Origin of the sequence: Pseudooceanicola profundi (genome assembly GCF_050897955.1) — a bacterium.
In the GTDB taxonomy this organism is placed as follows: Bacteria; Pseudomonadota; Alphaproteobacteria; order Rhodobacterales; family Rhodobacteraceae; genus Pseudooceanicola.
The window spans coordinates 559,330-672,738 of sequence record NZ_JBPAXZ010000001.1 but is presented as its reverse complement, the minus strand read 5'-3'; the positions used below and the strand labels follow the sequence as shown (position 1 = coordinate 672,738).

General features: G+C 64.6%; 106 protein-coding genes, 2 tRNA genes and 1 pseudogene (1 of these 109 only partly in view). 53 read left to right on the top strand and 56 right to left on the bottom strand.

Features of this window, described 5'->3' with window-relative positions; all coding sequences use genetic code 11:
- Both tatC and ACRARG_RS03260 read left to right on the top strand, forming a co-directional pair.
- Window positions 1-613, top strand: partial view of a twin-arginine translocase subunit TatC gene (tatC, locus tag ACRARG_RS03265; RefSeq protein WP_432688545.1) — the 3' portion only. Its footprint begins 338 nt before the window's first position; only the last 613 of its 951 coding nucleotides appear in the window; its start codon lies beyond the left edge, outside the window; the stop codon is at window positions 611-613.
- Complete coding sequence (locus tag ACRARG_RS03260; protein WP_432688544.1) at window positions 606-1,445, top strand: ATP-binding protein; 840 nt, start codon at window positions 606-608, stop codon at window positions 1,443-1,445. The genes tatC and ACRARG_RS03260 overlap by 8 nt, the downstream gene beginning before the upstream one ends.
- Window positions 1,446-1,632: 187 nt before the next feature.
- Here ACRARG_RS03260 and ACRARG_RS03255 read toward each other — a convergent pair whose 3' ends face one another.
- From ACRARG_RS03255 to ACRARG_RS03140, 24 genes are all read right to left on the bottom strand, one after another.
- The gene (locus tag ACRARG_RS03255; RefSeq protein ID WP_432688543.1) at window positions 1,633-2,925 is read right to left on the bottom strand and encodes a peptidoglycan DD-metalloendopeptidase family protein; all 1,293 of its coding nucleotides are present in this window, start codon (window positions 2,923-2,925) and stop codon (window positions 1,633-1,635) included.
- 95 nt (window positions 2,926-3,020) lie between these two features.
- On the bottom strand, window positions 3,021-3,674 hold the full coding sequence (locus tag ACRARG_RS03250; RefSeq protein WP_432688542.1) for a protein-L-isoaspartate(D-aspartate) O-methyltransferase: 654 nt from the start codon (window positions 3,672-3,674) through the stop codon (window positions 3,021-3,023).
- The gene (gene surE / locus ACRARG_RS03245; protein WP_432688541.1) at window positions 3,671-4,453 is read right to left on the bottom strand and encodes a 5'/3'-nucleotidase SurE; all 783 of its coding nucleotides are present in this window, start codon (window positions 4,451-4,453) and stop codon (window positions 3,671-3,673) included. The genes ACRARG_RS03250 and surE overlap by 4 nt, the downstream gene beginning before the upstream one ends.
- 82 nt (window positions 4,454-4,535) lie before the next feature.
- Window positions 4,536-4,916 (bottom strand): iron chaperone, encoded by a 381-nt coding sequence (locus ACRARG_RS03240; protein ID WP_432688540.1) that lies wholly within the window; start codon window positions 4,914-4,916, stop codon window positions 4,536-4,538.
- Window positions 4,913-5,554, bottom strand: coding sequence for an SDR family NAD(P)-dependent oxidoreductase (locus ACRARG_RS03235; RefSeq protein WP_432688539.1), 642 nt, complete (start codon window positions 5,552-5,554; stop codon window positions 4,913-4,915). Before ACRARG_RS03235 ends, ACRARG_RS03240 begins: the two co-directional genes overlap by 4 nt.
- Before the next feature lie 50 nt (window positions 5,555-5,604).
- Complete coding sequence (locus ACRARG_RS03230) at window positions 5,605-5,865, bottom strand: pilus assembly protein PilP (protein ID WP_432688538.1); 261 nt, start codon at window positions 5,863-5,865, stop codon at window positions 5,605-5,607.
- Window positions 5,866-6,190: 325 nt separating this feature from the next.
- Window positions 6,191-7,684: an amidophosphoribosyltransferase gene (purF, locus tag ACRARG_RS03225; protein WP_432688537.1), complete on the bottom strand. Its 1,494-nt coding sequence runs from the start codon at window positions 7,682-7,684 to the stop codon at window positions 6,191-6,193.
- Between the two features lie 128 nt (window positions 7,685-7,812).
- The gene (locus tag ACRARG_RS03220) at window positions 7,813-8,367 is read right to left on the bottom strand and encodes a CvpA family protein (protein ID WP_432688536.1); all 555 of its coding nucleotides are present in this window, start codon (window positions 8,365-8,367) and stop codon (window positions 7,813-7,815) included.
- A 24-nt stretch (window positions 8,368-8,391) separates the two neighbouring features.
- The gene (gene radA / locus ACRARG_RS03215) at window positions 8,392-9,756 is read right to left on the bottom strand and encodes a DNA repair protein RadA (RefSeq protein ID WP_432688535.1); all 1,365 of its coding nucleotides are present in this window, start codon (window positions 9,754-9,756) and stop codon (window positions 8,392-8,394) included.
- Window positions 9,757-9,908: 152 nt separating this feature from the next.
- Window positions 9,909-10,370 carry a paraquat-inducible protein A gene (locus tag ACRARG_RS03210; protein ID WP_432691307.1) on the bottom strand — a complete coding sequence of 154 codons (462 nt, stop codon included), beginning with the start codon at window positions 10,368-10,370 and terminating at the stop codon, window positions 9,909-9,911.
- A gap of 73 nt (window positions 10,371-10,443) precedes the next feature.
- A complete protein-coding gene (locus ACRARG_RS03205; RefSeq protein WP_432688534.1) occupies window positions 10,444-11,190 on the bottom strand; it encodes an ABC transporter ATP-binding protein in 747 nt (248 codons plus the stop codon).
- Window positions 11,187-11,963 (bottom strand): MlaE family ABC transporter permease, encoded by a 777-nt coding sequence (locus tag ACRARG_RS03200; RefSeq protein ID WP_432688533.1) that lies wholly within the window; start codon window positions 11,961-11,963, stop codon window positions 11,187-11,189. The genes ACRARG_RS03205 and ACRARG_RS03200 overlap by 4 nt, the downstream gene beginning before the upstream one ends.
- A gap of 3 nt (window positions 11,964-11,966) precedes the next feature.
- Window positions 11,967-13,010 (bottom strand): alanine racemase, encoded by a 1,044-nt coding sequence (alr, locus tag ACRARG_RS03195; protein ID WP_432688532.1) that lies wholly within the window; start codon window positions 13,008-13,010, stop codon window positions 11,967-11,969.
- A 108-nt stretch (window positions 13,011-13,118) separates the two neighbouring features.
- Window positions 13,119-13,955 (bottom strand): DUF1194 domain-containing protein, encoded by an 837-nt coding sequence (locus ACRARG_RS03190; RefSeq protein WP_432688531.1) that lies wholly within the window; start codon window positions 13,953-13,955, stop codon window positions 13,119-13,121.
- A gap of 78 nt (window positions 13,956-14,033) precedes the next feature.
- On the bottom strand, window positions 14,034-14,450 hold the full coding sequence (locus ACRARG_RS03185) for a GNAT family N-acetyltransferase (protein ID WP_432688530.1): 417 nt from the start codon (window positions 14,448-14,450) through the stop codon (window positions 14,034-14,036).
- Window positions 14,450-15,946 carry a replicative DNA helicase gene (locus ACRARG_RS03180; RefSeq protein WP_432688529.1) on the bottom strand — a complete coding sequence of 499 codons (1,497 nt, stop codon included), beginning with the start codon at window positions 15,944-15,946 and terminating at the stop codon, window positions 14,450-14,452. The genes ACRARG_RS03185 and ACRARG_RS03180 overlap by 1 nt, the downstream gene beginning before the upstream one ends.
- 487 nt (window positions 15,947-16,433) lie before the next feature.
- Entirely contained in the window at window positions 16,434-17,114 is a 681-nt protein-coding gene (locus ACRARG_RS03175; protein ID WP_432688528.1) for an orotate phosphoribosyltransferase, read from the bottom strand.
- Between the two features lie 87 nt (window positions 17,115-17,201).
- Window positions 17,202-18,239: a dihydroorotase gene (gene pyrC / locus ACRARG_RS03170; protein ID WP_432688527.1), complete on the bottom strand. Its 1,038-nt coding sequence runs from the start codon at window positions 18,237-18,239 to the stop codon at window positions 17,202-17,204.
- 50 nt (window positions 18,240-18,289) lie between these two features.
- Complete coding sequence (locus tag ACRARG_RS03165) at window positions 18,290-19,219, bottom strand: phosphoadenosine phosphosulfate reductase (RefSeq protein WP_432688526.1); 930 nt, start codon at window positions 19,217-19,219, stop codon at window positions 18,290-18,292.
- Window positions 19,220-19,326: 107 nt separating this feature from the next.
- Window positions 19,327-20,397, bottom strand: coding sequence for a glycosyltransferase family 2 protein (locus ACRARG_RS03160; RefSeq protein WP_432688525.1), 1,071 nt, complete (start codon window positions 20,395-20,397; stop codon window positions 19,327-19,329).
- Entirely contained in the window at window positions 20,397-21,092 is a 696-nt protein-coding gene (locus ACRARG_RS03155; RefSeq protein WP_432688524.1) for an FkbM family methyltransferase, read from the bottom strand. Before ACRARG_RS03155 ends, ACRARG_RS03160 begins: the two co-directional genes overlap by 1 nt.
- Before the next feature lies 1 nt (window position 21,093).
- Window positions 21,094-23,460: a glycosyltransferase family 2 protein gene (locus ACRARG_RS03150; protein WP_432688523.1), complete on the bottom strand. Its 2,367-nt coding sequence runs from the start codon at window positions 23,458-23,460 to the stop codon at window positions 21,094-21,096.
- Entirely contained in the window at window positions 23,457-24,089 is a 633-nt protein-coding gene (locus tag ACRARG_RS03145) for a sulfotransferase (protein ID WP_432688522.1), read from the bottom strand. Before ACRARG_RS03145 ends, ACRARG_RS03150 begins: the two co-directional genes overlap by 4 nt.
- Window positions 24,086-25,147, bottom strand: a complete 1,062-nt coding sequence (locus ACRARG_RS03140) for a glycosyltransferase family 2 protein (RefSeq protein WP_432688521.1) — start codon at window positions 25,145-25,147, stop codon at window positions 24,086-24,088. The genes ACRARG_RS03145 and ACRARG_RS03140 overlap by 4 nt, the downstream gene beginning before the upstream one ends.
- Before the next feature lie 233 nt (window positions 25,148-25,380).
- Here ACRARG_RS03140 and ACRARG_RS03135 point away from each other — a divergent pair, with 233 nt between their 5' ends.
- The 6 genes from ACRARG_RS03135 to ACRARG_RS03110 all read left to right on the top strand — a co-directional run bounded on the left by ACRARG_RS03135 (window position 25,381) and on the right by ACRARG_RS03110 (window position 32,522).
- Complete coding sequence (locus ACRARG_RS03135; protein ID WP_432688520.1) at window positions 25,381-26,289, top strand: AAA family ATPase; 909 nt, start codon at window positions 25,381-25,383, stop codon at window positions 26,287-26,289.
- Window positions 26,290-26,299: 10 nt separating this feature from the next.
- Window positions 26,300-26,677: a VOC family protein gene (locus tag ACRARG_RS03130; RefSeq protein WP_432688519.1), complete on the top strand. Its 378-nt coding sequence runs from the start codon at window positions 26,300-26,302 to the stop codon at window positions 26,675-26,677.
- A 105-nt stretch (window positions 26,678-26,782) separates the two neighbouring features.
- Entirely contained in the window at window positions 26,783-28,051 is a 1,269-nt protein-coding gene (locus ACRARG_RS03125) for a vWA domain-containing protein (RefSeq protein ID WP_432688518.1), read from the top strand.
- Window positions 28,052-28,145: 94 nt separating this feature from the next.
- Window positions 28,146-30,224 (top strand): OmpA family protein, encoded by a 2,079-nt coding sequence (locus ACRARG_RS03120; protein ID WP_432688517.1) that lies wholly within the window; start codon window positions 28,146-28,148, stop codon window positions 30,222-30,224.
- Between the two features lie 261 nt (window positions 30,225-30,485).
- Window positions 30,486-31,448 (top strand): XdhC family protein, encoded by a 963-nt coding sequence (locus tag ACRARG_RS03115; RefSeq protein ID WP_432688516.1) that lies wholly within the window; start codon window positions 30,486-30,488, stop codon window positions 31,446-31,448.
- Window positions 31,449-32,522, top strand: a complete 1,074-nt coding sequence (locus ACRARG_RS03110) for a molybdopterin-binding protein (RefSeq protein ID WP_432688515.1) — start codon at window positions 31,449-31,451, stop codon at window positions 32,520-32,522.
- On the opposite strand, the gene ACRARG_RS03105 is transcribed toward ACRARG_RS03110, so the two are convergent.
- Window positions 32,478-33,080, bottom strand: a complete 603-nt coding sequence (locus ACRARG_RS03105; protein ID WP_432688514.1) for an SAM-dependent methyltransferase — start codon at window positions 33,078-33,080, stop codon at window positions 32,478-32,480. The two genes, ACRARG_RS03110 and ACRARG_RS03105, sit on opposite strands and share 45 nt — an antisense overlap.
- Window positions 33,081-33,155: 75 nt before the next feature.
- Window positions 33,156-33,701 carry a translation initiation factor IF-3 gene (gene infC, locus ACRARG_RS03100; protein ID WP_432691306.1) on the bottom strand — a complete coding sequence of 182 codons (546 nt, stop codon included), beginning with the start codon at window positions 33,699-33,701 and terminating at the stop codon, window positions 33,156-33,158.
- A gap of 168 nt (window positions 33,702-33,869) precedes the next feature.
- Here infC and ACRARG_RS03095 point away from each other — a divergent pair, with 168 nt between their 5' ends.
- On the top strand, window positions 33,870-34,736 hold the full coding sequence (locus ACRARG_RS03095; RefSeq protein WP_432688513.1) for a translation initiation factor 3: 867 nt from the start codon (window positions 33,870-33,872) through the stop codon (window positions 34,734-34,736).
- 83 nt (window positions 34,737-34,819) lie between these two features.
- Here the strand turns inward: ACRARG_RS03095 and ACRARG_RS03090 are convergent, their stop codons facing one another.
- Entirely contained in the window at window positions 34,820-35,281 is a 462-nt protein-coding gene (locus tag ACRARG_RS03090; RefSeq protein WP_432688512.1) for an Lrp/AsnC family transcriptional regulator, read from the bottom strand.
- A gap of 146 nt (window positions 35,282-35,427) precedes the next feature.
- On the opposite strand from ACRARG_RS03090, the gene ACRARG_RS03085 reads away from it, so the two are divergent.
- From ACRARG_RS03085 to ACRARG_RS03060, 6 genes are read left to right on the top strand one after another with little or no spacing between them, the layout of a single operon-like run.
- Entirely contained in the window at window positions 35,428-36,438 is a 1,011-nt protein-coding gene (locus tag ACRARG_RS03085) for a siroheme synthase domain-containing protein (protein ID WP_432688511.1), read from the top strand.
- Window positions 36,438-36,740, top strand: coding sequence for a DUF2849 domain-containing protein (locus tag ACRARG_RS03080; protein WP_432688510.1), 303 nt, complete (start codon window positions 36,438-36,440; stop codon window positions 36,738-36,740). Before ACRARG_RS03085 ends, ACRARG_RS03080 begins: the two co-directional genes overlap by 1 nt.
- 1 nt (window position 36,741) lies before the next feature.
- Window positions 36,742-38,415, top strand: a complete 1,674-nt coding sequence (locus ACRARG_RS03075) for a nitrite/sulfite reductase (protein ID WP_432688509.1) — start codon at window positions 36,742-36,744, stop codon at window positions 38,413-38,415.
- Entirely contained in the window at window positions 38,405-39,166 is a 762-nt protein-coding gene (locus ACRARG_RS03070; RefSeq protein WP_432688508.1) for a phosphoadenylyl-sulfate reductase, read from the top strand. Before ACRARG_RS03075 ends, ACRARG_RS03070 begins: the two co-directional genes overlap by 11 nt.
- Window positions 39,163-39,549, top strand: a complete 387-nt coding sequence (locus ACRARG_RS03065) for a DUF934 domain-containing protein (RefSeq protein ID WP_432688507.1) — start codon at window positions 39,163-39,165, stop codon at window positions 39,547-39,549. Before ACRARG_RS03070 ends, ACRARG_RS03065 begins: the two co-directional genes overlap by 4 nt.
- Before the next feature lie 56 nt (window positions 39,550-39,605).
- Window positions 39,606-40,433: a ferredoxin--NADP reductase gene (locus ACRARG_RS03060; protein ID WP_432688506.1), complete on the top strand. Its 828-nt coding sequence runs from the start codon at window positions 39,606-39,608 to the stop codon at window positions 40,431-40,433.
- A 311-nt stretch (window positions 40,434-40,744) separates the two neighbouring features.
- Here the strand turns inward: ACRARG_RS03060 and ACRARG_RS03055 are convergent, their stop codons facing one another.
- The 8 genes and pseudogenes from ACRARG_RS03055 to ACRARG_RS03020 form a co-directional block, all read right to left on the bottom strand.
- Window positions 40,745-41,959 (bottom strand): DegT/DnrJ/EryC1/StrS family aminotransferase, encoded by a 1,215-nt coding sequence (locus tag ACRARG_RS03055; RefSeq protein ID WP_432688505.1) that lies wholly within the window; start codon window positions 41,957-41,959, stop codon window positions 40,745-40,747.
- Between the two features lie 108 nt (window positions 41,960-42,067).
- On the bottom strand, window positions 42,068-43,372 hold the full coding sequence (locus ACRARG_RS03050; RefSeq protein WP_432688504.1) for an NAD(P)/FAD-dependent oxidoreductase: 1,305 nt from the start codon (window positions 43,370-43,372) through the stop codon (window positions 42,068-42,070).
- 79 nt (window positions 43,373-43,451) lie between these two features.
- Entirely contained in the window at window positions 43,452-44,813 is a 1,362-nt protein-coding gene (locus tag ACRARG_RS03045) for a glutamine synthetase family protein (RefSeq protein ID WP_432688503.1), read from the bottom strand.
- On the bottom strand, window positions 44,810-45,490 hold the full coding sequence (locus ACRARG_RS03040; RefSeq protein WP_432688502.1) for a type 1 glutamine amidotransferase: 681 nt from the start codon (window positions 45,488-45,490) through the stop codon (window positions 44,810-44,812). The genes ACRARG_RS03045 and ACRARG_RS03040 overlap by 4 nt, the downstream gene beginning before the upstream one ends.
- 193 nt (window positions 45,491-45,683) lie before the next feature.
- Window positions 45,684-46,994 (bottom strand): annotated as a pseudogene (locus ACRARG_RS03035) (glutamine synthetase family protein); the annotation flags it as partial.
- Between the two features lie 5 nt (window positions 46,995-46,999).
- Window positions 47,000-47,839, bottom strand: a complete 840-nt coding sequence (locus tag ACRARG_RS03030; RefSeq protein ID WP_432688501.1) for an ABC transporter permease — start codon at window positions 47,837-47,839, stop codon at window positions 47,000-47,002.
- The gene (locus tag ACRARG_RS03025) at window positions 47,836-48,711 is read right to left on the bottom strand and encodes an ABC transporter permease (RefSeq protein ID WP_432688500.1); all 876 of its coding nucleotides are present in this window, start codon (window positions 48,709-48,711) and stop codon (window positions 47,836-47,838) included. Before ACRARG_RS03025 ends, ACRARG_RS03030 begins: the two co-directional genes overlap by 4 nt.
- A gap of 135 nt (window positions 48,712-48,846) precedes the next feature.
- Window positions 48,847-49,581, bottom strand: coding sequence for a transporter substrate-binding domain-containing protein (locus tag ACRARG_RS03020; RefSeq protein WP_432688499.1), 735 nt, complete (start codon window positions 49,579-49,581; stop codon window positions 48,847-48,849).
- Between the two features lie 306 nt (window positions 49,582-49,887).
- Here ACRARG_RS03020 and ACRARG_RS03015 point away from each other — a divergent pair, with 306 nt between their 5' ends.
- Window positions 49,888-50,241: a CBU_0592 family membrane protein gene (locus ACRARG_RS03015; RefSeq protein ID WP_432688498.1), complete on the top strand. Its 354-nt coding sequence runs from the start codon at window positions 49,888-49,890 to the stop codon at window positions 50,239-50,241.
- Here the strand turns inward: ACRARG_RS03015 and ACRARG_RS03010 are convergent.
- The 3 genes from ACRARG_RS03010 to ACRARG_RS03000 all read right to left on the bottom strand — a co-directional run bounded on the left by ACRARG_RS03010 (window position 50,238) and on the right by ACRARG_RS03000 (window position 52,328).
- Window positions 50,238-51,011: an ABC transporter ATP-binding protein gene (locus tag ACRARG_RS03010; protein ID WP_432688497.1), complete on the bottom strand. Its 774-nt coding sequence runs from the start codon at window positions 51,009-51,011 to the stop codon at window positions 50,238-50,240. The two genes, ACRARG_RS03015 and ACRARG_RS03010, sit on opposite strands and share 4 nt — an antisense overlap.
- A 130-nt stretch (window positions 51,012-51,141) precedes the next feature.
- A complete protein-coding gene (locus ACRARG_RS03005; RefSeq protein ID WP_432688496.1) occupies window positions 51,142-51,894 on the bottom strand; it encodes a phosphate/phosphite/phosphonate ABC transporter substrate-binding protein in 753 nt (250 codons plus the stop codon).
- Window positions 51,891-52,328 (bottom strand): tellurite resistance TerB family protein, encoded by a 438-nt coding sequence (locus ACRARG_RS03000; protein WP_432688495.1) that lies wholly within the window; start codon window positions 52,326-52,328, stop codon window positions 51,891-51,893. The genes ACRARG_RS03005 and ACRARG_RS03000 overlap by 4 nt, the downstream gene beginning before the upstream one ends.
- 309 nt (window positions 52,329-52,637) lie before the next feature.
- On the opposite strand from ACRARG_RS03000, the gene ACRARG_RS02995 reads away from it, so the two are divergent.
- Complete coding sequence (locus tag ACRARG_RS02995) at window positions 52,638-53,189, top strand: hypothetical protein (RefSeq protein ID WP_432688494.1); 552 nt, start codon at window positions 52,638-52,640, stop codon at window positions 53,187-53,189.
- Between the two features lie 52 nt (window positions 53,190-53,241).
- On the opposite strand, the gene ppk2 is transcribed toward ACRARG_RS02995, so the two are convergent.
- Window positions 53,242-54,159: a polyphosphate kinase 2 gene (ppk2, locus tag ACRARG_RS02990; protein WP_432688493.1), complete on the bottom strand. Its 918-nt coding sequence runs from the start codon at window positions 54,157-54,159 to the stop codon at window positions 53,242-53,244.
- A gap of 165 nt (window positions 54,160-54,324) precedes the next feature.
- On the opposite strand from ppk2, the gene ACRARG_RS02985 reads away from it, so the two are divergent.
- Window positions 54,325-54,618 (top strand): hypothetical protein, encoded by a 294-nt coding sequence (locus ACRARG_RS02985; protein ID WP_432688492.1) that lies wholly within the window; start codon window positions 54,325-54,327, stop codon window positions 54,616-54,618.
- Here ACRARG_RS02985 and ACRARG_RS02980 read toward each other — a convergent pair.
- The 4 genes from ACRARG_RS02980 to ACRARG_RS02965 form a co-directional block, all read right to left on the bottom strand.
- Window positions 54,609-55,025, bottom strand: a complete 417-nt coding sequence (locus ACRARG_RS02980) for a nuclear transport factor 2 family protein (protein WP_432688491.1) — start codon at window positions 55,023-55,025, stop codon at window positions 54,609-54,611. The two genes, ACRARG_RS02985 and ACRARG_RS02980, sit on opposite strands and share 10 nt — an antisense overlap.
- A 135-nt stretch (window positions 55,026-55,160) precedes the next feature.
- The gene (pyrG, locus tag ACRARG_RS02975; protein WP_432688490.1) at window positions 55,161-56,804 is read right to left on the bottom strand and encodes a CTP synthase; all 1,644 of its coding nucleotides are present in this window, start codon (window positions 56,802-56,804) and stop codon (window positions 55,161-55,163) included.
- A 181-nt stretch (window positions 56,805-56,985) separates the two neighbouring features.
- Window positions 56,986-57,351 (bottom strand): preprotein translocase subunit SecG, encoded by a 366-nt coding sequence (secG, locus tag ACRARG_RS02970; RefSeq protein WP_432688489.1) that lies wholly within the window; start codon window positions 57,349-57,351, stop codon window positions 56,986-56,988.
- Between the two features lie 105 nt (window positions 57,352-57,456).
- Window positions 57,457-57,852, bottom strand: coding sequence for a DUF6524 family protein (locus ACRARG_RS02965; RefSeq protein ID WP_432688488.1), 396 nt, complete (start codon window positions 57,850-57,852; stop codon window positions 57,457-57,459).
- Between the two features lie 174 nt (window positions 57,853-58,026).
- Between ACRARG_RS02965 and ACRARG_RS02960 the strand changes: the two genes are divergently transcribed.
- From ACRARG_RS02960 to ACRARG_RS02950, 3 genes are all read left to right on the top strand, one after another.
- Window positions 58,027-59,322, top strand: a complete 1,296-nt coding sequence (locus ACRARG_RS02960; protein WP_432688487.1) for an adenylosuccinate synthase — start codon at window positions 58,027-58,029, stop codon at window positions 59,320-59,322.
- 97 nt (window positions 59,323-59,419) lie between these two features.
- Entirely contained in the window at window positions 59,420-59,650 is a 231-nt protein-coding gene (locus ACRARG_RS02955) for a DUF2842 domain-containing protein (RefSeq protein ID WP_432688486.1), read from the top strand.
- Window positions 59,651-59,737: 87 nt separating this feature from the next.
- Complete coding sequence (locus tag ACRARG_RS02950) at window positions 59,738-60,940, top strand: multidrug effflux MFS transporter (protein WP_432688485.1); 1,203 nt, start codon at window positions 59,738-59,740, stop codon at window positions 60,938-60,940.
- A 112-nt stretch (window positions 60,941-61,052) separates the two neighbouring features.
- Here the strand turns inward: ACRARG_RS02950 and ACRARG_RS02945 are convergent, their stop codons facing one another.
- Complete coding sequence (locus ACRARG_RS02945) at window positions 61,053-64,121, bottom strand: valine--tRNA ligase (RefSeq protein ID WP_432688484.1); 3,069 nt, start codon at window positions 64,119-64,121, stop codon at window positions 61,053-61,055.
- 144 nt (window positions 64,122-64,265) lie between these two features.
- Between ACRARG_RS02945 and ACRARG_RS02940 the strand changes: the two genes are divergently transcribed.
- Both ACRARG_RS02940 and ACRARG_RS02935 read left to right on the top strand, forming a co-directional pair.
- Entirely contained in the window at window positions 64,266-66,560 is a 2,295-nt protein-coding gene (locus tag ACRARG_RS02940; RefSeq protein WP_432688483.1) for a xanthine dehydrogenase family protein molybdopterin-binding subunit, read from the top strand.
- Window positions 66,541-67,605, top strand: a complete 1,065-nt coding sequence (locus tag ACRARG_RS02935) for a T6SS phospholipase effector Tle1-like catalytic domain-containing protein (protein ID WP_432688482.1) — start codon at window positions 66,541-66,543, stop codon at window positions 67,603-67,605. The genes ACRARG_RS02940 and ACRARG_RS02935 overlap by 20 nt, the downstream gene beginning before the upstream one ends.
- 165 nt (window positions 67,606-67,770) lie before the next feature.
- Here ACRARG_RS02935 and metF read toward each other — a convergent pair whose 3' ends face one another.
- Window positions 67,771-68,637 carry a methylenetetrahydrofolate reductase [NAD(P)H] gene (gene metF, locus ACRARG_RS02930; protein ID WP_432688481.1) on the bottom strand — a complete coding sequence of 289 codons (867 nt, stop codon included), beginning with the start codon at window positions 68,635-68,637 and terminating at the stop codon, window positions 67,771-67,773.
- Between the two features lie 93 nt (window positions 68,638-68,730).
- On the opposite strand from metF, the gene ACRARG_RS02925 reads away from it, so the two are divergent.
- Together ACRARG_RS02925 and ACRARG_RS02920 are read left to right on the top strand one after the other, a co-directional pair.
- Window positions 68,731-69,636, top strand: a complete 906-nt coding sequence (locus ACRARG_RS02925; RefSeq protein ID WP_432688480.1) for a LysR family transcriptional regulator — start codon at window positions 68,731-68,733, stop codon at window positions 69,634-69,636.
- Between the two features lie 85 nt (window positions 69,637-69,721).
- Window positions 69,722-70,510 carry an inositol monophosphatase family protein gene (locus ACRARG_RS02920; protein WP_432688479.1) on the top strand — a complete coding sequence of 263 codons (789 nt, stop codon included), beginning with the start codon at window positions 69,722-69,724 and terminating at the stop codon, window positions 70,508-70,510.
- Window positions 70,511-70,576: 66 nt separating this feature from the next.
- Here the strand turns inward: ACRARG_RS02920 and ACRARG_RS02915 are convergent, their stop codons facing one another.
- Window positions 70,577-70,942: a GFA family protein gene (locus ACRARG_RS02915; RefSeq protein WP_432688478.1), complete on the bottom strand. Its 366-nt coding sequence runs from the start codon at window positions 70,940-70,942 to the stop codon at window positions 70,577-70,579.
- Entirely contained in the window at window positions 70,939-71,685 is a 747-nt protein-coding gene (locus ACRARG_RS02910) for a rhomboid family intramembrane serine protease (RefSeq protein ID WP_432688477.1), read from the bottom strand. Before ACRARG_RS02910 ends, ACRARG_RS02915 begins: the two co-directional genes overlap by 4 nt.
- 129 nt (window positions 71,686-71,814) lie before the next feature.
- Between ACRARG_RS02910 and ACRARG_RS02905 the strand changes: the two genes are divergently transcribed.
- The 17 genes from ACRARG_RS02905 to ACRARG_RS02825 all read left to right on the top strand — a co-directional run bounded on the left by ACRARG_RS02905 (window position 71,815) and on the right by ACRARG_RS02825 (window position 91,206).
- Window positions 71,815-71,900 (top strand) — tRNA-Leu (locus tag ACRARG_RS02905).
- 317 nt (window positions 71,901-72,217) lie between these two features.
- Window positions 72,218-72,886 (top strand): GntR family transcriptional regulator, encoded by a 669-nt coding sequence (locus tag ACRARG_RS02900; RefSeq protein WP_432688476.1) that lies wholly within the window; start codon window positions 72,218-72,220, stop codon window positions 72,884-72,886.
- A 30-nt stretch (window positions 72,887-72,916) separates the two neighbouring features.
- Complete coding sequence (locus tag ACRARG_RS02895; protein WP_432688475.1) at window positions 72,917-73,936, top strand: ABC transporter substrate-binding protein; 1,020 nt, start codon at window positions 72,917-72,919, stop codon at window positions 73,934-73,936.
- A gap of 353 nt (window positions 73,937-74,289) precedes the next feature.
- Entirely contained in the window at window positions 74,290-75,057 is a 768-nt protein-coding gene (locus tag ACRARG_RS02890) for an ABC transporter ATP-binding protein (protein WP_432688474.1), read from the top strand.
- The gene (locus ACRARG_RS02885) at window positions 75,050-75,889 is read left to right on the top strand and encodes an ABC transporter permease (protein WP_432688473.1); all 840 of its coding nucleotides are present in this window, start codon (window positions 75,050-75,052) and stop codon (window positions 75,887-75,889) included. Before ACRARG_RS02890 ends, ACRARG_RS02885 begins: the two co-directional genes overlap by 8 nt.
- On the top strand, window positions 75,877-77,133 hold the full coding sequence (locus tag ACRARG_RS02880; protein ID WP_432688472.1) for an FAD-dependent oxidoreductase: 1,257 nt from the start codon (window positions 75,877-75,879) through the stop codon (window positions 77,131-77,133). Before ACRARG_RS02885 ends, ACRARG_RS02880 begins: the two co-directional genes overlap by 13 nt.
- A gap of 13 nt (window positions 77,134-77,146) precedes the next feature.
- Window positions 77,147-79,018, top strand: coding sequence for an FAD-dependent monooxygenase (locus tag ACRARG_RS02875; RefSeq protein WP_432688471.1), 1,872 nt, complete (start codon window positions 77,147-77,149; stop codon window positions 79,016-79,018).
- Window positions 79,015-80,979, top strand: a complete 1,965-nt coding sequence (locus ACRARG_RS02870; protein ID WP_432688470.1) for an acetoacetate--CoA ligase — start codon at window positions 79,015-79,017, stop codon at window positions 80,977-80,979. The genes ACRARG_RS02875 and ACRARG_RS02870 overlap by 4 nt, the downstream gene beginning before the upstream one ends.
- Window positions 80,980-81,651 carry an HAD family hydrolase gene (locus ACRARG_RS02865; protein ID WP_432688469.1) on the top strand — a complete coding sequence of 224 codons (672 nt, stop codon included), beginning with the start codon at window positions 80,980-80,982 and terminating at the stop codon, window positions 81,649-81,651. It begins immediately after the preceding gene.
- 3 nt (window positions 81,652-81,654) lie between these two features.
- Window positions 81,655-82,614, top strand: coding sequence for a sugar-binding transcriptional regulator (locus ACRARG_RS02860; RefSeq protein ID WP_432688468.1), 960 nt, complete (start codon window positions 81,655-81,657; stop codon window positions 82,612-82,614).
- A 150-nt stretch (window positions 82,615-82,764) separates the two neighbouring features.
- Window positions 82,765-84,078 carry an ABC transporter substrate-binding protein gene (locus ACRARG_RS02855; protein ID WP_432688467.1) on the top strand — a complete coding sequence of 438 codons (1,314 nt, stop codon included), beginning with the start codon at window positions 82,765-82,767 and terminating at the stop codon, window positions 84,076-84,078.
- A gap of 142 nt (window positions 84,079-84,220) precedes the next feature.
- Entirely contained in the window at window positions 84,221-85,087 is an 867-nt protein-coding gene (locus tag ACRARG_RS02850; protein WP_432688466.1) for a carbohydrate ABC transporter permease, read from the top strand.
- A 169-nt stretch (window positions 85,088-85,256) separates the two neighbouring features.
- The gene (locus ACRARG_RS02845; RefSeq protein WP_432688465.1) at window positions 85,257-86,087 is read left to right on the top strand and encodes a carbohydrate ABC transporter permease; all 831 of its coding nucleotides are present in this window, start codon (window positions 85,257-85,259) and stop codon (window positions 86,085-86,087) included.
- 119 nt (window positions 86,088-86,206) lie between these two features.
- Window positions 86,207-87,211: an ABC transporter ATP-binding protein gene (locus tag ACRARG_RS02840; protein WP_432688464.1), complete on the top strand. Its 1,005-nt coding sequence runs from the start codon at window positions 86,207-86,209 to the stop codon at window positions 87,209-87,211.
- 159 nt (window positions 87,212-87,370) lie between these two features.
- On the top strand, window positions 87,371-88,834 hold the full coding sequence (locus tag ACRARG_RS02835) for a mannitol dehydrogenase family protein (RefSeq protein ID WP_432688463.1): 1,464 nt from the start codon (window positions 87,371-87,373) through the stop codon (window positions 88,832-88,834).
- Between the two features lie 3 nt (window positions 88,835-88,837).
- A complete protein-coding gene (gene xylB, locus ACRARG_RS02830) occupies window positions 88,838-90,283 on the top strand; it encodes a xylulokinase (RefSeq protein WP_432688462.1) in 1,446 nt (481 codons plus the stop codon).
- Complete coding sequence (locus tag ACRARG_RS02825; protein WP_432688461.1) at window positions 90,283-91,206, top strand: carbohydrate kinase family protein; 924 nt, start codon at window positions 90,283-90,285, stop codon at window positions 91,204-91,206. Before xylB ends, ACRARG_RS02825 begins: the two co-directional genes overlap by 1 nt.
- Window positions 91,207-91,386: 180 nt before the next feature.
- Here ACRARG_RS02825 and ACRARG_RS02820 read toward each other — a convergent pair whose 3' ends face one another.
- On the bottom strand, window positions 91,387-92,658 hold the full coding sequence (locus ACRARG_RS02820) for a flavin-dependent oxidoreductase (RefSeq protein ID WP_432688460.1): 1,272 nt from the start codon (window positions 92,656-92,658) through the stop codon (window positions 91,387-91,389).
- A 187-nt stretch (window positions 92,659-92,845) separates the two neighbouring features.
- On the opposite strand from ACRARG_RS02820, the gene ACRARG_RS02815 reads away from it, so the two are divergent.
- The 7 genes from ACRARG_RS02815 (at window position 92,846) to ACRARG_RS02785 (ending at window position 99,234) form a co-directional block, all read left to right on the top strand.
- Window positions 92,846-93,298, top strand: a complete 453-nt coding sequence (locus tag ACRARG_RS02815; RefSeq protein ID WP_432688459.1) for a hypothetical protein — start codon at window positions 92,846-92,848, stop codon at window positions 93,296-93,298.
- Window positions 93,299-93,321: 23 nt separating this feature from the next.
- Window positions 93,322-94,593 (top strand): imelysin family protein, encoded by a 1,272-nt coding sequence (locus tag ACRARG_RS02810; RefSeq protein ID WP_432688458.1) that lies wholly within the window; start codon window positions 93,322-93,324, stop codon window positions 94,591-94,593.
- A 12-nt stretch (window positions 94,594-94,605) separates the two neighbouring features.
- Window positions 94,606-94,851, top strand: a complete 246-nt coding sequence (locus ACRARG_RS02805; RefSeq protein WP_432688457.1) for a (2Fe-2S)-binding protein — start codon at window positions 94,606-94,608, stop codon at window positions 94,849-94,851.
- 104 nt (window positions 94,852-94,955) lie between these two features.
- Window positions 94,956-95,441: a bacterioferritin gene (gene bfr, locus ACRARG_RS02800; RefSeq protein ID WP_432688456.1), complete on the top strand. Its 486-nt coding sequence runs from the start codon at window positions 94,956-94,958 to the stop codon at window positions 95,439-95,441.
- Window positions 95,442-95,538: 97 nt separating this feature from the next.
- Window positions 95,539-97,191, top strand: a complete 1,653-nt coding sequence (locus ACRARG_RS02795) for a di-heme oxidoreductase family protein (protein WP_432688455.1) — start codon at window positions 95,539-95,541, stop codon at window positions 97,189-97,191.
- Entirely contained in the window at window positions 97,188-98,171 is a 984-nt protein-coding gene (locus tag ACRARG_RS02790; RefSeq protein ID WP_432688454.1) for an imelysin family protein, read from the top strand. The genes ACRARG_RS02795 and ACRARG_RS02790 overlap by 4 nt, the downstream gene beginning before the upstream one ends.
- Window position 98,172: 1 nt before the next feature.
- The gene (locus ACRARG_RS02785) at window positions 98,173-99,234 is read left to right on the top strand and encodes a DUF1513 domain-containing protein (protein WP_432688453.1); all 1,062 of its coding nucleotides are present in this window, start codon (window positions 98,173-98,175) and stop codon (window positions 99,232-99,234) included.
- Between the two features lie 148 nt (window positions 99,235-99,382).
- On the opposite strand, the gene ACRARG_RS02780 is transcribed toward ACRARG_RS02785, so the two are convergent.
- The 7 genes from ACRARG_RS02780 to ACRARG_RS02750 all read right to left on the bottom strand — a co-directional run bounded on the left by ACRARG_RS02780 (window position 99,383) and on the right by ACRARG_RS02750 (window position 106,687).
- Complete coding sequence (locus ACRARG_RS02780) at window positions 99,383-99,607, bottom strand: formate dehydrogenase subunit delta (RefSeq protein WP_432688452.1); 225 nt, start codon at window positions 99,605-99,607, stop codon at window positions 99,383-99,385.
- Window positions 99,597-100,421, bottom strand: coding sequence for a formate dehydrogenase accessory sulfurtransferase FdhD (gene fdhD, locus ACRARG_RS02775; RefSeq protein WP_432688451.1), 825 nt, complete (start codon window positions 100,419-100,421; stop codon window positions 99,597-99,599). The genes ACRARG_RS02780 and fdhD overlap by 11 nt, the downstream gene beginning before the upstream one ends.
- Window positions 100,418-103,342, bottom strand: a complete 2,925-nt coding sequence (gene fdhF / locus ACRARG_RS02770) for a formate dehydrogenase subunit alpha (protein WP_432688450.1) — start codon at window positions 103,340-103,342, stop codon at window positions 100,418-100,420. The genes fdhD and fdhF overlap by 4 nt, the downstream gene beginning before the upstream one ends.
- Window position 103,343: 1 nt before the next feature.
- The gene (locus ACRARG_RS02765) at window positions 103,344-103,559 is read right to left on the bottom strand and encodes a DUF4287 domain-containing protein (RefSeq protein WP_432688449.1); all 216 of its coding nucleotides are present in this window, start codon (window positions 103,557-103,559) and stop codon (window positions 103,344-103,346) included.
- A gap of 130 nt (window positions 103,560-103,689) precedes the next feature.
- The gene (locus ACRARG_RS02760) at window positions 103,690-105,210 is read right to left on the bottom strand and encodes a formate dehydrogenase beta subunit (protein ID WP_432688448.1); all 1,521 of its coding nucleotides are present in this window, start codon (window positions 105,208-105,210) and stop codon (window positions 103,690-103,692) included.
- Window positions 105,207-105,689 carry a formate dehydrogenase subunit gamma gene (locus ACRARG_RS02755; protein WP_432688447.1) on the bottom strand — a complete coding sequence of 161 codons (483 nt, stop codon included), beginning with the start codon at window positions 105,687-105,689 and terminating at the stop codon, window positions 105,207-105,209. Before ACRARG_RS02755 ends, ACRARG_RS02760 begins: the two co-directional genes overlap by 4 nt.
- Window positions 105,690-105,787: 98 nt before the next feature.
- Window positions 105,788-106,687 carry a LysR family transcriptional regulator gene (locus ACRARG_RS02750; RefSeq protein ID WP_432688446.1) on the bottom strand — a complete coding sequence of 300 codons (900 nt, stop codon included), beginning with the start codon at window positions 106,685-106,687 and terminating at the stop codon, window positions 105,788-105,790.
- 181 nt (window positions 106,688-106,868) lie between these two features.
- On the opposite strand from ACRARG_RS02750, the gene ACRARG_RS02745 reads away from it, so the two are divergent.
- The 4 genes from ACRARG_RS02745 (at window position 106,869) to ACRARG_RS02730 (ending at window position 111,438) form a co-directional block, all read left to right on the top strand.
- On the top strand, window positions 106,869-107,882 hold the full coding sequence (locus ACRARG_RS02745) for a methyltransferase (protein WP_432688445.1): 1,014 nt from the start codon (window positions 106,869-106,871) through the stop codon (window positions 107,880-107,882).
- Between the two features lie 46 nt (window positions 107,883-107,928).
- A tRNA-Arg gene (locus tag ACRARG_RS02740) sits at window positions 107,929-108,005 on the top strand.
- A 234-nt stretch (window positions 108,006-108,239) separates the two neighbouring features.
- Complete coding sequence (locus ACRARG_RS02735) at window positions 108,240-108,821, top strand: hypothetical protein (protein WP_432688444.1); 582 nt, start codon at window positions 108,240-108,242, stop codon at window positions 108,819-108,821.
- A 118-nt stretch (window positions 108,822-108,939) separates the two neighbouring features.
- Complete coding sequence (locus tag ACRARG_RS02730) at window positions 108,940-111,438, top strand: methyl-accepting chemotaxis protein (RefSeq protein WP_432688443.1); 2,499 nt, start codon at window positions 108,940-108,942, stop codon at window positions 111,436-111,438.
- A gap of 250 nt (window positions 111,439-111,688) precedes the next feature.
- Here the strand turns inward: ACRARG_RS02730 and metG are convergent, their stop codons facing one another.
- Window positions 111,689-113,401: a methionine--tRNA ligase gene (gene metG / locus ACRARG_RS02725; protein ID WP_432688442.1), complete on the bottom strand. Its 1,713-nt coding sequence runs from the start codon at window positions 113,399-113,401 to the stop codon at window positions 111,689-111,691.
- Window positions 113,402-113,409 lie beyond the last annotated feature (8 nt).

Genomic DNA, 113,409 nt, shown 5'->3' with positions numbered 1-113,409 from the left:
CAAAAGCGAACAGGGCGCCTTCCTGCCCTTCCTGATCTCTTCGCCCGCGATGTTCTTCCTGGGGGCCTCTTTCGCCTTCTATGTCGTCACCCCGCTGGCCTTCGATTTCTTCCTGGGCTTCCAGCAGCCGGGCTCGGTCCTGTCGGATAACCCGGCGGACAACGGCATCGCCGGCATCGCCTTCCAGGGCTCCGCGCAGGAATATCTCTCGCTCACCATCAAGTTCATCGTGGCCTTCGGCCTCTGCTTCCAGCTGCCCGTCCTGCTGACGCTGATGGGCAAGGCCGGCCTCGTCTCCGCTGAGGGTCTTGGCGGCGTGCGCAAATATGCCGTGGTCGCCATCCTGATCCTCGCTGCCGTCGTCACGCCGCCGGATATCATCACCCAGATCATCCTTTTCGTCGTGGTCTACGGGCTGTACGAGATCTCCATCTTCCTCGTTGGCCGGGTCGAGAAAAAGCGCGAGGAGCGTCTGCGCGCCGAAGGCTATTACGACGATGAGGAGGAGGATATTCCCTCCACCGATCCCGCCGAGGATCCGCTGGCGGAGAACGACCCGCTGCTTGACGAATTCGACGCCGAAGACGACGACAACGCCAAGAAGAATGACTGACCCGCTCGACCGTATCGCCGCCGCGCTGGAGCGCATGGCCCCCGCGCCGCTCGCCTCCCCGGATTTCACCACAGCCGAGGCCTTCGTCTGGGAGACGGAGCCGGAGCGTCTGACGCCGGTCCCGAAGGTTTCCCGCGTGTCCCTCGACCTGCTGGTGGGCATCAACCGGTCCCGCGATACGCTGCTGGAAAACACGCTGCAATTCGCCAAAGGCCTGCCCGCCAACAACGCCCTGCTCTGGGGCGCGCGCGGCATGGGCAAGTCGAGCCTCGTCAAGGCGATCCATGCCGAAATCCTGACGCGCGGCCATGACCTCAAGATCGTGGAACTCCAGCGTGAGGACCTGCCGACCGTCTCCCGGCTGATGCGTATCCTCGGCGCCGCGCCGCATAACTTCCTGCTTTTCTGCGATGACCTGTCGTTCAGCCATGACGACCAGCATTACAAGTCGCTGAAGGCCGTCCTCGATGGCGGCATCTCCGGTCGCCCCGAGAACGTCCTCTTCTATGCCACCTCGAACCGCCGCCACCTCATGCCCCGCGACATGATCGAAAACGAACGCTCCTCCGCCATCAATCCCGGCGAGGCGGTGGAGGAAAAGGTTTCCCTCTCGGACCGCTTCGGCCTCTGGCTGGGCTTCCACCCCTGCGATCAGGACGATTACCTCGCCATGATCCGCGGCTATTGCGCGGCGCATGACCTGAAGATCGACGACGACACCCTGCGCGCCGAGGCGATCGAATGGCAGGCCACCCGCGGCGCCCGCTCCGGCCGCGTCGCCTGGCAGTTCTTCACCGATCTTGCCGGCCGCCACGGCATCAGCCTGCGCTGACCCTGCCTCTTCTCTGGTTCTGAAATATCCCGGGGAACCGGACCATGCCCCGCATGGGCCGGTGGGGCAGAGCCCCCAAACCCGGAATGGAATGCGCCCCGAAGGGGCGCGCCGCCGGATCAGGGCCCGTACAATCTTACTGAAGGTCCAATCTTACTGATGGCTCAACCTTACCAAAGGTCCAACCTTACTGAAGATAAGTCATCGGATCGACCGCCTCGAGCCCTTTGCGCACCTCGAAATGCACATAGGGCGACGCACCGGCCCGGATCTCTGCGATCTTCTGCCCGCGCGACACCGCCGCCCCCTCAGAGACGGCAATGGCGTCGATGTTAGAATAGATCGTCAACAGCCCGCCACTGTGGCGCACCACGATGACCTTCTTGTTGTCGGCATCCGAGGTGATCGCCGCCACCGTCCCGCCGTCTGCGGCCCGGACGGCCGTGCCCGGATCGGCTGCGATATTGATCCCGTCGCTCGATCCACGGGAAAATTCGCGGATGATATTGCCGCGGACCGGAAAATCCATCGCGGCACTGGACGGCGCGGGGGTCTGCTCATCGCCGAGGCTGGGTGCCACGCTGGGCGCTGGCGCCGGCGCGGGGGAGGGGGCCGCAGCGGTCTCGCCCGTGCCGGCCGCGGGCGCCGGTGCGGCGGCGACAAGCGGTTCGGTCTTTTCATCCGGCAGCGGCGTCGACGCACTGGGGGGCAAGGGCGTCGGCGTTCCCGATCCCGGCGGCTCTGTCTCGGCGGCGACACGCTGCACAGGTGCCGACTGATCGGCAACCGGGATCAGCAGATACTGCCCCTCGCGGATCGAGAACTCGCTATCCAGCCCGTTCCAATCTGCCAGCGCCCGCACCGACACATTATAAAGGCGCGAGATCGTAAAGGCCGTTTCCCCGCGTTTCACCTTATGGCGAACCGGTTCGGTCCCGATCATGGGCTTTGCGCTGACTGCAGATGACGGCGTTGTCGCGGCTGGCGCCAGTTCCGTCACCGCCACGCTCTGATCCCCGGCCCGCTCGATGGCAGAGCCCGCCAGGGTCGAGATATCGACCTCTCCGGCCGGCTGGATCGGTCCCAGACCATTGGCCCCGGTGGCGGGCGACGGTTCTGCCACGCGCTGCGGCATGGCCAGCAGCTCGCCTTCCCGCAACCGGCTTTCCGGCGTCAGCCCGTTAAAGCGCGCCAGATCGTCGGCGGTCACGCCAACCCGCGCTGCCACCGACGACACCGTATCGGCCCGTTTTGCCACGGCAACCTGATAGGTCGGATAGGAAATGATGCCGCGATCATCGGGTTTTGGCCGGTCGAGCGTCGCCTGACGCGCCGCTTCGGCGGTGGAAAACCCGCCAAGTCCGCCGCGCAGGTCGATATCCAGACCATTCTGACAGGCCGCCAGCGCCAGCGCAGCCGTGCCCAGCATCAGCCCCCGCCGCGCGCGGCCATACAGTCCGGCATTCCCCGTTTCTTGCATCTGTCCGATCCCTCACCCACCCCGTTTGCCGGGGCTGTACCTATGTCATGACGGACGTGCCAGCCCCCGCTGGCAGAACAGCCCGCCACCCCTTGTCAATCTTCCTTCGCCAGCCCTTCAACCAGCGGGACAAACCGAACCGGCTGGAGCTCTTCATAATCGAACCCCGTCTCGTGGCGGACCACCCGGATCAGGCTCTGCACCGTATCGGACTGCCCGACGGGCAATACCATGATACCGCCAATCTTCAACTGGGCCAAGAGCGGCCCGGGCGGGTCTTCGGCGGCTGCAGTCACCATTATGCGATCAAACGGCGCCTGATCGGGCAGGCCGTGGCTGCCATCGGCGCAGAAGGTGGTGATATTGCCCATCCCCATCCGTTCAAAGATCGCCTGCGCCTCGCGCACCAGCCGGGGATGCCGGTCAATCGTATAGACCCGCCGCGCCAGATGGCTCAGCACCGCCGCCTGATAGCCCGACCCGGTGCCAACTTCCAGCACCCGGTCGCGCGGCTGCACCTGGAGCGCCTGGGTCATCAGCCCGACGACCGAAGGCTGCGAGATGGTCTGCCCGCAGGAGATCGGCAGCGGCATGTCCTCATAGGCGCGTTCGGCAAAAAGCCCGCGCAGGAATTCGCCCCGGTCCACCTTCTCCATCGCGCCCAGCACGCGGGCGTTGGTCACGCCCCGCGACCGCAGGGTGAAAAGGAACTGCATCTTCAGCTCCGGGGCGGAAAAATCATCGCTCATTCAATGACCTTCAGCGACTCCAGCATGTCATGCGCCGTCAGGTCCGCCCGCATCGGCGTGACGGAGATGTAATTGTCGAGGTTCGCCGCCGCATCCGTGCCGGGCGCCGTCATCGCCCGCTGGTCCGACCCCTTGATCCAGAGAAAGGTCTTGCCGGACGGCGACTGGTGCGGCTCCGTCGTGAACCCGGTGCCGGGCCGGAAGCCCTGGCTGGTCACTTTGATGCCGCGCACCGCATCCGCCGGGCAGGGCGGAAAGTTGATATTATAGAAGAGCTTATAATCCGCCTCATCCGGCCCCATCGCGGCCAGCACCTTGCGGATGACCTCCACGCCATAGACGGCGGAGGCCTCGAAAGGATTGTCGATTGTCCAGTTGTCGGGGCCGAGATATTGCGACAGCGCAAAGGCCGGATAGCCCTGCAGCGCCCCCTCCATCGCCCCGCCCAGCGTCCCGGAATAAAGCGCGTTTTCGGCAGAGTTATTGCCCCGGTTCACCCCCGACAGGATCAGGTCGACCTTTTCGCCCGCCAGCACCTCGTGCAGCCCGGCCAGAACGCAGTCGGCAGGGGCACCTTCCGCCGCAAAAGCCTTTTCCCCCATCTGCGACAGCAGCATCGGGTGGGTGTAGGAGATCTTATGCGCCACGCCCGACTGTTCAAAGGCGGGGGCGACGGTCCAGACCTCGCCTTCCGGCCCCGCAAGCTCTGTCGCGATTGCGTGCAGCACCTTCAGCCCGGGTGCGTTGATACCGTCGTCATTGGTGATGAGAATCCGCATGGGCCTGCTCCGTCTCGCGCGCTTTGGCCCTGCATAGCTGCGGGGCCGGGGGGCGGCAAGCGGTCGGGGAAGATGGCCCGCCCTATGTCGCGAATTCCTCACAGCGCAGGTCGATCAGCCGGTCGATCAGCGCATCGGGGCAGGCTGTGTTCAGCGGCAGGGAGAGCGCGCCACTGCTGCGGGCCAGACCCTCCGCCAGCGGTCCGATCCGGTCGATCACCTTGCCGGAATGGGGATAGAGCCCGATATGCCGGGCCCAGCCGGCATAGCCGATCAGCATCTTGCCCGCCCCGGGGCCCTGCGTGATGCGGAACCCGGGCATGCGATAAGAGATGACGGGCTGGACCATGATCTGCCGCGCGGCGATGCGCCCGGCAATCTGGTCATGCAGGGCGCGCAGAAGGTCCTGCTGTGGCTGGGGCTGGGCCGAGAGATAGGCCTCTATCTCTCGTGGCAGGCTCACATCAGCTCCGGCAGAAGCGCTGCCGCAACCTCATCTGGATGGGTCAGGGCGCTGCGATCCTCGCCCGGATGGAACCGGGCCCGCAGGGCCGTGGGCATCGGCGCGGGCGTCAGCACCTTGACCGTCGGTCCCGTGGCGCTCGTCTCCGCCGCCCAGACCTTGGCCAGCTGGATCTGCGCGGCCTTGGTTGCCCCGTAGGCGCCGTGGAATTTTTGCCCCGCCGAAGGATCGTCAAAGAAAACCGCCTTGCCATTGGGGCCAAGCAACGCCCCGATATAGGGGATCAGGATGCCGATGGCGGAGACATTGCATTCCACCGATTTGGCCCAGTCCTTGGCATCGATATGATTGGCGGGCGCCAGCGGCGGCGTGTGGATCGCCGTATGACACCAGAGCGCGGCGCCGCCCCAGCGGTCATGTACCGACCGGCACAGCTGCGCCATGGCATCGGCATTGGTCACATCCATCGGCGCCAGCGTCGCGGCGCCACCGGCAGCCTGGATGGCGTCATCCAGCTCTTCCAGCGCGCCCACGGTACGGGCGACGGCCACGATGTGATGCGTGGGGGCAAGCGCCTTGGCCAGCGCGGCACCAAGCCCGCGGGAGGCGCCGGTGATAAGGGCGATCCGGTCTGTCATGCGCGCCGGTTTGGCGGCTTTGTCGGGGGGCGTCAAGGCCCGCAACAGGCTCAGCCCTGCGGCATGGTGAGCGTTTCGATCGTGCCCATGCGGGCGATCTGCACGACACCTGCACCAATCGCCTGCACTCTGCCCTGACCGACGCCCAGCCGGTCACCGGGCGCGACCTTCTTCACCTCGCCATTGGCCATGCGGATCAGCGCCTCCGGGCCCTGCGGTTTCACCATCGTGCCCAGCAGCGCGACCGTGCTCAGGTCCAGCGCATCATGCTCTGTCGCCTCGCGGGCGACGGCTTCGGGGGTATCAGACATTCATGCCTCATCATCATTCTGCGGCGTCTCTGCGGACGCGGAGGGGGCTCATGACGGAGGACGATTGGAATGGAAAGGGGCGGCGGGCGGTCCTGCATACAGGTGGCGGAGAGGCGCCGATGCCGTTGGGGAAAGGGCGGCCATGGATCGCCAGTTGGGCCTTGGTTACAAGGTTTTGAATAGGGCGTGAGGACGCAGGGCGCGCGCTGCCATTTGCCGCCGACCCATGAAACAGCGACGGCCCGGCGATGCCGCCGGGCCGTTCGAGGGGTAAGCATTTGACAGGCAGTTGAAAGGCGCAGGCCAGTGGCCTCGCCCCGGGCGGTTACTCCGCCGCCTTCAGCTCGAACCCCTTCTCTATCATATCCGACGGCTCCACCGGATATTCGCCGGAGAAACAGGCGTCGCAATATTGCGGGCAGGAGGCATCACGCCCCGAAGCCTCGCCCACGGCCCGATAAAGCCCGTCCAGCGAGATGAACTTGAGGCTGTCCACCGCCAGGTGCTCGCGCATCTCGTCCTCGGACATGGTTGCGGCCAGCAGTTTTTCCCGCTGCGGCGTGTCCACCCCGTAGAAACAGGGCCAGGCCGTCGGCGGAGAGGCGATACGGAAATGCACCTCGGCCGCGCCCGCATCAAGGATCATCTCCTTGATCTTGCGGGAGGTTGTGCCGCGCACCACCGAGTCGTCGACCAGAATGACCCGCTTGCCCTCGATCAAAGCCCGGTTGACGTTCAGCTTCAGCCGCACGCCCATGTTCCGGATCTGCTCTGTCGGTTCGATGAAGGTCCGGCCCATATACTGGTTCCGGATGATCCCCATCGCATAGGGAATGCCGGATTCCTGGCTGAACCCGATCGCCGCAGGCGTGCCGCTGTCGGGCACGGGGCAGACCAGATCGGCCTCCACCGGAGCCTCGCGGGCCAGTTCGACCCCGATCTGGCGGCGCGTCTCATAGACCGACCGGCCACCCAGAACGGAATCGGGACGGCTGAAATACACATGCTCAAAAATGCAGAAGCGTGGCGATTTCGGGCGGAAGGGACGGCGCGATTCCAGACCCTTCTCGGTGATGACCACCATCTCGCCCGGATCGATTTCCCGCACGAACTCCGCCCCGATAATGTCCAGCGCGCAGCTTTCGGACGACAGAACATAGCCATCCGCCACCTTGCCCAGCACCAAGGGCCGCACGCCCAGCGGGTCGCGCACCCCGATCAGCTGCGTTTCCGTCAGGGCGACGACGGAAAACGCGCCTTCGACCCGGCGCAGCGCATCTTCCATGCGTTCGGGGATGTCCTTCTGCAAGGATCGCGCCATCAGATGCACGATGCATTCGCTGTCCGAGGAGCTCTGGAAAATCGAGCCACGCTCGATCAGCTCCCGCCGCAGGGAATCGGCATTGGTGATATTGCCGTTATGCGCAATCGCTGCCCCGCCCATGGCGAATTCGCCAAAGAAGGGCTGCACATCGCGGATTTGGGTCGCACCTTTCGACCCGGCGGTCGAATAGCGGACATGGCCGATGCCGGTGGTCCCCGGCAATGTCTCCATCACGCTCTGCGAGGTAAAGTTGTCACGCACCAGGCCAAACCGGCGGGCGGAGTTGAAGCCTTGTTCGGCATCATGCGTGACGATGCCGCCGGCCTCCTGTCCGCGATGTTGCAGGGCATGCAGGCCGAGGGCGACGAAATTCGCCGCATCGGTCACGCCGATTACGCCGAAGATGCCGCATTCCTCGCGCAGCTTGTCGTCGTCGAGGGCATCCCAGGGATGGGCGGGCAGATGTTTTTCGCTGTCAGGCAGGTGACGGGACAAGGGGGCAGCTCCGAATCCGTTCGTTTCCTGCCCCTAGTTAAGACCTCTGACCGTCACTGTCACGAAAGGATCACACAAGTTTGCGTGTCAGATCCGGACAGTGGCAAAAACGTTGCCGCAGAGCAGCATCATACGCCGCAGACGCCGATCAGCTGTTCATACTGTTCGGTCACCCAGCCAAGCGCGGCCTGCGGGTTTTCCTGTTCGATCCGGCCGGTCAGCTGGCCAAAGACCTGGGCCGAGCGGCTGTTGTCGACCACGGCCGTCCGCTGGGTCGAAAAGATCGTGGAATAGAGGAAAAACGCGATTGCGACGAGCAGGATGCCCCGTGCCACGCCAAACAAGAACCCGAGCGCCTGGTCAATTCCGCCAAGCGCCGACCGTTGCACGACCGAGGAAAAGAGCGGCGTGAAGAGCGACGCGATCAGCAGCACCACCGCAAAGACCGCCGCAAATGCGGTGATGATCGACAATTCGCAATTGTCAGAGATGAACGGCCCGATAAAGGGCACTTCCTTGACCAGCGGCGCGACATTGGGGGCGAAGATAAAGGCGAGGATGCCGGCGGCGATCCAGCCACCGATGGCCAGCGCTTCGCGAACAAGCCCGCGCGAATAGGCCAGCAGGGCCGACAGGACGATGACCACCGCCACGACCGCGTCGATAATAGTGAAACCTTCCATCTGCCCGTCCCTTGCCTGCGCGGCCTATCCCGCGCCGAATACGTCACCCACAACCGCCGTCAGATCCGGCATTTCCCGCAGGCTCATGCCGCCCCGGCCCGAGGCTTTCCCCCCGGCAGGCGCAATTGCGGAGGAGAAACCAAGTTTTTCCGCTTCTTTCAACCTGTTTTCCGTCTGGCCAACGGGACGAAGCGCACCGGAGAGGGAAATCTCGCCAAAAACAACACATTCAGCAGGCAGCGCCACGTCTTCCCTTGCCGAAAGCAAAGCCGCCGCAACAGCCAGATCCGCCGCCGGTTCGCTGACTTTGATCCCGCCCGCGACGTTCAGATAGACGTCGAGCCCGGCAAAGGGGATGCCGCAGCGCGACTCGAGCACGGCGAGGATCATGGCCAGCCGACCGCCATCCCAGCCCACCACCGTGCGGCGGGGCTGGCTGTGCGGGGTCGGGGCGACCAGCGCCTGAAACTCGACCAGCACGGGGCGCGTCCCCTCGATCCCGGCAAAGACCACCGACCCCGGCGCGGGCTTGCCGCGTTCCGACAAGAAGAGCGCCGACGGGTTGGTGACTTCTGAAAGACCCTCGCCCGTCATCTCGAACACGCCGATTTCGTCCGCCGGGCCAAAGCGGTTCTTGACCGATCTCAGGATGCGGAACTGATGTCCGCGTTCGCCTTCGAAATAGAGCACGGTATCCACCATATGCTCCACCACGCGCGGTCCGGCGATCTGGCCCTCCTTGGTCACATGGCCGACAAGGATCACGGCAGAGCCGCGCCGCTTGGCAAAGGTTGTCAGCTCCTGCGCCGTGGCGCGGACCTGGCTGACCGATCCCGGCGCGCTGTCGACATTGTCCGACCACATGGTCTGGATCGAGTCGATGATCACCAGATCGGGCCGTTCTTCGTCCAGCGTCGTCATGATGTCGCGCAGGGAGGTTTCGGTGGCGAGCTTCACCGGCGCCTGTGTCAGCCCCAGCCGGGCGGCGCGTAGCCGCACCTGGGCAGAGGCTTCCTCGCCCGAGATATAAAATGTTTTCAAACCGTTGGTGGCAAATCTTGCAGCGGCCTGTAACAGCAGTGTCGACTTCCCGATTCCCGGATCGCCGCCCACCAGAATGGCCGAGGCGGGAACCAGACCGCCGCCCAGAACCCTGTCCAGCTCCTCCAGTCCCGAGGGGCTGCGCGGCGGCGGGTCTTCCTTGGTCGAGAGGTCCGAGAGCGCCAGACGGCTGCCCCGCGCGCCTTTCAGCGCCTTGCCGGGGCCCGACGACAGCGGCTTTTCCTCAACCAGCGTGTTCCATTCGCCGCAATTCTCGCATTGGCCCGCCCATTTGGGATAATGGGCGCCGCAATTCTGGCAGGTGTAGGAGACGACAGCTTTGGCCATACCACAGCTTGTGCCTCAACCCCGGTAGGCGGTCAATCACAGAGAGGTCGGATCCCGATCTTCTTACGGCGTGGGTGTCGGGTCCCTGTCTGTCGGACCGCGGAGCGCGGCCCCGCGGTCCCTTTGACCCAATGTCAGCGATTTCCTGCCGATCAGCCCTGTCGGGATCGCGCAGGCGCACAACCTACCGCGCCCGCATCGAATTTACCCTTTGTCCATAGAGATATCCACAGGCTCAAAAAGATACATGCCGTGAACATATAAAGGCCCCAGGCGGTTTCCACCCGGCCCACGCCCAGGCTTTTGATAACAGTTATGTAGAGAGCGATAAGAAACACATCCGCCATCGCCAATTTGCCCATCCATCCCAGCACCGGCAGAGCACGCGGCGACAACCTGCCGAAATGGATCATCGCCAGGCAAATTGTCTTGACCAAGGGGGCGAGCAGGGCAAAAAGCGCCACAACCGATGCGAGAAACCGGTCCGTCTCCCACAAGGAGGTCAGACCCGAGAGCACGGAAATCTCCGACATTCCGAAGATCGGCAACAGCCCCGCGCGAACCAAGGGTGCCATCCAGGCCACGGGGAAGAGCACCAGTAGCGACAGGTTCATCAGGACAATCGGGCGCAAGGCTCTCTCCGGGCTTTGCCCCGATATGGGGAGGGCAGGGCGGATTGCCAGCCCTTCAGCGCACCGCTTCGATTGGCCCCTCGGCCCGGCCATGGATGAACTGGTCGAGATAGGGATCGCCGGAGGCATCCATTTCTGACACCGGGCCGGTCCAGCGGATCTTGCCCCCGTGCAGCATCGCCACCTTGTCGGCAATCGCCCGGACCGACGACATGTCGTGTGTGATGGTCATGGCGGTCGCCCCCATCTCCACCACGATCTCCCGGATCAGGTCGTTGATAACGCCCGACATAATCGGATCGAGGCCGGTGGTCGGCTCGTCAAAGAAGATGATCTCCGGCTCTGCCGCGATGGCCCGGGCAAGGCCCACACGCTTCTGCATCCCGCCCGACAGTTCTGCCGGGAACCGGTCGGCGACATCGGGTTTCAACCCGACACGGCGCAGCTTTTCGATCGCGATCTCCCGCGCCTCTTCTTTCGGCCGTTTCAGCGCGCCGCGCATCAGCCGGAAGGCGACATTCTGCCAGACCGACAGGGAATCAAACAGCGCTCCGCCCTGAAACAGCATGCCGAACCGCGCGAGGAAGGCATCGCGATCCCCCGCCGCCGGCGGCTTGCCGTCGACCAGGATCGTGCCGCTGTCCGGCTGGATCAGCCCCAGCACGCATTTCAGCGCCACGGATTTGCCGGTGCCGGACCCGCCGATGATCACCATCGATTGGCCTTTCGGCACCTCCAGCGTCATGCCGCGCAGCACCTCATTGGTGCCGAATGCCTTGTGAACGTTCTGGTAGGAAATCATACCGAAAAGAAAACCCCCGTGAGCAGGAAGTTCGCCGCGAGGATCAGCACCGAGGCCGCCTCCACCGAGGATTTTGTCGCCGCGCCCACGCCCTGCGCCCCACGGCCGGAGTTCATGCCGGAATGGCAGCCCATCAGTGTCGCGATCACGCCAAAGGCCGCGCCTTTGACCAGTGAAGAGATCACATCAAGCGGCTCAAGGAAATCGACAGTATTCTGAAGATATGTTGAAGCGTTGAACCCCAGCGACCGCACGGCCACCTGATAACCCCCGAAAATCCCGATGATATCCCCGATGCCGACGAGGATCGGCACGGTGATCAGCCCCGCCAGCACCCGCGGCACGGTCAGGTATTTCATCGGATGGGTGGACAGCGTGACCAGCGCGTCGATCTGTTCGGTCACCTTCATCGTCGCGATCTCTGCCGCGATGGAGGAGGTGACGCGTGCCGCGATCATCAGCCCGACCAGCACTGGCCCAAGCTCTCGGACCATGCCGATGGCCACGATCTGCGGTACCACGGCCTCTGCATCGAAACGGGCACCGCCGGAATAGATCTGCAGCGCCAGCGCGCCGCCGGTGAAAAATGCGGTCAGCCCGACAACCGGCAGGGACAGCCAGCCGATATGCAGAAGCTGAACGACAAATTCCCGGCCGTAAAACGGCGGCGTCACCAGATGCCGAAGCGTCTGCCCGGCAAAGATGGACACCCGCCCGATGACGGCGAGGAATCCCAGAACCGTCGCGCCGATGCCGCCCAGAAGACGCAGCACCGCTCAGCCTCCCTTGTAGCGGCGTTCCGCCCGTGCACCGAGGGAAGTCAGCACCTCATAGCCGATGGTTCCGGCATTTTCCGCCACCATATCAACGGTCTGCTGCGGCCCCAGCAGGGTCAGCCCGCCCGGCACCTCGTCCAGATGGGTGATATCCACCCCGATCAGGTCCATGGAGATCCGGCCCCGGATCGGACAGGGGACATCGCCCGCATAAAGACTGGTCTTCGGCGCCACGGCGCGGTGGATGCCGTCGGCATAGCCGGCAGCGACGGTGGCGATCTTCGACACCTCTGTCGCGGTCCATGTATTGCCGTAGCCCACCGTCTCTCCGGGCTGCAGCTCCCGCACCTGGATGATTGGCAGATCGAACCGGACAACGGGCTGCGCCTCCGCATAGGGCATGCCGCCATAGAGCCCGCAGCCCGGCCGCGTCACGTCGAAGTGAAACTCCTTGCCCAGCAGAATGCCGCCCGTGGCCGACAGCGACCGGGGCACGCCCAGCCCTTCGGTCATCTCGCGGAAGGTCTGTAGCTGCTGGCGGTTCATCTCATGCTCGGGCTCATCGGCGCAGGCCAGATGCGACATGATCATGACCGGGTTCTGATCCAGCGCAATATCCTTCAGCGCGGCCCATTCCGCCGGTTCCATCCCCAGCCGGTTCATGCCGGTGTCGAGCTGGATGCCAAAGCCATGGCCCGGCAGCGCCTCAACATGGCGCAGCATCTGGTCGATGGAGTTGATCATCGGGATCAGCCCGAGATCGCCGATCATATCGGTATCGCCGCGCATATGGCCTGAGAAGACGTAGACCTCGACATTCGGGCCAACGGCCTGCCGCACCGCCGCGCCTTCTTCGGCCACGGCGACAAAAAACTTGCGGCAGCCGGCTTTGGCCAAAGCCCGGCAAACCGGCTGAACGCCCAGCCCATAGCCATTGGCCTTGACCGCCGCGCCGGTTTCGGTCGCGCCGGCCGAGGCCTTGTCCAGCGCCCGCCAGTTGGCCTGAAGGGCGTCGAGATCGATCGTCAGTCGTGCAGTGCTCATGTCGGGCTTTGTGGCGCTGCGGTGACATCTTCGCAAGGGGATTTGCGCAGCGCATGAGCGGTTTGGCGCGATCTGTGACGTCGCGTCATGTCTGGACGGGCTGCGGGCTCAGGGTTCCCAGCTGCGCATGTAGTTCTGCCAGATCTTTTCCCCGACCAGACAGTCGTAGGAACCGCCCGCCTGAGCCTTCTGTACCCGTGCCCGCGCCACCGGCGCGGCAGGCGGCGGCATATCGCCCGCGATCTCGAGGATCAGCTTGCGGCGGATGGCCCCGGCAAATTCCGTCCAGCTGGTCACCGGGATCACGAAACTGCCCGGCCCGCCGGTCACACAGTTGATATAATATTGATCGAGGTCGGGCAGGGTCCACTGCCCGCCAAACCCCTCGTCGGTCATCAGCGGCAAGCCGTTGATCACGATCCCCTGCGCCAGCACCCGGTCCCGCGCCGCCAGCACGGGGCTGCCGTCGTTATTGGGCCCGTCGCCCGAGATATCGATCACCCGCCTGAGCCCCGAAAACCCGTTCCCCGCGAAGAACTCCGCCCCCGAGGTCAGCGCAGCAGAGATCGACGTGCGCCGCATGCCGGTCGAATAATGATCCGTCAGCGCCTGCGAAAAGGCCGCTGCATCCTCGCGTGACCGGATGATGGCCCAGTCATGCACCACCCGCTGCGACGTATGTCCGGCCCATTCCACATAGGCGATGGCCACATTGCCCAGCATGCCCCCCTGAATGGCCGCGATCACTTCGCCAGAGAGCAGCGCCTCGGCATAGCCACGGCGTTGGATTTCCAGCTCGTTCGGGGTCATGGAGCGGGAGACATCGACCAGCAGCAAAAGCTCGACATCGACCTCAACCGCGGTCGGGTCCCAGGGTTCCACCTGGGCGAGAAGGGGGGAGGGGCCAGCGACAGCCAGCCAGATGGAAAGCAGGAGGGACCGCATAAGAAATTGTCCCTCAGATCGGGCGATTCCGTCCAGCATTTTGGTGGCTCTCACGCGCTGGTGATGGCGATCAGCCGGTCAGAGCTCCATCTGTGCGTAATTGATACGCCGGAATTCCAGACCCAGAGCCTGATAGAACGGAGCCGCGCTGTCGCTGTCCGGATCAATGCCAAGCCAGGCGCTGCCACAGCCCTGTGCCTTGCCATAGGCAAAGGCATGGCGCAGCAACTCGGTCCCGATTTTTTGCCGCCGGTGTGTCGGCGCGACGCCCAGATTGTCGATATACAGGGAGGGCGCGCGGTCGGGGCCTTTCAATACCATGGCGAGGCATTGACCCACGACCAGATCCCCATCGACCGCCACGAGCAGCAGGTGGTCCGGCGTCGCCAGCATGTCGGACAGCCGGTCCGGATCGATCCGGTCGTCAAAGACCTCGTCCGCGATCCGATCCAGCACGCCCGTATTATCCGGCAGGATCCGGATGACCCTGATCATCAATAGCCCGCGTCAGTGCCCTGCTGCCAAGGCTTCACGAGGTTGCCAAAGCGGGTGAACTCCGCCTCGAAGCTCAGCTCGATCGTGCCGATAGGACCGTGACGCTGCTTGCCCACGACAACCTCGGCCTTGCCATGCAGCCGCGCCATGCGCTCCTGCCAGGCGGCCATTTCGTCGAGCTTCTCGTCGGAGGGCTTTTCGCGTTCCACGTAATATTCCTCGCGGAACACGAACATGACGCAGTCGGCGTCCTGTTCGATAGAGCCCGATTCCCGCAGGTCCGACAGCTGCGGCCGCTTGTCTTCCCGGCTTTCCACCTGACGCGAGAGCTGCGAGAGCGCGATCACCGGGATGTTCAGCTCCTTGGCGATGGCCTTGAGGCCCATGGAGATCTCTGCGATCTCGTTCACCCGGTTCTCTGCCGTGCCGCGCACCAGCTGCAGGTAGTCGACGATCAGAAGGTCGAGCCCCACGGTGCGCTTCAGCCGGCGCGACCGCGCGGCAAGCTGGGCGATCGGGATCGACGGCGTGTCGTCGATATAAAGCGGGCAGGCCTCCAGCTGTTTGGCAGCCTCGACGAAACGACGGAACTCTGCCTCCGACATATCGCCCTGACGGATCTTGTGTGAGGAGATTTCAGAGGCCTCGGCCAGAACCCGTGCGGCCAGCTGCTCCGCGCTCATTTCGAGAGAGAAGAAGCCCACCACACCGCCTTCGACGGCGCCTTCGGTGCCATCGGGCAACTGACCGCGGCGATAGGCCTTGGCGATGTTGAAGGCGATATTGGTGGCGAGCGAGGTCTTCCCCATCGACGGCCGGCCGGCCAGGATCAGAAGGTCGGACTTGTGCAGCCCGCCCAGCTTCTTGTCCATATCGACCAGCCCGGTCGAAATGCCTGCCAGACCGCCATCCCGCTGGTAGGCGGCATTGGCCACGTTGACGGCCTCTGTCACGGCCGAGAGGAACGACTGGAACCCACGCTCCGACGACCCCTGTTCAGAGAGCTGGTAGAGCTTCTGTTCGGCCTTGACGATCTGTTCCTTGGGCTCGTTATCGACAGCCACGCGCTGCGCCTCGGCGGCGATGTCATGGCCGACGCGGATCAGCTCGCGACGGATGGCGAGGTCATAGATGATCTGGGCATAGTCGCGCACCGCATAGGCGGCGATGGCAGCACCGGCGAGGCGGGCGAGGTAGCCCGGGCCGCCCAGCTCCTTCAGACCCTCGTCATGTTCGAGGTTGGCCTTCAGCGTCACCGGCGTCGCCAGCGCGTTCTTGGCGATCTTGGCGGCGGCGACTTCAAAGATGCGGCCATGCACGGGTTCGTAGAAATGATCCTTGCCGATGATCGAGGCGATCCGGTCATAGGTGTCGTTATTGGTCAGCAGGGCGCCCAGCAGCTGCTGCTCCGCCTCGATCGAATGCGGCATCGTATCGGCCTGGGCCACCTCGGGCGCCGGCGCGCCGCTGGCGTTGAATGTCGTGATCTCGTTCATCTGCTCATTGCCCCCAAATCAACCTTTACCGGCCTTGCGACCGTGGCGGTTCCGTTGCGGCGGTGCGGGTTTCCGGGAACTCGGGAGTGTGCCACGCATGTCCCCCGCGCAGTCACACCCCTGTCCCTTGCCTATCCGTCCCCTTCGGAGCCGTATGGTCCGGTTCGGCCTTGAGCCTGATCCCGAACTTTAACTTCCTAGTAGGGATTTCAGATACCGGAGCCGCCGCGGCCCAAGCAATATGTATATCCTGTGGATAAGCTTTGGATGCTTTGCAACCTACCATATGTGGTGGGGTATGTCTTTGAATTTGCCTGATCTGGGTGAATTCCTGCCAATGCCGCAGCGTCCTGTTTTTGGGCAAAAATTCTGTTGCCGCGCGAATGACGCCATTTCGCATCGGAAAAAGTTAACGCCGCGGTGCGGAATGGACGGGCGGCGCGGTGTCCTGACACCACCCGCCCGAATCGACCCCGCTCGCGGCGACTCAGCCGGGCATCCGGGCTTCCTGCCAGGGACGCGGCGCGCGCAGGAAGGCTTCCACCTCGTCCAGCGTGTCCGGATCAAAAGACCCGCGGCGGCGCGCCTCTGCCAGCACGTCCCACCAGGTGCAGAGGTGGTGCAAGGCGACGCCGTGATCGCCCAGCGTCTTCTCCGTCTCCGGGAAGATGCCGTAGTAGAAGATCACAGCGGTATGGGCGCAGGAGGCGCCGGTTTCGCGGATCGCATCGACGAAGGAGATCTTGGAGCCGCCGTCGGTCGTCAGATCCTCCACCAGCAGCACGCGCTGGCCTTCGGTCATCTGCCCCTCGATCCGGGCGTTGCGGCCATAGCCCTTAGGCTTTTTGCGCACATAGGTCATGGGCAGGGCCATGCGTTCCGCGACCAGCGCGGCAAAGGGAATGCCCGCCGTCTCCCCGCCCGCGATATTGTCGAAGGCCTCAAGCCCCGCGTTGCGCATCACGGTGATCGTCAGGAAATCCATCAGGGTCGACCTGATGCGGGGGTAGGAGATCAGCTTGCGGCAGTCGATATAGGTCGGCGAGGGCAGGCCCGAGGCCAGCGTGAAGGGCTCTGTCGAGTTGAAATGCACCGCTTGGATATCCAGCAGCATGCCTGCGGTCAGGCGGGCGATCTCTTCGCGCGGAGGGTAGCTGGTGGGGATCATGATCGGGCCTTTCTGCGGCTGGAGAGGGCGGATGCCTCCGGCGGGAGTATTTTTGCCAAGATGAAGGGGCGGGGGCGGTCCTGCTTGTCAGGCCGACCAGTAGACCGGGAAACCGGGGTCGAAGACGGTGACAGGGCCGGCCGCGCAGTCGATCTTGGCGGGGAATTGGGTGGGCGTGTCGGATTTGGTGAGGGTGAGCGTCGTCTCGTTCACCGGCAGGCCGTAATAGGTCGGGCCGTTGAGGGAGGTGAACGCCTCCAGCTGGTTGAGCGCGCCTTCGGCCTCGAACACATGGGCGAGGAGGGCCATGGTGTTGGTGGCGGTGAAACAGCCGGCGCAGCCGCAGGGATGTTCCTTGAGGTGGTCGGGGTGCGGCGCGGAATCGGTTCCGAGGAAGAAGCGCGCGTCGCCGGAGGTGGCGGCTGCGACAAGAGCCTTGCGATGTTCCTCGCGCTTGGCGACGGGCAGGCAGTAGTAATGCGGTTTGATCCCGCCCACGAGGATGTGGTTGCGGTTGATGATCAGGTGATGCGTGGTGATCGTGGCCGCAAGGTTTTCGGGTGCGGAGCGGACATAATCGGCCGCCTGCGACGTTGTGATATGTTCCATCACCACCTTGAGGCCGGGCGTGGCGCGGCGGATCGGGTCCATCACACGGTCGATGAAGACGGCCTCCCGGTCGAAGATATCGACCTCTGCCGTGGTGACCTCGCCATGGGTGCAGAGCGGCATGCCGATCTCTGCCATTCTCTCCAGCACCGGGCGCACCTTGTCGAAATCGCGCACGCCGGAGGCGGAGTTGGTGGTGGCGCCTGCCGGGTAGAGCTTGACCGCGCGGGCGATCCCGTCGGCATAGGCGCGGGCGACATCCTTCGGGTCCGTATCCTCGGTCAGGTAGAGCGTCATCAGCGGCTCGAAGCTCATACCCTCGGGCAGGGCCGCGAGAATGCGGTCGCGATAGGCGGCGGCCTGGGCACCGGTCACCACCGGCGGCACGAGGTTGGGCATGACGATGGCGCGGGCGAAATGACGCGCGCTTTCCGGCAGGACGGCGGACATCATCGCGCCGTCGCGCAGGTGCAGGTGCCAGTCATCGGGCCGGCGGATCGTGAGGCTCTGGGTCATGGCCTGCGATTACACAAGCCCGGCGCGATTGGGAAGGGGGCAGGGGCGGCTCAGGCGTCTTCCGTCTGGCGCAGACGGCGGGCAAATCTGGGCGCGTTGTGGATGGAGGTCACCCCCCGGCACCAGCGCACGGCCAGGTCATTGCGGCCATCCGCATCCAGCCGGTTCAGCACCGCCCGGAGATACGGCAGGAAATTGCGCCTCTGCCGCCAGAGCTTGGCGAAGGTAGCGGCCGACAAATCCCCACGCCCTGCCGCGCGCAGCAGCGGCAGAAGCCGGCGCATGGTCATGAGTTTGCCCTGCAGCCCGTCGCCGAGATAGCGCAGACGCAGTTTGGTCACATTGGGACGGGTGAACAGGGCCACATGCATCGCATCCAGCGTCTCATTCGGATCGTAAAGCAGATAGGCCCGGTCGGCGGCGTCGATCATGTCCGGCGCATAGCCGTAGCGGCTGGTGAAATCCATGCGCCGCAGGTCGGCAAAGCGGTCGTCCCATTCGGTGACCGCAGGATCGAGGGTCGCCTGCGGCTGGATTGCAATCACCGTGCTGCCGGGCGCCGCGACGGAATAGGCGCAGGCGGCATAGCCGCAGGGGCCGGTTCCGAAAAAGACCACGCGATCGAAATCTTCGAAAAACCCGTCATCCACCTGCCGGTCGAAAAACCGGTAGATGCTCTCATGGCGGAACCAGGTGTCCCCGTCGCAGGCCAGAAGCAGGTGCGACCATCCCTCCGATTGGGCCAGGCTCCAGCCCAGAGGGCGGGCGCCTTCCCCCAGCGACCGGATGCCCTGCATGGTTTCGAAGGTCACCAGCAGCACGGGGCCGCGATCCAGGAAGGCTGCGAAATGGCGCGGATCGAGGGGCTGGTAATAGCCGTCCTCTTCGGCGATCTCTCCAAGCTTTTCACGCCAGCTTGCACTATCGAACCCGGTCAGATCGATAGTGGACAGATCGGCGGGCGGGGGCGCGGCGGTCATGAAGGCTCCTGCGGATTCGTGTCGGTTCGACCCTTAACTAATACCGGAAACGGGCAAAAGGGGGTCACAAAAACGGGACTTCCGCGGCAGCTCTCCGGCAGGCTGCCTTAGTCTTTCGCAACCTGTGGCGGCGTCTGTGCCTCCTCCCGGGCCATGGTCGCATACCGCACCAGGAAGCGGGCCTCGTTCAGCGGCACGACCCGGGTGGGCGGTGTCATCAGAAGACGCCCGAACAGCGCCCGGTAGGGTTCCTGTTTCATCAGGTATTCGAACCGTTCCTTGCGCCACGCCACGGCAGCCTGATGCAGCGGGCCCAGCTGGGGGTCTGCTTTCAGCCGCTTGAGCTCGCTCAGCATCGGATCGGACATGTTCAGGATCGAGGTATCTTCGGTGGCGCTGAAATTGCGCTCCACCCAGTAATCGACGCCCAGCATGTGGTCCGAATGCACGGCGCGGCCGCGATCGGCTTTGACCACGTAATTCTCCATCGACCCGAGCGGGTAGTGATTGAGCTGCGCCAGCCGGTAGTTCGGACGGCCATAGGTGTTGAAAATCCGGGTCCGCTTGAACTGTTCATCCAGTTCGCGCCCGTGGCAGTCGAACCAGCGTGTCGCGTCCACCCGCGTCGGATCGGGCGAGCGTGGCCTGTGAACCCCCAGCTTCGAATAGGTTCCGTCATTGCGATACAGCGTTTTGAACATGGCCGACCGCCAGGGCCAGAACATGATCTCCGGTGCCGCCATGATGAAATTATGGGTCACCGGTTCATCGACAAACCGCGCCTTGCCGCCGCAGCCGAAGAGCCGCCAGGTCAGCGTGATCGCCGTCGCGTCCGGCAGGGCATCGAAGAGTGATCGAAGATTGCGCTCTCCGACGTGAATATTGACGAATTCATCGACATCGAGCGTGAGGATCCAGTCGGCCTCCTTCACGATATCCATCTTGTCGGCCATCTTCAGGGCCGTGAACTGGATGCCGCCCTGATCATATGGGCCGTCATTGCGGATATGGGTGACCAGCCCCATTTCCTGCAACTGGTCCAGCATGTCATCGGTGCCGTCCTGGCAATCATTTGAAAATATAAGGAAATCGGTAAAGCCGACCGCCCTGTGATGGGCCAGCCATTCCAGCAGATAGGCGCCTTCGTTGCGCACGGTGAGAACGGCGAGACAGCGCATTACTCGGGCCTCGAAAAGGTGACGACTTTGGCGTTGGACCGCCGCGGATTGTAGATGAGCCCCGCCTGCGACATGGCATCGAAGACGCGGCCCACACCTTTCAGACCGATATTTTGCGGATGCAGTTCGACCACGGCCGCGCGCAGTCCGGTCAGGTCGAGACGCGGGATCAGGTCGACCTCCGCCCCTTCGATATCGCAGACCAGCACATCGGCCTGAAGCGCCGCGAAAGTCTCCCGCGCGGGCTTCATCGGCACCTTGACCACCTCCGTCACGGAGCCCGCCGGTTCCGGCAGGAGGGAAGAGGCCACGAAGCTCCGCCGGACGTAGAAATTCACCTCCGCCTCCGCCGGGCCGAGGATCGCATTCTCGATCACCACATTGGTGATGTTATTGGCCTCCATCACCCGGGCGATGCCGGGGATCAGGTTCGGATTGGCCTCAATCGCATGCACGATGCGCGGCTTGCAGCGCTGCACCATCAGCGCCGAGAGATAGCCGATGCCCGCCCCCAGATCGACGACCCGGTCGCCGCGGCGCACGATCTTGAGCACCGCCTCGCTCTCCCGCGTTTCGTAGTCGTCGGCGCGCAGGAAGTCCATCAGACGGGGCGTCAGACCGGGCAGGTCCACGGGGATGCGCACCCCGCGGGAGGTGATCACCTGTTCGTCCTGATGCTGCGTCTGCGTGTCCATCTCAGCTGTCCACATCCAGCGATAGGGCAAAGGCCACCCGTTCCGTCGCATTGAGCTTGATCGTCAGCGCCTTGTCGTAAAGGTCCTGAAATTCCGGATTATCGTGCAATTCCTTTGCCTTGGCCTGATGCCAGCGGAACCCTTCGTCATGCAGGCAGCACAGATCCGGATCGGCCATCAGCGCCGCAATTTCGGCGCGCATCCGGGGCAGGTTGCGCTGGATGGTGAGATCGGGGTGGTCGCACCAGTCCATCCGGATCCAGTAGCTCAGCCCGATGGAACGGTCGACATGTAGCGCGCGCCCGCGCTGCCGCTTGATCAGGTAACTCTCGGCCGACCGCAGCGCATAGTGGTTCAGCTGGATCATGTCATAGCCGATGGAGCGTTTGGAATTGCGCCACCCGTTTTTGATGACCTCTTTGGTCATTGGCTGGCCGGAGCCATTGACCCAGACCACCTTATCGGCCTTGTCTTCCACCAGCTTGTTCGGCCGGTGGCACGACAGTTTCTCATAGGCGCCGATATTGCGGGTCATCGTCTTGAACCCCCAGGCCGTATGCGGCTTGGGACAGAATTTCGGGGCACAGGCGGAAAACTGTTCGATCACCGGCGCGTCGGCCAGCGCGGTCACGCCGTTATGGCCAAACAGCCGCCAGGTCATCGCGACATTGGTGGCTTTGGGCACCCGGGCAAAAACATCGTCCAGCGTGCCATTGCCGACCCGGATGTTCACGAACTCGTCCACGTCGATATGGGCGATCCATTCGGCATTCTTGATCACCGGCTCTTCCAGCGCCGCATCCAGCGCATATTGCTGCGGTGAATTCCCCTGCCAGCCGTCATTGTTCCGGTGATGCACGATCCCCATCGCATCCAGACGCTGCAGCAGCCTGTCGGTGCCGTCCGTACAATCGTTGGTATAGATCAGGAAATTGTCGAACCCGATGGCGCGGTGATAGGCGACCCATTCGATGATATAGGGCGCCTCGTTCTTCATGCAGCCGACGATGACCCGGCCCGTGCTGCCCTCTGGCAGTTCGCGCGGCGGGGCAGGGGGGAAGGCCTCCTCCAGCACATCCTCCTGCACCCGGCCCAGACGGTTGTGCGGCTTGAAGGAATTGCTCTGCAGCTCGGCATATTTCTCCAGCGCGGCGGGGGACAGCACTTCCCGCGCCTCGTCCGAGACCATCTCTGCCGGGTCGGGTTTCTCCTCCGGCTCGGAGTCGCCGTTCAGCACGGCCACGTCCTGCAACTTGGCCTTTGCCTCGTCGGCAGAGGCCTTCTCGATCCGCCAGAACCAGGCCAGCAGATATTGCGAGGCGCGGAACCCCATCTCCGGATCCGCCTCCGCCCAGTCCGCCCCTGCGGGGACCGGCGCCATGCGGCTGAGGTTCAGCCCCGGCTGTGTCTCTGCCAGTTTCAGAACCCCCGGCGCGAAACGGCGCGAGATCGGCGAGAGCATGGCGGCATCAAGCGGTGCACCGTCGACCTTCACCTCATCGACGAACCGCTTCCAGAGCTGACGGGGCAGGACATGCTCTGTCGTCCCCAGCAAACGCAGCAGCGCCGCGTTGATCTGCCGCCCGCGGGTCAGCCAGGCGGCAGAAGGCTCCGCCGGTTCTTCCCAGGGCGCGGCCTTGCCGATGGTCTGGGTGATGTCGAAGGCGGCGCGCAGCTCCTCCGTCACCTCCATGCCGGACCAGACCTCCGGATCATAGGTCCGAAGCCGCACATTGCCCGCACCGAAAACGCTCTCCCAGTGCGCAACCAGCCTGGGGTAATCGAGCCAGAAGGCCGGCGTCTGCGTCCGCAGGAACAGGCCCTTGTCCGGCTCCGGTTCCGGCGCGCGTTCCAGGCAGGCCTCCCACCAGTCGGGCGCCTCCAGCATCTTCAGCTCCATCCCCAGCGACCGGGCGCGCCCCTCCATCACCTGTTCGGCATAATGCCGGGACAGGGCGCGGGCGGGCTCGTCCACGTAGGCCGTCACGGTAATGTCGTCCGATATCGGCGAAAGCACCGCCTTTAGCGTCTCCAGCTCCGCCTTGGTCGTCAGGCTGGTGGCCAGCTGCGACGCCGACAGGATCATGACATCCGGCTTCGCCTCCTGCGCGGCCTTCAACAGCCCCTCCGCCACGAAATCGCGCAGCCCGGTCTGCTTCTCCTCGGTGATGAAGCCACGGTTGAACCGCAACGGATCAACCTGTTCGGGCGCCGTCACCGCCATGAAAAGACGCGTGTGGTTCTTGGCCCCCACAACCCTTGGGAAAAGCACACCCTTTGCGGCCAGCTGGTCACGTTTTTCGGCCAGCACATCCTGCATGCGGTCCGCGCCGCAGCTTTCCAGCCCGATATGAAGATGGATCTTCATGCCTCACCCGCCTTGGCTGCCGCCAGATTGCGGTTGGCCACACCCCACCAGGGCACGGGGCGCCCGATGAACGATGCCAGCTGATCCGCCGCATCCTCTGCCGCCATGTCCAGCAGCAGGAAATGCGGGTCCTCCGCGAAATACCGCGTCAGCGAGCTATAATGCCCCACGATCCAGCGCACCCGCTCCGCATCCTCCGCGCCATAGCCCAGCGGCAGGCCGGGCAGGGGTGCCTTGACCATCCGCTCCACCATATTCGTCCAGTTGAGCATGGAGGTGCTGATCTCCTCCGCCTCGCGCCAGGTGGCGACAAAGCGGATATCGGGATGGACCTGCCGCAGCGCCTCGATCAGCCCAAAATCGAACTGAGGCCAGGCCGGGTTATTGACCCGCAGCGCCGAGATCTCGGAAAAACCGTCGAATTCCTGTAGCTCGGCCAGCGGATCACCCGACGCAAAATATCCCTTGTAAAGAAGGTCGGCCACAAAGGCCTCCTCAAGCTCCGGTCGTTTCGTCTCCCCGGCATGGACCCGGTGGTCGGCCACATGCAGCCCGGCCCGCCGCAAGGCCCGGCCCAGCGTCGTCGTGCCCGATTTTGGCAGGCCGAGGTTGACCACACGCAGCCTCATCCCTTGACCTCCGCATAAGGCGAGGGCGGCAACGGCAGACCCAGCATCGACAACAGCGCCTCTTCCGCCGCGCAGACCGTCCCGGCCTCCTTCAGCTGCTGCCTCATCGCCTGATATTCCGGCTTGGCCAGCAGCGCATCCCGCTTGGCCCGGTGCAACGCGCAGGCCTCCACATGCAGCATGGCGACGCCGGGCAGGGCCATCAGCCGCTTCATCTCCGCCGTGACCTCCGGCAGATAACGGTGGATAGAGGTGTCTTCATGCGCCACATCATTGCGTTCGCGCCAGTAGCTGTCGTCAAAGGCCCGGTGTTCGCGGTTCACATCGCCCCGGTCGTTTTTCACCAGATAACTGTCGAGCGAGCGCAGCGCATAATGGTTCAGCGTCGCAAAGTCGCGCGCCCCGGCGGCGGGAAACTTCCGGATACGCCGCTCATTCGCCGCGATCAGAAACTTATGTGGCACCTTGCGCCCCGAGCCGTCCGTCCAGGAGGGCCGTTTCTTCGGCGGCAGCTTGCCTTTGAAGAAGGGCCGATGCGCCCCGTAATACTGCAGCGGAAAATCGTTTCGGATCAGGCTCTTCACCTCGATCGCGAACTCGCCGCACCAGATATCGGGGTTATGCGACCGGGTGAACTGGCTGATCACCGGCCGGTCGACATAGTCCTCCACACCGGCATTGGCGAAGAACTGGAAGTTCACCGAAATCGCCTGCGGATCGCCACAGGCCGCGATCAGGCCGGGGATCGTATGATCGCCCACATGGATGTTCAGGAACTCATCCACATCTGCGATCCAGATCCAGTCCGCCTCGGCCACCACCGGCTGGTTGCGCGCATCCTTCAGCGCTTCCATCTGGTAATTGCGCCCCTCGGCCGGGTTCGGCAGATGCGTTACCACGCCCGCGGCCTGCAGCTTGTCCAGAATTCGGTCGGTCGCGTCATCGCAATCGTTTGAATAGAATAGGAAATCCGTCACGCCAATGACGCGGTTGAAGGCGATCCATTCCAGCAGGAACGGGCCCTCGTTCTTGACACATGTCACAGCGGTTATGCGCATCGCACCCCCGCGGAAAGCTGCCGTGACAGCATTGCCGATGTCCTCAATCTACCCGACGTCCCTGGCCTCCGGGATACCATAGCCCCGAAGCCTTATTCTCATTTGCCCTAATTTCGCATCTGCCTGCCTGCACGTCAACATATCGACCGTTAAGGATGTGTGACCACAACGTGACGCAGACTTGACGCCCGCCGTGCCAGATGCAGTCTCTCCTGCACGAAGGGGAGGATATCATGACGCCACCGGCATCCATCGAGGACGTCCAGACACTGCTCGCAGGCCAGGATTACGTGGCGGGCCGGGCGCTCTCCACCGTGGTCTTTCTGGCGCTGAAACTGGGCAAGCCGCTCTTTCTCGAAGGCGAACCCGGCACCGGCAAAACCGAAATCGCCAAGGCCATCGCCGCCGCGCTGGGCCGCCGCCTGATCCGCCTGCAATGCTACGAGGGGCTCGACGCCGCCTCCGCCGTCTACGACTGGAACTTCCCGGCCCAGATGGTCGCGATCCGCACGGCAGAGGCCGCAGGCACCGCCGATCGCGACACCCTCCAGTCAGAGCTTTTCAGCGACCGCTACCTGACCGAACGGCCCCTCCTGCAGGCCATGCGCCCCCAGCCCGGCGGCGCCCCCGTCCTGCTGATCGACGAGCTCGACCGCACCGACGAACCCTTCGAGGCCTTCCTGCTGGAGGCGCTCTCGGATTTCCAGGTCACCATTCCCGAGCTCGGCACGATCCGCGCGCCCGAGCCGCCCATTGTCATCCTCACCTCCAACCGCACGCGGGAGGTGCATGATGCGCTGAAACGCCGCTGCCTCTACCACTGGGTCGACTACCCCGATTTCGCGCGGGAGATGGAGATCCTGACAGCCCGCGCCCCCGAAGCCTCCGATCAGCTCTCCCGGGAAATCGTCGCTTTCGTCCAGAAGCTCCGCACCGAGGACCTCTTCAAGAAGCCCGGCGTCGCCGAAACCATCGACTGGGCGAAATGCCTGCTGGCGCTCGACGTCATCTCGCTCTCTCCCCAGACCATCTCCGACACCCTGGGCGCGATCCTGAAATACCAGGACGACATCGCGCAACTCGAAGGCTCGGAGGCAAAGCGCATCCTGGAGGAGGCCCGCGCCGGCCTCCCCCCCTCCTGAGACGCCCCGCATGACCCCCATCGCTCATGCCATTGACCATCTCGTCCTCACCGTCCGCGACCCGGAGGCCGCCGCCGCCTTCTACGCCCGCACGCTCGGCCTCGAGATCATCCGCTTCGGCGACAACCGCCTCGCCCTGCAGGTCGGCCAGCAGAAGATCAACCTCCAGCGCCTCGGTCAGGAAACCCGCAACCATGCCGCCATCGGCTGCGGCGACCTCTGCCTCCTGACAGCCCTGACGCCCGAGGAGATCATCGCCCACCTCACCCACCAAGGCATCCCCATCACTGAGGGCCCCGTGCAGAAAACCGGTGCCATGGGCCCCTTCACCTCCGTCTATTTCAACGACCCCGACGGCAATCTGATCGAACTCAGCCGATACCCATGACCCGCGCCCCGCTCTTTTTCTTGCCGGAAATATCCTCGGGGGGGGGAGCCGCAGGCGACGGGGGGCAGACAGCCCCCCTGACCCCGCCCGCCGCAGGCGCACCGCATGCCTGAACATAAACCAGAATATCCCACACTCGACCTCCCCGCCGACCCAAAACTCGCGGAAAACATCACCCATTTCGCCCGCGCCCTGCGCCGCGCGGGCCTGCCCATCGGCCCGGGCCGCACCCTGGACGCCATCAATGCCGTGGCCGCCGCGGGCTTTACCGAGAAGGCCGATTTCTACTGGACCCTGCATGCCTGTTTTGTGACGAAGCCCGACCAGCGTCAGACCTTCGCCCAGCTCTTCCGCCTCTTCTGGCGCGACCCGCGCTACATGGAACAGATGATGTCGATGATGCTGCCCTCGCTTAGGGGCGTGGCAGAGGAACGCCAGGCACAGGCCGCCGAGAAACGCGCCGCCGAAGCCTTGCTCGACGGCGCCAACCCCAGCATCGACCAGCCCGAGCCACCGGAGGAGGAGGTCAAGCTCGATGTCGACGCCTCCCTCACCATGTCGACCGAAGAACGCCTCCGCACCCTCGATTTCGAACAGATGTCGGCAGATGAAATTGCTCAGGCCAAACGCATGCTGGCCCGCCTGAGCCTGCCGGTGCCGCCGCTGAAAACCCGCCGCCACCGCGCCACCCCGCAGGGCGCCCGGATCGACGCCGCCGGCACCCTGCGCGCGGCGATGAAACAGGGGGGCGAGATCCACAGCCTGACCCGGACCACAGCGCGCACCCGCTGGCCCGCCCTCGTCACGCTCTGCGATATCTCCGGCTCCATGTCGCAATATTCCCGCATGGTGCTGCATTTCCTGCATGCGGTCGCCAATGAAAAGGGCGCGGGCTGGGCCAAAGTCCATGCCTTCACCTTCGGCACCCGGCTCACCAATATCACCCGCCACCTCGCCACCCGGGATGTCGACGCCGCCCTCGCCGCCGCGGGCGCTGAGGCGCAGGACTGGGAGGGCGGCACGCGGATCGGCGACTGCCTGCATGACTTCAACCGCGACTGGTCGCGCCGGGTGATGGGGCAGGGCGCGGTGGTGCTGCTGATCACCGACGGGCTCGACCGCGGCGATCCGCAGGCGCTGGCGCAGGAAATGCGGCGGCTGAACCTCTCCTCGCGCCATCTCATCTGGCTCAATCCGCTGCTGCGGTGGGAAGGGTTCGCGCCCAAGGCACGCGGCATCGCGGCGATGCTGCCGCATGTCGACACATTCCGCGCCGGACACTCCGTCGCCTCGCTTCAGGACTTGGCCGATGCCCTCTCGAAACCCGGCGACAGCGGTGAGAAAGCCCGTCTTATGGCCCGGCTAAGTCGCTGATATCCCGTCTGCTATCCAATAACATTGAACCTTTCGGTCAGAGGCCGCGTTGCCCTTCCAATCACCGCTTTGTGCGGCCATGAAAGGAAGACAGATGACACCCAAGTTTCTCAAGTCGTCGACCGCCATTGTGCTCAGCCTTGCTCTGGCTGTGCCGCATGCCGCGATCGCCCAGGCCAATATCGACCCCGCAGAGGTTGATGCCGTCCAGCTCGATATCGACACATCCGGCATGACGGAAGCCGAAATTCAGGCGGCCAAGCTGAAAAAATTCAAGGAAGAGCGCCGCGAGGCCCGGGCCGAGGCCAAGGCCGACCGCCAGGCTGAACGTGCGGCGAAACAGGCAGATGCGCAGGCTGATGCCAATGCCCAGGCCGATGCGCAGGCAGAGGGTCAGGACGCCGAGCCCAGTGCCGTTCAGGCCGGGACGAACGGCACGGCAACTGCGGATGCAGCCGCTTCGGCTGACCCGGCACAGGATAAATCCGCCCTCGACAAGGCCGTGAGCGCTGTCACCGACAAGCTGGGCCTGACCGAGGAAGAGCCGGACGCCACGGCGGATGCGTCGGCAGAGGCCACCGCAGACGCCGCACCGCAAGCTGCGCCGGAAGCGTCGACCGACGTGCAGACCGAAGCTCAGGCCGAGGTTCAGCCCGAGGCACCTGCCGCTGAGGCTGAGGCTGAGGCACAGCCGCAGTCTGGCACGACCGTACAGAATGCGGACGTTGCCCCCGAAGCCGCTGCGAACGACGCGCCGGTCACCGCTGAAACGGCACCCGAACCCAAGCCCGCCGACACCGCAAATGCGTCGGCCACCGATGCACCTGCGACCGCCCAGGCGGAGCCTGCTGCCGATGCGGACAAGTCGATCGTGGAAAGCACCGTCGATAAGGTGCGCGACGGGCTTGCCGGGGCTCTCGGCGTAGACACCGCGCAAGAGACGCCGGACACCCCCGCGCCCGATGCGGCGGCCACCACCACCGCTGATGCCTCTGGCGAGGCACAGGGCGATGCGCCGACTGAAGAGCAGGCCGCCCAGATCGCCGAAGCTCAGGCGCAGCAGGAGGCCGAAGCCGCTGCGGCCCGCACAACCGCCGCCGCCGCGGCCTCTGGCGATACGGAGGCCGCCGAAGTGGTCGAAGAACAGGTGACGGAGGAAAACTCCCGCGCCTCGACCGAGGAATTCGTGAACCAGTCCACGGCTGCGCAGACCGGGGGGCAGGCAGCGGAGGGTCAGGCACAGGCCACCGCCTCTGCTGACACCGGCGACAAGGACGAAGGGCTGAGCGACCTTGGAAAGATTGCCCTCTTCGGTCTGGGCGCACTGGCGGTTGGCCAGATGCTTAAGAACGGCAATGAGGTTGTCTCCAACACCGGCGACCGTGTGGTCGTCCAGCAGCCCGACGGGTCCTACCGCGTCTACAAGAACGATGACGAGCTGATCCGCCGCCCCGGTACGGATGTGAAGACCTATGCCTATAACGACGGCTCCACCCGCACGGTGGCAACCCGCGATGACGGCATCCAGATCGAAACCGTCCGCGCCGCCGATGGCACGGTTCTGCGCCGCTCGCGTATCCTGCCGGACGGTCGCGAGGTCATCCTCTTTGACGACACCCAGGTCGCGGAGGCCGTGCAGGTGAACCAGCTGCCGCAGGTCACCGAAACCTCCGACGCGCTGACCTTCCAGAGTGCCCAGGAAGACGAGTTGCGGGCCGCGCTGGAAGGCCGTCTGCGGAGCGATGTCGACCGTCGCTTCTCGCTCAGCCAGGTGCGGTCGATCAACGCCGTGCGCAATCTTGCCCCCGAGATCGCCGTCGACAGCATCAACTTTGAAACCGGGTCCTCCGCGATCCGGCCCGAAGAGGCAGAGGAACTGGCCCAGCTGGGCAGCCTGATGCGCCAGATGATCGACCGGGACCCCGGTGAGGTCTTCCTGATCGAAGGGCATACCGATGCGGTGGGCTCGGCCAGCTCCAACCTTGCGTTGTCGGACCGTCGCGCGGAAAGCGTGGCACTGGCCCTGACGGAATATTTCGACGTTCCGCCTGAGAATATGGTGGTGCAGGGCTACGGCGAATATGACCTGAAGGTCCGGACCGCCGCTGCCGAGCGCGAGAATCGCCGCGCCGCCGTGCGCAATATCACCGAACTGCTGCAGGATCGTTCCTGATCCGACGCACTTGCCGACAAGAGGGCCGGACGGGGCATCCCGTCCGGCCCTTTTCCGTGGCGTCCCCATGGTCCGGACCCGCGCCCCTTTGCCGCCCGGAGGCCGGCGCCGGGTCTATCCGCGCCGCGTGTCGTTTGGCGTCGCGCGATCCCCGCCCCAGCCCGCGGGCGCATGGCACCCGGACCGCACCTTGATCTCTGGCCCCAGACGACCGACATATAACATGTGGCCCGGCACCCAAGCCGGCCTGGAAGGAGCCCCATGGAAGATTTCGCCGCCGACGCGCTGGACTGGCATCGGGCGGGCAAGGGTGCGGCCCTTGCCACCGTGGTCGAAACCTGGGGCAGTGCCCCCCGTCGCGTGGGGGCCATGCTGGCCGTATCGGGCGCGGGGGATATGGCCGGCTCCGTGTCCGGCGGCTGTGTCGAAGGCGCCGTGGTGACCGAAGCCCTGGAAGCTATTGAGGACGGCAAGCCGCGTCTGCTGAGCTATGGCATCTCCGACGGGGATGCCTTTGCGGTCGGTCTGGCCTGTGGCGGGACCATCCGCATCCTGTTGCAGCCCATCGGCCCGGACGGCCTGCCGGAAGAGGTGCTGGCCGATCTCTGCCTGGCGCATCTCAGACGGACCCCGGTCGCGCTGATCACGGATACTGAAACCTGGCAGGTCGAATTGTCCCGCGGCGGATTTGCCGACCGCTTCCGCGCCGACCGGTCCGGTTTTGAAGAGGACGGCAAGACCTTTGTCCATATCCACAACCCGCCCCTGCGGATGTTTGTGGTCGGCGCGGTGCATATCGCTCAGGCTCTGGTGCCGATGGCGCGGATCGCCGGATATGATCCGGTGATCGTGGACCCGCGCCCGGCCTTTGCCTCGGAAACCCGTTTCCCCGGTGAAACCATTCTGGATGACTATCCGGACGAGGTGCTGGAACAGGCGGGCATGGATGCCCGTACCGCGCTTGTCCTGCTGACGCATGATCCCAAGATCGACGACCCGGCGCTTGAGATCGGTCTGACCTCCGGCGCCTTCTACATTGGCGCTCTGGGCTCCACCCGAACCCATGCCAAACGCGTCGAACGTCTAACGGCCAAGGGATTTTCCGACGCACAGATCGCCGCAATCCATGGCCCTGTCGGTCTGGATATCGGCGCCGCCGATCCGGCGGAAATTGCGGTGTCGATTCTGGCCGAGGCCACGCAGGTGCTGCGGAAGGGCGGCTGAGTGAAATTCGGACCCGTATCCCTCGATCAGGCCGAAGGCGCGATTCTGGCGCATTCCGTTACGCTGACGTCTGGCCGATTGCGCAAAGGTCAGCGTCTGGAGGCCAGCCATCTGCAGGACATGGCGGGGCAGGGGATGACGCAGGTGATCTGCGCCCGTCTGGACCCGGGCGATGTGGAGGAAGATACCGCCGCCGCCCGCATCGCCGCCGCGCTGGTGCCTGATCCGGCAGGGCAGGGGCTGCGGATCACCCCGCCGTTCACGGGCCGGGTCAACCTTCTGGCTGACGGCCCGGGCGTCATCGTGCTGGACCCGGACACCTTGACCCGGCTGAACCATATCGACCCCATGCTGACGCTCGCCACCGTCCCCGCTTTTCAGCAGCTTGCCGCAGGCGGCATGGCGGCGACGGTCAAGATCATCTCCTACGCGGTGCCGGAAACCTCGGTCACGGCGGCGGAGGCGCTGCTGGCGGGGTCTCCGGCCCTCCACCTGGCACGGCCCGCCCTGCGGACGGCGCGGCTGGTTGTGACGGAAATTCCCGGCGGGGCAGGGGAGAAAGGCGTGACAGCGGTCAAAGACCGCCTCACGGCTCTGGGCCTGAGCCTGACCTCTGTGTCGACAACGCCCCATACGGTCGATCGGCTGGGCGAGGAACTGGCGCGCGATGCGGGCGATGATCTGACGCTGATCCTGACCGGATCGGCCACATCCGACCCGCATGACGTGGCGCCAGAGGCGGTGCGCCGGGCCGGCGGTGCGATCGACCGGTTCGGCATGCCCGTCGATCCGGGCAATCTGCTTTTCCTCGGTCAGCTGCACGGTCGGCCGGTCATCGGGCTGCCGGGCTGTGCTCGCTCTCCCGCGCTGAACGGGGCGGACTGGATCCTGTCGCGGATTGCCTGCGGGCTGACGGTGACCGGCGGCGACATTTCCGACATGGGCGTGGGCGGGCTGCTGAAGGAAATTCCGACCCGGCCGCAACCGCGCGAAAGCCGCCGCGCCGCCCGTCCCGCAGCAGGGGCGGCCTCAGCCGGGGCCGGGGCGTCTGGCGACAAGGTCGATCAGAGCTGACATCCCGGAATGGCCCGGACCCTCCTCCAGATGCCGTTCATGGCTCCTGAGCACTTCGATCTGCCAGGACTGGAACGCCGTTTGCAGCCCCGCCTCGGTATAAAGATTCTCGACAGCTGACGGGCCGCCGGTGCCATATTCCAGCTGTTTCGGCGTATAGCCATGCAGTGACACCAGTCCGCCCGGCTTGACCGCCCGTTTCATCCGCCGGAACAGATCCGCCCGGGGGGACGGCCCGACAAACTGGATGAAAATCGCCACCACATGGTCAAAGCCCCCTTCCGGCCAGTCCCAGGCGAAGACATCGCTCTGGACATGGGTCAGGCTGACCCCCTGAGACTGTGCCAGACGCCGCGCCTTGGCCACGGCCGACGGGGCGTATTCCAGTGCCGTCACATCCAGCCCCCGCTGCGCCAGCCAGACGGAATTGCGACCCTCCCCATCGGCGACGCAAAGCGCGGTCTGGCCGGGCTGATAGATCTCCGCATGATCGGTCAGAAACAGCGCGGGCTCTGTCCCGAAGACGTAACCGGGATTGGAATATCGTTCTTCCCACATGGGCATCACCTCGCGTCCCAAAAAGAAAAGCGGCCCAGAGGACCGCTTTGTCAAAGGCGATCAGGCGCCCCGGATTTATTTGGCCAGCGGGCCGATCATCATGATCATCTGGCGGCCTTCCATTTTCGGCATATTCTCGACCTTGCCGATCTCTTTAACGTCTTCCGCCACCCGTTCCAGCAGATCGCGGCCCAGATTCTGGTGCGCCATCTCGCGGCCACGGAAACGGAGGGTCACTTTGACCTTGTCGCCTTTTTCCAGAAACTTGACGACATTCTTCATCTTCACGTCGTAGTCGTGCACATCGGTGTTGGGCCGGAACTTGACCTCTTTCACCTCGATGATCTTCTGCTTTTTCCGGGCTTCGGATTCGCGCTTTTGCTGTTCGTATTTGAACTTGCCGAAATCCATGATCTTGCAGACCGGCGGCGTGGCATTGGGGGAAATCTCGACAAGGTCGAGCTCGGCCTGTTCGGCCAGCTCCATTGCGCGTTCGGGCGTGACCACGCCCAAATTCTCCCCTTCCGCGCCAATCAGGCGGACTTCGGGGCCACGGATACGATCGTTGACGCGGGGGCCGGTTTCGCGGGTCGGCGGCGCGTTGTGAGGTCTGCGAGCTATTTGACTGGTCCTTTTATAGCCAGGAATTGTGAGCGCAGAAACTAGTGCCGGAAGGGGTTAACTTCAAGCGGCAAATCGGGGAGAAGGCGCCCGAGCCCTGATTCCGTTGGTTGCGGAAAGGTAGGCCAATCCGGCGCTGTCGATAGGGTCTGGAACAGGAAAAGAGAAATGACGAAAATTCTGGGTATTCTCGTGGCTCTGCTCGCTCTCGGCGGCGTGGCCTATTACCTCAAGGGCGGTGAGATGATCCCCGCAACGGAAGAGGTTACGGCAGAAACGCCGGCCGAAGCCGCCGAAGAGATCGCCGACCCCGAAGCGATGGCCGACACTGCCGAAGCCACGGCAGAGACGGCTGCCGAAGAGGTGACGGATGCCGCCACCGCCGTTGCCGAAACGGTCGAGGCTGCCGCAGAAACCGCAGCCGAAGCCGTGGGCGAGGCCGCAACGGCCGCGGCCGAAGCGGCCAGCGCCGCAGGCGAGACGGCCGCAGAGGTTGCAGAGACCGCGGTGGACGCCGCCGCCGATGCCGCCGAGTCGGTGGTCGACGCTGCACAGGATGCGGCACAGGATGCTGCCGAAGGTGTCGCCGAGCTTGCCGAAACGGCCGAAACCGCCGCCGAGGATGCCACGGCCGAAACCGCCGCCGAGGTCACGACCGACACCCCCGCAGTTGCGGAAGAGACGGCAGAAGCTGCGCCCGCGGCTGAAGAAGCGGCCACTGCAGATGCGACCGAACCGGCGCCTGAAGCAGCTACCGAAACCGCCACGACAGCAGAGGTCGAAACCGCCGTTGAAACCAGCCCCGAAGCAGAGGCCCTGGCCTCCGAGACCGGCTTCAGCGTTGCGGAAATCGCCGAGGCCCTGACCACCGACGGCTTCAGCCTGTCTAAAGTGGTCGAAATCCTCGACGCCTCGTCACTGCCCGCGATGCAAAAGACCGCGCTGAAAATCGGTATCGGCAAGGTGCAGAACAATCCCGAAGCGCTGGCGGCCACGCTGGCGCAGGTCCGCGCGGCGCTTGGGTTCGGCCAGTAACGCGGCAGACATAGCCCTTAAAGAAATTTACTCCGCGGCCCCTGATGGCCGCGGAGACATCCGCAGGGGACAGCTGTCTGCGATCAGAGCGGCAGGCTGGTCGTGGATTTGATCTCCTCCATCGACAGCAGCGCGGTGACATTATGCACGCGCACCTCCGAGATCAGGGCCTGATAAAACGCGTCATAGGCCCGCGCATTCCGCACCCGGACCTTGAGGATGTAGTCGATATCGCCAGCCAGACGATGTGCTTCCTGCACTTCGGGACGGTCGCGCAGCGCCTTCAGGAAATCCGCCTGCCAGGCCGCTTCATGTTCCGAGGTCCGGATCAGGACAAAGAAACAGGCCTCGAATCCCAGCGTATCGGCATCCAGAACGGCAACCTCTTTCGTAATGATCCCGGCCTCCCGCATCTTGCGGATGCGATTCCACACAGGCGTCTTCGACGACCCCACCGTTTTCGCGATATCCTCGATCGACGGCGTTGTGTCTTGCTGCAGCTGCAAAAGAATTTTCCGATCCAGCTCGTCGAGACGGACAGCCATTCCTTCATTCTCCTGTCTGGCGGGATTCTGACCCGCATCCTTCCGCTTGCAGGAACAGCATTCCTTATTTGGCGGGGGTACTGGTCCTCTGGGGGGATTATTTCCTAAATTGGAGATAAGTCAATCAGCCCGCTGGGAGACCCGGAATGACCGGTCAGATGCAGCATTTCCCTATTTTTCTCGCGATGGAGAACCGCCGCGTGATCCTGTCCGGCGGTGGCGCCGCGGCACTTGCGAAATTGCGGCTGCTGCTCAAGACACCGGCCCGGATCGACGTCTTTACCCCCGATGCCGCGCCGGAGATTCGCGACTGGGCGCGGCAGGGGCGGCTGGTGCTGCACCCGCGCGCGCTCGGGCCCGGGGATCTCTCTGGCGCTGCACTTGTATATGCCGCCGATGAGGATGAGGCAGCGGATGCCCGGACGGCCGATATGGCCCGTGCTGCCGGAGTGCTGATCAATGTCGTCGACAATCTTCTGGCCTCGGATTTTATCACACCGGCCATCGTCGACCGCGCTCCCGTCACTGTCGCAATTGGCACCGAAGGTACGGCGCCCGTCCTGGCCCGCAGCCTCAAGGCCGGGCTGGAACAGGACTTGCCCGCCGTCACCGGCGCGCTGGCCCGCGCCGCCGCCGGTTTCCGCCCCCGGGCCGAGGCCCTGCCGCATGGTGCGCCGCGCCGCGCGTTCTGGTCTGACTGGTTCGGTCAAACGGGGCCCGAGGCGGCAGCGGCCGGAACCGATCTGGACGCAGCGCTCGACACCCTGCTGTCGGCCCATCTGCATGCTGCTCCGGCCATCCCCCGCGTGACGCTCGCCCCCGTAAACCATGCCGATCCCGACCTTCTGGTGATGAAGACCCGGCGTGCCCTGGATACGGCTGACGTCGTGGTGCATGACGCGGCCATTTCGCCCTCGGTCCTTGAACTCGCCCGTCGCGAAGCTGATTTCGTGGCCCTGCATGATCGCACGACCGTCCCGCCGCTCCACCAGATACTGGCGCAGCGCGCGCAGGGGGGGCGGCATGTTCTGTACCTGGCTTCGGGTCGCGATCTGGACGCTCTGGCAACGGCCGTGTCGCGTTTGGGCCCCAGCGTTACCGTCATCCCCGGCCTCGCCGCCGCCGCCCGATCCGTTTCCCGACAGGAGCAAGCCTGATGCCACGCGCCTTTACGCCCAAAGTTGTGACCGCCAACGCCCTGCTGGAAGGGGACGTTGTCTACCTGACCGCAGATGACCGCTGGACCCGCCAGCTGTCTGAGGCGGAACTGATCACCGACGAAGCCATCGCCGAGCTGCGCCTGCTTGATGCAGAACGCCGCGCCGCCGAAGTGGTCGGCCCCTACCTGGCAGATATGGCCGCCGGCGAAAACGGACCGCAACCCACCCATTTTCGGGAGGATTTCCGGCGCACCGGCCCCTCCAACTATTTCCACGGCAAACAGGCACAGGAGGCCTGAGATGTATCGCTACAGCGAATTCGATCACGCCTTCCTGGCTGAACGCAACGCCCAGTTCCGCGCCCAGGTGGAACGCCGCATCGCCGGCAACCTGACGGAAGAAGAGTTCCGCCCCTTGCGCCTGATGAACGGGCTCTACCTGCAGCTGCACGCCTATATGCTGCGTGTGGCGATCCCCTACGGCACCTTGAGCTCGGCCCAGATGGACGGGTTAGCCTTTATCGCAGAAAGGTTCGACAAAGGTTACGGCCATTTCACCACCCGGCAAAACATTCAGTATAACTGGCCGAAACTGAACGAAGTTCCGGACATTCTGGATGAGCTGGCCAAGGTGCAGCTGCACGCGATCCAGACCTCCGGCAACACGATCCGCAACGTGACGGCAGACCATTTCGCCGGTGCCGCCGCCGATGAGATCGCCGATCCCCGCCCGGTGGCAGAGCTGATCCGCCAGTGGTCGACCGACCATCCGGAATTCCAGTTCCTGCCGCGCAAATTCAAATTCGCTGTGACAGGCAGCCCGAACGATCGTGCCGTGACCCGCGCGCATGACATCGGCGTCCGCATGGTCGAACGCGATGGTAAACCCGGTTACGAAATTCTTGTCGGCGGTGGCCTCGGCCGCACGCCCATGATCGGCAAGGTGATCAACGACTTCCTGCCGCCGGAGGACCTGCTGCCCTATCTGGAGGCCATCGTCTCTGTCTACAACCAGCTGGGCCGCCGCGATAACAAATACAAAGCCCGCATCAAGATCACCGTGCATGAAAACGGCCTCGACACGATTCGCGAAATGGTCGACGCGCGATTTGCCGAGATCAAGCCGCTCTTTACCGGTGTCGATCAGGAGATGCTCGCGGCGATCGAGGCCCAGTTCGCCCCGCCGGCGTTCCGCAATGCGCCGACAACGGGTTATGACCTGGCCCGTGATGCCGATCCGGTGTTCCGTGCCTGGACGGATACCAACCTGCACCCGCACAGGGCCGAAGGTTATGCCATCGTCACGGTCAGCCTGAAAAAACAAGGCGCCACCCCGGGTGATGCGACGGCCGATCAGATGCGCGCGCTCGCCGATCTTGCCCGACGGTTCGGCCATGATGAACTGCGTATCAGCCATGAACAGAACGTCATCCTTCCGCATGTCCACAAATCCGACCTGCCCGATCTGCACGCCGCGCTCAAGGCCGCCGATCTGGCCACATCCAATGTCGGCCTGATCTCCGACATCATTGCCTGCCCGGGCATGGATTACTGCGCGCTCGCCACCGCACGCTCGATCCCCGTGGCGCAGGAGATTGCGCAGCGGTTTGACGAGCTGAAGCTGGAGCACGACATCGGGCCGATCAAGCTCAAGATTTCGGGCTGCATCAATGCCTGCGGGCATCACCATGTCGGGCATATCGGCATCCTTGGCCTCGACCGGGCCGGGGTCGAGAACTATCAGATCACGCTCGGCGGCGACGGCACCGAAAGCGCGGCCATCGGCGAACGCACCGGCCCGGGCTTTGCCTATGACGAGATTACCGGCGCAATCGAACGCATCCTTCTGACCTATCTGGACCTGCGGGAAACGCCGGAGGAAACCTTCCTCGAGGCCTATCGAAGGCTGGGAATGGCGCCCTTCAAGGCCGCCCTTTATGATGACGCGGAGAGGGCCAAGACCCATGCCGCCTGAAGCCGCTCTCGATTTCACGGCGCCCGCCTTGCCGGAGCAGGCGGAGCGGGTGCGCCTGCTCAATGACCGCTACCGCCATCACAGCGCCGCCGCCGTGCTGGAAGGGGCGCTGAACGACCCGGATGCGGGGCGCATCGCCATGGTTTCGTCCTTTGGCGCGGAGTCTGTGGCGCTGCTGCATCTGGTCTCTGTCATCGAACACAGGACGCCGGTGCTGTTCATCGACACGCAGATGCTGTTTGCCGAAACGCTCGCCTATCAGGAAGACCTGGCCGAACGGCTGAACCTGACCAACCTGCGGGTTATCCGGGCCTCCGCCACCGCGGTGAAATCCGTCGATCCGGACGGCACGCTGCATCAGCGCGACACGGATCGGTGCTGCGACCTGCGCAAGACGCAGCCTCTGGTTGACGCCCTGGCGGAATTTGACGGCTGGATAACCGGGCGCAAACGGTTTCAGAGCGCCACGCGCTCCGCGCTCGATTTCTTCGAAGCCGACGGGCCGCACCGGATCAAGGTAAACCCGCTGGCGCATTGGACGCCGGACGATGTCCGCAGCTATATGGAAGAGAACCGCCTTCCTAAACATCCTTTGGTGTCAAAGGGATACCCATCCATTGGCTGCGCCCCCTGTACTTCGCCCGTGGCGCCGGGCGAAGACCCGCGTGCCGGTCGGTGGCGCGGACAGACAAAAGATGAATGTGGAATTCATTTCGTAAATGGAAAGATGGTAAGAGGAAACGCGACATGACCGTGATTGTGACTGATACCGGCTTTTCGTCGGATGACTGGGCCGCGGACTTGGCGGACTCGGAAATCCTTGAGCTGGCCTCTGATACGGATGTGGCGGATCTGACGCCCGCCGCGTCAATCCGCCTTGTTCGCGTCGCGTTCCCCGCCTTTTCGGACGGCCGCGGATTTTCCATTGCCGCTGCGCTGCGCAGGCATGGCTATACCGGGCCGCTGCGCGCCGTGGGGCATGTTCTGTCGGATCAATATGCGATGGCCCGTCGCTCCGGCTTTGATGAGGTCGAGATCTCTGACGAACTGGCAGCCCGCCAACCCGAGGGGGAATGGCAGTTCCGGTCCAATTGGCAGGCATTTGACTATCGCGCCCGCCTGCAGGCCGGATAAATTCTTTATCATTCGTACACAAGCAGTTAAAGGAAGGGCATCAGCCCTGACACCAGATGACCGAGCAAACCGTGACCGAACAAGCGCCTCCCAAGCCCAAGGCCCTGCCAGACACACAGCGCGTTACATTTGTAAAGCACTGGACCGACAGGCTTTTCTCTTTCCGTGTGACCCGTCCGGCATCCCTGCGGTTCCGGTCTGGCGAGTTCGTGATGATCGGGTTGATGGGGGATAACGGGCGGCCTCTGCTGCGTGCCTATTCTATCGCGTCGCCCTCCTGGGACGAAGAGCTGGAATTCTATTCGATTAAGGTTCCGGACGGCCCGCTGACGTCGCGTTTGCAAAATATTCAGGTTGATGACGAAATTATTCTGCGCCCCAAACCGGTGGGAACGCTTGTGCATGACGCCTTGCTGCCGGGTAAGCGCCTGTGGTTTTTCGCGACCGGCACAGGCTTTGCCCCCTTCGCCTCGCTGCTGCGCGATCCGCAGACCTATGAGGATTACGACGAGGTCATCATCACCCATACCTGCCGCGAAGTCGGGGAATTGACCTATGGGGCCGAACTGATCGACTCTATCCGTACCGACGAGCTGCTTCAGGAACTGATCGGGCCGGAAAACCTGGCCAAGTTGAAGTACTATCCCACGACGACGCGCGAAGAGAGCCCGAAGATGGGCCGTATCACCGACCTGATGCGGTCGGGCGAAGTCTTCTCCGACCTCGGCATTGACCCGATCCGTCCCGAAACAGACCGGGCCATGGTCTGTGGCAACCTCGCCTTCAATGTCGAGATCAAGGAGATCCTGGAGGGATTTGGTCTGCGGGAAGGGGCCAATTCCGAGCCCAAGGAATACGTGGTCGAAAAGGCATTTGTCGACTGATCTGCGTCGGCGGGTCACAACGATTTTGAAGGGCGCCGGGTGGCGCCCTTTAATTTTGGCTTAACGATAGTTTTTGTTGGGTTAATGGTAGTGGGTGGGGAAACGTTGGGTTGATAGGCTGCGCCTAACGAGAATATTCCTGAAAATTATTAGATATCAGTGGATTGCGGGTGAATGCTCATGTTCCCTTTCGCTCCGCTCACCGATCACTCGCCAGCTGCTCTCAAAAAAGTTGAAAAAGTACAAGTAAGGGGTGCAACGAAAAACGGCCCCAAACGGGGACCGCTTACCGTTTTAAACTATAAACCAGCTCAGGTGCCGTAGGCTTCGACCAGCCCCATCACATCCTCGGCAGCCGCGACAAGCGCCGCCGCAACCGTGTCGCATTCTGCCAGCGTCAGCCGCGCCGGAAGCCGCGTATCACAGGCTCGCATGAGCATCTCACGGGTCTTCGGCAGTGCGGGCAGATCGCCCAGGAACTGCCAGTTCCAGAAGGCGCGCGCATTGTCCGTGGACATGCCGAAAACCTGAACCTTCACCCCACGCGCCGCCGCAGCCGACTGGAAGGCGAGGGTCTCTTCATCACTGACGCCGACAAGGTTGAACTGCAGGGAATCCGGCGCGCGAGTTTCAGCGGCCAGTTTCTCCGGAACATCAATCCAGGGGGATTTCGAAATGATTTCAGCCACATGGTCATGATTGCGACGGCCATCGCGAACCCGTCGCTCTACCTCCGGTAGTTGCGACCGTACGATCGCCGCGGACAGGTTGGAGAGCCGGAGGTTATACAGCGGCAGACGGTTCTGCCAGCGCTCCAGCGCCTCGACCAGATCGAGGGAATTATCGCCGCGGCGCGCCTTGTGCTTTTTCCACATATGCTCATAGGCGCCCGACATGATGATGGCCCGGGCGACAAGCTCGGCATCATCGGTGATCAGGATGCCGCCTTCGCCGGAATTCAGCAGCTTGTAAGACTGGAAGGAAAAGCACCCGACACGGCCGATCGTGCCGATCTTGCGCCCATGCCAGAGCGTGCCCAGCGAATGCGCCGCATCCTCGATCACGGGAATCTCGGCCGCATCGCAGAGCGTCATGATGGTGTCCATATCCGAGGTATGCCCCCGCATATGAGAGATGATCACGGCATCGACCTCCGGCAGCTTGGCGCGGAAATCATCCATATCTATCCGATAGTTATCACCGCATTCGCAAAGCACGACATCGTAATCCGCATGCACGATCGAAGAGGGGACGGCGGCAAAGGTGAAGGCGGGGATCATGACGGTCGCGCCGCGCGGCAGGTTCAGAGCCTTGAGCGACAGGAACAGCGCCGCCGAACAGGAGGAGACGGCGAGCGCATACCGCGCGCCCATCATCTCTGCGAACTCCGTCTCCAGCAGGGTGACGGGGGCGTCTTCCGCGGCGGTGTAGCGGAAAAGATCGCCGGAGCTCAGCAGGCGCTCGATCTCCGCCCGGGCGGAATCGGGAATGGGCTCTGCATCGTAAACGCTGGGGGGGAGAGACATCTTCGGGTTTCCTGAATTGCCTTTTTGGGAAACCTAAACGATGCGGCACGGCAATCCAACCGGTTTTTGCCCCAGCCTTCAGAGCTCCGGTCCCCAGAGCCCCAGCCTTCAGAGCCCCAGCCGGTCCCGCAGGGCAAACCAGCTCATCGCGGCGATCAGCAAAGGTGTGCGCAGACCGCCGCCACCCGGAAAAGTCGGGGTCGGCAGGCGCGACATCGCGTCAAAGCCCGAGGCCTGGCCTTCCACCGCCGCCGCCAGAAGCTGCCCGGCATGGGTGGCTGTGCCAACGCCATGTCCCGAATAGCCGGAGGCGGTCAGGATGTTGGGGGCAAGGCGGCTAAAAAAGGGAAGCCTTTTCATGGTGATGGCAAGCGTCCCACCCCATGCGTAATCAATGCGGACATCCCTCAGATGCGGGTATATCTGGGTCATCGGCTTGCGCACCTTGGCGGCGATATCGCGCGGGAAGCGGTAGCCGTAGCTTTCGCCGCCGCCGAAAATCAGCCGTTTGTCCTCCGACAGCCGATAATAATTCACCACGAATTTGCTGTCGGCGACGGCGATGTCCCGGGTCAGAACGCGGGCCGCATCATCGCCCAGGGGTTCCGTCGCGATCACGTAATTGTTGATCGGCATGACCCGGGCGGCGACCCGACGGTCAAGCCCGCCGAGATAGCCGTTGCAGGCCAGAACGACATGCCGGGCCGTGACCTGACCCTCCGCCGTCCGGATCACGGCGGGGTCACCGGGGTCGATCCGGTGAACTTCCGACCGTTCGAACAGGCGCACGCCTGCAGCCTCCGCCGCCCGGGCGAGGCCGAGCACGAATTTCAGCGGGTGAAGATGCGCGGCGCCCCGATCCAGAATGCCGCCCTTATAGGCGGGGGAGGGGATCACCTGCGCGCAGGTGGCGCCGTCCAGCAGCTCGATCTCCGGGTAGTTGTAACGTGCCGTCAGATGGGCGCCGTAGTCATGCAGCTCATGGACTTCGGATTGCGTAAAGCCTGTCCAGGCTACGCCGGATTTCAGCTCCGCATCGATATTGTGTTTAGCGATCAGGGATTTGACCAGCGCCTTGGCATCCTCGCCCAGACGCCAGTAAAGGCGGGCCTCCTCTGGCCCCAGCATCTTTTCCAGCGCCATCTGATCCTGACGCTGGCCGCTGCCCAGCTGGCCGCCGTTCCGCCCGGAAGCGCCAAAGCCGACACGCTGCGCGTCCAGCAGGATCACCGACAGCCCGGCTTCTGCCGCGTGCAGCGCCGTGGAAAGGCCGGTATAGCCGCCGCCGATCACACAGAGATCGGCGGTTTCAGCCCCTTTCAACGCCGGGAACGCGGGCAGGAGGGGCGCGGTCGCAGCATAAAAGCTGTTGGGATAGGCCCCCGGCCGGTCGTTGGCGTGCAGCAGGTTCATCGGGTCAGGACGCCCGGTCCGGGCATGGCCTTCGGCGAGGATATTTTTATCAAGATGAAGGGGGCGGCGCGGCGCATCATCAGACGTTCAGCAGCAGGTGCTCCCGCTCCCACGGGCTGATAACGCCAAGGAATTCCTCGTATTCCGTGCGTTTCACGATGGAATAGACCCGGCAGAATTCGGCGCCCAGAACATCGTTGATCCCGGTGGCCTCGTCCATTTCGTCCAGCGCTTCGCCCAGGGTCCGCGGGAAGTCGCCGTCGCCCTCATAGGCATCGCCGCGGAACTGTTTTTCCGCCCGTTCTTCCCGCATCAGGCCCAGATAGCCCGCGGCGAGGGAGGCGGCGATGCCGAGATAGGGGTTGCAGTCCATCCCCGCGACGCGGTTTTCGACGCGGCGGGAGGAGGGGTCGGAGATCGGCACGCGGATCCCCGTGGTCCGGTTATCCCGGCCCCATTCCAGATTGATCGGCGCGGCGTGGTCCTTCACGTATCGGCGATAGCTGTTAACATAAGGTGCAAGCAGCGGGATCACCTGTGGAAGATGATGCTGCAACCCCCCGATAAAGCTGTAGAAAGCGTCCGTTTCCCCGCCCTGAGGACCTGTGAAGATATTCTTGCCGGTCTCCTTGTCGAGGATCGAATGATGGATATGCATGGCCGAGCCGGGTTCGTCCCCGATGGGTTTGGCCATAAAGGTGGCAAAGCAGTCATGACGCAGGGCGGCCTCGCGGATCAGCCGTTTGAAATAGAAGACCTCATCCGCCAGTTTGACCGGATCGCCATGCCGCAGGTTAATCTCCAACTGACCGGCGCCGCCTTCCTGGGTAATGCCGTCGATCTCGAACCCCTGAGCCTCCGCAAAGTCGTAGATATCGTCGATCACCGGTCCGAATTCGTCGACCGCCGTCATCGAATAGGCCTGGCGCGCGGCGGCAGGGCGACCCGAGCGGCCCATCATCGGCATGATCGGCTTGGCCGGATCGAGGTTGCGCGCGACGAGGTAGAATTCCATCTCCGGCGCGACGACCGGTTTCCAGCCCTGTTGATGGTAAAGATCCACCACGCGTTTCAACACGTTACGGGGCGAGAAGGGGATCGGATTGCCCTTGCGGTCATAGGCATCATGGATCACCTGCAGCGTCCAGTCGCCGGTCCAGGGCGCGGCCGTCGCTGTGGAATAATCGGGGCGCAGGATCATGTCAGGCTCGATGAAGCCCTCGTCGCCCGCGGCCTCGCCCCAGTCGCCGGTGATGGTCTGAAAGAAGATGGAATTGGGCAGGTGGAAATACTGCTGCCGGGCGAATTTCGACGCCGGAACCGCCTTGCCGCGCGCGATGCCGGGCAGGTCGGAGATGATGCATTCCACCTCGTCCAGCCGCCGGTCGATCAGATAGGCCTGAGCGCTTTCGGGGATTTTTGAGGTCCAGTCCTCGCTCATGACACATGCCCTTTAAAGGTTTCGGCAAATCGCCGGGCCTGCAGCGCGGCATCAACCGGCGTATCGAGCGAGGCGGCAGCCTGATCAACCAGCTCGGGCGGGACGACGCCCGGGGCGCGGGCCTTGATCAGCCCTTCGATTTCCCGCGCGGTGAATTCGGGATGGGCCTGCACCGTGTAAATCTGGCTGCCGTAGGCGATCACGGCGTTTTCACAGAAATCGGAGGAGGCGAGGGTGGTGGCGCCGGGTGGCAGGGCCACAACCTGATCCTGATGCCAGGCGTTGAGCGATGTCTCGCTGTCGCCGAGACGATAGGTCTGACGGCCGACGCCCCAGCCGCCGGCGAATTTCTCGACTTTGCCGCCAAGGGCCTGGGCGATGATCTGATGGCCGAAACAGACCCCCACCAGCGGGCGGCCGCTGTCGCGGATGGCGCGGATCAGCTCTTCCAACTGGGAGATCCAGGGCAGGTCGTCATAGGCGCCGTGGCGGGAGCCGGTGATGAGCCATCCGTCGCAGGCCTGCGGGCCCGCGGGGAAGTCATTATCGACCACGTTATAGGTTGCGAAGTCAAAGCCGTTGCCGTCGAGGAGTCGGCGGAACATCGCGTCATAATCGCCGCTTTCCCCCTGAAGTTCCTCGGGGAAATGGCCGCATTGCAGAATGCCGATGAGCATGGATCACCTGACGTTGGGATACCGCGAAGGTAATTGAGGGGCGCGGGGGCGGCAAGGGGGGCGGGGTGGTCCCGGAGTGGAATATGTCGCGCTTTTGGCCGGTTGAGGGAGGGGGGGGGGGGGGGCCCCCCCCCCCCCCCCCGCGGGTGGGGGGGGGGGAAAAGGGGGGGGGGGGGGGGGGGGGGGGGGGGGGAGCGGGGAGATAGGTTTTCCAGTGGTCGTTGGGCGAGATCTCGGCCAGGTAACGCATTTCCTGCCGTTTGGTGGCGACGAGGTTCTGGATCAGGAGCGGCGGGAAGATGCGGGCGATCTGGGGATCGGTTTCGAACATGTCGATGGCGCTGGCCCAGTCCGGGCAGAGCTGCGGCAGGTCCATCTCATAGGCATTGCCGGTGATGGGCGGCGGAGGTGTCTTGCCGTCCTCGATGCCGGTGAGCGCGGCGCCGAGGATCACGGCGAGGGCGAGGTAGGGGTTAATGTCGCCGCCCGACACGCGGTGTTCGATCCGCCGCGCCTTGGGCGAGCCGCCGGGGATGCGCAGCGCCGAGGTGCGGTTGTCATAGGCCCAGCAGGCGCCGGTGGGCGCATGGTTGCCAGGCACGAGCCGGTCATAGCTGGGGCCATGCGGGGCGAAGATGAGGGTCGAGGCGGGCATGGCGGCGAGGCAGCCCGCCACGGCGTTGCGCAACAGGTCCGTGCCGTCGCTGGCGCCATTGTCGAAGATGTTGTTCCCGTCCTCGTCCATCACCGAGAAATGGATATGCATGCCGGTGCCGGTTTCCTCGGCCAGCGGTTTGGCCATGAAGGTGCCGGCCATGCCGTGTTTGCGCGCCATGCCGCGGATCATCGCCTTGAAGAGCCAGGCATTATCGGCGGCGAGCATCGCCTCTGCATGGTCGAGGTCAAACTCGAACTGGCCCATGCCGGCCTCGGATATGGCGGATTGGGCGGGGATTTCCATCTCTTCGCTGGCCTCGTAGACGGCCGAGAGGAACGCGTCGAAGGCGTCGAGCTGGCGCAGCGAGAGGATCGCATTGCCCTGCAGGGAGCGGCCGGTCTGGGGGTTGCGCGGCGGCTCCAGATCGTCGCCGCTGTCATCGACCAGGTAGAACTCCATCTCGATCCCGGCCTGCACGGTCCAGCCGCGCGCCTTGTAGCGGTCGAGGACACGGGCCAGCGCATGGCGGGGATCGCCGGCGAAGGGTTTGCCATCCTCGCCGAACATCTCTACCGGGACCAGCGCGGAGGGGGTGTCGAGCCAGGGCATAGGCACCGGGCCGCGGTCGGTGGGCAAGAGGATGCCATCGGCATCGCCCGTCTCGAACACGAGCGGCGAGCCCTCGATATCTGCGCCCCAGATATCGACGTTCAGCACCGAGAAGGGCATGCGCACCGGCGAGGTGCCGAGCTTGTCAAAGGCCGCGCGGGGCAGGCGTTTGCCCCGCATCTGGCCGTTGAGGTCGGCGGCGGCAACGCGGAAGGTCTTGATCGGTCCGATGGGCATGGGTCTTAACGTACGAGTTGGGGCCGGACCCGGAACTTCGGACGTTTGTCCTGTGGCAGGTGGCGGTTCAGATGGCGGTAGATCCGGCCATATATCCCGATGATGATGAGGCTGAACAGGATGAAATAGCCCGCCAGGATCGGGTAGGGGATGAACGGGTTGAAGGTCTTGTCGGCGAAATAGCTGGCGTAATAGAGCGCATCGCCCTTCTGCTGCCAGGCCGGGAAGGAGGAGAAATAGACCAGCGTCGTGGCATGGAAGAGGAAGATCGACTCATTGGTATAGGCGGGCCAGCCGAGCCGCAGCATCGTGGGGAAGGTGATGCGGCGGAACTTCTTCCAGCCGGAGAAGCCATAGGCATCCGCCGCTTCCAGATCACCCTTGGGCACGGAGCGGAGCGCGCCGTAGAAAATCTCTCCGGCATAGGCGGAGGTATTGAGGAACAGCACGATCAGCGCCCCCGCCGCCGCGCGGGTCAGCCAGCGGGTGGCCGCCGTGATCTCCACAAAGCCGAGGTTCAGCGTGAGGCCGTTCTTGGGCAGCAGGGTAAACGCCTCGTAAAAGAGGAAGAACTGGATGAAGAGCGGCGAGCCCCGGAAGACGAAGACGAACCAGTCGGCGGGTTTCTTGATCAGCAGGTTGGAGGAATTGCGGGCAAGGCCAATCGCGACCGACAGCGAAAACGCCAGGATGAGCGCGCAGAGCGCGAAATAGATGTTCCAGATCAGCCCCGACCCGATCAGCGTGAACTGCTGGCACAGGGTAAAGTCGGACTTCGGCAGCAGCCGCTCGCCGATCCCGATGGAGCGCAGGGCATAGTCCTGAATGGTCTGGATGCAGCTCATGCCCGCGCCTCCTTCATCCCCGCCGCCGTGGCCTGACCACGGGCGAGGCGCCGGGACAGCCGGGCAAAGCCGATCTCCGACAGCTTGGTCAGCAGCAGGTAAAAGACCAGCAGGCCAAGGAAATAGTAGAGCCGCCAGTCGCCATGCGGATAGTCATAGGCCTGCGTCTTGGACCCGCCCAGCTCCCGCGCCCAGTAGACGACATCCTCGATCCCCAGCAGGAAGAGCAGGGGCGTCGCCTTGATCAGAATCATCCAGAGGTTCGACAGGCCCGGCAGGGCGTAGACCCACATCTGCGGCACGAGGATGCGCCAGGTGGCCTGGCGGCGGGTCATGCCATAGGCCTCGGCGGTTTCCATCTGGGCGCGGGGCACGGCATTCATGGCGCCTGCCAGAACGAAGGCTGCGAAGGCGCCGAAGACAAAGGCGAATGCGGTCATGCCAAGTGCGATGCCGTAATATTCATGCACCCATTGCGGGGCCGAGGACAGCGGCAGCTTGGCTGGGGTGCAGACGACAAAATCGCTGCCCTGCCGTACCGGGCCTTCCCAGTCCGGGCATTTGACCTTGTGGCGCAACCATTCCAGCCCCTGATCCAGCGCCAGCGGCATAAAGAGGAAGAAGGCGATATCGGGCACGCCCCGCACCATCGAGGTGTAGACGATGCCGATCCAGCGGATCGGCGCGATCCGCGACCGGGTCGCGAGCGCGCCCATGAACCCAACCGACAACGCGATCGGTGCTGTAACCAGCAACAGGGCCACAACGAAGAAGAAGCTTTCGTAAAAGAGGAAATGTTTGCCCGTGGTCAGGTAGCATGACAGCCACTGGAACCCTTCGAGCGTTTTGGGATCGGCGCAGTAGTCGAACATCCGGTCCCCGTCAGCCGTTCACAAAGGTCGCACCCGCAAGGGCCGGGGCCGCCGCGGATACGCCATTCATTCGATAGGACGCGATGCAGGTCTGCATGCAGACAGTCGGGCGGCCCGGAGACCGCCCGCATCTCATCATTCGTAAACCAGGGTTTCGTCGCCCAGATACTTTTTCAGCATTTCGTTGAGCGAGCCGTCTTCCTTCATGGCGGTGATGGCCGCGTCGAACTTTTCTTTCAGCTCGGTGTCGCTTTCGCGCAGGCCAAGGCCGACGCCGCCGCCCAGCGGAACCTGGTCACCCACGAACATCAGCTCGCCGCCGGATTCCTCAACGAAAGGCTTGAGGTAGTCGGTATCGGCAAAGACCGCATCGGCCTCACCGTTCTTAACCGCCGCAATGGTTTCGTCCGGCGTTGCGAATTCAACCAGCGTGGCGCCGGTTTCGGCGATATAACCCGCCTGGATCGTCGCGGTCTGGGCAGAGATCACGCCGCCTTCCAGATCGACGCTGTCGCTCATCGCAACATAGGAGGAGGTCGTCGGCGGGACGTAGTTCTGCGTGAAATCAATCACCTCGTCACGCTCGTCGGTGATCGACATGCCGGCGATGATGACATCGTAGTTGCCGGACACGAGGTTCGGGATGATCGAATCCCAGTCGTTGGTCACCCATTCGCAGGTCAGTTCCGCTTTGGCGCAGAGCGCATCGCCCAGCTCACGCTCGAGCCCGGCCACTTCGCCATTGTCGTCGATGAAGTTGAACGGAGGGTAGGCGCCTTCGGTGCCCAGACGGACGGTCTTCATATGGCTCTCGGCCGAGACCATGCCCGCGCTCAGCGCCAGCGCTGCAGTAAGCATGAGTGTCTTCATAGGTGTTCTCCCGTTGAAAGTCCGGCGGCGTTGCCCGCCGCACATGATGGCCAAGCCTTGGCGGATATTGCGGCTATGACAAGAGGCATTCGCCCGAAATTTGCGCAACTTTGTCGCTGACGATGCGTCAGGCAGCAGATGCGGCGTGGCGCAGGGTCAGGATTTCCGGACTTTGCGACGCGATGGCGTCACGGCATCTTGGCCCGATCGCCGCGAATATTTCAGGCGGGACTGAATTTGAAACGATGGACCGGTGCGGATTTGCCGCGAAGACCGGTCCTGTCTTCGGGAATTTCCGGACCGACAATGACCGCTATCGATTGGAATATGTACCAGATCGCCGGGCTGACCGGCGCGCTCTGCGTGCTGCTTCGCTATATCTGCGTGGCACTTGACCGGCTGCCAAGCCAGTCGCCCTGGTACTACCTGACAAACCTTGTGGCGGCGTCGCTTGTGATGGTCAGCCTGATCCATACGTTCAACCTCGCCGCGGTGGTCGTGCAGACAATCTATATCGGCGTGTCTGCATTTGGTACATTGCGCCATATGGGGGCCGCCCGTCAGGCCCGCGCAACCCGCCGTTCACGGCAGGCAATGCAGCACCTGCCGCGGCTGTCCTGCGACACGCGACGCCACACAGCCCGGCTCATCAGGCCCTAGCTGGAGGCCGTCGCGCTCAGGAACTGGCGCAGCCGTTCCGATTTCGGTGCGCCAAACAGCTGATCCGGGGCGCCCTGTTCCTCGATCAGCCCCTTGTGCAGAAAGACCACGAGATCCGAGACATCCGCCGCCAGCCGCATGTCATGCGTCACGATGATCATCGTCCGGCCCTCATTTGCCAGATCTTTGATAACCTTGACGACCTCCTGCTCCAGCTCCGGGTCGAGAGCAGAGGTCGGCTCATCAAACAGCAGCGCCTCCGGCTCCATGCAGAGCGCGCGGGCAATCGCCGCCCGCTGCTGCTGCCCGCCCGACAGCTGCGCAGGCCAGGCATCCGCCTTGTCGCCGATGCCCACTTTGGTCAGGTAGTGACGCGCCTTCTCCTCGACCTCCTTGCGGTCGCGGCCCAGCACCGTGAGCGGCGCCTCCATCACATTCTGCAGGATCGTCATATGGGACCAGAGGTTGAACTGCTGGAACACCATCGACAGGTTCGTCCGGAACCGCAAAACCTGACGTGCATCGCCCGGTCTCCGGTACAGCCCGGCCCCGCGCCAGTGCACGGCCTCGCCCTTGAAAATCACGTCGCCGGTCTGGCTGTCTTCCAGCAGGTTGGCACAGCGCAGCAGCGTCGACTTGCCCGACCCCGAGGACCCGATAAGCGACACGACCTCGCCCCGGCGGGCGCTGACGGACACGCCTTTCAGGACTTCCAGATTGCCGTAGCTTTTGTGCAGGTCGCGGATTTCAAGAACCGGAGGATTTTGCAACGTATCGCCTTCCGTGCTGGGTGCCTGATATCTGGGCGCATTTCCGCCTCAAAAGCAACGGCTGCCCCCGATTAACCAGACGGAATGCCCAATTTCCGGGCGCGATCCCGGCCGGGCCGGCCTGACCCCGTCAGGCCGCGGGCGTCGGCACGGCGAGGTAGTCCGCCTCGGGCACGGTGACAACGGCGCGCAGCCCGGTGATCGCCCGGATGGCATCGGACTGGCCCGCGACGGCCTCCTCCAGCGCGGCACGCAGCAGGGCAACCGTTTCGTCATCCGCCGTGCCCTTGGTGATAAACGGCGTGGCCGGGGTCGGCTCCGTCCGTCCGATCACCTTCAGCCCCTGTGCCCAGTCATCAAACCGTTGAATGAACCGGAGGGTATGTGCATCGATCACCGCGATATCGGCGCGCCCTTCGGACACGGCGCGGGCCGAGTTGATATGCGCCCCGGTCTCCACCATGCCGCCATAGCCGGTGCCCAGACCCGCGGCATGGTTCAGCGCCGCTGCCCAGCCCGACTGTGAGCGGCCTTCGTTGAAGGCCAGCACCTTGCCGCGCCAGTCCTCCGGCGCGATGGCCTCATCCCCGGCCCGCACAACAATTGCGGAATTGTAATAACCCGGCGGGCATCCTTCGAGCCCGTAATCCGGGCTCCCGATGATCCGAACCACACCCCTGAGGCGCGACCGGTAGGGCAGGCCGCAGGTCTGCGACAACACAAGTTCCGGCGACTGCCAGTGATCCCAGAGCTCGCCCTCCCGCGTCAGCGCGGCAGGCGCCTCAAGCCCCGTGCGCGCCAGCGCCGCGGCGACCCCCGACCAGAGCGCATCATTCGCCGCCTGACATTCCGGACGGTCGTACATCGGCAGGCTTGCGATCATGCTTTGGTCACTTTTAAACGCGCGGCATTGCTGTCCTGATCCGTCACGCCCAGCAGCGAGGCCGCCATACGCAGCAGGGCATCCTCCTCCGGGTCGCGCGCGCCATCGGCAAGAACAACTTCCCACAGAGATTCGATCACGCCCAGCCGGTCCTCATAGGGGACGGCATCCTTGATCGCGCGGGTAAAGCGCACGGTGTCGGGCGCCTCACTTTCCATCAGCTCGGCCTCTGCCAGCAGGGTGCCGGCGGCGGCGGCATCCAGACTGTACCGACGTGTGACTATGGCCCGGATCGTCTCACGCTCGGCGGAGTCGTAGTGACCGTCGCTGCGCGCGACACGGACAAGCAGTGCCGACAGTGCCAGCCTGGCATCGGAATCCGGCAGGATCGGAGGGGCGGAGCCAAAGAGGCGACTTAACAGATCTGAAACCATTTGTCGGATATAGTCCCGATACGCGGCCATGCCAATTGTCATGGCCTGCCATTTTACGTGTCGGGCCCCTCGGCCCGGTTTTGTCCGTCGCTCAAGGCGGCGTTCTTACATCGATTGCAAACGAATGTTGAAATTTTTGGGCAAGGAAAACACGCGCCACATAAATTATGCACGCAAATCCGCGTTTGGCTCGCCTTTCGGTTGCACGGCCAAAGTTTCGCCGCATTTCGGTGTAACGTTTCCAATACTGGCATAAAAGCCGTCGTCACAAGGTGCCCCGCAAGAGGGCGTAAGAGGGATAAAAGAGCAATGCTTGCCATCGTGCAGAAAGACTGGGGCAACCTGACCGTGGATCGGCAGATCCATATGCTGAAAAAGCTGAAGCCGGATATGCTGTGCAGTTTTGTCCGCAAGCTTGATGCCGAAGATACGGATGCCGCAGTCCTCCGCTGGATCGCCGCGCGCCAGGAACTTGACCTCGGCACCGCGCTGACGCTGTTTTTTGCCTTCGACCCGCGCCGCTGGAACCTGCTGCCCCGCGCCGCATTCCCGGCCGACAAACGCGATCAATTCGCCGTGCTCGATGCCCTTTGCCAGCGCATCAACTGCGGCTTCTATCTCCCGATTGCCTCGCGCCGGATGGATGACCGCGAAGAAGTTGCCAAATGGCTCGAACGCCAGAAACTGGATGCCGAGGCCGGGCGCCGCGGACGCTGGGTGTTCGACAGGAATATCATTGCGCCGCTTGTCACCGATATCCGTCTGAATGTCCCCGCACGGCGCAAGGCTTTTGGCCCCAGATCCGGCATGGTTCAGGGCATCTTTACCCCGTTGTTCGTCCCCGCCCGCCACCGCGCGTGACCCGGAACGCTTGCCGCCCGGGACAGGCCTCGGCCTGACGGTTCAGTATGCCTCAGTATTTTGAAGGCACGTAAAGCTCAGGCGGCAGCACATGCCGCTCATAATTGCTGTTGTAGACGCGGTTGGGCAGGGAAATCTCTTCGCCTTCGATTTCCTCATAGGGGAAGCGCGACAGAAGGTGATCGATACAATTGAGCCGGGCACGCTTCTTGTCATTGCCAGGCACGATATACCAGGGCGCCTCGTCGATATTGGTCCGGGCCAGCATGTCCTCTTTGGCCGCGGTATAATCTTCCCACTTGATCCGCGATTGCAGATCCATCGGCGACAGCTTCCACTGCTTCAGCGGATCGTGAATGCGGATAAGAAACCGCATCTGCTGCTCCTCATCCGTGATCGAGAACCAGTATTTCACCAGCCGGATCCCCGACCGCACCAGCATCCGCTCGAATTCGGGAACGTCCTGGAAAAACTGTTCCACCTGCGTTTCGTCGGCAAATCCCATGACCCGCTCCACACCGGCCCGGTTGTACCAGGACCTGTCGAACAGGACGATTTCTCCGCCCGCGGGCAGATGCGGAACATAGCGCTGGAAATACCACTGGGACTTTTCCCGCTCCGTCGGCGCGGGCAGGGCAACCGTCCGCACGACACGCGGGTTCAGCCTCTGAGTAATGCGCTTGATGACGCCGCCCTTGCCGGCACTGTCCCGCCCCTCAAAAATCACCACGACCTTTTCGCCGTTGGCGACCACCCAGTCCTGGAGCTTGATCAGCTCGGATTGAAGCCGCAGCAGCGCGCGAAAATACTCCGGCCGCGGGATCGTTTCGCCATGCGCCTTGCGATAGATTTCCCGAATCTTCATCGAGAGGACCGCATCCTCCATCTCGATCTCGAAATCCTCGTCCAGCTCGTCCTTCAGCTCGGCTTCAAGCCAGTCCTCGGCGGCCTTGAAATCATCGGGCGACATGCGCAGCTCCTTGGCAGAGGGATAGGACCGGCGCCGTGGCCGGCCCGGAATACGCCTCCTGTTAACCACGCGGATGTAACGATTTTATAGTGCCCCGACAGGCCCGGCCCGATGACGCAGGCGCGCGCCGCCCTACATCTCTCATGTCAGAGAGGGAGCCCGCCCATGATCCGCCCCGCCATCCTCAGCCTCACCCTGCTCATGCCCGCCCAGGCATCGGCCCAGGCCTGTTTCGACGCGGCGCAATGCGCGCGCGACGCGCTGATGACCAGCCGCGCCCTCAGCAGGGAACTCTCCAATCTTGCGGCAGAAATGCGCAGCCTGCGCGCCCGGAACAATGAACTCTCCACCGAAATCGCCCAGCTGCGCGAACAGCTGGCTCAGCTCTCGCGCAGGCTGCCACCGCCGCAGGACAACACAGGCGAAGACGGTCCAGACGAAACCGTGGATCAGCCCTGACCTGCCGGAAACGGCCCCAGGACCCGCTCGCAGAGCGCGCTGTCCTGATATTCCCGCGCCTCAACAATCATGCCCGCCTCAAGCCGGTACATCAGGCAGTACTGGTTGTGGTAAGGCGTGCCGTCCCGCGCCCTCATCTCACCACGAGCCTCAACGACAACCCAGTCCCCGTCGGCCAGAAACCGGACCGGCACGGTCCGCGAAACGCCTGAGGTGACATTGCGAAGATGGCCGTAGAGGTCCCGCAGAATCCGCGCCTTGCCCTCAAACCGCCCGGACCAGGAGTAATCGCCCGTCACGACCATCACCGCATCCTCATGCAGATGATCCACGTAAAGCGACCCGTCCCCCTCCGCCAGACGCGCAAAGATACGCTGCATCAGACCCTTGTTCTCAGCGGCACTCATGACACTCCCCCCGAAACCCGACCGGCTTCATCTTTCCAGAAACACTCCCGCCGGAGGCATCCTGTTTCGGAACGAAACAGCCACACTGGAATGCGCCGCAGGCGCGCCTTTGGATCACGCCACCAGAGGCGGGGATCACACCAGACGCGACACCTCTTTGGCCGCCCGCACGAAATCCTTGAACAGCGGATGCGGGTCGAAGGGCTTCGATTTCAGCTCCGGGTGGAACTGCACGCCAATGAACCAGGGGTGGTCCTTGACCTCCACGATCTCCGGCAGCCGCCCGTCCGGCGACATCCCCGAAAACCACAGCCCGCACTCTTCCAGCTTGTCGCGATAGGCCACATCCACCTCGTAGCGGTGACGATGGCGTTCCTCGATCGCGGTGCCACCATAAACCTCGGCGACTCTGGAGCCTTCCGCCAGCGTGGCCGAATAGGCGCCCAGCCGCATCGTGCCGCCCTTGTCGTCATCCACCTTGCGCCGGACGGCATGATTGCCCTGCACCCATTCCTTCAGGTGATAGACAACCGGCTCGAACCGCTTCTCGCCGGCCTCATGGTCGAACTCTTCCGACCCGGCCTTGTCCAGCCCGGCCAGATTGCGCGCGGCTTCGATCACCGCCATCTGCATCCCCAGACATATCCCCAGGTAGGGGATTTTTCGTGTCCGGGCGAATTCGGCCGCCTTGATCTTGCCCTCCGTCCCGCGCTCGCCAAAGCCGCCGGGCACGAGGATCGCGTGATAGCCTTCCAGATAAGGCGCCGCATCGGCCTTGTCGAAGACCTCCGCATCGACCCATTCGACGTTCACACGGATCCGGTTGGCCATGCCGCCATGCACCAGCGCTTCCTTGATCGACTTATAGGCATCCTCAAGCTGGGTGTACTTGCCAACCACGGCGACATTCACCTCGCCGTCTGTATTGTGGATCCGGTCATAGACATCCTGCCAGACCGTCAGATCGGGCCGCGGGGCAGGGGCAATCTGGAAGGCATCCAGCACCGCCTGATCCAGCCCCTCGCGATGATAGGCCAGCGGCGCCTCGTAGATCGACTTCAGGTCATAGGCGGCGATCACAGACTCGGGGCGGACGTTACAGAACAGCGCCAGCTTCTCGCGTTCTTTCTCCGGGATGACCTGTTCGGACCGGCAGACCAGGATATCCGGCTGCAACCCGATCGACCGCAGCTCCTTCACCGAATGCTGCGTCGGTTTCGTCTTCAGCTCGCCCGAGGCCGCCAGCCAGGGCAGCAGCGTCAGATGCATGAAGATGCACTGGCCACGCGGCTTGTCCTGCGCGAACTGGCGGATCGCCTCGAAGAAGGGCAGCCCTTCGATATCGCCGACCGTGCCGCCGATTTCGCAGAGCATGAAATCCACCTCTTCATCGCCGATATTGATGAAGTCCTTGATTGCGTTGGTGACATGCGGAATGACCTGGATGGTTTTCCCGAGGTAATCACCCCGCCGTTCCTTCTCCAGCACGTTGGAATAGACCCGGCCCGACGAGATCGAGTCGGTCTGCCGCGCCGCAACCCCGGTGAACCGTTCGTAGTGGCCAAGGTCGAGGTCGGTCTCCGCCCCGTCATCGGTCACAAAGACCTCGCCATGTTCAAAGGGCGACATCGTACCGGGATCGACGTTCAGATAGGGGTCCAGCTTGCGCAGGCGGACCGAATAGCCCCGCGCCTGCAGCAAAGCACCGAGGGCCGCGGAAGCCAAGCCCTTACCCAGGGACGACACAACGCCGCCCGTGATGAAAATATACCGCGCCATGCTCGGACTCCCGTGAAGTAGTGCCGCGACCGGCGTTAAAAATGGTCGCAAATCCTGCTCGCTACGGCCCTTTCAGGCCGCATGATCACGGGATTTGAGAACTAACAGATTCGCCCCGGCTTGTCCATCCGCACCGCAACATGCAGTTGACAGAAAGGTCAGGCCCTCAAGGGGTGGTGGATCAGTCCGCGCTCGGCGTCAGCTGGCCTTCGTCGGTCGGCGCCGGTGGCAGAAGCGACCCGCCGGGCGCGGTCGGCGCTTCGGGGGCGTCCTCGGCCGGGGCCGTCAGCGGCGCGGTCAGACGGTCGAGAACCGAGGCCCCCGCCGATTTTTCCGCCGCGATAATGGTCAGCGCGATGGAGGTGACGATAAAGCCGCCCGCAAGGATCCAGGTGACCTTGCCAAGCGCCGTCGCCGCCGCGCGGCCCGACATGGCACCGCCGCCACCGCCCATGCCCAGACCGCCGCCTTCAGAGCGCTGCAGCAGGACAACTCCGATCAGCCCGAGGGCCAGCAGGAGGTGGATGATCAGGACGACATTTTCCATACGGGGCGCCTATTGGTTTCGCGTCGGTCTTTCAGGTTCGCGGCTAGATAGGCTGTTCCGCCTCAGGCCGCAAGGGGGCAGGGGCGTCCGAAAGCCTCCAAAAGCTCAGTCGTCCAGATCGTCCACATCCGCCTGGCCCGAGAGCCTGCGGCGAAAGATGCTCCAGCTCAGCCCGACGCCCAGCACCAGCGACAGCGCCCAGATGCCGATCCAGGTGTTCATCCCGGGGTTGTCCAGCCGCACGATACCGTAGTCTACCAGCACCCAGATCAGCGCCGCCACGATGGCCGCGACAAGGATCATCCCGAAGGCTCCGATGGACCGGAAGGTGGCGCGCAGATAGATGACATATCCCACCAGCAGGATCAGCCCCATCAGCACGGCAAGCGGCATCTGGTCCGGCCAGGTCCGCCCGACCCAGGTCACGTAATTCCAGTCCGTCGGATTATACGTCCCCGCGATCAGGACAACCGCAAAGAACCAGCGCAACAGAAAATCCATAGCTCCTCCCCAATCGGAAGCTGTGCACATCTGGCCGCAGCCCCCGCCGCTTGTCCAGATTTTTCCCCGGGACCTGGTGTCGCGCCTGCGGCGAAAGGAACAGAAATAGCGGTTTCGCAGCCTCCGCAACTTGGATAGAAGGAGCCCGTTTGGACCGAGCATGAGGAATGGATCATGGCCAATGTCGTCGTCGTCGGCGCCCAGTGGGGCGACGAAGGAAAAGGCAAGATCGTGGACTGGCTGTCGGAACGCGCCGATGTCATCGCGCGCTTTCAGGGTGGTCACAACGCCGGCCATACGCTGGTCATCGACGGCAAGGTCTACAAGCTGAACGCGCTGCCCTCGGGCGTGGTGCGGGGCGGCAAGCTTTCGGTCATCGGCAATGGCGTCGTGCTCGACCCCTGGCACCTGATCAAGGAAATCGCCGCGATCCGCGAACAGGGGGTCGAGATCACGCCCGAGACGCTGATGATCGCCGAAAACACACCGCTGATCCTGCCCATCCACGGCGAGCTTGACCGCGCGCGGGAGGAAGCGGCCTCTGCCGGGACCAAGATCGGTACCACGGGCCGCGGCATTGGCCCGGCCTATGAGGACAAGGTTGGCCGCCGGTCGGTGCGGGTGGCGGATCTCGCCGATGCCGCCACGCTCTCGGCCCGCGTCGACCGGGCGCTCCAGCACCATAACCCGCTGCGCCGGGGGCTGGGCATCGAGGAGGTCGACCGCGACGCCCTGATCGCCCAGCTGCAGGAGATCGCGGCGCAAATCCTGCCCTATGCCGCCCCGATCTGGAAGGTGCTGAACGAAAAGCGCAAGGCCGGCAAGCGCATCCTCTTCGAAGGGGCGCAGGGCGCGCTGCTGGATATCGATTTTGGCACCTATCCCTTTGTGACCTCGTCCAACGTGATCGCCGGGCAGGCGGCTACGGGCGTGGGCATCGGCCCCGGATCCATCGACTATGTGCTGGGCATCGTGAAGGCCTATACGACCCGCGTGGGCGAGGGGCCTTTCCCGACCGAACTGCTGGATGCGGACGGCCAGCGTCTGGGTGAACGCGGCCGCGAGTTTGGCACCGTCACGGGCCGCAAGCGCCGCTGCGGCTGGTTCGACGCGGCGCTGCTGCGCCAGACCTGCGCCACCTCCGGCGTCAACGGCATCGCGCTGACCAAGCTCGACGTGCTCGACGGGTTCGAGACGCTGAAGGTCTGCGTGGGCTATGATCTGGATGGCGCGCGGCTCGACTACCTGCCGATGGCCGCCGAACAGCAGGCCCGCTGCACGCCGGTCTACGAGGAGCTGCCGGGCTGGTCCGAGTCGACCGAAGGCGCACGCAGCTGGGCGGACCTTCCCGCCAATGCGATCAAATATGTCCGGCGGGTGGAAGAGCTGATCGACTGCCCGGTCGCGCTGCTCTCGACCTCGCCGGAGCGGGACGACACGATCCTCGTGACTGATCCTTTCGCGGACTGAGACCGGGCGGGGGGCGCTGCCCCCCGAACGCGCCAAAGCCTGCGGCTTTGTCACGACCCCCCGGAGTATTTCGGGAAAGATGAAGAGGGAGGCCCGCATGGCCCTGAGCTACAAGGCAAGACGACGCTGGGCGCTGGTCATTCTGGTGATCGGCCTGCCGGTTTATGTTGTGCTGGCCGTGACGGTGATGAACCTGTTCGGGCGGCCGCCGATCTGGCTGGAACTGCTGGTCTATGCGGTGCTGGGTGTGCTCTGGGCGCTGCCGTTCAAATTCGTTTTCCAGGGGGTCGGCAAGGCCGATCCCGACGCGCCTGTCGAGGGGCAATAACGGGGCTGCGCCACCGCGCGGTTGCGGAAGGTTGCCAAAGTCGCGGATCCCGGATGTGATGCGGCAAAGTCATTTTGGAAACGTTTCATGCGCCCCGCTACGACGCCCCCGCACCTTGCCACGCTGATCCTGCTGACCGGCAATTCGGTCCTGACGCTCAATATGTTCCTGCCCTCGCTCAAGCATATGGCAGAGGATTTCGGGACATCCTACGGCGTCATGAGCCTGTCGGTCGGGGCCTACCTTCTGATGACCGCCGCGACCCAGCTTGTGATGGGGCCGCTGTCGGACCGCTACGGGCGGCGGCCCGTCGTGCTGGCCGGCATGGGCATCTTCACCCTGGCCTCGCTGGTCTGCGCCCTGACCGGAGATATCACGACCTTCCTGATCGCGCGCATGTTCCAGAGCGCCTCGGCCACCGGTATGGCCCTGTCGCGGGCGATCATCCGCGATCAATATGACGACCGGCAGGCGGCGGCGAAGATGGCCCATGTCGCCATGATCATGGCGATTGCGCCGATGCTGGGCCCGGCCTTCGGCGGGCTGCTGGATGCGGTCTTTGGCTGGCGCGCCTGTTTCTGGGTCTATACCGGCGCGGGCGTGGCGCTCACCCTGCTGAGCTATCTTGACCTGGGCGAGACCAACCTGCGCAAATCCGAAACCTTCGGCGCCCAGTTCCGCGAATATCCGGAGCTCTTCCGCTCGCGCCGGTTCTGGGGCTATGCGGTCTGCGCCGCCTTTTCCGTCTCCACCTTCCATATCTTCGTCTCTGGCGCGCCGCTGGTTGTCGCGGCGGCCTTTGGCATGGGGCCTGCGCAGCTGGGCGCCTATATGGGCACGATCACGGTGGGGTTCATTCTGGGCTCCGGCATCTCCTCCCGCATCTCCCACAGGTATCAGCTCAGCACGGTGATGATCTGGGGGCGCAGCCTGGCGGTGCTGGGCCTCGGCATCCCGGCGCTGCTGATCCTCGCGGGCCAGCTCTCCATCCCGCTCTTCTTTGGGGCGATGGTGATGTCTGGCCTGGGCAACGGGCTGACCACGCCCAATGCCAACGTGGGCGCTATGTCCGTCAGGCCCCATATCGCCGGCAGCGCCTCGGGCCTCTCGGCCGCGCTGATTGTCTTTGTGGGCGCCTTCACGACGACGCTGACCGGCGCCGTCGTGACGGAGGAGACGGGCGCCTTCGCGCTGCCCTTCCTGATGTGCCTCGCCAGCGTCGTGGGCCTGATCGCGGCGCTCTCGGTCCGGGCCATCGACCGGCGTGAGGCCATGGCGCTCAACGCCTGATCTTTTTCTTGCTGAAAATATCCAATTCAACGCCGACCGCAGCGCGTTTCCTCTGGATGGCAGAGCGCCGAGGCGGCGAAGCCCCCGCACCGGATCGGCTGCAGGCGCAGCCTCAGCCGATCTCCGCCATCCGCGCCAGGGCAAGCTTCAGCTGATCCGCCTCCTCCTGACGGGCCGAGAGGTTGGCGCGGGTCTCCTCGACCACCTCTTCCGGCGCGCTTTCGGCGAATTTCGGGTTCTTCAGTCGGCCTTCCAGCCCGCCGATCTCCTTGCCGAGCTTCTGCAGCGATTTCTCCAGCCGCGCCTTCTCCTCCGCCACGTCGATAATATCGGCAAGCGGCAGGCCAAATGTCGCGCCCTCGGCGGCCACGGTCAGCGCACCCTTGGGGAAGTCCGCCACCTCTGTCAGGCTCTCGACCCGGGCGAGGCGCTTGATCATAAGCTCGTTCCGGCTCCAGGCGGATTGCGCGGCCTCCGACCAGCCGGTCACGACCAGCGGCACCTGCAGGCCTGCGGGCACATGCATCTGGGCCCGGACAGAGCGGATATCCTCGATCAGCGAAACGACCCAGTTCATCTCCGCATCCGCGGCCGGATCGATCAGCTCCGCGCCGTAGACAGGCCAGTCGCCATGCACCAGCATCTTGGGCCGCGCGCCGGTCGCGGACCAGAGCTCTTCGGTCACGAAAGGCATGATCGGATGCAGCATCAGCAGGCACTGGTCGAGCACCCAGCCCATGACCTGCTGCGTCTCCGCCCGCTCCGGCGCGGCCTCATCCAGCAGGGGTTTCGACAGCTCGACATACCAGTCGCAGACCTTGCCCCAGACGAACCGGTAGAGCGCCGTGGCCGCATCGTCGAACCGGTAGGCCGTGAGTGCGGCATCGACCGCCTCCCGCACGCGGGCCGTCTCGCCGATGATCCACTTGTTCAGCGTGGCGGTGGCGGCTGGCACCTGAGACGCAGGCGCGCCGGCCTCATAGACACCGTTCATCTCCGCAAACCGGGTCGCATTCCAGAGCTTCGTGCCAAAGTTCCGGTAGCCCGCGATCCGCTGGGCGTCGAGCTTCAGCACCCCGCCGAGGGAGGCCATGGCGGCATTGGCAAAGCGCAGTGCATCCGCGCCGTATTCGTCGATGATCTCCAGCGGGTCGATGACATTGCCCACAGTCTTCGACATCTTCTTGCCCTTGGCGTCGCGCACGAGGCCATGCAGGTAGACGTCGTGGAAGGGGATCTGATCGACAACGGCCAGCTGCATCATCATCATCCGGGCGACCCAGAAGAACAGGATATCCTGCCCGGTGATCAGCACCGAGGTCGGGAAATAGGTCGCCAGTTCCGGGGTGTCTTCCGGCCAGCCGAGGGTACCAATGGGCCACAGACCCGAAGAGAACCAGGTGTCGAGCACATCCGGGTCGCGCTGGAGAAGCACGCCCGTGACACCCCCGTCCTTATCCTGCCGCGTGACAAATCGCGCGCCGGGCGTGCCGGGCTTCGGAACCGTGACCTCCGGTGTGCGCCCAAGAACCTCGGTATAATGTGCGGTCGCCTTGGCAATCGCCTCCGCTTCGGTCGCGGCGCAGAAAGAGATCATATCGCGCGTGAAGGCGCCATCCGACGTCAGCCCCGGCCCGTACCACACCGGGATCTGATGCCCCCACCACAGCTGACGCGAGATGCACCAGGGTTCGATATTATCGAGCCAGTGGTAATAGGTCTTCTCGCCCGACTCCGGCAGGATGCGGACCTCGCCGGAGCGCACGGCCTCCAGCGCCGGGCCCACGATCTTGGCGGCGTCGACGAACCACTGATCGGTCAGCATCGGTTCGATCACCACCTTGGAGCGGTCGCCATAGGGCTGCATGATCGACTTGGCCTCGACCAGCGGGACCGGCACGGGGTCTTCTTCTGTGCCGTCCTCCCGTAGGGTGGGTTTCAAACCCACCTTACCCAGCCGCGGATCGTCCGACCGCGTCATGACGGCCAGCCCCTCCGCCGTGATCTCTTCCACAACCCGCGCCCGGGCCTCCATCCGGTCGATCCCGCGCAGGTGGTCGGGCACCAGGTTCAGCGTATCGACCTCCGCCTCCGAGAACTCGGCCCCGTTGGCGATCTCCTGCGCCCGGGCCGCGCAGCTGGCGTAATCCGCGCCATCGCCACGCATCTGCGCCCGCGTATCCATCAGCCGGTAGAGCGGAATGCCGTTCCGCTGTGCCACGCCATAATCGTTGAAATCATGCGCCCCGGTGATCTTCACCGCGCCCGACCCGAAGGTCGGATCGGGATACATATCCGTAATAATGGGGATCAGCCGGCGATGTTCTTTCGGCCCCACCGGGATCTCGCAGAGCTTGCCGACAATCGGCTTGTAGCGCTCATCCGACGGATGCACCGCCACCGCGCCGTCGCCCAGCATCGTTTCGGGGCGCGTGGTGGCGATGGAGATATAGTCGCGCACCTCCCGCAGGACGACAGTCCCGTCCTCGTCCTTCTCGACATATTCATAGGTCTCGCCGCCCGCCAGGGGATATTTGAAATGCCACATATGGCCGGCGGTATCGATATTCTCGACCTCCAGGTCGGAGATCGCGGTTTCGAAATGCGGGTCCCAGTTGACCAGCCGCTTGCCGCGATAGATCAGCCCCTTGTCGAACATGTCGACAAAGACCTTGATCACGGCATCATGGAAATTGGCCGTCACGGTCTCCCGGTCCGGATCGCCCTCCGCGCCGCCCATCGTAAAGGCCTCGCGCGACCAGTCGCAGGAGGCGCCCAGCCGTTTCAGCTGGCCGATGATCGTGCCGCGGGTGCGGACCTTCTGCTGCCAGACCCGCTCGATAAACTTCTCACGGCCCATCTCCGCGCGGGACGGCTCCTGATTGGCTGCCATCTCCCGTTCGGTCACCAGCTGCGTGGCGATGCCCGCATGGTCCGTGCCCGGCTGCCAGAGCGTGTCGAACCCCTGCATCCGCTTCCAGCGGATCAGGATATCCTGCAACGTATTGTTGAACGCATGACCGACATGCAGCGAGCCCGTCACATTGGGCGGCGGGATCATGATCGAAAAGGCGTCGCTGCGCGAGGCATTGGCGCCCGCCTTGAAAGCACCGCTTTCTTCCCAGGCCTTGTAGATCCGGTCCTCGGCTTCCGCCGCATTGAAGGTTTTTTCCATGGTCATGGAGGTATTCCCGCTTGTCGGTCTGTTCCGGCGGCATACCCAATGCCGACCCCGAGGGAAAGGGCAGATGCGGACGCACTGCACTGGACATCACTTCGCTGGCCGCTAGTGTCGCCATGAAGAGAACAGGGCAGGGAGCCTCCCATGGAGAAGTTCGGACGCAGTCAGCCGGTCACCCGGGTCGAGGATCATCGTCTGGTCACGGGCCATGGCGGCTATATCGACGATATCGCACCGGAGAAGGCGCTGCATCTGCATGTCTTCCGCTCGCCCGTCGCCCATGCCCTGATCAAGGAGCTGAACCTCGATGCCGCGCGGGAACTGGACGGCGTGCATCTGGTCGCCACCGCCGAGGATCTGCATGCCTTTGGAATCACCGAAGGCCTCTCCTCCTCCAAGGTCAAAAACCGCGACGGCTCGCCATCGGCCGATCCCAAGCATCCGATCCTGGCGGAGGGCAAGGTCGTCTGGGTCGGCCAGCCCGTCGCCCTGATCATCGCCGAAAGCGTGGAGATCGGGAAGGACGCCGCCGAGCTGATCGAGTTCGACTACGAAGAGCTGCCCGCCCAGATGGCGCTGGCCAAGGGCGATGTCGACCTGCACCCCGAAGCCCCCGGCAACCTCGCCTTCGACTATCTGCTGGGCCGGGAGGAAGAGACGAAATCCGCCATCGCCGGTGCCGCCCATGTGGTCAAGGCCGCAGTCGGCGACAACCGCGTCATGGTCGTCGCGATGGAGCCACGCGGCTGCATGGCCGAATGGAACGGCGACAGCATCCATCTGGCCTTTGGCGGGCAGGGGGTCTGGGGCCCGAAGAACGAACTGGCCCGCCTCATGGGGCTTGAGACCGACAAGGTCCGGGTGACCCATCCCGATGTCGGCGGCGGCTTCGGCATGAAGGCCAAGCTCTACCCCGAATACGTGATGGCCGCCTATGCCGCCCGCTTCCTCGACCGTCCTGTCCGCTGGATCGCCGACCGTACCGAATCCATGCTGTCGGACAATGGCGCCCGCGACCTGACGCATGAGGTCACCATGGGCTTTGATGCCGATCACAAGCTGCTGGGTTACCATGTGAAGACGCGCTGCAACATGGGCGCCTTCAACTCCAACTTCGGCCAGTTCATCCAGACCTTCCTATTCGGCCGGGTCCTGATGGGCGTCTACGACTGCCAGAACGCTCTGCTGGAGGTCGAGGGCTATTATACCAACACCACCCCCACCGATGCCTATCGCGGTGCCGGCCGGCCAGAGGCGAACTATCTGTTGGAACGGATGATGGACTATGCCGCCCGCGCGCTCGACGTCGATGGCTGGGCGCTGCGGCGGAAAAACTTCATCCCCGTCAGTGCCTTCCCCTACAAGACCGTGACGGATGAGCTCTACGATGTCGGCGATTTCAACCGCCTGCTCGACCGTGTCACCGATTTTGCCGACCGCCCCGGTTTCGAGGACCGCCGCAAAGAGGCGGAATCGCGCGGACGTCTGCGCGGCCTGGGCCTCTGTTACTATATCGAAAGTATTCTGGGCGATCCTTCGGAGACCGCGAAGGTCGAATTCAATTCCGATGGCACCGTAAACATCTATGTCGGGACCCAGTCCAACGGACAGGGGCATGAAACCGTCTATGCCCATTTCCTGTCGGATCAGACCGGCATCCCGATGGACCAGATCCGCGTGATCCAGGGCGACTCGGCATTGATCGCCAAGGGCGGCGGCACCGGCGGCTCCCGCTCTGTCACCACCCAGTCCAACGCCACCCTCGCCGTGGTCTCCACCATGGTCGAAAAATTCACCGTCTTCCTGGCGGAGAAGATGAAGGTCAAACCCGAGGATGTGAGCTTCGATGACGAGAGCTTCCGCATCAAGGGCTCCAACGCTGCCCCCACCATGCTCGACGTGGCGGAAATGGCGCAGGAGGCCGGCCGCGAGGATCTGCTGATCCACGAGGAAACCGCGAAACTGCCGGGTCGCTCCTATCCCAACGGCGCCCATGTGGCAGAGGTGGAGGTCGACCCCGATACCGGCAAGGTAGAGGTGATCGCCTATCATGTCGTCGACGATTTCGGCAATCTGATCAACCCGCTGCTGGCCGAAGGCCAGGTCCATGGCGGCGTTGTCCAGGGCATCGGCCAGGCGATCCAGGAAAACGTCGAATACGACGCCGATGGCCAGCTACTGACGGCAAGTTTCATGGACTATTCCATGCCCCGCGCCGCCGATGTGCCCTATATCAACTTCACGACCGAACCGGTGCCCTCCACCGCCAACCCCATGGGGATGAAGGGCTGCGGAGAGGCCGGGACCGTCGGCTCCATGGCCGCAACGGCCAATGCGGTGATGGATGCGCTCTCCACCCGGGGCGTGACCCAGGCGGATATGCCGTTCACCCCCCGCCGGGTGTGGGAGATGTTGAGCAATGCCCAAGGGGCTCGGTGACAGCCTTCTTAGCTGGGTCCGGCCGCGCTGGCTCTTCCGCCAGCGCCGGTCGTCGCCTGCGGCCCGGCGGGGCTCCGTCACCCATGTGGTCATCCTCGACGGCACCATGTCCTCCCTCGCGGAAGGAGAGGAAAGCAACGCCGGCCTCATCTACCGCCTCCTGAACGAAGCGCCGGGCCACGAGACCTCGCTCTATTACGAGGCCGGGCTGCAATGGACCCGTTGGGGCAATACCTGGGACGTGATGGTCGGGCGCGGCATCAACCGCCAGATCCAGCGCGCCTATGGTTACCTCGCCTCACGCTACAGGCCCGGCGACCGCATCTTCCTCTTCGGCTATTCCCGTGGCGCCTATGCCGTCCGCTCCCTCGCCGGGATCCTCGACCGCGTCGGCCTCGTGCGGGCCGAAGAGGCGACGGAACGCAATATCCAGCTCGCCTATCGCCATTACCAGACCGGCGGCCACGGCCCCGCCGCCCAGGCCTTCACCAAATCCGTCTGCCATGAAAACGTGGTGGTCGAGATGATCGGCGCCTTCGACACCGTGAAATCCCTGGGCCTGCGCTTCCCGCTGCTGTGGAAGATCAGCGACCCGAAACATGCCTTCCACAACCACGCCCTGTCGCATTGCGTGAAGGCCGGCTTCCATGCGCTGGCCTATGAGGAAACCCGCGACGTCTACGCCCCCGTCATGTGGCACAGCGACCCCACCTGGTCCGGCCGGCTCGAACAGGTCTGGTTTGCAGGAACCCATGGCGATGTCGGCGGCCATCTCGGCGGCTACGACCCGGCCCGCCCGCTGGCCAATATTCCCCTGCACTGGATGCTCACACAGGCCGAGGCGCAGGGCCTCAAACTCCCCGACGGCTGGCGCCAGCGCTTCCCGATGGACCCGGATGCCCCCTCCGTCGGCCTCTGGCGCGGCGTCGGCAAACTCTTCCTCATCCGCCACCGCCGCCACGTCGGCCTCGACCCCTCCGAACGGCTGCACGAATCCGCCATCGCCCGCGGCCTGCACTACCCCGACGACGGCATCACCGCCTGAGCCCGGAAAACTCCAAAGCCGGCCCGCCAAGACCCATAGATTTTTCTTGCCAAAAATATCCCGGGAGGTGCGGAGGGCAGCGCCCTCCGCGACGTGCCCGCGGATGCGGGCACAGGTATCAAACGCGCGTCAGCGCTCAATCCTCAAAAGGTCGGACCGAAATCCTCAAGCCACATCCCGCAGATTGGTCTCCGGCGTCACGCCAAGCGCATGGCAGACATCGCGGGTCAGCTCGGGCCGGTTCAGCGTGTAGAAATGCAGCTTGTCCACGCCTTCGGCAATCAGGTCGGTGCACATCTCGGTGCAGAGCGAGGTCGCCAGAAGGTCCTGCCGGTTGTCCCGCGCCGCCTTCTCGAAGGCCTCATCCATCCACGCAGGCACATTGGCGCCGCAGCCGATCGCGAATTTCCGCATCCCCGTCCAGTTCTCGATCGGAAGGATGCCCGGCACGATGGGCGCCGTGATCCCCGCCGCCGCGCAGCGGTCGCGGAAGCGCAGGAAGGTCTCGGTCTCAAAGAAGAACTGGGTGATGCCCTCGGCGGCGCCCGCCTCGAACTTGCGTTTCAGATAGTCGATATCCGCCGCCTCCGACGCCGCCTCCGGATGACGTTCCGGATAGGCGCCGACGCGCAGGGTGAATTTACCGGTCGCCGCCAGCGCCTCGATCAGCTCGACAGAGCTCGCAAACCCCTCCGGATGCGGCGTGAAAGTGCCCTGGTCCTTCGGCGGATCGCCACGCAGCGCGACGATCTCCGTCACACCAGCCGCTGCAAAACTGTCGGCAATTGCCATCGTCTCTTCCCGGGTCGCATTCACGCAGGTCAGATGCGCCGCCACGTTCAGCCCGGCATTCTTATGCAGCGTCGCCACCGCATCCCGCGTCAGGTCGCGCGTCGTGCCACCAGCCCCGTAAGTCACCGAGACAAACCGCGGATTGAGCGGCGAGAGCACCTGCACGGTGTCCCACAGGCGGAACGAGGCCTCAAGATTCTTGGGCGGGAAAAATTCGAAAGAAACGGCAGGCACGGTCATGGGATATCCCTCACTCTTTGTCCCCTTGTCGCATCTCTGGCGATGTGAGACAAATTCATAGTTTTCACGATAATCATGAGCCGAACTACTGGAATGCATATCGAGTTCCGACATCTTCGCACCGTCAAGGCCATCCACGATGCGGGCGGGCTGCAGCGTGCCGCCGACATGCTGCATATCACCCAGTCCGCTTTGTCCCATCAGATCAAAGGGCTGGAGGATCAGGCGGGGGTGGAGCTCTTCGTGCGCCGCTCCAAGCCGCTGCGCCTTTCGGCCGCCGGTCAGCGCATGCTGCGCCTCGCCGAACGCATCCTGCCGGAGATCGAGGCGCTGGAGGCCGAATTCGAAGCGCTGGAGGAGGGCAGCGCCGGGCGGCTGCATATCGCGCTGGAATGCCATGCCTGCTACGACTGGCTCTTCCCGGTGCTGGAACAGTTCCGCCGCGCCTGGCCGGAGGTCGATGTCGATATCCGCCCCGGCTTCAGCTTCGATGCGCTGACCGCGCTGCGAAAGGAGGATGTCGATCTGGTGATCTCCGCCGATCCGGAGGCCACGCCAGACACCAGCTTTGCCCCGCTCTTCGACTATTCCCCGGTTTTCATCGCGCGGGCCGATCACCCGCTCGCCGCCAAACCCTATGTCGAGGCCGAGGATTTCGAGGATCAGACCCTGCTGACTTATCCGGTCGACCGCTCCCGGCTCGATATCTACAAACTGCTGCTGCATCCCGAAGGGGTGGAGCCCGCGGCGATCCGGCAGGTCGAACTGACGCCGATGATCCTGATGCTCGTGGCCTCCGGTCGGGGCGTTGCCGTCCTGCCCGACTGGGTTCTCAACGGCATCCGCAACCGCAGCGATTTTGCCGTCCGACCGCTGACCGAAACGGGCATGACCCGCCGCATGTATGCCGCAACAAGGACGGAGGAGGCGGGCAAGCCCTACCTCGCCCATTTCGTCCGGCTTGCCCGGACCGAGGCGGTGAAGCTGCAGCGGGGTTGACCGGGCCCCGCCGCCCCCGGTTTCCGGCCCTTGGCAACAGGCCATCCCCGGTCTATACGCGCGACCTGATATCAGGAGCCTTCCCATGACCATGTCCGCCAATATCAACATTATGAAAAAGGCCGCCCGCAAGGCTGGCCGGTCGCTGGTCAAGGACTTCCGCGAGGTCGAGAACCTGCAGGTGTCGATGAAGGGCGCGGGCGATTTTGTCAGCCGGGCCGATATCGCCGCCGAGGAGATCATCAAGAACGAGCTGATGGAGGCGCGCCCGACCTATGGCTGGGTCGGCGAGGAGGGCGGCGAGGAAGAGGGCAAGGATCCGACCCGCCGCTGGATTGTCGATCCGCTGGACGGGACAACGAACTTCCTGCATGGCCTGCCGCACTGGGCGGTGTCGATCGCGCTGGAGCACAAGGGCCAGATTGTGGCGGGCGTGATCTATGACGCTGCCAAGGACGAGATGTTCTTTGCCGAGAAGGGCGAGGGCGCCTGGATGAACGAAAGCCGCATCCGCGTCTCGGGCCGCCAGCGGATGATCGAGTCGATCTTTGCCACCGGCCTGCCCTTTGGCGGCCGTTCGGACCTGCCCGCGACGCTGCAGGACCTGGCGCGGCTGATGCCCGCCTGTGCCGGTGTGCGCCGCTGGGGCTCTGCCGCGCTGGACCTGGCCTATGTGGCCGCAGGCCGGTACGAGGGGTTCTGGGAACGTCGCCTGAACGCCTGGGACATGGCGGCGGGCATTGTCATCCTGCGCGAGGCCGGCGGCTTTGTCGAAGCGCTGACGCCGGGCGAGGACATCCTGACAAGCGGCGAGATTATCGGCAGCAACGAGATGATCTTCGAGCAGTTTGCCAAGGTCATCCGCAACGGCTGATGTCCGGCTTCTGGCGGGGTCAGGATGCCTCTGGCGGGAGTATTTTCCGGAAAGATGAAGACGGGGTCAGAGAGGGATATCCCTGCCCGGGAACCAGGGAAGGGGCTCCAGCTCTGACGGGTCGATGCCCTCCAGCCCACCGAGGTTGACGGCATATTCCCCGGCCGGAGTGCGGCGGCGGTGATGGGTGTAGATGCCACAGATGCCGCAGAAATAATGCTCCGCCGTACGCGACCCCCATTGATAGAGGCGCAGCGCCTCCTCTCCCTGCACGATCTCCAGCCCGTCAGGCGCGAGGGTGACGGTGGCGGCCGCGCGTCGGCTGCAGAAGCTGCAATTGCAGTGGCGGGCGGCGGCCAGCCCCTCGGGGCCCAGCCGGACCGACAGGACCACAGCGCCGCAATGGCAGGACAGGCGGCGCGGCGTGGTCATCTGCGTCGCCGGACCTGCGGCACATTGCTCCGCGAAAGCCGGTAATTGGCGGGGGGGTGGGGCGGGTGCCCCTCGGTCCGGTTCCAGAAGGCCATGCCGCCATTGCGCCGGAACACCGGCAGGGTCAGCAGAAGGCCGGCCACAAACCCGCCCGCATGGGCCCAGTGGGCAACGCCGCCGCTGCTGGTGTCCGCGGCCAGACCGTTCAGGAATTGCAGCCCGAACCACAGACCCAGCAACACCCAGGCCGGGACCGGGATGATTTTAAAGAAGACGATAAAAATAAAGAGGATATCGACCCGCGCTTTGGGAAAGAGCAGCATATAGCCCCCCATCACGCCCGCAATCGCGCCTGAGGCGCCGACCATCGGGACCGGGCTGTCGGGGGCCCAGGCATATTGCGCCAGCGCCGCCGCCACTCCAGAGGCGAGATAGAACAGCAGAAATCCGGCATGCCCCATCTCATCTTCGAGATTGTCGCCGAAGATCCACAGAAACAGCATGTTGCCCGCCAGATGCATCACACCGCCATGCAGGAACTGGGATGTGATCAGGGTGGAATATCCATCGCCCGAGGACAGCCGGGCAGGGATCATAGCATATTCGGAAAAGAAGCCATTCAGCGCGCCAGGCTGGCCCATAAGCGAGGCGTAGGACAGAAAAACAGCCACATTGACCGCGATCAGGGCCCAGGTCACAAAGGCCATGCGGCCAGACGGATTATGATCGCGCAGTGGAAACATTCGTGGAAGCTGTAGGTGTTCTCTTGCGAGGTCAAGCCCGGCCGTCGCCAGAGCCGCCGGCCATGTCACTTCCGGGCTTTCGCGTCCGGCCAGTCATCGCTAAGTTCGATCTACTGCGCCTGCCGCAGGGCCCGCGTGGTGGAATGGTAGACACAGGGGACTTAAAATCCCTAGGCCGAAAGGCCATGCCGGTTCGAGTCCGGCCGCGGGTACCATCGGTGCGCCCCGTCAGTCAGTCAGTCAGTCAGGCAGGCAGGCCGGTCCGCGGCCTGCGCGCGGCTTAGGCCGGACATCGCTTGACCAGATCCGCGCAGGGAAACGATCGGTCTGATGTGGGTGGGATTGGCTCTTCAAAGCCTTGCAAATAAGGGCGCGTCCCATACCGCAGCGCAAAGGCGGCCCCGCCGCGTTTGACAATCCTCTCCAATGCTTGCAGAAATATCCAACATTTTGGTGGTGGGCCGGTTGCACCGGGCTGCCGCATCATGTGCCGCAGTTCAGGAAGAGCCGCATTCTTGGGAGGGGATGTGCGATGTTATTCCGGAGGGAGGACGAAGAGGAAACGGTTGTGAGCCTGCTCGCGGCAACGTTGCGCCGCGATATCGCTTTTGGCGTCCTCAGTCCAAATCAGAAGCTGAAGATCGAGGATCTGCGCCGGCGCTACGGCGGGTCCGGCCATTCCATGCGCGAAACCCTGCGGACGCTGACGGCAGAGGGGCTGGTGGAGGCGACCGCGCAGCGCGGTTTCCGCGTGACATCGGCGACCGAGGATGACCTGCGCGACATCTGTCTGATGCGGCAGGAGGTGGAAAGCGTGGCCCTGCGCCTGTCGATGGAGCGTGCAGACCTGGCCTGGGAGGGCCGGATCCTCGCCGCCCGGCATGCGCTGTCCCGGCTGGACCTTGCTGTTGCCGATCAGGCGGATGACCTGACCGCGCTGGAATGGGATGAAAGCTGCCGGGCCTTCTCCGCCGCGCTATGTTCGGCATGCGGCAGTCCGCGACTCATTGACCTTCAACGGAAATTCTTTGATCAGGGGCGCAGGTTCCGGCTCGCACTCCTGCGGGAGGGCCGGATTGATTTCGCGGCGCGGGAAGACCGGCAGGCACAGCTGGTATCGGCCATTCTGGCGCGCGACACCGATCTTGCGCTGCATTGCCTGCGCGAGGATTTGACAATCGAGATGACCGGCGGGTCCTGACCCGTCACACCGATCATGAGGGAGGAAAACATGATCACGCTGAACCGCCGCAAGGCACTGGCCCTGATGGGGGGCTCCATGGCCGCAACCGGGCTTGCCGCCCCGGCCATCGCCCAGAATAAGAAGATCAAGGTGGGCGCGCTGCGCTTTACCTCGCATTCCGGCAGTTTCGTCGCCGTGGAGAAGGGCTATTTCGCCGAGGCCGGGCTGGATGTGGAGCTGGAGTTCTTCCAGGCCGCACAGCCCATGGCCGTGGCCATTGCCTCGGGCGATATCGACTATGCCGTGACCGCGATTTCCGGCGGCCTGATAAGCCTGGCCCAGAAGGGCGCGATCAAGGTCATCGGCGGCGCGGCCTCCGAGGAAGAGGGGATCGACGGCCAGTATATCCTCGTCTCCGATGCCGCTTTCAAGGAAGGGGTCGACAGCCCTGCCAAGCTTGACGGGCGCAGCTGGGGGCTGACCCAGACCGGGTCTTCCTTCCATTATGTCGGCGCCAAGATCGCCGAGAAGGAGGGCATCACGCTGGAATACAAGCCGCTGCAGAAGGTGGGCGCGGTGATCGGCGCGCTGAAATCGGGCCAGATCGACAGCTGGAACATCGTGCCGCATATCGCCAAGCCGCTGATCGGCTCGGGCGCGGTGCACGGGATCGGCTTCGTCAAGGATTACCTGCCGAACTACCAGCTGACGACCGTCTTCACCTCCACCAAGAACGCGACGGAAGAGAAGGAGATGACGCAGGCCTTCCTGGCGGGCTTCTCCAAGGGTGTGCATGACTATAACGCGGCGATGATCGACAATGCGGGCGGCCAGGAGGGCGTCGATGCGATGGTCGATATGATCCACAAATACGTCTATGCCGATGATCCGCGCGAAAAGGCCGCCAAGTCGATCATCAACGGCACGATGCGCCTGAACGAAGGCGCCGCGCTGAACGTCGCCTCTGTCGAGGACCAGCTGGAATGGTTCAAGTCGGAGGGGCTGGTTGATGGCTCCGTCACCATGGCCGATCTGGTCGACACCTCTTACGTCGAAACCGTCGGCTGAACCTGCCACCTGTCCGCAAGCCGGGCAGGGGCGCACCGCACCCAAGGGCCCGCCCGGTGGTCACACCGGGCAGCGCCCGACCCTCCCCCCGGGAGGGCGCTTCGCACCCACCCAGGGTCGGGCGCCTCCCTCACCGCCTCTCGCAAGTGGCCAAAACGGGGAGCGAAAAAACCTTGCCACCTGTCCGCCATGCGGGCAGGGGCACATTGCAACCAAGGGCCCGCCCGGTGTGAAACGCCGGGCAGCGCCCGACCCGCCCCCAGGGCGGGCGCTTCGCTTCCCGCCCCGGGCCGGGCGCCGCCCTCAGCCCGTCTGATTGCGGCAGGACAGCTGGGCGCTCCGATGGAGAGAACATGGACATCAGGCTCGACGCGATCAGCCACAGCTACGACGATTTCGAGGTCATGCGGGATATCTCTCTCGATATCCCCTCCGGCCGCATCGTCTGCATTGTCGGCCCCTCCGGCTGCGGCAAATCCACCCTGCTGCGCTTTATCGGCGGGCTGGAACGCCCGACGCAGGGCCGTGTCCTGCAACTGGGCGAACCGCCCGAGGGTTGCCTGAACCCGCTCACCTATGTCTTTCAGGATTTCGCCCTGCTGCCCTGGCGCACGGTGGAGGGGAACATCTCCCTCGTGCTGGAGGATCACGGCATCCGCGGCGCCCGTGCCAAGGCGATCATCGGCGACGTGCTGGCCCGTACCAAGCTCACCGATTTCGCCAGGGCCCTGCCGAAACAGCTCTCCGGCGGCATGAAACAGCGCGTGGCCATCGCCCGTGCCCTGGCCGTGAACCCTGCCGTCATGCTGATGGACGAGCCGCTCTCCGCGCTCGACAGCCAGACGCGGGAGCTCTTGATGGACGACCTGATCGCGCTCTGGACCCGCCAGCCCTTCACCGCCGTCTACGTGACCCACAACCTGAACGAGGCGGTCAGGCTCGGCCATCAGATCGTCGTCCTCTCCCGCCGCCCCGGCCAGATCCGGGAGGTGGTCCACATCGACATGCCGCTGGAAGAGCGCGGCTTCGGCAATCGCGATCTGGAGGAGAAACAGAAATACCTCTGGCAGCTCATGCGCGACGAGGCGCGGGCCGCCGATGCGGAGCTGATCCATGGCTGACATCACATCCCACACCGCCATTGCCGAGCCCCGCCCGGACCCGCAGGCAGGCCGCACCGTCACCTTCCGCGGCGGCGGCTTTGCCCCGAAACCGCGCCGCTGGGTCGGGCTGGCCGTCTTTGTCGTCCTGATCCTTGTCGCGGAATGGGGCACGCGGGCGGGCTGGATTTCCAACCTTACCCTGCCGAAACCCTCCGACGTGGCGGAAACGCTGGTGCGGCTCTATACCTCCGGCCTGCTGTTCGAACATCTGGGTCCCTCGCTTGCGCGCCTCGCCGTCGGCTCCCTGCTGGGCGTCAGCGTCGGCGTCTCGGTGGGCGTGCTGATCGGCCTCTTCTCCTATATCCGCGCGGGCGCCGTGCCGCTGGTCGCGGCGCTGTTCCCCATCCCCAAGATCGCCCTGCTGCCGCTCTTCGTGATCTGGTTCGGCATCGGGGAGGGGTCGAAATACGCGCTGATCGCCTTCGGCACCTTCACCCCCACGGTCGTCGCCACCTATGGCGCGGTCGATAACGTTGACCGCACGCTGATCCGCATGGGGCAGAGCTTTGGCCTGTCGTGGTGGTCCATCGTCCGCAAGATCGTCCTGCCCGGCGCCATGCCGGGGATCCTCTCGGGCCTGCGCATCAGCCTCGCCATCGCCATCATCCTGCTGGTCGCGGCAGAGATGCTGGGCGCCACCTACGGCATTGGCGCTTATATCCTTGAGGCAGGCTCGCTCTACGATCTCGAACGGCTCTTCGCGGGCGTGGTGATCCTGTCGGTGCTGGGCGTGCTCGTCTCCACCGTCATCGGCTTCATCGAACGGAGGGTTCTGGGATGGCGGAGCTGAGCCATGACGTGATCGTCGCCGGTGGCGGCACGGCCGGAACCGCCGCCGCCATTGCAGCCGCGCGGGCCGGGGCCAGAACCCTGCTGATCGAACGCCACGGCTGCCTCGGCGGCGCGGCGACGGTGCGCAATGTCCTGACCTTCTGCGGGCTCTACACGCTGGGCGAGGAGTCGCGGATGGCCGTCGGCGGCATCCCGGCAGAGGTCATCGCCCGCATGGCCCAACTGGGCGCGGTCACCGGCCCGCTGCGCTTTCGCGGCGTCTTTTCCGCCTTCGAGCCGGAGGCGCTGAAACTGGTGCTGGACGAGATGGTGACGGAGGCGGGCGTGGACCTCCGCTTCGGCGCCTTCGTCACCGGCGCGGTCCGGGAGGGCGACCGGATCACCGCCCTGACCTATGCCGACCATGGCGGCACCACCACCGCCCGCGCCCGCGCCTTCGTCGATGCAACGGGAGAGGGCGATCTGGCCTTCCACGGCGGCGCCTCCACCCGCTACGGCAATCCGGACGGTGTGAACCTCGGCACGCTGGGCACCCGGTTCGGCGGCATTCCGGCCGATGTCACCGTCACCGCGCCCCAGATTGCGGAGGCAATCGCGGCCAAGGGTTTCGCTCCTGGCACCGTGACCAAGGACCGCTGCGTCATCGTGCGTCTGCCGGGATCGGCGGATATGGTGGTCTACCTCGCCTCTGCCGATTACGACCCGCGTGACGGGGCGTCACTGTCCCATGCCGAAACCGATGCCCGCCGTCAGGCCTGGGCCTATCTCGACGCGATCCGCACCATTCCGGGCTGCGGGAATGCCTACATCGTCTCGACGGGTCCGGAGATCGGCACCCGCGAATCCCGCCGCATCAATGCCCGCCACCCCCTGACCTGGGCCGAGATTGAGGCGCGGCAGAGCTATGAGGACACCATTGCCCTCGGCGCCTGGGGCGCGGAATGGCATGACCGCGCCTCCTATACCTCCAGCTTCGACTACCCGCCCGACAGGGCCAGCTATGAGATCCCGCTGGGCTGCCTGCACTCCGTCGACACGCCCAACCTCTTCGCCGCCGGACGGCTGGCCGATGGCGACCGCAAGGCGGGGGCGGCGATCCGGGTGATGGGCACCGGCATGGCCACGGGGCAGGCGGCCGGGATCGCGGCGGCGCTGACCGCCGCCGATGCCTTCTCTGCCGAGGCGGTCCGGCGGGTGCTGGGCAATGCGGGCGCGCTGCTCTCCGCCACCGAAATGGCCTGAGGGAGGCGCGGCGATGCAGTTCCACCTGAACGGCTTCCGCCCCGGCGACCCCCGCATCTCCCCCGCCGCCACCAAGACCGCAGAGACCGGCGAGGTTGACGTGCTGATCATCGGCTGCGGCCCGGCGGGTCTGACCCTCGCCGCCCAGCTCTCGGCCTTCCCGGATATCCACACGCGGATCACCGATCAGAAGGACGGCCCGCTGGAACTGGGGCAGGCCGATGGCATCGCCTGCCGCACGATGGAGATGTTCAACGCCTTCGGCTTTGCCCGCGCCATCGAGGAAGAGGCCTGCTGGATCTCAGAGACGACCTTCTGGGCCCCCTCCGACGACCCCGCGCAGATCCACCGCACCGGCCGCGTGCAGGATGTTGAGGATGACCTGTCCGAATTCCCCCATGTCATCCTCAATCAGGCCCGCGTGCATGACCGCTACCTGGAGGTCATGGCGCGATCCCCCCGCCGTCTGGTCCCCGATTACGGCTGGCAACTCAGGGCGCTGGACGTGACCGCAGGCCAGCCCGTTACCGCCCATTTCGACACGCCCGACGGCCCGCAGACCCTCCGCGCCCGCTACGTTATCGGCTGCGACGGCGCCCGCAGCACGGTGCGGCGCGAGATCGGGCTGAATCTGACCGGCGACAGCGCCAATCAGGCCTGGGGCGTGATGGATGTGCTGGCCGATACCGATTTTCCGGACATCCGGTTCAAGGCCGTCATCCGCTCCGCCGCCCACGGCAATGTGCTGAACATCCCGCGCGAAGGCGGCTACCTGACGCGCCTCTATATCGAGCTCGACAAGCTCGCGCCCGGCGAACGGCTGAACCGCGATCAGATCGGCCCCGACCGGCTGGTGGCCGCAGCGCAGCGCATCCTCGCGCCCTATACTTTCGACGCGAAGGAGATCGCCTGGTGGTCGGTCTACGAGATCGGTCAGCGCCTCTGCGACCGGTTCGAGGATGATACCGGCCATGTGCTGATCGCGGGCGATGCTTGCCACACCCACAGCCCCAAGGCCGGGCAGGGGATGAACGTGTCGATGGGCGATGCCTTCAACCTCGGCTGGAAACTGGCGGCGGTGCTGCGGGGGCAGGCCTCTGCGGACCTGCTGAAGACCTACACCGCCGAACGGCAGGGCGTCGCCGCCGACCTCATCGCCTTCGACCGCGAATTCGCCCGCCGTTTCTCCGAACAGGGCAAGGCGACAGGCGGAGCAGGGGAGGCGCTGGATCCAGAGGAATTCCGCGCCTTCTTCCAGAAACAGGGGCGCTACACGGCCGGCACGGCGGTGCATTACGCGCCCTCCCTCATCACCGCCGGGGCAGAGCATCAGGCGCTTGCCACCGGCCAGACCGTCGGCATGCGGTTCCATTCCGCGCCGGTGATCCGTGTCTCGGACGCGAAACCCCTGCACCTCGGCCATGTGGCAGAGGCCGACGGGCGCTGGCGCCTCTACGCCTTTGCCGGGGCAGAGGGCGGCAGCGAAGGCACCGCGCTCTGGCAGCTTTGTGAGGCGCTCGCCAGTGATGACGCCTTGCCGTTCCGCCGCTACACGCCCGCCGGGGCCGACCCCGATGCGATCTTCGACCTGCGCGCCATTGTCCCCCAGCCCCTGCACGCGGTGGAGCTGGCGGAGTTCCACCCGCTGCTGCGCCCCCGCAAGGGCCGCTACCATCTGCCCGACCCGGAGAAGATCTTCTGCGCCGACCCGAAGGCCGACATTTACGAGATGCGCGGCATCGACCGCCACAAGGGCGCGCTGATCGTTACCCGGCCCGACCAATATATATCGGCGGTCCTGCCCTTGACGGCGCCTGCCGAACTGTCAGAATTCTTTGATAAATTCATGCGTGCGGCGGAGGAGCCGCGAGGAGGAACGCAATGACCGAACTCGCCGACCGGCGCGTCATCTGGACCCCGAGCCCGGAGCGTGCCGCCGCCACCCACATGGCCAAATTCGAACGCTGGCTGAAGGACGAGCGCGGCCTGACCTTCCGCGACTACCACGCCATGTGGGACTGGTCCGTCACCGATCTGGACGGCTTCTGGACCGCCATAATCGACTATTTCGACCTGCCCGTCAGCGGCTGGACAGAGGTGCTGCCGGAACGCAAGATGCCCGGCGCCGACTGGTTCCCCGGCGCCATGACCAACAATGCCCGCACCATCCTGCGCCATGTCGCGGGCCGCGAAGACGAAACCGCCGTGGTGCTGCAATCCGAAACCTTCGGCCGGGTGGAAACCACCTGGGGGCAGCTGCGCGACCGCGTCGGCTCGCTCCAGTCTACGCTGAAGCAGATGGGCGTGACCAAGGGCGACCGCGTTGTCGCCGTCCTGCCCAATACGACCGATGCGCTGGTGTCCTACCTCGCCACCGTGTCGACCGGCGCGATCTGGTCGCTCTGTTCGCCTGATATGGGCAATGCGGCGATCATCGACCGGTTCCGCCAGATCGAACCCAAGGTGCTGATCGCGCAGGACGGCTATGTCCATGCCGGCCGGATGATCGACAAGCGCCCCGCGCTGGCAGAGATCACGGCGCAGCTGCCGACGCTGGAACAGAAGATCATCATCCCCGTCGCGGGGGACGGCGCGGACTGGACGCTCTGGGCCGACACGATGCAGGCCCCGCAGGCGCCTGAGGTGGTGGACGTCGAATTCTCCCATCCCATCTGGGTGGTCTATTCCTCTGGCACGACCGGCAACCCGAAACCCATCGTGCACGGCCATGGCGGGGTGATGCTGGAGGGCACCAAGCAGGCGATGCATCAGGACCTCGGCCCGGAAAGCCGGTTCTGCTGGATGACCTCCTCCGGCTGGATCATGTGGGCCTGCCAGTGGATGGCCTTGGGGCGCGGCGCCATGGTGGCGCTTTTCGACGGGGCGGCGAACCATCCGGACCTGCTGGAGGTCTGGCGCATGGTGGCGCGCGAGAGGCTCAGCTATTTCGGCGCCGGCGCGGCCTTCTTCACCGCCTGCCAGAAGGCCGGGCTGAGACCGGCGGCAGAGCTCGACCTGTCGGGCCTCACCGCCATCGCCTCCACCGGCTCCCCGCTCAGCCAGGAGGGGTACGAATGGATCTATTCGGAGGTCGCGCCGGACTGCTGGCTCGCCCCGATCTCCGGCGGCACCGACCTTGCCGGCGCCTTTGTGCTGGGCCATCCCGGCATGCCCGTCCGCGCGGGCGAGATGCAGTGCCGGGCGCTTGGCAATGCCGTCCGCTCCTTCGACGAGGCGGGGCAGGAGCTGATCGGCGAGGTGGGCGAGCTTGTCTGCACCGAACCGCTCCCCTCCATGCCGCTATTCTTCTGGGGCGACGAGGACGGGTCGCGCCTGCATGAGAGCTATTTCGACACCTATCCCGGCATCTGGCGCCATGGCGACTGGATCGAATTCACCGAAGAGGGCGGGTCGGTCATCTACGGCCGGTCCGACGCCACGATCAACCGGCGCGGCCTGCGGCTGGGCACGTCGGAGATCTACCGCGCGGTCGAGGGCCTCGACACGGTGATGGACAGCCTTGTCATCGACCTCGAATTCCTCGGTCGCGACAGTTTCATGGTGCTTTTCGTGGTGCCCAAGGACGGCCCCCTGACCGATACCCTGCGCGACGAGATCCGCGGCGCCATCCGCAGCGCCGTCTCCGCCCGTTTCCTGCCCGACGAGATCGTGGAGATCGCCGAAGTGCCCCGCACAATCTCCGGCAAGAAACTGGAAGTACCTGTTAAGAAACTGCTATTGGGCGGCGACCCCGAGAAAGTGGTTAATCGCGATTCCATGGCCAATCCCAACAGCTTCGACGCCTTTCTTAACTACCACGACCAGCGCAAGGCAGTGACCGGATAGATGCCTCATCCCCAGCTCGTCATCTTCGATTGTGACGGCGTGCTCATCGACAGCGAGGTGATCTCCGCCCGCATGCTGGTGGCAGAGCTCGCCGAATACGGCGTGACCATCGACCTCGACTATGTGGCCAAGCATTTCCTTGGCCGCAGCTACCCCGTGGTGCTGGCCCAGATCCGCGCCGAATTTGGCATCGGCCTGCCCGAAGGGTTCGAGGCCGATTACCGCACCCGGCTCATGCGCGCCTTCCGGACAGAGCTGAAGATCGTCGACGGCGTGCGGGAGGTGATCGAACGCCTCGCTGTGCCATATTGCCTCGCCACCTCCTCCTCTCCGGAGCGTCTGGCGGCCTCGTTGGAGATCGTCGGTCTGACCGGGCTTTTCGCCGGCCTGACCACCACGGCGACAGAGGTCGGCAAGGGCAAGCCCGCCCCGGACCTCTTCTTGAAAGCCGCTGAAAAACAGGGGGTTGCGCCGCAGTCCTGCCTCGTGATCGAGGATAGCTTCGCAGGTATCCGCGCCGCGCTGGCCGCCGAAATGGAGGTCTGGCATTTCAAGGGCGCCAGCCACATGACCGGCCTCACCCTGCCGCCCGACCCAATCGCCCGCCCGCATCGGGAGTTTGCATCATTCGCAGAATTCTTCCATCTTGCCCCGCAGCTTGAGCGGAAATGATCGATGGCCAGGGCGATTGCGGAAGACAAGGACGGCAGCACCCGTGACCTCGCGGCACGGGCGGCCTGGCTGTCGTTGGTGCAGGGGCTGACACAGGACCAGATCGCGCAGGAACTGGGGATCTCCCGCCAGCGCGCCCAGCGTCTGGTCGCCCGCGCCGGGGCCGAGGGCATGGTGCGGGTGCGCATCGACCATCCCATCGCGGAATGCCTGGAACTGGAGCGGGCGCTGAAAACGCGCTACGGCCTCGAACGTGCCTGGGTCGCGCCACGGCTGGGGGAGGGCGGCGATGCCGTTACCGGCCTCGCGCCCTTCACCGCGCCGATCCTCGAACGGCTTTTTCAGGATACGACCCCGCAGACCTTCGCTTTTGGTACCGGCCGGACCCTGCGCGCCGTGATCGAACAGATGCAGGCGGTGGACGGGGCGCGGCACCGGCTGGTCTCGCTCATCGGCAATGTCGGCCCCGACGGCTCCGCGTCCTTCTACGAGGTCATCATGCGGGTCGCCGACAAGACCGGCGGCGCGCATTACCCCATGGCCATCCCCGTCTTTGCCCGCACGCCGGACGAACTGACGCTCTACCGCTCGCTCCCCCATGTCAAAGCCGCCCGTGATCTGGCAGAGGCCGCCGACATGGCCATCGTCGGCATGGGCCAGATGTCCGACACCGCGCCGCTGCATGTCGACGGCTTCATCAGCGCGTCGGAACTGGCAGAGCTGCGGTCGGCAGGCGCCATTGGCGAGATCTGCGGCCATATCTTCGACCGCGACGGCAGGTTCCTCGACCATCCGCTGAACAACAAATCGGTGGGCGTCCGGGTGCCGGTCAACAGGATCAAGGTCTTCTGCATCGCAGCGGGCGCCAGCAAATTGGCGGCGATTCGCGGCGCTCTGGCGGGCAATCTGCTTGATTCCCTCGTCACCGACGAAGAGACGGCGCAGGCCCTGTTGCGCGGCTGAGCCTGCCTGCGTTCGCTAAGCTAACCTTCTGTTTACCACTTTCCGTCCAAGCTGCAGCGCGGCGAGGAAACCGGCTTGACAATTGCTCATCGCTAACATGAGTATTTGTCCACTAAGTGAGCAAATGTTCACACCAATGGGAGGACGACCATGTCACTGAATTTCCGCGCTCTGATGGGCGCGTCTGCTGTTGCTGCCCTTACCGCAGGTACGGCCTGGGCCGAAACGACGATCACCGTCGCGACCGTGAACAACGGCGACATGATCCGCATGCAGGGCCTGATGGACGATTTCAACGCGCAGCACCCCGACATCAAGGTCGACTGGGTTACGCTGGAAGAAAACGTTCTGCGCCAGCGGGTTACGCAGGATATCGCCACCAATGGCGGCCAGTTCGACGTGATGACCATCGGCACTTACGAGGTTCCGATCTGGGCCGCGCAGGACTGGCTGGTGCCGCTGGAGGGCATGCCCGAAGGCTATGACGCCGACGATTTCCTGCCCGCCATCGCGGGTGGTCTGAAGAAGGACGGCAAGCTCTACGCCGCGCCCTTCTACGGGGAATCCTCCATGGTCATGTACCGCAAGGACCTGATGGAAAAGGCCGGGCTGGAAATGCCCGATGCCCCGACATGGGAGTTCATCAAGCAGGCCGCCGACGCCATGACCGACAAGGAGGCCGAGGTCTACGGCATCTGCCTGCGCGGCAAGGCCGGCTGGGGCGAGAACATGGCCTTCCTGACCGCCATGGCCAATTCCTACGGCGCGCGCTGGTTCGACGAGGACTGGCAGGCCCAGTTCGATCAGCCGGAGTGGAAGGCCGCGCTGGACATGTACATGGACTTGATGACCAATGACGGCCCTCCGGGTGCCTCCACCAACGGGTTCAACGAAAACCTGTCGCTCTTCCAGCAGGGCAAATGCGGCATGTGGATCGACGCGACGGTTGCGGCGTCTTTCGTGACCAACCCTGACGATTCCACCGTGGCCGATCAGGTCGGGTTCGCGCTGGCGCCGGACAATGGTTTGGGCAAGCGCGGCAACTGGCTCTGGGCCTGGACACTTGGCATCCCCGCGGGGTCTGACGCGCCTGAGGCGGCGAAGACCTTTATCAGCTGGGCCACCTCCAAGGGCTACACCGAACTCGTCGCCTCCAAAGAGGGCTGGGCGAACGTGCCCCCGGGCACCCGCACCTCGCTTTACGAGAACCAGGAATATCTGGATGCGGCGCCCTTCGCGCAGATGACGCTCGAGTCGATCCTCGCGGCCGATCCGACCGCACCGACGGTCGACCCGGTGCCCTATACCGGTGTCCAGTTCGTGGCGATCCCGGAATTTGCCGGCATCGGCACGCAGGTCGGTCAGGAATTCTCCGCCGCGCTGGCCGGTCAGCAGACCGTGGATCAGGCGCTTGATAAGGCGCAGGCCCTGACGACCGACGAAATGGAAGCTGCGGGGTACTGACCCCGCGCCTTCCCCCCGGGGCCGCACTTAGGGGCGGCCCGGGACAAATGCCCTGCGTCTCCCTCCTCTAGCGCGGGCAGGTCGGCCGGACCCGGTGCGGTCCGGCCCCACCAAACTCAAAGACCGGTGACGAGGTATCCCGATGGCAACTCAGCATTCCCGCAGCGCCGCGCGCCTCATGATGGCGCCTGCCGTGATCCTGCTTCTGGGCTGGATGCTCGTGCCGTTGGTCATGACGCTCTATTTCTCCTTCATGGATTACCGGCCCTTGCGCGGCATCACCGAATGCTGCGTCGGTTTCCAGAACTACGAACGCTTCATCACCTCGTCGTCCTTCCTCGACAGTATCGTGGTCACGCTGACCATGGTGGGCGGCATCCTCGCCATCACCGTGATCGGAGGCATCCTGCTGGCCATGCTGCTGGACCAGCCGATCTGGGGGCAGGGGATCGTGCGGATCCTCGTGATCGCGCCCTTCTTCGTCATGCCAACCGTGTCGGCGCTGGTCTGGAAGAACATGTTCATGGACCCGGTGAACGGGATCCTCGCGCATATCTGGCGCTTCTTCGGGGCCCAACCGCATGACTGGCTGTCCCAGTCGCCGCTCTTTTCCATCATCCTGATCGTGTCGTGGCAATGGCTGCCCTTCGCCACGCTGATCCTGCTGACCGCGATCCAGTCGCTGGACAGCGAGCAGCTGGAAGCGTCGGAGATGGATGGCGCCGGGTTCCTGTCCCGTTTCTGGTACATTGTCCTGCCGCATCTGGCGCGGGCGATCACGGTGGTGATCCTGATCCAGACGATCTTCCTGCTGTCGATCTTTGCAGAGATCTACGTGACGACGCAGGGATCGTTTGGCACCCGGACACTGACCTACCTCGTCTTCCAGCGCGTGCTGGAGAGCCAGAACGTCGGGCTCGGGTCGGCCGGGGGGATCCTTGCGGTCATCCTCGCCAATATCATCGCCATCTTCCTGATGCGGATCGTGGGGAAGAACCTCGATGCGTGAGATTGGATCCAGCAACACCCGTCCGAGGTCTGAAATGAGGGCTGCGCCGATCCGAGGGGTGGCGCAATTGCGCCGCCCCGTGGGGGCGGGTCGGCGCAGCCCGGCGTGCCGCCGGGCGGGACGCATGATCGATGCATCGCAGACCCTCTTTACCGGAGATATCTGACCCATGGCCCGCGCACAGACCACCCAACGCAAGGTCATCGCGACCGCCGCCGCCTGGATCATCGGGCTGGCGATCTTCTTCCCGATCCTCTGGACGATCCTGACCTCCTTCAAGACCGAGGCAGACGCCATCGCCAACCCGCCCAAATTCCTGTTCTTCAACTGGACGCTGGAGAATTACGGCGTCGTGCAGGACCGGTCCGACTATACCCGATACCTGTGGAATTCCATCGTGATCGCCGGCGGCTCCACCCTGCTGGGGCTGATCGTGGCCATCCCCGCCGCCTGGTCCATGGCCTTTGTGCCGGGCAGGCGGACCAAGGACATCCTGATGTGGATGCTCAGCACAAAGATGCTGCCGGCGGTGGGCGTGCTCTATCCGATCTATCTGGTGATGATCAAACTCGGGGTGCTCGACACCAAGGGCGCGCTGATCGTGGTGCTGATGCTGATCAACCTGCCGATCATCATCTGGATGCTCTACACCTATTTCAAGGAAATCCCGGGAGAGATCCTCGAAGCAGCCCGTATGGACGGCGCCACCCTGCGGGAGGAGATCATCCATATCCTCACGCCCATGGCCATCCCCGGCATCGCCTCGACCCTGCTCTTGAACATCATCCTGGCCTGGAACGAGGCCTTCTGGACGCTGAACCTGACGGCCGCCAAGGCAGCCCCCCTGACGGCCTTCATCGCCAGCTATTCCAGCCCCGAGGGCCTGTTCTACGCCAAGCTCTCGGCGGCCTCGACCATGGCCATCGCGCCGATCCTGATCACGGGCTGGTTCAGCCAGAAACAACTCGTCCGGGGCCTGACCTTTGGCGCCGTGAAATGACCGTCCTCAAGTAGCGAAGCGGTAGGACAGAACACGTCCTCAAGAAGCAAAGCGGTAGGACAGAACAAGTCCTCAAGTAGCGAAGCGGTAGGACATAAAAGTACTAAGGGAACAACCCAATGGGACGTATCACACTCGACAAGGTGACCAAGAGCTTCGGCGACATTCAGGTCATCCCGCCGCTGGATCTGACCATCGACGACGGCGAATTCGTGGTCTTCGTCGGCCCCTCGGGCTGTGGCAAATCCACCCTTCTGCGCCTGATCGCGGGGTTGGAGGATGTGACCACCGGCCAGATCCGCATCGACCGCGAAGATGCCACCCATCTGCCGCCCGCCAAGCGCAAGCTGGCGATGGTGTTCCAGTCCTACGCGCTCTATCCGCATATGTCGGTGCGCAAGAATATCGCCTTCCCGCTGAAGATGGCGGGGATGGACAAGGCCGAACAGGATCGCCGGATCGAGGCGGCGGCAGAGGTGCTGAACCTTACCGATTACCTCGACCGCCGTCCCGGCCAGCTCTCGGGCGGTCAGCGGCAGCGGGTCGCCATCGGGCGGGCGATTGTCCGTGAACCGGCGGCCTTCCTGTTCGACGAGCCGCTCTCGAACCTCGACGCGGCGCTGCGGGTTGGCATGCGGCTGGAGATCTCGGAGCTGCACAAGCGCCTGACCACCACGATGATCTACGTCACGCATGACCAGGTAGAGGCGATGACCATGGCCGACAAGATCGTCGTCCTGCAGGCGGGCCGGATCGAACAGGTCGGCACGCCGCTGGAGCTCTACCGGACCCCGCGCAACATCTTCGTCGCGGGTTTCATCGGCTCGCCCAAGATGAACCTGATCGGCGGGGCGGAGGCGGCCAAGCACGACGCCCAGACGATCGGCATCCGTCCGGAACACCTGACCATCAGCGCGGAGGGGGGCGACTGGACCGGCAAGGTCGGCGTGTCGGAACATCTGGGCTCCGACACTTTCTTCCACGTCACCGTGCCCGGCTTTGCCGAGCCGCTGACCGTCCGCGCCTCTGGCGAGGTCGATCTCCATTACGGCGACACGGTGCATCTGACGCCGGAGATGCAGCACCTGCACCGGTTCGATGCAGAGGGGCTGCGGATCGAATGATGGCCATTGCGGGAACGAAGCTGCGGCTCTGCCTGCAACTGCAGGGCAGGACGCTGGTCTGGGACGGTCATGGCTGCGCCACAACCTGTCCGTCGAACGGTCGCATGTCTGCGGGCACGCGGACCAGCCAACCCAATTTCGGATAAGAGGACCGGACGGATGAATCTGTCAAACGCCACCCTTGCCGCGCTTCCCGCAGAGGTGAAGCGGCCCGAATACGACCGCGCCGCCCTGACCCCCGGCATCGTGCATATCGGGCTTGGCAATTTCCACCGGGCGCATCAGTCCTGGTATCTGCACCGGCTGATGCAGGCAGGGCTGGCGCAGGACTGGGCCATCATCGGTGCCGGTGTCCGCCCCTATGACGCCGCCATGCGGGACAAGCTGCTGGCGCAGGACTGCCTGACCACGCTGATCGAGCTCGACCCCTCGGGCCGGTCGGCCGAAGTCGTTGGCTCGATGATCGACTACCTGCCGATCGAGGAGGGCAATGGTGCCCTGATCCAACGCATGGCCGGGCCCGATATCCGTATCGTCGCCCTGACGGTGACCGAGGGCGGCTATTACATTGACCCGGCGACCAAGGGGTTCGACGCGGCCCATCCCGATATCCTCCATGACGCGGCCAACCCGGCGACGCCCCGCACGGCATTCGGTGCCATCATCGCCGCACTGCGCCTGCGTCGGGATGCGGGCACCGGCCCCTTCACCTGCCAGTGCTGCGACAACCTGCAGGGCAATGGCGATGTGCTGAAACAGACCGTGGTCTCGCTGGCCCGGCTGTCGGACCCGGCTCTGGCGGACTGGATCGCCGCCAATTGCACCTTCCCGAACTCCATGGTCGACTGCATCGTCCCCGCCACCGGACCGAAAGAGCTGGCACTGGTCCGTGACCTGGGGATCGAGGATCACTGCCCCGTCACCCATGAGAATTTCCGCCATTGGGTGATCGAGGATGATTTCTGCGCCGGGCGGCCTGACTGGGACAGGGTCGGTGCGATCTTCACGCCCGACGTGCATGCCTTTGAAATCATGAAGATCCGCATCCTCAACGGTGGCCATCAGGTGATCTCCGACGTGGGCGAGGTTCTGGGGATCGAGACAATCTCGGGCTGTATGGAAGCCCCCCGCGTCCGCGCGCTCTTCCACAAGGTCGAGACGCAGGAGATCATGCCCCATGTCCATGCCGTGCCGGGCTATACGCCCGAAGAGTATGTCCGGCTGATCGAACGCCGCTTCGCCAATCCGGCCATCGTCGACACGACCCGGCGGGTGGCCTTCGACGGCTCCTCCCGCCATCCCGGCTTTGTCCTGCCTTCGGTCCGGGACGGGCTGGCAGCCGGAACGCCGGTGGAGGGGCTGGCCTTTGTCTCAGCCTGCTGGGCGCGCTATTGCACGGGGGTGCGGGAGGATGGCTCCACGGTCGAGCCCAATGACCCCTTCTGGGCCGACCTCACAACGGTGGCCGAAAAGGCAAAGGCAGAGCCCATGGCCTGGCTGCACCAGCGCCAGATCTACGGCGACCTCGCCGAGGAGCCGCGCTTTGCAGAGCCCTTTGCCAAATGGCTGACGATCATGCATCACGACGGTATGGACGCAGCACTCGACGCCTATCTGGAGTAGATCATGAGCTATCTCGGGCTGGACCTCGGCACCTCAGGGCTGCGCGCCCTGCTGATCGACGGCGAGGGCCGCCCGCTGGGTGCCGCCGAACGCGCCTTTGCCGTCTCCAACCCGCATCCGGGCTGGTCCGAACAGGACCCAGCCGCCTGGGTCATGGCGCTGGAAGAGGCGGTGGCGGAGCTTGGCACGCGCTTCCCGCTCTCTGACCTGAAGGGCATCGGCGTCGCGGGCCATATGCATGGCGCGACGCTGCTGGACGATCAGGGCGCGGTGATCCGCCCCTGCATCCTCTGGAACGACACGCGCAGCCATGCAGAGGCCGCGGTGCTGGACGCCATGCCGCAGGTGCGTGACCTTTCCGGCAATATCGTCTTCCCGGGCTTCACCGCGCCGAAACTCGCATGGGTCCGGGCGCATGAGCCTGAGAATTTTGCGCGGGTTACCAAGGTCCTGCTGCCCGCCGCCTATATGAATTTCTTCCTGACCGGCGATCACGTCGCCGACATGTCCGACAGCGCCGGGACCTCCTGGCTGGACGTCGGCGCGCGGGACTGGTCCGAGGTGCTGCTGAAGGCCGGGCATATGCGCCGGGACCAGATGCCGCGCCTTGTCGAGGGCAGCGAAAAGGCCGGGGTCCTGCGCCCCGAACTTGCCGCGAAATGGGGACTGCCGGAGGGCGTCACCGTGGCCGGGGGCGCGGGTGACAATGCCGCCGCCGCCTGTGGTATCGGTGCGCTGGGTGAGGGGCAGGGCTTTGTCTCGCTTGGTACCTCCGGCGTGCTGCTGGCCGCCCGCGACGGATATCGCCCGGCGGCTGCGACGGCCCTGCACACCTTCTGTCATGCCGTGCCGGGGCAGTGGTACCAGATGGGGGTGATGCTGTCGGCCACGGACAGCCTGAACTGGCTGGCCCAGATCACCGGCCGCAGCCCCGCCGCGCTGACCGCCGATCTGGGCGCGCTGCAGGCCCCCGGGCCGGTTCGCTTCCTGCCCTATCTCTCGGGCGAACGGACGCCGCATAACGATGCCGCCATCCGGGGCTGCTTCACCGGCCTCTCCCGTTCGACCGGGGTGGCGGAGATGACCCGCGCCGTACTGGAAGGCGTGGCCTTCGGGCTGCGCGACACGGCAGAGGCGTTGCGCGGCACCGGCGCCGACCTCTCGGCGCTTTTCGCCATCGGCGGCGGCGCGGCGTCGCGCCACTGGGTGGAGATGATCGCGACTGTGCTTGGCGTGCCGATGCTTATGCCGGAAGGACGGGAGTTTGGCGCGGCCCTTGGCGCTGCACGGCTGGGCCTCTGCGCCGCCACGCGGGCCGACCCGGCGGCGGTCATGACCCCGCCGGCGGTGGCCGAAACGGTTGCGCCAGTGGCCGCGCTGAAGCCCGCCTTCGACGCGGGATATGAGAAATTCCGCGCCGCTTATCCGGCGATCCGAGAGGTCCAGTGATGATCCTGTGCTGCGGCGAAGCCCTGATCGACATGATCCCCGCGCCGGCCGGAGACAGTATCGGCTTTGTCCCCCATGTCGGCGGCGCGGTCTTCAACACGGCGATTGCCTTGGGGCGGCTGGGGGTGGAGGTTGGCATGATCTCCGGCCTGTCGCGGGATCTCTTCGGCCAGCAGCTGACGGAGGCGCTGAGCGCCTCCATGGTGGGCACGCAAGGTTTGATCCTGTCGGACCGCCCCACCACGCTGGCCTTCGTCCGGATCGAGGACGGGCAGGCGAGCTATACCTTCTACGATGAGAACTCGGCCGGTCGCATGCTGGAGCCTGCCGATTTCCCGGCAGAGATCGAAGCAGAGGCGCTCTATTTCGGCGGCATTTCCCTGGCCTGCGAGCCGGGGGCGGAGGCCTATCGCGCCTTCATGGCGGCCCAGCGGCAGGGCCGCGCCGTGATGATCGACCCCAATGTGCGGGCAGGGTTTGTGCCGGACCGTGCCCGCTACACGGCCCGCATCGCGGCGATGATGGCGCAGGCGGATATCGTGAAGCTGTCGGATGAGGACCTCTTCTGGCTGATGCCGGGGACGGAGCCGGTGGCGGAGAAGGCGGCGCAGATCCGGGCCTCCGGCGCGGGGATCGTCATCGTCACCAAGGGGCGCGACGGCGCGGTGGCCTGGCTGCCGGACGGCACCGAGGTCTCCGTCGCGGCGGAGGATGCCGTGGTTGTCGATACGGTCGGCGCGGGCGACACGTTCAATGCGGGCGTCCTGGCGAGCCTGCAGGGGCAGGGGATGCTGACCGGCGCGCGGGTGCGCCATGTGACGGCGGATCAGCTGCGGGTAGCGCTGGAGCATGGCGCCCGGGTCGCGGCGGTGACGGTGTCACGCGCCGGGGCCAATCCGCCCTGGCTGTCGGAGCTGGGGTGAGGGGGGCGCGCCCCAATCGATCTAAGCGAAAAAGCGTACCATCGATCATATGTCCCGCCCGGCGGTAACGCCGGGCAGCGCCCGACCCGCCCCCCAGGGCGGGCGCTCATGCGCCCTCCCTCGGGTCGGGCGCTGCCCTTCTTTCTTCCTTCGAAACCGGCTGTGCCCATTTGGCACTTCTCACACCGTCTCCCCCGCCGCAATCGTCGGCGCCGCTGCATTCAGCGCCGCCATCGCAAATCCCGCCGCCTGCTTGTAGCCCGCCATGTATTCCGCCCGTTCCTCCGGCGGCACGACGGCGTCGATCTCTTCGAACTCCCCGCCGCAACGTTCGTCGACGAGGTTCAGCAGACCAAACGGACCCGCCCCCCGGTTGCGCAGCACCAGCGCCGAAACCTTCTCACAAAGCTGTTCGTCATAGGCCCGGAGCGCCCGCGCGCCCAATCCATGGTCCAGCAGCCTCGCCCCCAGAACCCGTGCATCGACCACCGCCTGGCTCGCGCCGTTCGACCCCGTGGGATACATGACATGCGCCGCATCGCCCATCAGTGCGACCGGCCCGTCGACCCAGCTGGGCACCGGATCGCGGTCGATCATCGGGTATTCCCAGACATCGGACGCCCCGTTCAGCAGCGCCGGCACATCCAGCCAGTCATAGCGCCAGCCCGCGAAATGATGTGCGAAATCAGAATGCTGCACCTTGCGGTTCCAGTCGCCCTCGGGCCAGCCGGCGGAATTGTCGACCGTAACCTCGGCGATCCAGTTCATCACCTGCAAGCCAGTCGCCGGATCGGGATGAGAGATCGGGTAGAGCACCATTCGGTGGTCATGCCGCCCCAGCCCGACAAAGGAGGATCCGGTCCGGATCGGCGTAGTCAGAGAGGTGCCGCGCCAGAGGATCGCGCCGCCCCAGCGGATCGGCGGCTGGTCGGGATACATCTGCGCCCGCACGGCGGAATGCAGCCCGTCCGCGCCGATGAGCAGCGGCGCGAACCGGTCCTCGACCCCGCCGTCCTTCCGCGTGATCTCCACCGTCACACCATCGCCGGACCGCCGGTAGCCGGTGACCCTGGCCCCAAGCCGCACCACATCCGGCCCGGCGCGGTCGCAGAGCACACGGTAGAGCAGCATCTGCAGCTGCCCCCGGTGCACGGCATATTGCGGCCAGTGATAGCCAGCGCGTTCGCCGCGCGGCTCGGCATGGATTTCCTGTCCGCGCAGCGACACCAAAGCCCATTCCAACGCCGGAAGGCCGATCCCGTCCAGATCGGCGCGGGTGATCCCCAGCTCCATCAGCTCCCGCACTGCATTGGGTTGCAGGTTGATGCCGACGCCCAGCGGCTTCAGCTCTGCCACCTGTTCATAAATCCGGAAGGGCAGGCCGATCTGATGCAGGGTCAGCCCCATGACCAGCCCGCCGATCCCGCCGCCCGCGATGATGATCTCGTCCATAGGCGCCTCCCTCTCTGGCCATGGGTCATACCATCCCCGGAGGCCAGATCAAACGTGCCAGCGGGAGCGGAAGATATCCGACCAAACAAGTCGGGATTGACTTGTCCAAGTCAAACAGTCAGGTATTGGGCAAGCAACGGAATCGACCAAATGCCCGACACCGCCCAGATCACCGGACCCCAGACCCATGCGCATTGAGCGCGGGGCCGCTGCCGTCGGCCAGATCGCGCTCCTGCCGGAGCGGGAGGCCTGGTGGGTCCGCACGCTGCGGCTGTGGTGTGACGGGGCAGCAGGGCAGGCAGCGCTCAGGGATCAGCTGACGCTGCGCCTTGGCGTGGCACAGGCGGATACCTTCATGGACCGGACCGGCGATCTGCTGACCCTCTGCACCCAATACGCCCGCCGCCCGCTGCTGCGCCATGCACTGTCCTGCGACTGCGTCGGCGCGGATGAGGCGGTCTTTGCCCTTTTCACCGCCACCGCCGCGCAGGACCGGGAAGAGGCGATGATGATCGCCTGCCTGCTGCTGCGCGCCGATGTCGTGCCAATTGCCGTATCTCTGGCCCAGACGCTGGGCCTCGACCTCGACAGGGCGCAGAGACGCCCGGACTACGCTGCCCCGCGCGGGCGGCTCAATTGACCAAAGACCCGAAGGGACATCTCATGCCACGTAACCTGACCGCAGCATCGCTCCTTGCCCTGACCGCCGCCCTGCCGGCATTCGCCCAGGACGCGCCGGAGAAATCCGCCGTGCTGACCACCTACGCCAATATCGCGGAGGCCGGCTATTCCGATGCGCTGACGTCCGCCAAGGCGCTGAAGGGGGCCGTCGACGCCCTGCTGGCCGAGCCGACGGAGGCAAACCTGACCGCCGCCCGCGCCGCCTGGATCGCGGCCCGCGTGCCCTATCAGCAGACCGAGGTCTTCCGCTTCGGCAACCCGATCGTGGATGATTGGGAGGGCAAGGTGAACGCCTGGCCGCTGGACGAGGGGCTGATCGACTATGTCGACCCGACCACCGGCGGTGCCACGGATGAAAACCAGTATGCCGTGCTGAACGTCATCGCCAACCCGACCTTCACCCTGTCCGGCGCAGAGATCGACGCGACGGAGATCACGGCGGAGCTGCTGTCCGACACCCTGCACGAGGCTGACGAGGTGGAGGCCAATGTCGCCACCGGCTACCACGCCATCGAATTCCTGCTCTGGGGGCAGGACCTGCACGGGACCGAACATGGCGCGGGCGAACGTCCTGCCACCGATTATGCTGCGGGCGAGGCCTGCACGGGCGGCAATTGCGACCGCCGGGGCGCCTATCTGACGGCGGCGACCGATCTGCTGATCTCCGATCTGGAGTATATGGCCGGGGCCTGGGGTGCCGAAGGCGAGGCGCGCAGCGCCGTGATGGCCGATGAGGATGCCGGAATATCCGCCATGCTGACCGGCATGGGCTCGCTCTCCTACGGCGAACAGGCGGGCGAGCGGATGAAGCTGGGCGTCATGCTGAACGACCCGGAAGAGGAGCATGACTGCTTCTCCGACAACACCCATAACAGCCATTTCTACGACGCCATGGGCATCCGCAACGTCTATTCCGGCGAATATGTCGGGATCGACGGGCGGGTTGTCACCGGGCCGTCCCTGTCCTCGCTGGTCGCTGCTGCCGACCCGGCGGTGGATGCGGCCCTGACGGCGGCGCTGGATCACACGATGGGCGAGATGTCCCAGATGAAGGCGGCGGCCGAGGCGGGCTATTCCTACGACCAGATGCTGGCGCGCGGCAATGGCGACGGTGAGGCGATCATCATGGCTGCGGTGGAGGCTCTGGTCGCCCAGACCGCCGAGATCGAGCGCGCCGTCTCTGCCCTGTCGCTCGACCAGATCGGCTTTGAAGGCTCCGACAGCCTCGATAACCCCAACGCCGTTTTCCAGTAAGGACTTGAGACGATGATCGTCTGCCATTGCAATGCCATCACCGACCGCGACATCCATGCCGCCATCGACTGGATGCGCGCTGCGGATTCGCAGACGATCATCACCCCGGGAAAGATTTACCACGCATTGGGCAAGAAACCTGATTGTGGCGGTTGTCTGAGCCTGTTCATCGATACCATGGCGAAATCCGACAGTCTGGGGGTGCCCGCCGTGCTGACGAACCTGCGTCCGAAAAGGGGCCGGTTCGTAAGTAAGTGATAGAAACACTTAGGTAATATTTCTGGAATCATTCTAAGTTTGGCTTGTGCCGGACCCGGTCATTCGATTATTCTGATCCGGTCACGCAAAAAAGGAATGACGTCATGAAGGGCGATCCCAAGGTCATCGACTATCTCAACGATGCGCTGCGCAGCGAGCTGACGGCGGTCAGCCAGTACTGGCTGCATTACCGCCTGCAGGAGGACTGGGGGTTCGGCAAGATCGCCGACAAGTCCCGCGCCGAAAGCATCGAGGAGATGCACCATGCCGACAAGCTGATCACCCGGATCATCTTTCTTGGCGGTCATCCCAACCTGCAGAAGCTCGACCCGTTGCGGATTGGCGAGACTTTGAAGGAAACGCTGGAGTCCGATCTGGCGGCGGAACATGACGCCCGCACCCTCTATATCGAGGCGCGTAAACATTGCGATGCCGTGGGGGATTACGTGTCGAAGAACCTTTTTGAAGAGCTGATCGCGGATGAGGAGGGGCATATCGACTTCCTCGAAACCCAGCTAGACCTCTTCGGCAAGCTGGGCGAAGAGAAATATGGCCTGCTCAACGCGAAATCGGCCGACGAGGCGGAGTAAGCGCCGGCTAGGCCGATTGGTCGCAGGGCGGCTCCGGATAATCCGATTGAAACTGTCGGATTTGGCTGGCAAGACGTGACCAGCCAGGGAGTCGCCCATGCGAACCGCCATCGCCACCTTTGTTTTTCTGCCTCTCTCCGTCGCCGCACAGGACTTCGGCACCGTGCTGACGGAGCCGGTTCTGAAGGTCATTCCCCGCACGGAAGCCGAGGCAGAGCGCATCGCCGCCGTCACCGCGCCCACCACGGATTTCACCAGGCCGGAGCCGTTTGAAGGCAACCCCGGCGGTGCGGCCACCGTCCGGGCCCGCACCGATGCTGACGCCTTTTCCCAGCCCTCCGGCAATATCAGCTTCGAGCGGGAGCTGGATTTCAAGCTCGGCAACGGGCTCTTCAAGAAGCTCTGGGTGTCGTCGCCGTCTTCGACACAGGCCTCCGACGGGCTTGGACCGCTTTACAATGCGCGCTCCTGCCAGCGCTGCCATCTGAAAGACGGGCGCGGCCATCCGCCGGCCGGCCCCGATGACGATGCCGTATCGATGTTCCTGCGCGTCTCCGTCCCCGCCCATGGCGAGACGGAGATGAGCGAGATCGAGGCCTTCCTGCTCTCCGTGGGAGAGGAGAGCGACCGGACCCGCCCCGACCCGGTCTATGGCGGCCAGATGCAGGATTTTGGCGTCGCGGGCCTGCCCGCCGAATACCGATTGGGCGTCACGTGGGAAGAGGTCGAGGTGCCGCTCAAGGGCGAGGCCCCGGCCATGCTGCGCCGCCCGACCTGGACCGCCGAGGATCTGGGCTACGGCCCCCTGGCCGAAGGCGCGATGCTCTCGCCCCGCGTTGCCCCGCAGATGCTGGGCCTGGGCCTGCTGGAGGCCATCCCCGCCGCCGATATCCTGTCCCATGCCGATCCGGCGGATGCGGATGGCAATGGCATTTCCGGCCGTCCGCAGGTGGTTTGGTCCTTTGAGGAACAGCGCCCCATGCTGGGCCGCTTCGGCTGGAAGGCCGGGGCGCCGACGGTCCGTGAGCAATCCGCCGCCGCCTTTGCGGGGGACATCGGCATTTCCACCCCGATTTTCGACGCGCCCTGGGGCGACTGTACGGCGGCGGAGGAGGCCTGCCGCGCTGCGCCTCACGGGGATGGACGTCGGCCCGGAAAACCCGTGCCTGCGCCTGCGGCGGGCGGGGAGGGGGCGCTGCCCCCGTCGCCTGCGGCGACTCCCCCGGGATATTTTGAGCAAGAAAAACAGGGGGCGCGGCGCGGGACGGAGGTCGATGCGGCGGGGCTGGACCTTGTCACCTTCTATTCGCGCAATCTGGGCGTGCCGGCCCGCCGGGATATGGAGGCGCCGGAGGTGCTGAACGGCAAGCGCGTCTTCTTTGAGGCGGGTTGTGCCAGCTGCCATGTGCCGAAGTTTGTCACCGAGCGGCTGGATGGCCAGCCCGAACAATCCTTTCAGCTGATCTGGCCCTTCACCGACCTGCTGCTGCATGACATGGGCGAGGGGCTGGCCGACCACCGGCCCGAGGGGCGCGCGACGGGTCGGGAATGGAAGACGCCGCCGCTCTGGGGCATCGGCTTGACGCCGCAGGTCAATGGCCACAGCTTCTATCTGCATGACGGGCGGGCGCGGTCGCTTCTGGAGGCTGTCCTCTGGCATGGCGGGGAGGCGCAGGCCGCCCGTGATCATGTGACCGGTCTGAGCCCCGAAGACCGTGCCGATCTTGTTAAATACCTGGAGTCGCTATGATCCGTTCCGTCCTGCTTTGCCTCTGCCTTGCCAGCCCTGCCACCGCAGGTGTGAAGGAGGCGGTGGAGGATCACATCCGCCCGGGGTTTGAGACGTTCGCTATCCAGACCCGCGCGCTTGCCGTCAATGCGGAGGCCGACTGCAGCGCGGAGGCGCTCCGCCCCTCCTACCAGAACGCCTTCGATGCCTGGATGCGCGTGGCACATATCAGCTTTGGCCCGGTGGAGGAGGCGGGGCGCAACCTCGCCATTGCCTTCTGGCCTGACAAACGCGGCATGGTTGCCGCCACCGTGGCGCAGCTGGTGGCAGAGGAGGATGATGTCGTGGCGAGCGAGGCGGGCTTTGCCGAGGTCTCCGTCGCCGGGCGCGGGTTCTTCGCGCTGGAGCATCTGCTTTATGACGCGGGGTATGAGGGCTATGCGCGGGACAGCTACACCTGCCGTCTGGTGCAGGCGGTGAGTGCCGATCTGGCCCGGATGGCCGGGGCGCTGACGGCGGAATGGGGGCCCTACGGGGAGCTGATGCTAAGCGCCGGTTCAGAGGGCAATGCTGTCTTCCTGACCGACAAGGAGGCGGCGCAGAAGCTTTATACCGCACTCATGGGCGGGCTGGAATGGACGGCCGATCAACGGCTGGGGCGACCGATGGGCACTTTCGACCGGCCCCGTCCCGAACGGGCGGAGGCACGCCGGTCGGGGCGGTCCCTGCGCAATGTGATCCTCTCCACCGAGGCGCTGCGCGACCTTGCCGAGATGCTGTCGGACGGCGATATCCCGGTGACGGAAGAGGCCTTTGACACCGCGCTGGCCGCGGCGGAGGACCTGCAGGATCCGGTTTTTCAAGGGGTGACCGACCCCTCGGGGCGGCTGAAGGTGGAGATCGTCCAGCAGCGCATCCGGGCTGTCCGGGACGCGATCAACGGTGAGATCGGCCCGCAGCTGGGCGTCGGCACCGGCTTCAACTCGGCAGATGGAGACTGACATGACGACGAGACGTCACTTCCTCGCTGGGCTGCTGGCGGCGGGGGCCGCGCCGCGCCTCTCCTGGGCCGATGCCGGTAACCCGTCTTACCTCGCGGCCGCCAAGGAGGCGGATGGCGCCTATGCGCTCTACGGTCTGGGCGGGCAGGGGGAGGAGATCTTCCGCATCCCGCTGCCCGGTCGCGGCCATGCCGCCGCCGCCCATCCCTTTGCGCCCGAGGCCGTGGCCTTTGCCCGCCGCCCCGGCACTTTCGCTCTGGTCATAGACTGCGCCACGGGGAGTGTCGCGCACCGGCTGGAGGCGCCGGAGGGGCATCATTTCTATGGCCATGGCGCCTTTATCGAGGGTGGCGATATCCTCTGCACCACCGAGAACCATATCGAGAGCGGTCAGGGCCGGATCGGCCTCTGGTCGCGGCGTGGCGGCTACCGTCGGATCGGGGAATTTGCCACGCAGGGCATTGGCCCGCATGAGGTGCTGGCCCTGCCGGGCGATGTGCTGGCCATTGCCAATGGCGGCATCCTGACCGACCCCGCGCGCGGACGGGAGAAGCTGAACCTCGACACGATGACCCCGAATCTCGCCTATGCCACGGCGGATGGCGTGGCGGAGATCGTGGAGCTCGACCCGGAACTGCATCGCAATTCCATCCGGCATCTGGCCTCCGACGGCACGACCGTGGCCTTCGCCATGCAATGGGAAGGCGACCTGTCGGAGCCGGTGCCGCTCCTGGGGCTGCACCGGCGCGGGGCGGCGCCTGTGCTCTGCGAGGCCGGGCTTGCCGAACAGCTGGCGATGGACGGCTACGCCGGATCGGTCGCGCTGGCCGGAGGCCGCGTCGGCATCACCTCCCCGCGCGGCGGCCGGGTGCATCTGTTTGATCTGCAGGGGCGGTTCATCGAGAGCCTGCGCCGGACGGATGTCTGCGGCATTGCGCCCGCCGGTCAGGACATGCTGGCGACGGATGGGATGGGTGGTATTCTCTCGCTTCGCGGCGATGCGCTGGAACCGCGCCGCGCTGCGAGCTGCGCCTGGGACAATCATCTGGTGCGGGTCGGCTGAGGGGGCTGCAGAGCCCGTGGGGCGTCACGCCTCTGTCATGGCTTTTTTCGAGGGGCGCTGCCCCTCGGACTCCCCAGGATATTTCAGGCAAGAAAAATCAGAAACCGGCCCCGGTTTTTTCTTGCTGAAAATATCCCCGCCGGAGGCATCAGGCGGTTTCGGACGGGCGCGCGATATGGGGCAGGGCGGCACGGACCAGATCGTGCAGGCCTGTGCCGTTGGTCTCCAGATAGTCCAGCAGCTGGCGGCGCATCCGCGGCTCCCAGAAATCGTTGATATGGGCGGCTATGCGTTCGGGCCCGTCATCGCCGGGCTGGGAGGCGAAGAAGGTGGCGATCTGGTTGGCCATGGTGACCATCTTTTCAGGCGACATGGTCGGCTCCCTGAGGGGCGGGGTCGAGGCGGCCCGCATGGGTGAAGACGGTGACCGCGCCATCGCGGGCGAGGGCGGCGAGGGTGATACCAGCAGCCTCGGCTGTGGCGACGGCGCGGGCGGTGGGGGCAGAGACGGCGATCAGCAGGCCCGCGCCGGCGAGGGCGCATTTCTGCACCAGTTCGATGGAGATGCGGGAGGTCAGGACGAAAGCGCCCATGGCGGGGTTCAAGCCGTCCCGCGCGAGAGCCCCGATGACCTTGTCGAGCGCATTGTGGCGGCCAACGTCTTCGCGGGCATGGCTGAGGCCCGCCCTCGTCAGGAAGGCGGCGGCGTGGACGGCCTGGGTGTCATCGTGGAGGGGCTGGAGCGCGCGGAGGGCGTCGGTGGCGGAGGTGATGAGCGCCAGCGGCAGGTCGGGGTGGGCCGTGATGACGGGGAGGGACCGCGTGGCCTCCTCCAGGCTGTCGATACCGCAGAGGCCGCAGCCCACCGGCCCGGCCATGGCGCGGCGGCGGCGGGTCATGGCGCTGGCGCGGTCGGGGGTGAGCCACATGCGCAGCTCTATGCCCCTTGCGTGCCGCTCCACCGTCAGCTCGGTGATCTGGGCCGGGTCGGTCACCACGCCTTCGGTCAGGGAGAACCCGACCGCGAAATCCTCCAGATCGGCGGGGGAGCACATCATTATCGCCTGGGTGGAGCCGTCATAGGTCAGCGCGACGGGCACCTCCTCTGCCAGGGCGCGGGTCAGCGCCTGCCGGGTCTGGCCCAGCCGCAGGGCCGGGTGGCGGCTGGAGGTGCCGGTCCCGGTCATTCGGCCGCGGGCAGGATGCGGCGGGACTGCGCGGCCTGTGCGGCGTAATCCTCCTGCCAATCCGACGGCCCGTTGGAGGGCGCGACCTGCACCGCCGTCACCTTGTATTCCGGGCAGTTGGTGGCCCAGTCGGAATAGTCGGTCGTCACCACATTGGCCTGAGTGTCGGGGTGGTGGAAGGTCGTGTAGACCACGCCGGGGCTGACCCGGTCGGTGATCGTCGCACGCAGCGTCGTCTCGCCGGAGCGGGAGGCGAGGCGGATCCAGTCGCCCTCCCGGATGCCACGGTTTTCGGCGTCGTGGGGGTGGATCTCCAGCAGATCCTGATCGTGCCAGACATTGTTCGCCGTGCGCCGGGTCTGGGCGCCGACATTGTATTGCGACAGGATCCGGCCCGTGGTCAGCAGCAGCGGGAAGCGCGGCCCGGTCTTTTCATCCGTCGCGACATATTCGGTCACGATGAACCGCCCCTTGCCGCGCACGAAACCGTCGATATGCATCAGCGGCGTGCCCTCCGGCGCCGCGTCATTGCAGGGCCACTGGACGGAGCCCTTCTCCTCCAGCAGGTCATAGGTGACATTGGCGAAGGAGGGGGTGGTCGCCGCGATCTCTTCCATGATCTGGGCGGGATGGGTGTAGTGCCAGCCCGCTCCCATGGCATTGGCAAGAAGCTGCGTCACCTCCCAGTCGGCATAGCCATTGCGGGGCTTCATCACCTCGCGGACGCGGTTGATCCGGCGTTCGGCATTGGTGAACGTGCCCTCCTTTTCGAGGAAGGAGGAGCCGGGCAGGAAGACATGGGCGTAATTCGCCGTCTCGTTCAGGAAGAGGTCATGCACGATGACGCAGTCCATGGCCTTGAGGCCTGCCGCCACATGGTGGGTGTCGGGGTCGGATTGCAGGATATCCTCGCCCTGGACATAGAGCGCCTTGAACGTGCCTTCGACGGCGGCGTCGAGCATATTGGGGATGCGCAGGCCAGGCTCCGGGTCGATCGGGACGCCCCAGGCTTTCTCGAAAATCGCGCGGACCTCGGGGTTTTTTACATGGCGGTAGCCGGGGAGCTCATGCGGGAAAGACCCCATGTCGCAGGAGCCCTGCACATTGTTCTGGCCGCGCAGCGGGTTCACGCCCACGCCGGGGCGGCCGATATTGCCGGTCAGCATGGCGAGGTTGGCAATTCCCATGACCGTGGTGGAACCCTGGCTGTGTTCCGTGACGCCGAGGCCGTAGTAGATCGCGCCATTGCCGCTCTGGGCGAAGGCGCGGGCGGCTTGGCGGAGGGCGTCAGAGGGCACGCCAGTCAGCAGCTCAGTCGCCTCGGGGGAATGGCGCGGATCGCGGATGAACTCGGCATAGTGCGAATATTCGTCCCAGTCGCAGCGGTCGCGGATGAAGCTCTCATCCGCCAGCCCCTCGGTCACGATGACATGGGCGAGGGCCGACACGACGGCGACATTGGTGCCCGGCCGCAGCGGCAGGTGGTGGGTGTCCGAGCCATGCGCGGTGGCGAGCAGGTCGATCCGGCGCGGGTCGATCACGATGAGCGTCGCGCCCTGCCGCAGCCGTTTCTTCAGGCGGGAGGCAAAGACCGGGTGGCCGTCGGTCGGGTTGGCACCGATGACGATGACGACATCGGTCTGTTCGACCGAGTCGAAATCCTGCGTGCCAGCGGAGGTGCCGAAGGTCTGGCCGAGGCCGTAGCCGGTGGGCGAATGGCAGACACGGGCGCAGGTGTCGGTATTGTTGTTGCGGAAGACCTGGCGGGTGAGCTTCTGGACGAGGTAGGTCTCTTCGTTCGTGCAGCGGGACGACGTGATGACGCCCATGGATTTATGGCCGTGGGTGTCGCGGATTTGGGTGAGACGCTGGGCGGTGAAGGCCATCGCCTCCTCCCACGAAACCTCCTGCCACGGCTGATCGACACTGTCGCGGATCATCGGGGACAGGATGCGGTCGGGGTGTTCGGCATAGCCATAGGCGAAGCGGCCCTTGACGCAGGAATGGCCGCGATTGGCCTTGCCGTGCTTGTAGGGCGTCATGCGCACCAGCTTGTCACCGTTGAGTTCCGCCTTGAAGGAACAGCCGACGCCGCAATAGGCGCAGGTGGTCAGGACGGCGCGGTCGGGCGTGCCCATCTCGGCCACGCTCTTCTCCTGAAGGGTCGCGGTGGGGCAGGCCTGAACGCAGGCGCCGCAGCTCACACAGTCGGATTGCAGGGCATTGTCGGTCCTGGCGCCGAAGGAGACGCGGCTGTCGAAGCCCCGGCCTTCGATGGTGAGCGCAAAGGTGCCCTGAACCTCCTCGCAGGCGCGCACGCAGCGGGAGCAGACGATGCATTTCGCCGGGTCGTAGGAGAAGTAAGGGTTGCTGTCATCCTTGGGGATGTAGCGGGCATTGGATGCGGCATCCGGCGTCCGGGCGCGCAGGTCGTTGAGGGAAAGGCTGCCTGCGGAGGTCGGCGCATAGTGGTTGTCGCCCGCCATGTAGCGCATGTCGCGCAGGCCCACCATGCCGGCCATATCCTGCAGCTCACAATCGCCATTGGCGGCGCAGGTCAGACAGTCGAGCGGGTGGTCGGAGATATAGAGCTCCATCACCCCCTTGCGCAGCTTGGCGAGCTTGGCGGACTGGGTGGTGACTTCCATCCCCTCGGCCACCGGCGTGGTGCAGGAGGCGGGCGTGCCGCGCCGGCCTTCGATTTCGACAAGGCAGAGACGGCAGGAGCCGAAGGCCTCCACAGAGTCGGTGGCGCAGAGCTTGGGGATCTTGATGCCCGCCTCCATCGCCGCGCGCATGACGGATGTGCCCTCTGTCACGGTGACGTCGAAGCCGTCGATCTTCAGTGTCACGGTGGTGTCGGATTTGGGCAGCGGGGTGCCCATGTCCCAGTCTTTGGGCGGCAGGATGAAGTCTTTCATGTCAGCCTTGATCCTTTTTGATCTGCGCGAGCTCATGGGCGACGAGGGCATTGGCATGGCCGTGGCCGAGCCCGTGTTCGGATTTGAGATACCCCACGATCTCCATGTGTTTCATATGGGCGCGGTCGCGGACCATGGCGAGCCAGTGGTCTACGGGCTGGCCGTATTTCGCCTCGATCGAGGGGAAATAGGAGGCGGGGCCTTTTACCTTGTCCATTGTATGGCTCCTTGGCAGGCGGGGCGGGGGGCGCTGCCCCCCACCGTCAAATGCGCGGCATTTGACGGATCCCCCCGGGATATTTTCGGCAAGAAAAAGCAGGGGGTTGGGCGCGGGCTGAGGGGGCGGGTCATTCTGCGGCCTTTTTGGCAAGGCCGAAATCCTCGGGGGCGAGGCGCAGGGCCGACAGGACGGGGTAGGGGGTGAAGCCGCCAAGCGCGCAGAGCGAGCCGCTGGTCATCGTCTCGCAGAGGTCTTCGAGCAGCGCGGGGGCGGCCGGGTCGCCCGCCGTGATGCGGTCGATGGTTTCCATGCCGCGCACCGCGCCGATCCGGCAGGGGGTGCATTTGCCGCAGCTTTCCACGGCGCAGAATTCCATGGCGAAGCGGGCCATCTGCGCCATGTCGGCGGTGTCGTCGAAGATCGTGATCCCGGCATGGCCGATGAGGCCGCCGGCCTGGTCGAACTCTTCGTAGCCGAAGGGCGTGTCGAACTGGTGGGGGGCGAAATAGGCGCCCAAGGGGCCGCCGACCTGCACCGCCTTGACCGGGCGGCCGGTGGCGGTGCCGCCTGCGATATCGTTGACCAGTTCCCCAAGCGGCAGGCCGAAGGCGGTCTCATAAAGGCCGCCGAAGCGGGCATTGCCGGCGATCTGGATCGGCATGGTGCCGCGCGACCGGCCGAGGCCGTAATCGGCATAGTGCTGCGCGCCCTTTTCGAAGATCACCGGGATCGTGGCGAGCGAGAGGACGTTGTTGACGACGGTCGGCTGGCCAAATGCGCCTTCGAGCGCGGGCAGGGGCGGCTTGGCGCGGACCGTGCCGCGCTTGCCTTCGAGGGAATTGAGGAGCGAGGTTTCCTCCCCGCAGACATAGGCGCCCGCGCCCTTGCGGACCTCCATATCGAAGGTGCGGCCGGAGCCGAGGATGTCCAGCCCGAGGATGGTCGCATCGCGGGCGCGGCGGATGGCGCGTTCCATCACCTCGATCGCATCGGGATATTCGGAGCGGATATAGACGAAGCCCCTGGTGGCGCCGGTGGCAAGCCCCGCGATGACCATGCCCTCGATCAGCGAAAGCGGGTCGCCCTCCATGATCATCCGGTCGGCGAAGGTGCCGCTGTCGCCCTCATCGGCATTGCAGACGATGTATTTGCGCGGCGCCTCGGCCTGCCGGACCGTGTCCCATTTGAGACCGGTCGGGAAGCCCGCGCCGCCGCGACCGCGCAGGCCGGAGGTCTTGACCTCCTCCACCATTGCCTCTGCCGTCATGGAGAGGGCACGGCGCAGGCCGGTGAGCCCGCCATGGGCCTCGTAATCGGGGATGGAGAGCGGGTCGATCACGCCGCAGCGGGCGAAGGTCAGCCGGGTCTGGCGTTTGAAGAAGGGGATGTCCTCGACCGGGCCGAGGCTCTCGGCAGTGCCGTCGAGGATCGCCCGGGCCATGGCGGGCGTCGCGGGGCCGTAGCCCAGACGGATGCCGTCGCCGCGGTCGACCTCCACCAGCGGCTCCAGCCAGATCATGCCGCGGGAGCCGGTGCGGATCAGCTCTATCTCAAGGCCGACGGTGTCGGCCATGTCGCGCAGGGCCTTCGCCACGGCGTCGGCGCCAAGCGCCTTGGCGGCGCTGTCCCGGGGAAGGTAGAGCTTCATGCCGCGCCCTCCGCCAGGGCGGTTTCGATCCGTGCGGGATCGGCGCGGCCGATCACCCGCTCGTCCAGCATGGCGGCGGGGGCGCAGGCGCAGAGGCCAAGGCAATAGACCGGCTCCACCGTCACGCGGCCATCGGCGGAGGTGCCGTGCCAGTCGAGGCCAAGCGCCTCAAGCACGGCGGTATGCAGGGCGGGGGCGCCCATGGCCTGACAGGCCTCCGCCCGGCAGAGTTTCAGCACATGGCGGCCGGCGGGCGCCTCCCGAAAGTCGTGGTAGAAGGAGATGACGCCATGCAGCTCTGCCTTGGTGATCCTGAGCGCGGTGCAGATCGGCGCCTGCGCCTCTGCCGGAATGAAGCCGAAGGCATCCTGCAAGGCGTGCAGGATCGGCAGCAGCGGGCCCTCACGATCCTTCCACGTCGCGATGACGGAGGCGATCAGCGCGGGATCGGGTTGGGCGGCAGGGCTGGCTGGGGGCAAATCTGCCTCCTTCTGGCTTGGTCGGGCTTCAGGCGGGGATGGCGAATTTACGATCCGGAATCAATATCGCACATCCGTTAGGGGATAGGAAATCTCTATCAAACGGAGGGCCGGGCGAGCGCCGCCGCCTCCCGCAGAAGGCATTGCAGGACGGGGGTGTGCGGTTCTTGATGTTCGGTGATCAGCCCGATCTCATGGGCCCGGGCGCGGTCGGCAATGGCAACGGAGGTCAGCGCGCGCCCCTCCACCAGGAATTCGGCCATATCGGTGGGCAGGATGGTGACCCAGCCACCGGTCGCCACGGTGGCGGCCAGCACAACCGTCGAATTGCTGTCGATCATCGCCGTGGGGGCGGCGCCGGCTTCCATGAAATGGCGGTTGATGATGCGGCGGTTCTGCATATCGGGCGTCAGCAGGCAGAGCTTTTGCCGCGCCAGATCGGCCCATGTCACCCGGGCATGGCCGGCCAGCGGATGGTCGCGGTGACAGACCAGCCGGTAATCCTCCCGGTAGAGGCTGACGCTCATGACCCGGCCCAGCGGCTCATTGTCGAGATAGGTGATCCCGGCGTCGATCTCGAGGTTCTCCAGCATCTGCAGGACGGATTGCGAGGGGGCGGAGCGGATGTCGAAGCCGATGCCGGGCTGGGCGCGGTTCACCTGCGTGGCCAGCCGCGCGGCCCATGTCAGCGCGGTGGGGATGACGGCCAGGCGCAACCGCCCGGTCAGCCCGTCGCGTTTCGCCCGCATCTCGTCGCGCAGCCGCCGCGCATCACCAACCATCCGGCGGGCGGTGACCAGCGCGCGCTGCCCCTCCGGCGTCAGCCCGCCAAAGCGCGAACCGCGCTGCACCAGCTTGACGCCCAGATGCGCCTCCAGCTGTTTGAGCCCGGCAGAGAGGGTCGGCTGGGTGATCCCGAGGCTTTCCGCCGCGCGGCCGAAATGCTGTTCCTGCGCCAGGGCGATGAGCATTTCGAGCTTGGTGATAAGATCTGCCATTTGAATATCGGGTTTTTGATAGGGGAATTCGATCATACCGGGTCGCGTCCCCCCGGGCAACGGGCCACCGATGAACCATCGGGCACCCCATGGCCCATTTGGGAAAATCTCCGGCCCTGCGGTGGTCATCCGGGACGTGCTGCGTAGTATGAGGTCAGAAAACGACATCCGGAGGACGCAAATGAACGCCGCAACCGAAGCTGACGAGATCTCTGAAATCGCATTTGGTTTCATGGGATCCAAAGCCCTCTTCCTGGCGCTCGACCTTGATATCTTTAGCTATTTATCCTCTGGTCCGAAGACGGCAGCCGAAGTTGCCGGCCATGCCGATATCCATGCCGACCGGGCCGAAACCCTGCTGACCGCGCTGACCGGGCTGCGCCTGCTGACGGTGGAGGAGGGGGCCTTTTCCAACTCTCCCGCTGCAGAGGCTTTCCTTGTCAAAGGCGCGAAATACGACTTTGGCGATTACCTGCGCCTTCAGGTCGGCAAGCAGATGTATCCGCTGATGGATCAGCTGGCGCCCGCCGTGAAGGGCGAGCTGGAGGAGGAGCAGACCGGCTCCTACGAGCAGTGGTTTTCCGATGAGGAGGAGGCGCGGCTTTATTCCGAAAGCCAGCATGCCGGGTCACTGGGCCCCGCCCGCCAACTGGCGCGGCGGCTCGACCTTGGCGCCGCGACCAAGATGCTGGACGTCGGCGGCGGCACCGGCGCCTTCGCCATCACCTTTTGCAAGACCTTTCCCGATCTGAAGGCGGTGATCGTCGAATTCCCCAATGTCGCCAAGCTGGGGCGACGTTATGTGGAGGAGGCGGGGCTTTCGGACCGTATCGCCTATGTCGACGGCAATGCGCTGAAAACCGGCTGGCCGGGCGGGCAGGATATCGTGCTGATGTCCTACCTTTTGTCGGGCGTGCCCGGCGATATGCATGTGGGCCTGATTGCGGATGCCATGGAAGCGCTCAAGCCCGGCGGACGGCTGCTGATCCATGACTTCATGGTCCACGGCGACCGCTCCGGCCCCGGCCTCGCGGCGCTCTGGCAGCTGCAGCACACGGCCTTTACCCCCGAAGCGCGGTCGGTCGACAGCGAGACCCTGGCCGGAGAGCTGGTGGATGCCGGATTCCAAGGCGTCAGCGTCGGTGAGATGATCCCGCAGATGACCATGCTGGCCGAGGCGGTCAAGCCCGGGTGATTTCCGATTGCGGGCAGCGGCGCTTTGCCCTATGACCGCCTTCGCGGCACCCATAGCTCAGCTGGATAGAGCGCTGCCCTCCGAAGGCAGAGGCCAGAGGTTCGAATCCTCTTGGGTGCGCCACACTTTCCGCAGGAAAGTGGCCAACTTCCGAATAGCAGATTTGAGCGGCAGCGGTTTCGACGAATCCGCGAGAGCTGTCCCGTCGGAACCGCGCCCGTCACGCGGACCGGTAGGATGACCCGGAACTACACGCAAATTCACCATATTAACGCCGGTCAGAATGGCGCGCGGTCATTAATCGAGACGTAAGGTCTATGGGCCATGATTTCTCAAGGTCCAAACCGGAGGTGACCCTTGAAACTCACGATGCGTGTTCTTCCAGTCGTCCTGTCCACGATGCTTGCCGCGGGCGCCGTGTCCGCCGACGAATACTCGGATGTGTTGGAAAATTATGCCAAAAACCATGTGATGCCATGGGCAAATGACCCAGTGCTTATCACGGCGATCCGAATGCAGAACCAGCGCACTGGCGGATTTAGCCAGTCAAAGATCGAAGACCTCGACATAACTTGGCGACGCGAAGTCGGTCAGCCGCAGATGCCCATGATCGACGCGGTCCTGAACAATCCGGCTTCGGACTTTCTGCGCCAGAAAGTCGAAAATGCCGGCGGTCTGATTTCCGAAGTGTTCGTGATGGATGCGCGGGGGCTCAATGTCGCGGCCTCCGACGTGACGTCGGATTACTGGCAGGGGGACGAGGCCAAGTTCCAGGAAAGTTTTGGGCAGGGGGCCGGCGCGTTTCACCTGGGCGACATAGATTTTGACGAATCCACGCAAACCTACCAGGCGCAGGTATCACTCACCATTCTCGACGATCTGACGGGCCAGCCGATCGGTGCGATCACCGTCGGCGTGAATGCTGAACGCCTGTTCTGATCTCCGCGCCAATTCCAAGCTGAAGGTATCTGCGATGGACCCGCATCCGACCGAATTCCGCATCCATCCATTGAGGTCAATTTTTACCATTGCCACAGCCCTGGTCGCCCTTTGCGTTATGACCGTGGTCGCCGTGAATATATGGATGACCATTGCGCGGGAGACGCGGATGACGGTCGACCAGATTTCACTCCGCGCCGAAGAGACGACGCGGAACCTGGCCGCAGGCCTTGGCGGCGCCATACGTTTTGGAAAGGCCGGGCCTGTTATGTCAGACCTCGATTCCATGCTGGCGCAGTCCGGTCTGGATGCAATCGGCAGCGCCGTTTTCCGGGCGGATATGGATTTGCTGGCGGCGCGCGGCGGCGGGCTTGAGCTGTCCATGGCCAAATCCGTCGCTGCGCGGGCGATTGACGAGGGGCAGATCGTTGCCGACGACGGCGGCCTTCTCGTGGCGGTTCCGGTCTGGTTTGGCGGCTCGGAAACGCCGATCGGCGCGGCTGTAAGCCAATGGACGACCCAGAATGCACTGGAACGGCAGCAAGCAGAATGGAAGTCGCAGGTCCTGATTTCCGTCCTTTTGTTCCTGGCGACGCTGATCGTGACGGCAGTATTCTTTTATTTCTGGCTGGCACGCCCGCTCAGAAGTGCGGTTGGCGCATTGTGCCTGGTGTCTGCAGTTGAGCTTGGTCAGTCGCCGCCTGAGAGCCGACGCCGGGATGAGATCTCCGCGATCGAACGCGCCTTGGCTCTGCTGCTCGAAACCCTGCGCGGCGCCCGGGCCGCTGAGGAAGAACAATCTTTCCGGAGCGCAGCGGTGGATTGCGCTGGATCTGCCCTGATCCTGCTGGGGCTGGACGGACACATACGATATGCCAATCCGGCCTGTGACCGCCTCATCCGGGCCTTCGCCGGAACCTGCGGCGGTGTTTGGGGCAGGCTTGGTCACGGAATCAAGCCCGGAGATTCGCTGGCTATTGTCCCGGGATTGTCCGAGGTTTTTGAGCAATTGCTGAACCAGCAGCTGACATTGCCATACGAACTGGAATGTCGCTGGAACAGGAAAAGATTGCACTGCCGGTTGGAGGCTGTCTCTGACGGTAAGGCGACCATCGGCTATATCGCTGAAATGAGCGATGTTTCAGATCAGGTGCTGAACGCCGCGATCCTGGATGCGATGGAAGAGCATAGCCTGCGGCTTGACATCGACGATGCCGGCAAGGTCGACGATTGTAATACGCGTTTTGCTCAGCTGTGCGGCCTGCCTGCGGAGACGTTGTTCTCAATGACGGGGCAGGACCTGTTCACGCTGCTCGAAGAGGATGGTCGGGATCGACAGGATGTGCTGGCTGCCATTCGCGACGGCCGGGTCGTATCCGCGCGTTTCACCATCGCTTCGACAACAACGCCTGCGCCCGTCGTCGAAGGGACGCTCACCCCGATCGTGAACGCCGAAGGCAGTGTCGAACGCATTGTCTTCACGGGATCCGACTTCACGCAAAGTTACTATGCCATGCAGCGATCGGAAGCCGAGCGGCGAGAAAAGGAAGACATTCAGAACAGGGTCGTGGATGCCCTGGGGGTCGCTTTGCGTCAACTGGCACAGGGGGATCTGACCATCTCGATCCCTGATAAATTCGATGCCGATTACGATCGATTGCGGCAGGATTTCCACCGGGCGGTCAAAGGGTTGCACGAGGCGATGGAGGCTGTAGTGGGCAATGCACAGTCGATCGTGACCGAGACGGGCGAAATTACCTCTGCGGCGGATGACCTGGCACGCAGAACGGAACGTCAGGCCGCAACTCTGGAAGAAACGGCGGCCGCCATGGAACAGCTGACCGGCTCTGTCCGGTCTGCCGCCGAAGGCGCGGACGAGGCAAGCAGCCTTTCCGCAACCGCACAGACCAAGGCACAGAACGGTGGCGAAATCGCGCGGCGCACGGTCAGTGCGATGGAAGCCATCCGCGACTCGAGCCGGGAGATTTCCAAAATTACCGGCTTGATCGACGACATCGCCTTTCAAACCAACCTTCTGGCACTGAACGCCGGGGTCGAAGCCGCACGTGCGGGAGAGGCCGGACGCGGCTTTGCGGTGGTGGCGACAGAAGTACGTGCCCTGGCGCAGCGGTCATCCGATGCCGCGCGGGAGATCAATGACCTGATCACAGCCTCAAGCCAGCAGGTTCTCAACGGCGTCGACCTTGTGAATCAGACCGGTGACGCATTGGCGCAGATCGTGGAGGCCGTGTCCGACATCTCGGGTCGTATTGCGGGAATTGCCGCCGCCGCGCGCGAACAGGCTGGCGGACTGGGCGAGATTAACACGGCCATGTCCGAACTTGACCAGGTCACGCAACAGAATGCCGCCATGTTTGAGGAAACAAATGCCGCCGGTCAGTCTCTCACCCAACAGGCAGAGGCTCTGGTCACGGCAGCAGGCCGGTTCCGGCTGGAACAGCCGGCCCGGCGGAGGGCGACGCCCATGCCGGGCATATCCAGCAGCCACACGGAGGTGACCACGAGACAGCAGCAACAAGTGGCACAGCTTGCGTCTTCGCAAAGACATGTCAGTCAGCCGAGCACGTCAATCGCAACCGGGTGGGAGGAGTTCTGATCCGCCATAGCCTTACCCACGCTGGGGCCGCAATCGCGCTGACCAGCCCGTCGACGCCCAAGCCCTGCGTCCGCGTCCAGCGCCGCAAGTCAAAATCCCGATCAAACAGCGGAAAGCGCATCCTGGCCCGACGAAGGGCCCCGGACCATCGAAAGGCGCATCTGGGACTGTCCGCCCGGACCATTTTTCAACCCGGGCCAACCAGAGCAAAGGTCTGCGCAATGCCGGCCTCTCGCGACCGTATACCCTTCTATTCCCGCCGACCGGAGAAGGTTGCTTTCCAGGTCTCGACCGTTTCCGGTGCAATTTTGCCAAACAGATTTTCCGGAACCTCGAAGGGGGAGCCGGCGGGCAGGGACTGCAACGCATCGGACATCGACTCTGGCCAGCCCGCCGACGATCCGGGAAAGGCCGATTGCATCGTCTCTGCCGTATCGGGAATGAAGGGCGCGGAAAGGGCCGCATAGACCCGGATAAGGTTCAGCGACAGCCGAATGATCGCCGCGGCCCGGTCGGGGTCTTCCTTGTAGACAGTCCAGGGGGCGGCGGACTGAAGATACTCGTTCCCCGCAACCCAGATCGCCCGCAGTTCCTGCGCAGATTTCCGGACTTCCATCGCATCCATGCAGGCCTGGTAGGCCGCCAGCCGATCCGAGAGCTCCGCGATCAGGGCGGTTTCCTGCGGACCGTAACTGCCGCCTTCGGGGACGATCTCGCCGAATTTGGAGCGGCAGAACTTGGTCACGCGGGACACGAAATTGCCCAGCACATCCGCCAGGTCCTTGTTCACCGAGGCCTGAAAGTTCTCCCAGGTGAATTCGGAATCCGAGGATTCGGGGGCATGCGACAAAAGCCACCAGCGCCAGTAATCCGCCGGCAGGATCTCCAGCGCCTGGTCCATGAACACGCCGCGCCCGCGCGATGTGGAGAACTGGCCGCCCTCGTAATTCAGGTAGTTGAACGACTTGATGAAATCGACCAGCTTCCACGGCTCGCCCGATCCGAGGATCGTGGCCGGAAAGCCGAGCGTGTGGAAGGGCACGTTATCCTTGCCCATAAACTGCGTATAGGTCACATCCTGCGCGCCCTTGTCGGTGCGCCACCAGCGCTCCCAGTCGCTGCCCTTGCCCGCCTCGACCCATTCCTGGGCACAGGCGATATATTCGATGGGGGCGTCGAACCAGACGTAGAAGACCTTGCCCTCCATCCCGGGCCAGTCGGCATCGCCGCGCTTGACCGGAATGCCCCAGTTGAGGTCGCGCGTGATCCCCCGATCCTGCAACCCATCGCCGTCGTTCAGCCATTTCTTGGCGATGGAGGTGGTCAGAACAGGCCATCCGTCCCGCGTGTCGATCCATTCCTCAAGCTGGTCCTTCATGGTGGACTGACGCAGATACAGATGCTTGGTCTCCCGCATTTCAAGATCGGTCGAGCCGGAGATGGTCGAATGCGGGTTGATCAGGTCGACCGGGTCCAGCTGCTTGGTGCAATTGTCGCACTGGTCGCCACGCGCGCTGTCAAAGCCACAATTGGGGCAGGTGCCTTCGATATAGCGGTCGGGCAGGAAACGGCCGTCGGCATGAGAATACATCTGTTTCTCATAGACTTCGGAGATCAGGCCAGCCTCCGCCAGGCGCCCCGCGAAATGCTGGGTCAGCTTGTGGTTCTGCGGGCTGGACGACCGTCCGAAATGATCGAAGGACAGGCGGAACCCCTCGGCGATCCTGGCCTGCACCACGTGCATTTCGGCGCAGTAGTCCGCCACCGGCCGCCCTGCCTTGGCCGCGGCAAGCTCTGCCGGTGTGCCATGTTCATCCGTGGCGCAGAGGAACAGCACCTCATGCCCGCGCGCCCTTTGATAGCGCGCATAGAGGTCGGCCGGCAGCTGCGAGCCCACGAGGTTTCCCAGATGCTTGATCCCGTTAATATAGGGGATGGCGGATGTGATCAGGTGCCGTGCCATGTCGCGCC

Bases quoted from the DNA above. Each gene is read 5' to 3' on its own strand.
- ACRARG_RS03260 (WP_432688544.1), top strand. From the start codon at position 606: ATGACTGACCCGCTCGACCGTATCGCCGCCGCGCTGGAGCGCATGGCC.
- ACRARG_RS03255 (WP_432688543.1), bottom strand. From the start codon at position 2,925: ATGCAAGAAACGGGGAATGCCGGACTGTATGGCCGCGCGCGGCGGGGG.
- ACRARG_RS03250 (WP_432688542.1), bottom strand. From the start codon at position 3,674: ATGAGCGATGATTTTTCCGCCCCGGAGCTGAAGATGCAGTTCCTTTTC.
- surE (WP_432688541.1), bottom strand. From the start codon at position 4,453: ATGCGGATTCTCATCACCAATGACGACGGTATCAACGCACCCGGGCTG.
- ACRARG_RS03235 (WP_432688539.1), bottom strand. From the start codon at position 5,554: ATGACAGACCGGATCGCCCTTATCACCGGCGCCTCCCGCGGGCTTGGT.
- ACRARG_RS03230 (WP_432688538.1), bottom strand. From the start codon at position 5,865: ATGTCTGATACCCCCGAAGCCGTCGCCCGCGAGGCGACAGAGCATGAT.
- ACRARG_RS03220 (WP_432688536.1), bottom strand. From the start codon at position 8,367: ATGGAAGGTTTCACTATTATCGACGCGGTCGTGGCGGTGGTCATCGTC.
- radA (WP_432688535.1), bottom strand. From the start codon at position 9,756: ATGGCCAAAGCTGTCGTCTCCTACACCTGCCAGAATTGCGGCGCCCAT.
- ACRARG_RS03210 (WP_432691307.1), bottom strand. From the start codon at position 10,370: ATGAACCTGTCGCTACTGGTGCTCTTCCCCGTGGCCTGGATGGCACCC.
- ACRARG_RS03205 (WP_432688534.1), bottom strand. From the start codon at position 11,190: ATGATTTCCTACCAGAACGTTCACAAGGCATTCGGCACCAATGAGGTG.
- alr (WP_432688532.1), bottom strand. From the start codon at position 13,010: ATGAGCACTGCACGACTGACGATCGATCTCGACGCCCTTCAGGCCAAC.
- ACRARG_RS03190 (WP_432688531.1), bottom strand. From the start codon at position 13,955: ATGCGGTCCCTCCTGCTTTCCATCTGGCTGGCTGTCGCTGGCCCCTCC.
- ACRARG_RS03185 (WP_432688530.1), bottom strand. From the start codon at position 14,450: ATGATCAGGGTCATCCGGATCCTGCCGGATAATACGGGCGTGCTGGAT.
- ACRARG_RS03180 (WP_432688529.1), bottom strand. From the start codon at position 15,946: ATGAACGAGATCACGACATTCAACGCCAGCGGCGCGCCGGCGCCCGAG.
- ACRARG_RS03175 (WP_432688528.1), bottom strand. From the start codon at position 17,114: ATGATCCCCACCAGCTACCCTCCGCGCGAAGAGATCGCCCGCCTGACC.
- pyrC (WP_432688527.1), bottom strand. From the start codon at position 18,239: ATGACCCAGAGCCTCACGATCCGCCGGCCCGATGACTGGCACCTGCAC.
- ACRARG_RS03165 (WP_432688526.1), bottom strand. From the start codon at position 19,219: ATGACCGCCGCGCCCCCGCCCGCCGATCTGTCCACTATCGATCTGACC.
- ACRARG_RS03160 (WP_432688525.1), bottom strand. From the start codon at position 20,397: ATGCGCTGTCTCGCCGTTCTCACCGTGCGCAACGAAGGCGCCTATCTG.
- ACRARG_RS03155 (WP_432688524.1), bottom strand. From the start codon at position 21,092: ATGGACACGCAGACGCAGCATCAGGACGAACAGGTGATCACCTCCCGC.
- ACRARG_RS03150 (WP_432688523.1), bottom strand. From the start codon at position 23,460: ATGAAGATCCATCTTCATATCGGGCTGGAAAGCTGCGGCGCGGACCGC.
- ACRARG_RS03145 (WP_432688522.1), bottom strand. From the start codon at position 24,089: ATGAGGCTGCGTGTGGTCAACCTCGGCCTGCCAAAATCGGGCACGACG.
- ACRARG_RS03140 (WP_432688521.1), bottom strand. From the start codon at position 25,147: ATGCGCATAACCGCTGTGACATGTGTCAAGAACGAGGGCCCGTTCCTG.
- ACRARG_RS03135 (WP_432688520.1), top strand. From the start codon at position 25,381: ATGACGCCACCGGCATCCATCGAGGACGTCCAGACACTGCTCGCAGGC.
- ACRARG_RS03130 (WP_432688519.1), top strand. From the start codon at position 26,300: ATGACCCCCATCGCTCATGCCATTGACCATCTCGTCCTCACCGTCCGC.
- ACRARG_RS03125 (WP_432688518.1), top strand. From the start codon at position 26,783: ATGCCTGAACATAAACCAGAATATCCCACACTCGACCTCCCCGCCGAC.
- ACRARG_RS03120 (WP_432688517.1), top strand. From the start codon at position 28,146: ATGACACCCAAGTTTCTCAAGTCGTCGACCGCCATTGTGCTCAGCCTT.
- ACRARG_RS03115 (WP_432688516.1), top strand. From the start codon at position 30,486: ATGGAAGATTTCGCCGCCGACGCGCTGGACTGGCATCGGGCGGGCAAG.
- ACRARG_RS03105 (WP_432688514.1), bottom strand. From the start codon at position 33,080: ATGTGGGAAGAACGATATTCCAATCCCGGTTACGTCTTCGGGACAGAG.
- ACRARG_RS03095 (WP_432688513.1), top strand. From the start codon at position 33,870: ATGACGAAAATTCTGGGTATTCTCGTGGCTCTGCTCGCTCTCGGCGGC.
- ACRARG_RS03090 (WP_432688512.1), bottom strand. From the start codon at position 35,281: ATGGCTGTCCGTCTCGACGAGCTGGATCGGAAAATTCTTTTGCAGCTG.
- ACRARG_RS03085 (WP_432688511.1), top strand. From the start codon at position 35,428: ATGACCGGTCAGATGCAGCATTTCCCTATTTTTCTCGCGATGGAGAAC.
- ACRARG_RS03080 (WP_432688510.1), top strand. From the start codon at position 36,438: ATGCCACGCGCCTTTACGCCCAAAGTTGTGACCGCCAACGCCCTGCTG.
- ACRARG_RS03075 (WP_432688509.1), top strand. From the start codon at position 36,742: ATGTATCGCTACAGCGAATTCGATCACGCCTTCCTGGCTGAACGCAAC.
- ACRARG_RS03070 (WP_432688508.1), top strand. From the start codon at position 38,405: ATGCCGCCTGAAGCCGCTCTCGATTTCACGGCGCCCGCCTTGCCGGAG.
- ACRARG_RS03065 (WP_432688507.1), top strand. From the start codon at position 39,163: ATGACCGTGATTGTGACTGATACCGGCTTTTCGTCGGATGACTGGGCC.
- ACRARG_RS03060 (WP_432688506.1), top strand. From the start codon at position 39,606: ATGACCGAGCAAACCGTGACCGAACAAGCGCCTCCCAAGCCCAAGGCC.
- ACRARG_RS03055 (WP_432688505.1), bottom strand. From the start codon at position 41,959: ATGTCTCTCCCCCCCAGCGTTTACGATGCAGAGCCCATTCCCGATTCC.
- ACRARG_RS03050 (WP_432688504.1), bottom strand. From the start codon at position 43,372: ATGAACCTGCTGCACGCCAACGACCGGCCGGGGGCCTATCCCAACAGC.
- ACRARG_RS03045 (WP_432688503.1), bottom strand. From the start codon at position 44,813: ATGAGCGAGGACTGGACCTCAAAAATCCCCGAAAGCGCTCAGGCCTAT.
- ACRARG_RS03040 (WP_432688502.1), bottom strand. From the start codon at position 45,490: ATGCTCATCGGCATTCTGCAATGCGGCCATTTCCCCGAGGAACTTCAG.
- ACRARG_RS03030 (WP_432688501.1), bottom strand. From the start codon at position 47,839: ATGAGCTGCATCCAGACCATTCAGGACTATGCCCTGCGCTCCATCGGG.
- ACRARG_RS03025 (WP_432688500.1), bottom strand. From the start codon at position 48,711: ATGTTCGACTACTGCGCCGATCCCAAAACGCTCGAAGGGTTCCAGTGG.
- ACRARG_RS03020 (WP_432688499.1), bottom strand. From the start codon at position 49,581: ATGAAGACACTCATGCTTACTGCAGCGCTGGCGCTGAGCGCGGGCATG.
- ACRARG_RS03015 (WP_432688498.1), top strand. From the start codon at position 49,888: ATGACCGCTATCGATTGGAATATGTACCAGATCGCCGGGCTGACCGGC.
- ACRARG_RS03005 (WP_432688496.1), bottom strand. From the start codon at position 51,894: ATGATCGCAAGCCTGCCGATGTACGACCGTCCGGAATGTCAGGCGGCG.
- ACRARG_RS03000 (WP_432688495.1), bottom strand. From the start codon at position 52,328: ATGGTTTCAGATCTGTTAAGTCGCCTCTTTGGCTCCGCCCCTCCGATC.
- ACRARG_RS02995 (WP_432688494.1), top strand. From the start codon at position 52,638: ATGCTTGCCATCGTGCAGAAAGACTGGGGCAACCTGACCGTGGATCGG.
- ppk2 (WP_432688493.1), bottom strand. From the start codon at position 54,159: ATGTCGCCCGATGATTTCAAGGCCGCCGAGGACTGGCTTGAAGCCGAG.
- ACRARG_RS02985 (WP_432688492.1), top strand. From the start codon at position 54,325: ATGATCCGCCCCGCCATCCTCAGCCTCACCCTGCTCATGCCCGCCCAG.
- ACRARG_RS02980 (WP_432688491.1), bottom strand. From the start codon at position 55,025: ATGAGTGCCGCTGAGAACAAGGGTCTGATGCAGCGTATCTTTGCGCGT.
- pyrG (WP_432688490.1), bottom strand. From the start codon at position 56,804: ATGGCGCGGTATATTTTCATCACGGGCGGCGTTGTGTCGTCCCTGGGT.
- secG (WP_432688489.1), bottom strand. From the start codon at position 57,351: ATGGAAAATGTCGTCCTGATCATCCACCTCCTGCTGGCCCTCGGGCTG.
- ACRARG_RS02965 (WP_432688488.1), bottom strand. From the start codon at position 57,852: ATGGATTTTCTGTTGCGCTGGTTCTTTGCGGTTGTCCTGATCGCGGGG.
- ACRARG_RS02960 (WP_432688487.1), top strand. From the start codon at position 58,027: ATGGCCAATGTCGTCGTCGTCGGCGCCCAGTGGGGCGACGAAGGAAAA.
- ACRARG_RS02955 (WP_432688486.1), top strand. From the start codon at position 59,420: ATGGCCCTGAGCTACAAGGCAAGACGACGCTGGGCGCTGGTCATTCTG.
- ACRARG_RS02950 (WP_432688485.1), top strand. From the start codon at position 59,738: ATGCGCCCCGCTACGACGCCCCCGCACCTTGCCACGCTGATCCTGCTG.
- ACRARG_RS02945 (WP_432688484.1), bottom strand. From the start codon at position 64,121: ATGACCATGGAAAAAACCTTCAATGCGGCGGAAGCCGAGGACCGGATC.
- ACRARG_RS02940 (WP_432688483.1), top strand. From the start codon at position 64,266: ATGGAGAAGTTCGGACGCAGTCAGCCGGTCACCCGGGTCGAGGATCAT.
- ACRARG_RS02935 (WP_432688482.1), top strand. From the start codon at position 66,541: ATGCCCAAGGGGCTCGGTGACAGCCTTCTTAGCTGGGTCCGGCCGCGC.
- metF (WP_432688481.1), bottom strand. From the start codon at position 68,637: ATGACCGTGCCTGCCGTTTCTTTCGAATTTTTCCCGCCCAAGAATCTT.
- ACRARG_RS02925 (WP_432688480.1), top strand. From the start codon at position 68,731: ATGCATATCGAGTTCCGACATCTTCGCACCGTCAAGGCCATCCACGAT.
- ACRARG_RS02920 (WP_432688479.1), top strand. From the start codon at position 69,722: ATGACCATGTCCGCCAATATCAACATTATGAAAAAGGCCGCCCGCAAG.
- ACRARG_RS02915 (WP_432688478.1), bottom strand. From the start codon at position 70,942: ATGACCACGCCGCGCCGCCTGTCCTGCCATTGCGGCGCTGTGGTCCTG.
- ACRARG_RS02910 (WP_432688477.1), bottom strand. From the start codon at position 71,685: ATGTTTCCACTGCGCGATCATAATCCGTCTGGCCGCATGGCCTTTGTG.
- ACRARG_RS02900 (WP_432688476.1), top strand. From the start codon at position 72,218: ATGTTATTCCGGAGGGAGGACGAAGAGGAAACGGTTGTGAGCCTGCTC.
- ACRARG_RS02895 (WP_432688475.1), top strand. From the start codon at position 72,917: ATGATCACGCTGAACCGCCGCAAGGCACTGGCCCTGATGGGGGGCTCC.
- ACRARG_RS02890 (WP_432688474.1), top strand. From the start codon at position 74,290: ATGGACATCAGGCTCGACGCGATCAGCCACAGCTACGACGATTTCGAG.
- ACRARG_RS02885 (WP_432688473.1), top strand. From the start codon at position 75,050: ATGGCTGACATCACATCCCACACCGCCATTGCCGAGCCCCGCCCGGAC.
- ACRARG_RS02880 (WP_432688472.1), top strand. From the start codon at position 75,877: ATGGCGGAGCTGAGCCATGACGTGATCGTCGCCGGTGGCGGCACGGCC.
- ACRARG_RS02875 (WP_432688471.1), top strand. From the start codon at position 77,147: ATGCAGTTCCACCTGAACGGCTTCCGCCCCGGCGACCCCCGCATCTCC.
- ACRARG_RS02870 (WP_432688470.1), top strand. From the start codon at position 79,015: ATGACCGAACTCGCCGACCGGCGCGTCATCTGGACCCCGAGCCCGGAG.
- ACRARG_RS02865 (WP_432688469.1), top strand. From the start codon at position 80,980: ATGCCTCATCCCCAGCTCGTCATCTTCGATTGTGACGGCGTGCTCATC.
- ACRARG_RS02860 (WP_432688468.1), top strand. From the start codon at position 81,655: ATGGCCAGGGCGATTGCGGAAGACAAGGACGGCAGCACCCGTGACCTC.
- ACRARG_RS02855 (WP_432688467.1), top strand. From the start codon at position 82,765: ATGTCACTGAATTTCCGCGCTCTGATGGGCGCGTCTGCTGTTGCTGCC.
- ACRARG_RS02850 (WP_432688466.1), top strand. From the start codon at position 84,221: ATGGCAACTCAGCATTCCCGCAGCGCCGCGCGCCTCATGATGGCGCCT.
- ACRARG_RS02845 (WP_432688465.1), top strand. From the start codon at position 85,257: ATGGCCCGCGCACAGACCACCCAACGCAAGGTCATCGCGACCGCCGCC.
- ACRARG_RS02840 (WP_432688464.1), top strand. From the start codon at position 86,207: ATGGGACGTATCACACTCGACAAGGTGACCAAGAGCTTCGGCGACATT.
- ACRARG_RS02835 (WP_432688463.1), top strand. From the start codon at position 87,371: ATGAATCTGTCAAACGCCACCCTTGCCGCGCTTCCCGCAGAGGTGAAG.
- xylB (WP_432688462.1), top strand. From the start codon at position 88,838: ATGAGCTATCTCGGGCTGGACCTCGGCACCTCAGGGCTGCGCGCCCTG.
- ACRARG_RS02825 (WP_432688461.1), top strand. From the start codon at position 90,283: ATGATCCTGTGCTGCGGCGAAGCCCTGATCGACATGATCCCCGCGCCG.
- ACRARG_RS02820 (WP_432688460.1), bottom strand. From the start codon at position 92,658: ATGGACGAGATCATCATCGCGGGCGGCGGGATCGGCGGGCTGGTCATG.
- ACRARG_RS02815 (WP_432688459.1), top strand. From the start codon at position 92,846: ATGCGCATTGAGCGCGGGGCCGCTGCCGTCGGCCAGATCGCGCTCCTG.
- ACRARG_RS02810 (WP_432688458.1), top strand. From the start codon at position 93,322: ATGCCACGTAACCTGACCGCAGCATCGCTCCTTGCCCTGACCGCCGCC.
- ACRARG_RS02805 (WP_432688457.1), top strand. From the start codon at position 94,606: ATGATCGTCTGCCATTGCAATGCCATCACCGACCGCGACATCCATGCC.
- bfr (WP_432688456.1), top strand. From the start codon at position 94,956: ATGAAGGGCGATCCCAAGGTCATCGACTATCTCAACGATGCGCTGCGC.
- ACRARG_RS02795 (WP_432688455.1), top strand. From the start codon at position 95,539: ATGCGAACCGCCATCGCCACCTTTGTTTTTCTGCCTCTCTCCGTCGCC.
- ACRARG_RS02790 (WP_432688454.1), top strand. From the start codon at position 97,188: ATGATCCGTTCCGTCCTGCTTTGCCTCTGCCTTGCCAGCCCTGCCACC.
- ACRARG_RS02785 (WP_432688453.1), top strand. From the start codon at position 98,173: ATGACGACGAGACGTCACTTCCTCGCTGGGCTGCTGGCGGCGGGGGCC.
- ACRARG_RS02780 (WP_432688452.1), bottom strand. From the start codon at position 99,607: ATGTCGCCTGAAAAGATGGTCACCATGGCCAACCAGATCGCCACCTTC.
- fdhD (WP_432688451.1), bottom strand. From the start codon at position 100,421: ATGACCGGGACCGGCACCTCCAGCCGCCACCCGGCCCTGCGGCTGGGC.
- fdhF (WP_432688450.1), bottom strand. From the start codon at position 103,342: ATGAAAGACTTCATCCTGCCGCCCAAAGACTGGGACATGGGCACCCCG.
- ACRARG_RS02765 (WP_432688449.1), bottom strand. From the start codon at position 103,559: ATGGACAAGGTAAAAGGCCCCGCCTCCTATTTCCCCTCGATCGAGGCG.
- ACRARG_RS02760 (WP_432688448.1), bottom strand. From the start codon at position 105,210: ATGAAGCTCTACCTTCCCCGGGACAGCGCCGCCAAGGCGCTTGGCGCC.
- ACRARG_RS02750 (WP_432688446.1), bottom strand. From the start codon at position 106,687: ATGGCAGATCTTATCACCAAGCTCGAAATGCTCATCGCCCTGGCGCAG.
- ACRARG_RS02745 (WP_432688445.1), top strand. From the start codon at position 106,869: ATGAACGCCGCAACCGAAGCTGACGAGATCTCTGAAATCGCATTTGGT.
- ACRARG_RS02730 (WP_432688443.1), top strand. From the start codon at position 108,940: ATGACCGTGGTCGCCGTGAATATATGGATGACCATTGCGCGGGAGACG.
- metG (WP_432688442.1), bottom strand. From the start codon at position 113,401: ATGGCACGGCACCTGATCACATCCGCCATCCCCTATATTAACGGGATC.